99 protein-coding genes (1 of these 99 running past the window's edge) are annotated in these 114,047 nt (G+C 72.4%); 42 read left to right on the top strand and 57 right to left on the bottom strand.

Going from position 1 to position 114,047, the window contains the following annotated elements:
- The 3 genes from OO62_RS05400 to OO62_RS05410 form a co-directional block, all read right to left on the bottom strand.
- A partial coding sequence (locus OO62_RS05400; RefSeq protein WP_106974813.1) for an ATP-dependent helicase occupies positions 1 to 2,965 on the bottom strand: 2,965 nt, incomplete at its 3' end.
- Between the two features lie 265 nt (positions 2,966 to 3,230).
- Positions 3,231 to 6,755, bottom strand: a complete 3,525-nt coding sequence (locus OO62_RS05405; protein ID WP_033266239.1) for an ATP-dependent helicase — start codon at positions 6,753 to 6,755, stop codon at positions 3,231 to 3,233.
- Positions 6,756 to 6,855: 100 nt separating this feature from the next.
- Positions 6,856 to 7,308 carry an MGMT family protein gene (locus OO62_RS05410; RefSeq protein ID WP_033266061.1) on the bottom strand — a complete coding sequence of 151 codons (453 nt, stop codon included), beginning with the start codon at positions 7,306 to 7,308 and terminating at the stop codon, positions 6,856 to 6,858.
- Positions 7,309 to 7,532: 224 nt separating this feature from the next.
- On the opposite strand from OO62_RS05410, the gene OO62_RS05415 reads away from it, so the two are divergent.
- On the top strand, positions 7,533 to 10,478 hold the full coding sequence (locus tag OO62_RS05415; RefSeq protein WP_033266062.1) for a lysylphosphatidylglycerol synthase transmembrane domain-containing protein: 2,946 nt from the start codon (positions 7,533 to 7,535) through the stop codon (positions 10,476 to 10,478).
- 101 nt (positions 10,479 to 10,579) lie between these two features.
- On the opposite strand, the gene moeZ is transcribed toward OO62_RS05415, so the two are convergent.
- The 8 genes from moeZ to OO62_RS05455 all read right to left on the bottom strand — a co-directional run bounded on the left by moeZ (position 10,580) and on the right by OO62_RS05455 (position 20,367).
- On the bottom strand, positions 10,580 to 11,758 hold the full coding sequence (gene moeZ, locus OO62_RS05420; RefSeq protein ID WP_033266063.1) for an adenylyltransferase/sulfurtransferase MoeZ: 1,179 nt from the start codon (positions 11,756 to 11,758) through the stop codon (positions 10,580 to 10,582).
- A gap of 74 nt (positions 11,759 to 11,832) precedes the next feature.
- Positions 11,833 to 12,600 carry a spherulation-specific family 4 protein gene (locus OO62_RS05425; RefSeq protein WP_033266064.1) on the bottom strand — a complete coding sequence of 256 codons (768 nt, stop codon included), beginning with the start codon at positions 12,598 to 12,600 and terminating at the stop codon, positions 11,833 to 11,835.
- Positions 12,588 to 13,544 (bottom strand): NAD-dependent epimerase/dehydratase family protein, encoded by a 957-nt coding sequence (locus OO62_RS05430; protein ID WP_033266065.1) that lies wholly within the window; start codon positions 13,542 to 13,544, stop codon positions 12,588 to 12,590. Before OO62_RS05430 ends, OO62_RS05425 begins: the two co-directional genes overlap by 13 nt.
- Before the next feature lie 243 nt (positions 13,545 to 13,787).
- Positions 13,788 to 15,200: a hypothetical protein gene (locus tag OO62_RS37635; protein ID WP_033266066.1), complete on the bottom strand. Its 1,413-nt coding sequence runs from the start codon at positions 15,198 to 15,200 to the stop codon at positions 13,788 to 13,790.
- Entirely contained in the window at positions 15,197 to 15,445 is a 249-nt protein-coding gene (locus OO62_RS05440) for a hypothetical protein (RefSeq protein ID WP_129322867.1), read from the bottom strand. Before OO62_RS05440 ends, OO62_RS37635 begins: the two co-directional genes overlap by 4 nt.
- A 58-nt stretch (positions 15,446 to 15,503) precedes the next feature.
- On the bottom strand, positions 15,504 to 17,306 hold the full coding sequence (locus OO62_RS05445; protein ID WP_078617028.1) for a DUF3492 domain-containing protein: 1,803 nt from the start codon (positions 17,304 to 17,306) through the stop codon (positions 15,504 to 15,506).
- A gap of 545 nt (positions 17,307 to 17,851) precedes the next feature.
- Entirely contained in the window at positions 17,852 to 19,201 is a 1,350-nt protein-coding gene (locus OO62_RS05450; protein ID WP_033266068.1) for a DUF3152 domain-containing protein, read from the bottom strand.
- A gap of 155 nt (positions 19,202 to 19,356) precedes the next feature.
- Positions 19,357 to 20,367 (bottom strand): alpha/beta fold hydrolase, encoded by a 1,011-nt coding sequence (locus OO62_RS05455; RefSeq protein WP_033266069.1) that lies wholly within the window; start codon positions 20,365 to 20,367, stop codon positions 19,357 to 19,359.
- A 170-nt stretch (positions 20,368 to 20,537) separates the two neighbouring features.
- Between OO62_RS05455 and OO62_RS05460 the strand changes: the two genes are divergently transcribed.
- From OO62_RS05460 to OO62_RS05475, 4 genes are all read left to right on the top strand, one after another.
- The gene (locus OO62_RS05460) at positions 20,538 to 20,753 is read left to right on the top strand and encodes a hypothetical protein (RefSeq protein ID WP_033266070.1); all 216 of its coding nucleotides are present in this window, start codon (positions 20,538 to 20,540) and stop codon (positions 20,751 to 20,753) included.
- A 148-nt stretch (positions 20,754 to 20,901) separates the two neighbouring features.
- Positions 20,902 to 21,543, top strand: a complete 642-nt coding sequence (locus OO62_RS05465) for a TetR/AcrR family transcriptional regulator (RefSeq protein ID WP_033266071.1) — start codon at positions 20,902 to 20,904, stop codon at positions 21,541 to 21,543.
- Between the two features lie 139 nt (positions 21,544 to 21,682).
- Complete coding sequence (locus tag OO62_RS05470; RefSeq protein ID WP_033266072.1) at positions 21,683 to 21,910, top strand: DUF3107 domain-containing protein; 228 nt, start codon at positions 21,683 to 21,685, stop codon at positions 21,908 to 21,910.
- A gap of 271 nt (positions 21,911 to 22,181) precedes the next feature.
- Complete coding sequence (locus tag OO62_RS05475) at positions 22,182 to 22,472, top strand: hypothetical protein (RefSeq protein ID WP_033266073.1); 291 nt, start codon at positions 22,182 to 22,184, stop codon at positions 22,470 to 22,472.
- Between the two features lie 46 nt (positions 22,473 to 22,518).
- Here the strand turns inward: OO62_RS05475 and OO62_RS05480 are convergent, their stop codons facing one another.
- Positions 22,519 to 23,256, bottom strand: a complete 738-nt coding sequence (locus OO62_RS05480) for a ferritin-like fold-containing protein (protein WP_033266241.1) — start codon at positions 23,254 to 23,256, stop codon at positions 22,519 to 22,521.
- A gap of 309 nt (positions 23,257 to 23,565) precedes the next feature.
- On the opposite strand from OO62_RS05480, the gene OO62_RS41280 reads away from it, so the two are divergent.
- The 3 genes from OO62_RS41280 to OO62_RS05495 all read left to right on the top strand — a co-directional run bounded on the left by OO62_RS41280 (position 23,566) and on the right by OO62_RS05495 (position 27,413).
- Positions 23,566 to 25,833 carry a DEAD/DEAH box helicase gene (locus OO62_RS41280; RefSeq protein ID WP_033266074.1) on the top strand — a complete coding sequence of 756 codons (2,268 nt, stop codon included), beginning with the start codon at positions 23,566 to 23,568 and terminating at the stop codon, positions 25,831 to 25,833.
- Positions 25,834 to 25,931: 98 nt separating this feature from the next.
- A complete protein-coding gene (locus OO62_RS05490) occupies positions 25,932 to 26,798 on the top strand; it encodes an alpha/beta fold hydrolase (protein ID WP_033266075.1) in 867 nt (288 codons plus the stop codon).
- Positions 26,799 to 26,951: 153 nt separating this feature from the next.
- Positions 26,952 to 27,413, top strand: coding sequence for an SRPBCC family protein (locus OO62_RS05495; RefSeq protein ID WP_033266076.1), 462 nt, complete (start codon positions 26,952 to 26,954; stop codon positions 27,411 to 27,413).
- A gap of 30 nt (positions 27,414 to 27,443) precedes the next feature.
- Here OO62_RS05495 and OO62_RS05500 read toward each other — a convergent pair whose 3' ends face one another.
- Positions 27,444 to 28,370 (bottom strand): NYN domain-containing protein, encoded by a 927-nt coding sequence (locus tag OO62_RS05500; RefSeq protein WP_033266077.1) that lies wholly within the window; start codon positions 28,368 to 28,370, stop codon positions 27,444 to 27,446.
- A 205-nt stretch (positions 28,371 to 28,575) separates the two neighbouring features.
- On the opposite strand from OO62_RS05500, the gene OO62_RS39895 reads away from it, so the two are divergent.
- Positions 28,576 to 28,728, top strand: coding sequence for a hypothetical protein (locus tag OO62_RS39895; RefSeq protein ID WP_099871903.1), 153 nt, complete (start codon positions 28,576 to 28,578; stop codon positions 28,726 to 28,728).
- Between the two features lie 102 nt (positions 28,729 to 28,830).
- Here the strand turns inward: OO62_RS39895 and OO62_RS05505 are convergent, their stop codons facing one another.
- From OO62_RS05505 to OO62_RS05515, 3 genes are all read right to left on the bottom strand, one after another.
- Positions 28,831 to 29,436 (bottom strand): MarC family protein, encoded by a 606-nt coding sequence (locus tag OO62_RS05505; protein WP_033266242.1) that lies wholly within the window; start codon positions 29,434 to 29,436, stop codon positions 28,831 to 28,833.
- A gap of 95 nt (positions 29,437 to 29,531) precedes the next feature.
- Positions 29,532 to 30,383: a PHP domain-containing protein gene (locus tag OO62_RS05510; RefSeq protein WP_033266078.1), complete on the bottom strand. Its 852-nt coding sequence runs from the start codon at positions 30,381 to 30,383 to the stop codon at positions 29,532 to 29,534.
- A 167-nt stretch (positions 30,384 to 30,550) separates the two neighbouring features.
- Positions 30,551 to 31,189 (bottom strand): DUF6758 family protein, encoded by a 639-nt coding sequence (locus OO62_RS05515; protein WP_033266079.1) that lies wholly within the window; start codon positions 31,187 to 31,189, stop codon positions 30,551 to 30,553.
- 253 nt (positions 31,190 to 31,442) lie between these two features.
- Here OO62_RS05515 and OO62_RS05520 point away from each other — a divergent pair, with 253 nt between their 5' ends.
- Positions 31,443 to 32,696, top strand: a complete 1,254-nt coding sequence (locus OO62_RS05520; RefSeq protein WP_033266080.1) for an MFS transporter — start codon at positions 31,443 to 31,445, stop codon at positions 32,694 to 32,696.
- A 39-nt stretch (positions 32,697 to 32,735) separates the two neighbouring features.
- Here OO62_RS05520 and OO62_RS05525 read toward each other — a convergent pair whose 3' ends face one another.
- Positions 32,736 to 33,320, bottom strand: a complete 585-nt coding sequence (locus OO62_RS05525) for a suppressor of fused domain protein (RefSeq protein WP_033266243.1) — start codon at positions 33,318 to 33,320, stop codon at positions 32,736 to 32,738.
- Positions 33,321 to 33,842: 522 nt separating this feature from the next.
- On the opposite strand from OO62_RS05525, the gene OO62_RS05530 reads away from it, so the two are divergent.
- Together OO62_RS05530 and OO62_RS05535 are read left to right on the top strand one after the other, a co-directional pair.
- The gene (locus OO62_RS05530; protein WP_033266081.1) at positions 33,843 to 34,967 is read left to right on the top strand and encodes a magnesium and cobalt transport protein CorA; all 1,125 of its coding nucleotides are present in this window, start codon (positions 33,843 to 33,845) and stop codon (positions 34,965 to 34,967) included.
- Between the two features lie 111 nt (positions 34,968 to 35,078).
- On the top strand, positions 35,079 to 35,618 hold the full coding sequence (locus OO62_RS05535; protein ID WP_033266082.1) for a hypothetical protein: 540 nt from the start codon (positions 35,079 to 35,081) through the stop codon (positions 35,616 to 35,618).
- 38 nt (positions 35,619 to 35,656) lie between these two features.
- On the opposite strand, the gene OO62_RS05540 is transcribed toward OO62_RS05535, so the two are convergent.
- On the bottom strand, positions 35,657 to 36,433 hold the full coding sequence (locus OO62_RS05540) for a hypothetical protein (RefSeq protein WP_033266083.1): 777 nt from the start codon (positions 36,431 to 36,433) through the stop codon (positions 35,657 to 35,659).
- Between the two features lie 195 nt (positions 36,434 to 36,628).
- Between OO62_RS05540 and OO62_RS05545 the strand changes: the two genes are divergently transcribed.
- From OO62_RS05545 to OO62_RS05555, 3 genes are read left to right on the top strand one after another with little or no spacing between them, the layout of a single operon-like run.
- A complete protein-coding gene (locus OO62_RS05545; RefSeq protein ID WP_033266084.1) occupies positions 36,629 to 37,936 on the top strand; it encodes a magnesium transporter MgtE N-terminal domain-containing protein in 1,308 nt (435 codons plus the stop codon).
- A complete protein-coding gene (locus OO62_RS05550) occupies positions 37,926 to 38,504 on the top strand; it encodes a DUF1003 domain-containing protein (protein ID WP_033266085.1) in 579 nt (192 codons plus the stop codon). Before OO62_RS05545 ends, OO62_RS05550 begins: the two co-directional genes overlap by 11 nt.
- Before the next feature lie 42 nt (positions 38,505 to 38,546).
- On the top strand, positions 38,547 to 39,707 hold the full coding sequence (locus OO62_RS05555) for an Mrp/NBP35 family ATP-binding protein (RefSeq protein WP_051732779.1): 1,161 nt from the start codon (positions 38,547 to 38,549) through the stop codon (positions 39,705 to 39,707).
- Between the two features lie 178 nt (positions 39,708 to 39,885).
- Here the strand turns inward: OO62_RS05555 and OO62_RS05560 are convergent, their stop codons facing one another.
- The 5 genes from OO62_RS05560 to sigE form a co-directional block, all read right to left on the bottom strand.
- Positions 39,886 to 40,530: a hypothetical protein gene (locus tag OO62_RS05560; RefSeq protein WP_033266086.1), complete on the bottom strand. Its 645-nt coding sequence runs from the start codon at positions 40,528 to 40,530 to the stop codon at positions 39,886 to 39,888.
- A 120-nt stretch (positions 40,531 to 40,650) separates the two neighbouring features.
- Positions 40,651 to 41,133, bottom strand: coding sequence for a sec-independent translocase (locus OO62_RS05565; RefSeq protein WP_033266087.1), 483 nt, complete (start codon positions 41,131 to 41,133; stop codon positions 40,651 to 40,653).
- Between the two features lie 116 nt (positions 41,134 to 41,249).
- Positions 41,250 to 42,917 carry a S1C family serine protease gene (locus tag OO62_RS05570; protein WP_428835910.1) on the bottom strand — a complete coding sequence of 556 codons (1,668 nt, stop codon included), beginning with the start codon at positions 42,915 to 42,917 and terminating at the stop codon, positions 41,250 to 41,252.
- A gap of 988 nt (positions 42,918 to 43,905) precedes the next feature.
- The gene (locus OO62_RS05575) at positions 43,906 to 44,838 is read right to left on the bottom strand and encodes a zf-HC2 domain-containing protein (protein WP_033266088.1); all 933 of its coding nucleotides are present in this window, start codon (positions 44,836 to 44,838) and stop codon (positions 43,906 to 43,908) included.
- Positions 44,835 to 45,530: an RNA polymerase sigma factor SigE gene (gene sigE, locus OO62_RS05580; RefSeq protein ID WP_033266089.1), complete on the bottom strand. Its 696-nt coding sequence runs from the start codon at positions 45,528 to 45,530 to the stop codon at positions 44,835 to 44,837. Before sigE ends, OO62_RS05575 begins: the two co-directional genes overlap by 4 nt.
- 382 nt (positions 45,531 to 45,912) lie before the next feature.
- Here sigE and OO62_RS05585 point away from each other — a divergent pair, with 382 nt between their 5' ends.
- Complete coding sequence (locus OO62_RS05585; RefSeq protein ID WP_374992820.1) at positions 45,913 to 46,509, top strand: O-methyltransferase; 597 nt, start codon at positions 45,913 to 45,915, stop codon at positions 46,507 to 46,509.
- 197 nt (positions 46,510 to 46,706) lie between these two features.
- Here OO62_RS05585 and OO62_RS37640 read toward each other — a convergent pair whose 3' ends face one another.
- Positions 46,707 to 46,874, bottom strand: a complete 168-nt coding sequence (locus tag OO62_RS37640) for a DUF3117 domain-containing protein (protein ID WP_003985072.1) — start codon at positions 46,872 to 46,874, stop codon at positions 46,707 to 46,709.
- 324 nt (positions 46,875 to 47,198) lie between these two features.
- Between OO62_RS37640 and chcB the strand changes: the two genes are divergently transcribed.
- On the top strand, positions 47,199 to 47,999 hold the full coding sequence (gene chcB, locus OO62_RS05590; RefSeq protein WP_033266091.1) for a 2-cyclohexenylcarbonyl CoA isomerase: 801 nt from the start codon (positions 47,199 to 47,201) through the stop codon (positions 47,997 to 47,999).
- 24 nt (positions 48,000 to 48,023) lie between these two features.
- Here chcB and OO62_RS05595 read toward each other — a convergent pair whose 3' ends face one another.
- Both OO62_RS05595 and OO62_RS05600 read right to left on the bottom strand, forming a co-directional pair.
- Positions 48,024 to 48,626, bottom strand: a complete 603-nt coding sequence (locus OO62_RS05595) for a DNA-3-methyladenine glycosylase I (RefSeq protein WP_033266092.1) — start codon at positions 48,624 to 48,626, stop codon at positions 48,024 to 48,026.
- Positions 48,623 to 49,063 (bottom strand): DivIVA domain-containing protein, encoded by a 441-nt coding sequence (locus tag OO62_RS05600; RefSeq protein WP_033266093.1) that lies wholly within the window; start codon positions 49,061 to 49,063, stop codon positions 48,623 to 48,625. The genes OO62_RS05595 and OO62_RS05600 overlap by 4 nt, the downstream gene beginning before the upstream one ends.
- A 92-nt stretch (positions 49,064 to 49,155) precedes the next feature.
- On the opposite strand from OO62_RS05600, the gene folP reads away from it, so the two are divergent.
- Positions 49,156 to 50,016, top strand: a complete 861-nt coding sequence (gene folP, locus OO62_RS05605; RefSeq protein WP_033266094.1) for a dihydropteroate synthase — start codon at positions 49,156 to 49,158, stop codon at positions 50,014 to 50,016.
- Between the two features lie 111 nt (positions 50,017 to 50,127).
- Here the strand turns inward: folP and OO62_RS05610 are convergent, their stop codons facing one another.
- Both OO62_RS05610 and dapE read right to left on the bottom strand, forming a co-directional pair.
- Complete coding sequence (locus tag OO62_RS05610; RefSeq protein ID WP_033266095.1) at positions 50,128 to 50,877, bottom strand: LOG family protein; 750 nt, start codon at positions 50,875 to 50,877, stop codon at positions 50,128 to 50,130.
- Positions 50,878 to 51,001: 124 nt separating this feature from the next.
- Positions 51,002 to 52,093 (bottom strand): succinyl-diaminopimelate desuccinylase, encoded by a 1,092-nt coding sequence (gene dapE, locus OO62_RS05615; RefSeq protein ID WP_033266096.1) that lies wholly within the window; start codon positions 52,091 to 52,093, stop codon positions 51,002 to 51,004.
- Between the two features lie 40 nt (positions 52,094 to 52,133).
- Between dapE and OO62_RS05620 the strand changes: the two genes are divergently transcribed.
- Complete coding sequence (locus tag OO62_RS05620; RefSeq protein WP_033266097.1) at positions 52,134 to 53,057, top strand: VldE C-terminal domain-containing protein; 924 nt, start codon at positions 52,134 to 52,136, stop codon at positions 53,055 to 53,057.
- Between the two features lie 315 nt (positions 53,058 to 53,372).
- The gene (locus tag OO62_RS05625) at positions 53,373 to 53,843 is read left to right on the top strand and encodes a hypothetical protein (RefSeq protein WP_033266098.1); all 471 of its coding nucleotides are present in this window, start codon (positions 53,373 to 53,375) and stop codon (positions 53,841 to 53,843) included.
- 88 nt (positions 53,844 to 53,931) lie between these two features.
- Here OO62_RS05625 and dapC read toward each other — a convergent pair whose 3' ends face one another.
- Together dapC and fdxA are read right to left on the bottom strand one after the other, a co-directional pair.
- Positions 53,932 to 55,062, bottom strand: coding sequence for a succinyldiaminopimelate transaminase (gene dapC / locus OO62_RS05630; RefSeq protein ID WP_033266099.1), 1,131 nt, complete (start codon positions 55,060 to 55,062; stop codon positions 53,932 to 53,934).
- 192 nt (positions 55,063 to 55,254) lie between these two features.
- Positions 55,255 to 55,575: a ferredoxin gene (gene fdxA, locus OO62_RS05635; RefSeq protein ID WP_033266100.1), complete on the bottom strand. Its 321-nt coding sequence runs from the start codon at positions 55,573 to 55,575 to the stop codon at positions 55,255 to 55,257.
- 140 nt (positions 55,576 to 55,715) lie between these two features.
- On the opposite strand from fdxA, the gene OO62_RS05640 reads away from it, so the two are divergent.
- Together OO62_RS05640 and OO62_RS05645 are read left to right on the top strand one after the other, a co-directional pair.
- Positions 55,716 to 56,747: a GNAT family N-acetyltransferase gene (locus OO62_RS05640; protein ID WP_033266101.1), complete on the top strand. Its 1,032-nt coding sequence runs from the start codon at positions 55,716 to 55,718 to the stop codon at positions 56,745 to 56,747.
- 17 nt (positions 56,748 to 56,764) lie between these two features.
- Positions 56,765 to 57,622, top strand: coding sequence for a transglutaminase family protein (locus tag OO62_RS05645; protein WP_033266102.1), 858 nt, complete (start codon positions 56,765 to 56,767; stop codon positions 57,620 to 57,622).
- Here the strand turns inward: OO62_RS05645 and OO62_RS05650 are convergent.
- The 9 genes from OO62_RS05650 to OO62_RS05690 form a co-directional block, all read right to left on the bottom strand.
- A complete protein-coding gene (locus OO62_RS05650) occupies positions 57,589 to 58,722 on the bottom strand; it encodes a PP2C family protein-serine/threonine phosphatase (protein ID WP_051732781.1) in 1,134 nt (377 codons plus the stop codon). The two genes, OO62_RS05645 and OO62_RS05650, sit on opposite strands and share 34 nt — an antisense overlap.
- 69 nt (positions 58,723 to 58,791) lie before the next feature.
- A complete protein-coding gene (locus OO62_RS05655; protein WP_033266103.1) occupies positions 58,792 to 59,397 on the bottom strand; it encodes a response regulator transcription factor in 606 nt (201 codons plus the stop codon).
- A gap of 64 nt (positions 59,398 to 59,461) precedes the next feature.
- On the bottom strand, positions 59,462 to 60,712 hold the full coding sequence (locus OO62_RS05660; protein ID WP_033266104.1) for a sensor histidine kinase: 1,251 nt from the start codon (positions 60,710 to 60,712) through the stop codon (positions 59,462 to 59,464).
- Positions 60,709 to 61,446 carry an ABC transporter permease gene (locus tag OO62_RS05665; RefSeq protein WP_033266105.1) on the bottom strand — a complete coding sequence of 246 codons (738 nt, stop codon included), beginning with the start codon at positions 61,444 to 61,446 and terminating at the stop codon, positions 60,709 to 60,711. Before OO62_RS05665 ends, OO62_RS05660 begins: the two co-directional genes overlap by 4 nt.
- A complete protein-coding gene (locus OO62_RS05670) occupies positions 61,443 to 62,441 on the bottom strand; it encodes an ABC transporter ATP-binding protein (protein WP_078617029.1) in 999 nt (332 codons plus the stop codon). Before OO62_RS05670 ends, OO62_RS05665 begins: the two co-directional genes overlap by 4 nt.
- 162 nt (positions 62,442 to 62,603) lie before the next feature.
- Complete coding sequence (locus tag OO62_RS05675) at positions 62,604 to 64,793, bottom strand: hypothetical protein (RefSeq protein ID WP_033266107.1); 2,190 nt, start codon at positions 64,791 to 64,793, stop codon at positions 62,604 to 62,606.
- 215 nt (positions 64,794 to 65,008) lie between these two features.
- Positions 65,009 to 65,548, bottom strand: coding sequence for a DUF6113 family protein (locus OO62_RS05680; RefSeq protein ID WP_033266108.1), 540 nt, complete (start codon positions 65,546 to 65,548; stop codon positions 65,009 to 65,011).
- On the bottom strand, positions 65,545 to 66,516 hold the full coding sequence (gene mshB, locus OO62_RS05685) for an N-acetyl-1-D-myo-inositol-2-amino-2-deoxy-alpha-D-glucopyranoside deacetylase (protein WP_051732782.1): 972 nt from the start codon (positions 66,514 to 66,516) through the stop codon (positions 65,545 to 65,547). The genes OO62_RS05680 and mshB overlap by 4 nt, the downstream gene beginning before the upstream one ends.
- Positions 66,517 to 66,629: 113 nt before the next feature.
- A complete protein-coding gene (locus OO62_RS05690) occupies positions 66,630 to 66,824 on the bottom strand; it encodes a hypothetical protein (protein WP_033266110.1) in 195 nt (64 codons plus the stop codon).
- A gap of 231 nt (positions 66,825 to 67,055) precedes the next feature.
- On the opposite strand from OO62_RS05690, the gene OO62_RS05695 reads away from it, so the two are divergent.
- On the top strand, positions 67,056 to 69,248 hold the full coding sequence (locus OO62_RS05695; RefSeq protein WP_033266111.1) for a prolyl oligopeptidase family serine peptidase: 2,193 nt from the start codon (positions 67,056 to 67,058) through the stop codon (positions 69,246 to 69,248).
- A 54-nt stretch (positions 69,249 to 69,302) separates the two neighbouring features.
- Here the strand turns inward: OO62_RS05695 and OO62_RS05700 are convergent, their stop codons facing one another.
- Entirely contained in the window at positions 69,303 to 70,424 is a 1,122-nt protein-coding gene (locus tag OO62_RS05700; protein WP_228332527.1) for a hypothetical protein, read from the bottom strand.
- Between the two features lie 486 nt (positions 70,425 to 70,910).
- Between OO62_RS05700 and OO62_RS05705 the strand changes: the two genes are divergently transcribed.
- From OO62_RS05705 to OO62_RS05730, 6 genes are all read left to right on the top strand, one after another.
- A complete protein-coding gene (locus OO62_RS05705; RefSeq protein WP_078617030.1) occupies positions 70,911 to 71,945 on the top strand; it encodes an ABC transporter permease in 1,035 nt (344 codons plus the stop codon).
- Between the two features lie 106 nt (positions 71,946 to 72,051).
- Positions 72,052 to 73,851 carry an ABC transporter substrate-binding protein gene (locus OO62_RS05710; protein ID WP_033266114.1) on the top strand — a complete coding sequence of 600 codons (1,800 nt, stop codon included), beginning with the start codon at positions 72,052 to 72,054 and terminating at the stop codon, positions 73,849 to 73,851.
- 144 nt (positions 73,852 to 73,995) lie between these two features.
- Positions 73,996 to 74,967 (top strand): ABC transporter permease, encoded by a 972-nt coding sequence (locus OO62_RS05715; RefSeq protein WP_033266115.1) that lies wholly within the window; start codon positions 73,996 to 73,998, stop codon positions 74,965 to 74,967.
- A gap of 11 nt (positions 74,968 to 74,978) precedes the next feature.
- Positions 74,979 to 76,040: an ABC transporter ATP-binding protein gene (locus tag OO62_RS05720; protein ID WP_033266116.1), complete on the top strand. Its 1,062-nt coding sequence runs from the start codon at positions 74,979 to 74,981 to the stop codon at positions 76,038 to 76,040.
- 11 nt (positions 76,041 to 76,051) lie between these two features.
- Complete coding sequence (locus OO62_RS05725; protein WP_033266117.1) at positions 76,052 to 77,179, top strand: ABC transporter ATP-binding protein; 1,128 nt, start codon at positions 76,052 to 76,054, stop codon at positions 77,177 to 77,179.
- 83 nt (positions 77,180 to 77,262) lie between these two features.
- Entirely contained in the window at positions 77,263 to 77,652 is a 390-nt protein-coding gene (locus OO62_RS05730) for a MerR family transcriptional regulator (protein ID WP_033266247.1), read from the top strand.
- Positions 77,653 to 77,677: 25 nt separating this feature from the next.
- On the opposite strand, the gene OO62_RS05735 is transcribed toward OO62_RS05730, so the two are convergent.
- The 7 genes from OO62_RS05735 to OO62_RS05765 all read right to left on the bottom strand — a co-directional run bounded on the left by OO62_RS05735 (position 77,678) and on the right by OO62_RS05765 (position 88,069).
- A complete protein-coding gene (locus tag OO62_RS05735; protein WP_051732783.1) occupies positions 77,678 to 78,775 on the bottom strand; it encodes an ABC transporter ATP-binding protein in 1,098 nt (365 codons plus the stop codon).
- Entirely contained in the window at positions 78,762 to 79,784 is a 1,023-nt protein-coding gene (locus OO62_RS05740; protein WP_051732785.1) for an ABC transporter ATP-binding protein, read from the bottom strand. Before OO62_RS05740 ends, OO62_RS05735 begins: the two co-directional genes overlap by 14 nt.
- Before the next feature lie 11 nt (positions 79,785 to 79,795).
- Positions 79,796 to 80,785 carry an ABC transporter permease gene (locus OO62_RS05745; RefSeq protein ID WP_033266118.1) on the bottom strand — a complete coding sequence of 330 codons (990 nt, stop codon included), beginning with the start codon at positions 80,783 to 80,785 and terminating at the stop codon, positions 79,796 to 79,798.
- Positions 80,778 to 81,701, bottom strand: coding sequence for an ABC transporter permease (locus tag OO62_RS05750; RefSeq protein WP_033266119.1), 924 nt, complete (start codon positions 81,699 to 81,701; stop codon positions 80,778 to 80,780). Before OO62_RS05750 ends, OO62_RS05745 begins: the two co-directional genes overlap by 8 nt.
- A gap of 27 nt (positions 81,702 to 81,728) precedes the next feature.
- Positions 81,729 to 83,345: a peptide ABC transporter substrate-binding protein gene (locus OO62_RS05755; RefSeq protein WP_033266120.1), complete on the bottom strand. Its 1,617-nt coding sequence runs from the start codon at positions 83,343 to 83,345 to the stop codon at positions 81,729 to 81,731.
- Positions 83,346 to 83,548: 203 nt separating this feature from the next.
- The gene (gene typA / locus OO62_RS05760) at positions 83,549 to 85,453 is read right to left on the bottom strand and encodes a translational GTPase TypA (protein ID WP_033266121.1); all 1,905 of its coding nucleotides are present in this window, start codon (positions 85,451 to 85,453) and stop codon (positions 83,549 to 83,551) included.
- Positions 85,454 to 85,633: 180 nt separating this feature from the next.
- Entirely contained in the window at positions 85,634 to 88,069 is a 2,436-nt protein-coding gene (locus OO62_RS05765) for an ABC transporter family substrate-binding protein (RefSeq protein ID WP_033266122.1), read from the bottom strand.
- Between the two features lie 392 nt (positions 88,070 to 88,461).
- Here OO62_RS05765 and OO62_RS05770 point away from each other — a divergent pair, with 392 nt between their 5' ends.
- The 5 genes from OO62_RS05770 to OO62_RS05790 all read left to right on the top strand — a co-directional run bounded on the left by OO62_RS05770 (position 88,462) and on the right by OO62_RS05790 (position 93,954).
- Complete coding sequence (locus OO62_RS05770; RefSeq protein ID WP_033266123.1) at positions 88,462 to 88,761, top strand: hypothetical protein; 300 nt, start codon at positions 88,462 to 88,464, stop codon at positions 88,759 to 88,761.
- Between the two features lie 163 nt (positions 88,762 to 88,924).
- Complete coding sequence (locus OO62_RS05775; protein ID WP_033266124.1) at positions 88,925 to 89,752, top strand: hypothetical protein; 828 nt, start codon at positions 88,925 to 88,927, stop codon at positions 89,750 to 89,752.
- A gap of 34 nt (positions 89,753 to 89,786) precedes the next feature.
- The gene (locus tag OO62_RS05780) at positions 89,787 to 91,739 is read left to right on the top strand and encodes a fumarate reductase/succinate dehydrogenase flavoprotein subunit (RefSeq protein WP_033266125.1); all 1,953 of its coding nucleotides are present in this window, start codon (positions 89,787 to 89,789) and stop codon (positions 91,737 to 91,739) included.
- Positions 91,736 to 92,554, top strand: a complete 819-nt coding sequence (locus OO62_RS05785) for a succinate dehydrogenase/fumarate reductase iron-sulfur subunit (RefSeq protein WP_033266126.1) — start codon at positions 91,736 to 91,738, stop codon at positions 92,552 to 92,554. Before OO62_RS05780 ends, OO62_RS05785 begins: the two co-directional genes overlap by 4 nt.
- Positions 92,551 to 93,954 (top strand): amidohydrolase family protein, encoded by a 1,404-nt coding sequence (locus OO62_RS05790; protein WP_033266127.1) that lies wholly within the window; start codon positions 92,551 to 92,553, stop codon positions 93,952 to 93,954. Before OO62_RS05785 ends, OO62_RS05790 begins: the two co-directional genes overlap by 4 nt.
- A 44-nt stretch (positions 93,955 to 93,998) precedes the next feature.
- Here the strand turns inward: OO62_RS05790 and OO62_RS05795 are convergent, their stop codons facing one another.
- The 6 genes from OO62_RS05795 to OO62_RS05820 all read right to left on the bottom strand — a co-directional run bounded on the left by OO62_RS05795 (position 93,999) and on the right by OO62_RS05820 (position 101,334).
- Entirely contained in the window at positions 93,999 to 96,668 is a 2,670-nt protein-coding gene (locus tag OO62_RS05795) for a SpoIIE family protein phosphatase (protein ID WP_228332664.1), read from the bottom strand.
- 171 nt (positions 96,669 to 96,839) lie between these two features.
- On the bottom strand, positions 96,840 to 97,301 hold the full coding sequence (locus tag OO62_RS05800; RefSeq protein ID WP_033266128.1) for an ATP-binding protein: 462 nt from the start codon (positions 97,299 to 97,301) through the stop codon (positions 96,840 to 96,842).
- A 245-nt stretch (positions 97,302 to 97,546) separates the two neighbouring features.
- Complete coding sequence (locus tag OO62_RS05805; RefSeq protein WP_180290211.1) at positions 97,547 to 97,960, bottom strand: (deoxy)nucleoside triphosphate pyrophosphohydrolase; 414 nt, start codon at positions 97,958 to 97,960, stop codon at positions 97,547 to 97,549.
- 51 nt (positions 97,961 to 98,011) lie between these two features.
- Positions 98,012 to 98,191, bottom strand: coding sequence for an SPOR domain-containing protein (locus tag OO62_RS05810; RefSeq protein ID WP_033266130.1), 180 nt, complete (start codon positions 98,189 to 98,191; stop codon positions 98,012 to 98,014).
- Between the two features lie 263 nt (positions 98,192 to 98,454).
- Positions 98,455 to 100,155, bottom strand: coding sequence for an APC family permease (locus OO62_RS05815; protein ID WP_033266131.1), 1,701 nt, complete (start codon positions 100,153 to 100,155; stop codon positions 98,455 to 98,457).
- 426 nt (positions 100,156 to 100,581) lie between these two features.
- On the bottom strand, positions 100,582 to 101,334 hold the full coding sequence (locus tag OO62_RS05820; RefSeq protein WP_033266132.1) for a GntR family transcriptional regulator: 753 nt from the start codon (positions 101,332 to 101,334) through the stop codon (positions 100,582 to 100,584).
- Positions 101,335 to 101,614: 280 nt separating this feature from the next.
- On the opposite strand from OO62_RS05820, the gene OO62_RS05825 reads away from it, so the two are divergent.
- From OO62_RS05825 to OO62_RS05840, 4 genes are all read left to right on the top strand, one after another.
- Positions 101,615 to 102,364: a PIG-L deacetylase family protein gene (locus OO62_RS05825; RefSeq protein ID WP_033266133.1), complete on the top strand. Its 750-nt coding sequence runs from the start codon at positions 101,615 to 101,617 to the stop codon at positions 102,362 to 102,364.
- A gap of 9 nt (positions 102,365 to 102,373) precedes the next feature.
- Entirely contained in the window at positions 102,374 to 102,865 is a 492-nt protein-coding gene (locus OO62_RS05830; RefSeq protein WP_033266134.1) for a MarR family winged helix-turn-helix transcriptional regulator, read from the top strand.
- Positions 102,866 to 103,454: 589 nt separating this feature from the next.
- Complete coding sequence (locus OO62_RS05835; RefSeq protein WP_206738427.1) at positions 103,455 to 104,195, top strand: carbonic anhydrase; 741 nt, start codon at positions 103,455 to 103,457, stop codon at positions 104,193 to 104,195.
- A 119-nt stretch (positions 104,196 to 104,314) separates the two neighbouring features.
- Entirely contained in the window at positions 104,315 to 104,896 is a 582-nt protein-coding gene (locus tag OO62_RS05840; RefSeq protein ID WP_033266135.1) for a Uma2 family endonuclease, read from the top strand.
- Between the two features lie 500 nt (positions 104,897 to 105,396).
- On the opposite strand, the gene OO62_RS37650 is transcribed toward OO62_RS05840, so the two are convergent.
- The 3 genes from OO62_RS37650 to OO62_RS05850 all read right to left on the bottom strand — a co-directional run bounded on the left by OO62_RS37650 (position 105,397) and on the right by OO62_RS05850 (position 110,188).
- A complete protein-coding gene (locus tag OO62_RS37650; protein WP_129322865.1) occupies positions 105,397 to 108,117 on the bottom strand; it encodes an N-6 DNA methylase in 2,721 nt (906 codons plus the stop codon).
- A gap of 183 nt (positions 108,118 to 108,300) precedes the next feature.
- On the bottom strand, positions 108,301 to 108,831 hold the full coding sequence (locus tag OO62_RS05845; protein WP_033266136.1) for an NUDIX domain-containing protein: 531 nt from the start codon (positions 108,829 to 108,831) through the stop codon (positions 108,301 to 108,303).
- A gap of 1 nt (position 108,832) precedes the next feature.
- Positions 108,833 to 110,188: an NsdA family TPR-like regulatory protein gene (locus tag OO62_RS05850; protein ID WP_033266137.1), complete on the bottom strand. Its 1,356-nt coding sequence runs from the start codon at positions 110,186 to 110,188 to the stop codon at positions 108,833 to 108,835.
- Positions 110,189 to 110,410: 222 nt separating this feature from the next.
- Here OO62_RS05850 and OO62_RS05855 point away from each other — a divergent pair, with 222 nt between their 5' ends.
- The 4 genes from OO62_RS05855 to OO62_RS05870 all read left to right on the top strand — a co-directional run bounded on the left by OO62_RS05855 (position 110,411) and on the right by OO62_RS05870 (position 113,456).
- Positions 110,411 to 111,160, top strand: coding sequence for a hypothetical protein (locus tag OO62_RS05855; protein ID WP_033266138.1), 750 nt, complete (start codon positions 110,411 to 110,413; stop codon positions 111,158 to 111,160).
- Between the two features lie 77 nt (positions 111,161 to 111,237).
- Complete coding sequence (locus OO62_RS05860) at positions 111,238 to 112,149, top strand: phosphotransferase family protein (RefSeq protein WP_033266139.1); 912 nt, start codon at positions 111,238 to 111,240, stop codon at positions 112,147 to 112,149.
- Position 112,150: 1 nt separating this feature from the next.
- Positions 112,151 to 112,843, top strand: coding sequence for a class I SAM-dependent methyltransferase (locus tag OO62_RS05865; RefSeq protein WP_033266140.1), 693 nt, complete (start codon positions 112,151 to 112,153; stop codon positions 112,841 to 112,843).
- Between the two features lie 34 nt (positions 112,844 to 112,877).
- Positions 112,878 to 113,456, top strand: coding sequence for an HAD domain-containing protein (locus OO62_RS05870; protein WP_033266141.1), 579 nt, complete (start codon positions 112,878 to 112,880; stop codon positions 113,454 to 113,456).
- A gap of 62 nt (positions 113,457 to 113,518) precedes the next feature.
- Here OO62_RS05870 and OO62_RS05875 read toward each other — a convergent pair whose 3' ends face one another.
- On the bottom strand, positions 113,519 to 114,047 hold the final stretch of the coding sequence (locus OO62_RS05875; RefSeq protein WP_033266142.1) for a hypothetical protein. Its footprint extends 920 nt past the window's final position; 529 of the gene's 1,449 nt are visible here — the last part of the coding sequence; the start codon falls outside the window, past its right edge — the gene reads right to left on this strand; the stop codon is at positions 113,519 to 113,521.

Consider the following 114,047-nt stretch of genomic DNA (forward strand, 5'->3'; position numbering starts at 1 on the left):
CCGGGGCGGTGGGGTCGGCCGCGGTGTGGGGGGCGGAGGGGGGTGCGGTGCCGGCGTCGCGGGGTTCGCCGTGGGCGGGTGGCGTGAGGTCGGGTTCGGTGGAGCGCTGGGCGATGATCCGGGCGGGGCGGGGGGCGGTGTCGGCCCCGGGGCGGTCCTCGTCCTGAGGTGTGTGGTCGTACGCGGGGGCGGGCCCGGGCGCCGGGTCGTCGTCGAACGGGGCGGAGGGGGCGAACGGGTCGTCCTCGGGGAGGCCGTCGAGGGCCTCGGGAGCGTCGTACGGCTCGTCCTCCCACTGCGCCCACTCCTCGTCGGCGGGCGGCGGTGGCCACTCCGGGTCGTACCCGGCGGGCTGCGGCGGGACGGCTCCCGTACTGGTGCCGGGGCCGGTGTCGGTGCTGGGGCCGGTGTCGGCCAGGGTCGTGGCGAGGCGGCGGGTCAGGTGGGCGCGGACCGTGGCGGCTGCGGCGCGGCGGTGCGCCATCGCGGTGGGGTCGAGGGGCAGCGGCCAGACCTGTTCGGCGGCGGCCTCGGCGAGGGCGGGGTTCTCGGCGCCTTCCTCGGGCGGTGCGGCCCAGTGCTCGATCTCGCCGTGGCCTGCCTCGCAGTGTGCGCGCAGCGCCTCCAGGAAGGCGGACGGGCCGCGGGGGCGCTTCTGGCTGGGGCCCCACCAGTGGCCGGAGCCGAGCAGCAGGCTGCGGGGGCGGGTGAAGGTGACGTAGCCGAGGCGGAGCTCTTCGGTTTCCTGGTGGTGCTTCATCGCCTCCTTGAAGGACTTCAGGCCGCGGGCGGCCCATTCGTCGACGTCGGGGAGGGTCGCGGCGTCGCCGCGCAGGGCATGCGGCAGGACGCGGGCGCGGCTGATCCAGGACTCGCGGGCCTGTTCGCTGGGGAACTGCTTGCTGACCAGGCCGGGGACGGCGACGACGTCCCATTCCAGGCCCTTGGATTTGTGCGCGGTGAGCACCTTGACGGTGTTGTCGCCGCCGGGGAGGGAGCTGTCGAGGCCCTTTTCGTACTGGACGGCGGTGCGCAGGAAGCCGAGGAAGGCGAGGAGGGTGGCCTCGCCGTCGAGGGCTTCGCCGCCCTGTTTGGCGGCGAAGCCGGCGGCGATGTCGAGGAAGGTGCCGAGGGTTTCGCGGCGGCGGGCGGCGAGGGCGTGCGGTGAGGCGGACAGTTCCACTTCCAGGCCGGTGGTGGCCAGGATCCGGTGGAGGACGTCCATGAGGGGGTCGGCGAGGGAGCGCCGCAGCTCGCGGAGTTCGGTGGCGAGGTAGGCGAAGCGCACCCGGGCCTCGGCGGAGAACGGCAGCCCGTCGTCGGGGCCTTCGGCTTCGAGGAAGGTGTCGAGGGCGTCGGCGAGGGAGACGGTCTCCGCCGGGTCGACGCCTTCGACGGCTTCGGCGAGGCGGGTGGCGGGGTCGTCGGAGGGGCCGCCGCGGTGGACGAGGGTGCGGGCGCGGCGGCCGAGGAGGGCGAGGTCGCGGGGGCCGATCCGCCAGCGGGGGCCGATCAGCAGGCGGACCAGGGAGGCGTTGGCGGTGGGGTCCTGGAGGACCTCGCAGACGGCGACGAGGTCAGCGATCTCGGGGAGGTGCAGCAGCCCGGAGAGGCCGACGACCTCGACGGGGACGTCCCGGGCGACGAGGGCGCCCTGGATGCGGGCGAAGTCCGCGGCGGTGCGGCACAGCACGGCGATCTCGCCGGGCGGGGTGCCGGTGCGGACGAGGTGGGCGAGGGAGTCGGCGAGCCAGTCGATCTCTTCGGCGTGGGTGGGCAGCAGGGCGCAGCGCACGATGCCGTCGCGTTCGGCGCCGGGGGCGGGGCGCAGGGCTTCGACGCCTTCGTGCATGGCGCGGAGGGGGGCGGCGAGGCCGTTGGCGAGGTCGAGGAGGCGGCCGCCGCTGCGGCGGTTCTCGCTGAGGGCGAAGCGGCGGGCGGGGGTGCCGTCCGCGAAGGGGAAGTGGTCGGGGAAGTCGTCGAGGTTGGCGACGGAGGCGCCGCGCCAGCCGTAGATGGCCTGGCAGGGGTCGCCGACGGCGGTGACGGCGTGGCCGGTCGGTGCGCCGCCGGTGCCGGCGCCGAAGAGGCCGGAGAGCAGCAGCCGCTGGGCGACGGAGGTGTCCTGGTACTCGTCGAGCAGGACGACGCGGAATTCGTCGCGCAGGATGCGGCCGGTTTCGGGGCGGGTGGTGGCGAGGGTGGCGGAGTGGGCGATCTGGTCGCCGAAGTCGAGCAGGTCGCGGCGGCGCTTCTCGCTGCGGTAGGCGGTGACGAGGTCGAGGAGTTCCAGGCGGCCGCGGGCGGTGTCGGGGACCTTGCGCAGGTCGGCGTTGGTGAGTTTGACGCCGTCGAGGGCGGCGAGCAGCGCGGTGTCGTGGGCGCGGAGTTCGGCGGGGTCGACGAGGTGTTCGGCGAGTTCGGCGTCGAGGGCGAGGAGGTCCTCCACGAGGGAGGGCAGGGAGGTGGTGAGCGAGGGGTAGGGGCCGGGGGCGGAGCGCAGGGTGCGGGCGGCGAGCTGGAAGCGGGTGGCGTCGGCCAGCAGCCGGGCGCTGGGTTCCAGGCCGATGCGCAGGCCGTGGTCCTTGAGGAGCTGGCCGGCGAAGGCGTGGTAGGTGGAGATCCGTGGTTCTCCGGGGGGCTGGTCGGCTGCCGGGCCGCCGTCGGCCGGGGTGGCGTCGGGGTCGGTGACGCCGGCGGCCAGCAGGGCGGCCCGGACGCGTTCGGCGAGTTCGCCGGCGGCCTTGTTCGTGAACGTCAGCCCGAGGACCTGCTCGGGGGCGACCTGGCCGGTGCCCACCAGCCACACCACCCGCGCGGCCATGACGGTGGTCTTTCCGGAGCCGGCTCCGGCCACGATGACCTGCGGGGCGGGCGGGGCGGTGATGCACGCCGTCTGCTCCGGTGTGAACGGGATCCCGAGGAGCTCCTTGAGCTGCTCGGGGTCGGTGATGCGGGCTGACACAGCGAAAACCGTAACGGGCGGCACTGACAATCGCCGCCGTCGGCCGCATCGGCGCAGGTCACAGGGGTACGGGTGCCGGGCGCAGCGGCGGGGTCCGGGTGCCGCGCCGTGTCCCGTCCCTCCGTCGCGGCGTTGTCCCACCCGTCACCCGCGCCGTGTCCCGCCCCTCCGTCGCGGCGTGGCCCGCTCGCCGGTCGCACCGCGTCCCGCCCATCCGCCGCCGCGGCGACGGCTGACCGGTGTGTCCGGCGGCCGGCCGTCGTGGCTATTCGACGACGTGCCGGCCCTCCGGCTGGGCGCTGCACGAGGCGCGGAACGCGCAGTGGGTGCAGTGGGTGCCGGTGCTGGGCGTGAACCGTTCCTCCAGGACGCGGCCCGCGGCGGTGGCGAGGAGTTCGGCGGCCCACTCTCCCCCTGGCTCCGCCGGGGGGACCCCCACCTCCAGCGGCGGCTGCGCCTGTACGGAGGGCAGCGCGTCGCCGCCTTCCTTCTGGGGCGCGCCGAGGCGCAGGTGGACCAGTTCGGCGCCGCCGAGCTCCGGGGTGCGGCCGTCGAAGGCGTCGTCGACGGCACCCTCGCGCACCGCGAGCTGGTAGACGGCGAGCTGGGGGTGGCGGGCGACTTCCGGGCCGGTGGGCTTTTGCTTGCCGGTCTTGAAGTCGACGACGTATGCCTTGCCCTGCGCGTCCCGGGAGACGTGGTCCATGCTGCCGCGGATCCGGACCTCGTAGGCGCCGGCGCCGAGGGTGATGTCGAAGTCGTGCTCGGTGGCGACGGTGTCGCGGCCGTGGGTGTCGCGTTCCATGACGTGCCAGCGCAGGAAGCGTTCCAGGGCGGCGCGGGCGTTGTCCTTCTCCTGGCGGGACTTCCAGGGGGCGTCGAAGGCGAGCGCGTCCCATACGGAGTCCAGGCGCTCCATGAGGACGGTCAGGTCGGCGGGGGTGCGGCCGGAGGCGACCTCGTCGGCGAGCACGTGGACGACGTTGCCGAAGCCCTGGGCGGCGGTGGCGGGGGCGTCCGCCTTGACCTCGCGGCCCAGGAACCACTGGAGCGAGCAGGTGCGGGCGAGCTGGTCGAGGGCGCTGCCGGAGAGGGCGACGGGCCGGTCGCGGTCGCGCAGCGGGACGGTGCTGTGGGTGGGTTCGGCCAGGCCCCACCAGTTGTCGGGGTGGGCGGCCGGTACCAGGGGCCGGTGGTCGTCGTCGTGCAGCGCGGCGAGGGTGGCGAGCCGCTGGGCGGCGGCCTCGCGCAGTGCGGGGCCGGCGGCCGGGTCGACGGTGGTGGCGCGCAGTTCGGCGACGAGCGCGGCGACGGAGAGCGGGCGGCGGGGGCGGCCGGTGACGTCCTGGGGAGTGACGCCGAGTTCGGTGAGGAAACGGGAGGGCTGGTCGCCGTCGTCGGCGGCGGCCTTGACGGCGGTGACGACCAGCCGTTCGCGGGCGCGGGTGGCGGCCACGTAGAACAGCCGGCGTTCCTCGGCGAGCAGCGCGCCGGGGGTGAGGGGTTCGGCCAGGCCGTCGCGGCCGATGCGGTCGGCCTCCAGGAGGGAGCCGCGGCGGCGCAGGTCGGGCCAGAGTCCTTCCTGGACGCCGGCGACGACGACCAGCCGCCACTCCAGGCCCTTGGCGCGGTGGGCGGTCATCAGGCGGACGGCGTCGGGGCGGACGGTGCGGCGGGTGAGGGTGTCGGCGGCGATGTCCTGGGCGTCGAGTTCCTCCAGGAAGTTGAGGGCGCCGCGGCCGCCGGTGCGCTCCTCGGCGCGGGCGGCGGTCTCGAAGAGGGCGACCACCGCGTCCAGGTCGCGGTCGGCGTTGCGGCCGGCGGCGCCGCCGCGCCGGGCGGCCCGCTCCAGGCGCTGCGGCCAGGGGGTGCCGTCCCACAGCTCCCAGAGGGCCTGCTCGGCGGTGCCGCCGCCGGCGAGCAGTTCGCGGGCCTTGCGCAGCAGCAGTCCGAGCCGCTGGGCGCCGCGGGCGTAGCCGGGGTCGTGGGCGACCAGGCGCTGGGGTTCGGCGAGGGCGCGGGCGAGGAGCTGGTCGGAGGGGGGCGGCAGCGGCTGTCCGGCGGCGCGTTCCTCCTCGCGCAGGGCGCGGCCCAGGCGGCGCAGGTCGGCGGAGTCCATGCCGCCCAGGGGGGAGGTGAGCAGGTCGAGGGCGGTTTCGGCGTCGAGCCAGGGGGCGGCGGCGTCCCGGGGGGCGGGGTTCCGGTCGCTTTCGGGGGCGCTCCCGTCGGCGCGGGCGACGGGAGCGGCGCCCTGGTCGGCCGGGTCGCGCTCGCCCTCGGGGGCGGCCGCGCCCGCTCCGTCGTCGGGGGTAGCCGCGGCCGCTCCGTCGTCGGGCGCGGTGGGCTCCGGCGGGGTGGCGAGGGCTGCCCGCGCGGCGGCCCGCAGGGCCGTCAGCAGCGGGGCGACGGCCGGTTCGTGGCGCAGCGGGAGGTCGTCGCCGTCGATGTCGAGGGGGACCCCGGCGGAGGTGAGCGCGCGGCGCACGGCGGGTATCGAGCGGCCGCCGGCGCGCACCAGCACGGCCATCTCGCGCCAGGGGACGCCGTCCTCCAGGTGGGCGCGGCGCAGGATGTCGGCGACGTTGTCCAGTTCGGTGCCGGGGGTCGGGTACGTGTACACCTCGACGCGGCCGCCGTCCCGTACGGGGGACGGTTCGCGGTGGGCGCGTACCTTGTCGGCGGGCAGCCGGGTGAGCGGCATGCGGCGGGTCAGCAGCCGGGTGGCCGCGAGGAGGGTGGCGCCGGAGCGCCGGGAGGTGCCGAGCACCGCCACCGGGGCGGGGGCGCCGTCGCCGCGCCGGAAGGTCTCGGGGAAGTCGAGGATGCCGTTCACGTCGGCGCCGCGGAACGCGTAGATCGACTGGTCGGGGTCGCCGAAGGCGATCAGGGTGCGGCCCGGGGAGCCCGGTGCGCCGGCCGTGCTGTGGTTGCCGGCGAGCGCGCGCAGCAGCCGTACCTGGGCGACGTCGGTGTCCTGGTACTCGTCGACGTAGACGGCGTCGTAACGGGCGGCGAGTTCCGCGGCGACGTCGGTGTGCCCGGCGAGGAGGACCGCGCGGTGCACCAGCTCGGCGTAGTCCAGGACGCCATGGGCGTCGAGGACGTCGAGGTATTCGGCGAGGAAGCCCGCGGCGGCGGTCCAGTCGGGGCGTCCGGTGCGGCGGGCGAAGTCGCCGAGGGCGTCCGGGCCCAGGCCCAGTTCGCGGCTGCGGGCCAGCACCGCGCGGACCTCGTCGGCGAAGCCGCGGGTGGTCAGGCAGGCGCGCAGTTCGTCGGGCCAGCTGATCGTGGCGCGGCCGGCGCCGGCCAGCTCGGCCTGTCCTTCGAGGAGCTCACGGACGACGAGGTCCTGCTCGGGGCCGGACAGCAGCCGCATCGGGTCGGCGAACAGGTCGGCGTCCTGGTGGGCGCGGACCAGTGCGTAGCAGTAGGAGTGGAAGGTGGTGGCCTGCGGGACGAAGCCGGTGCCGAGGCGGGCGGCGAGCCGGTCGCGGAGGGCGACGGCGGCCTTGCGGCTGAAGGTGAGGACGAGGATCCGGTCGGGGTCGGCGCCGGCGCGGATCCGGCGCGCGACGGACTCCACCAGCGTGGTGGTCTTGCCGGTGCCGGGGCCCGCCAGCACCAGCAGCGGGCCGTGCCGGTGGTCAACCACGGCCTGCTGGGCTGCGTCCAAGGCAGGAGGATCCACCTGTTCCGGCGGTGTGCGCACCAGGCGGTACGCGCCGGGGGCAGCCCGCCGCGCCGCCTGGTGGGGCTGCGTCGGCGGGGCGGCCGAGAAGGAGGAACTCACGTGGATCGCCGGTCCTGAGGAGGTGCTGGTCGTGGTGCGGAAGCGGTGCGGGGCGCGCCGCGGTGCGGGCCGCCCGGGCGGCGGCCGCGCGCCCTCCACGCTAAGGGGCTCCGCCGTCGTCCCGGCGGCCGTCCCAGCGGGCCCGGCGCATGTCGATCTTCGGTATGTGGTCGTCGGCGGCCCGCGCGGCGTCGCGCAGGGGCGTGCCCTCCTCGCGGTAGTGCGCCAGCGCGCGCAGCTCGCTGCCGGGCAGCAGCCGGCCGTCCGCGCGCACCACCCGCCACCAGGGCACCGCGCCACCGTAGAGGGCCATGGCCCGGCCGACCTGCCGGGGGCCCACCCGGACGCGGCCGCCGCCGGGAGGTGCCGCCGGCCCGCCGCCGTCCTCCGCCGGGCCGTCTTCGGGCTGTCCGTCGTCGTCGAGCCACTCCGCGACATCGCCGTACGTCATCACCCGGCCCGCCGGGATCAGTTCGGCGACGGCCAGGACGCGCTCGGCGTAGTCGGGGTACTCGGGCGGTTCACCCCGTGCCGTGTCTCCGGTCCCACTCATTCGGTCCATCCTGCCCTACGGCACCGACAATGGGAGCGGACAGACGGTCCGGCACCACCTCAGGGTGATGGGCGGCACGGCGCCGTCAGCCGCGGTGCGGGCCGCGGCGGCACCCGCGCCCGCACGGCAGCGGGGGCGGACGTTCCGCTTCCCGTACCCCCGAAATGCACCCTGATGCCCCCCTCCACCGGTCGGCCGTGCCACCATCTTCCGGACGGTGACTGGTGATACGAGATCAAGAAGAGACGGCCGAGCAGCAGGGTGCGGCGCCTCCGCGGGAGGCGGGCGCCCCTGACGTGCTGCCCGTCGAGGGGAAGCACCAACGGAGGCCGGTCACGGCTTCCGCTACCGAAAAGGCGAGCACGATCGAGAAGGCCGACCGACCAGGGGCGTCCGAGAGGCCGGAAAGGCCCGAGGAGCCCGCGCCACCCGAGCGCGACGAGGAGGAGCGCGACGACGAGCAGGGACGGGACGAGCACGTCGAGCACGACAAGGACGCGGGACCGGCGTCCGGAGCGGCCCGGAGCCGGGCCCGTACGGGTTCGCACCGTGCCGACCTGACCGCCGACGAGTGCGGCGAGTTCCACGTCGACCGGGTCTCCGGCGACGAGCCGCTGCTGCCCGCCCGGGTGCACCGGCCCGCGGACCTGCTGCGGCTGCTGCTGGGCATGGCCGGGATCGCCCTGGTCCTGGGGCTCGCGACGTTCGCCCACGGCACCACCCAGGGCCTGGCGCGGGACATCGGGACGGGTGCGAAGGCGGCGCCGCCGCTGCTGATCAACCTGGCCGGGCTGACGTCCAGCGTCGCGGTGCTGATCGTGCCGGTGGCGTTCGCCGTCGAGCGGCTGATCAAGCGCGACGGGCTGCGGATCGCCGACGGTGTGCTCGCCGCCGTCCTCGCCCACGGGGTGTCGCTCGCCACCGACCTGTGGGTGGCCGAGGCGGCGCCCGCCTCCATCCGGGTCGCGCTGACCCAGCCGCTCGCGAACGGTTCGCTGTCCGCGCCGGTGCACAGCTATCTGGCGCCGGTGATCGCCTATATGACGGCGGTGGGGATGTCCCGGCGGCCGCGCTGGCGGGTCGCGATGTGGGCCGTGGTGCTGCTCGACGTCGTCGCGGTGCTGGTGGGCCGGTACTCCACCCCGTTCGCCATCATCACGACGGTGCTGATCGGCTGGACCGTCGCCTACGGCACGCTCTACGCCGTCGGCTCCCCCAACGTCCGCCCCACCGGCCAGAACCTCCTGGCGGGTCTGCGCCGGGTCGGTTTCCACCCGGTGAGCGCGCTGCGCGCCGAGGACACCGCGGGCCCGGAGAACAACGAGCACGCCGACCGTGGCCGCCGCTACATCGTCACCCTGGAGGACGGCCCGCCGATCGACGTCACCGTCGTCGACCGCGAGCAGCAGGCGCAGGGCTTCTTCTACCGGGTGTGGCGCCGGCTGTCGCTGCGCGGCATCAACCAGCGCCGCAGCCTGCAGTCGCTGCGTCAGGCGCTGGAGCAGGAGGCGCTGCTGGCGTACGCGGCCATCGCGGCCGGTGCCAACGCGCCCAAGCTGATCGCCGCCTCGGAGCTCGGACCGGACGCGGTGATGCTGGTCTACGAGCACATCGGGGGCCGCACGTTCGACGCGCTGGCCGACGAGGAGATCACCGACGCGCTGATGCACAGCGCCTGGCGGCAGGTGCAGGCGCTGCAGTCGCGGCGGATCGCGCACCGGCGGCTGGTCGGTGACGCGCTGCTGGTGGATCGTTCCGGCAACATCGTCCTGACGGAGCTGCGCGGCGGTGAGATCGCGGCCGGTGACCTGGTGCTGCGGATGGACATCGCGCAGCTGCTGGCCACCTGCGGGCTGCGGGTCGGCGCCGAGCGGGCGGTCGCCGCGGCCGTCGAGGTGCTCGGCCCGGACGCGGTCGCCGACAGCCTGCCGATGCTCCAGCCGATCGCGCTCAGCCGCACCACCCGCGCCACCCTGCGGCAGCTGGCCCGGGAACGCTCCAAGCGGGAGCGGGAGGCGGTGCTGGCCGCGTCGCAGGCCGCCAAGGAGGCCCGGGAGGCCCGCGACGCGGCGGCGACGAAGGACCGCAGGACGCTGCGGGCCGAGCGGCACGCGGAGAAGAACGCCGAGAAGCGGGCGCTGGACGAGGCGTCGGAGGAGGCCCGCGAGGAGGACCTGCTGGCGCAGATCCGCCGGCAGGTGCTGCTGATCCGGCCGACCGCGGTGATCGAACCGGCGAAGCTGGAGCGGCTCAGTCCGCGGATCCTGATCAGCTGGATCGCCGGTGCCTTCGCGGTGTACCTGCTGCTGTCGCAGCTCACCAACTTCAACCTCGGTGACGTGATCAGCGAGGCCCAGTGGGTGTGGGTGCTGGTGGCGATGTTCTTCTCGGTGGTGACGTACATCGCGGCGGCGATGAGCCTGCTGGGCTTCGTCACGGAGAAGGTGTCGTTCGCCAAGGCGGTCGTCGCGCAGGTCGCGGGCGACTTCGTGAAGCTGGTGGCGCCCGCGGCGATCGGCGGGGTGGCGCTCAACACCCGCTTCCTGCAGCGTGCCGGGGTGCGCCCCGGTCTGGCGGTGGCGAGCGTCGGCGCGTCCCAGCTGTTCGGGCTGGGCAGCCACATCGTGCTGCTGCTGGCGTTCGGCTACCTCACCGGCACCGAGCACGCGCCGCAGATCTCCCCGTCCCGTACGGTCATCGCCGGGCTGCTGACCGTCGCCGTACTGGTCCTGGTCGTCACGGCCGTCCCGGTGCTGCGGAAGTTCGTCTCGACGCGGGTGCGCTCGCTGTTCGCCGGGGTGATCCCCCGCATGCTGGACATCCTCCAGCGGCCCCGGAAGCTGGTCACCGGCATCGGCGGGATGCTGCTGCTGACCGCGGCGAACGTGATGTGCCTGGACGCCTCGATCCGGGCGTTCGGCGGCGACCAGCTCAGTTACGCGAGTATCGCGGTCGCCTTCCTCGCCGGTAACGCGATCGGCTCCGCCGCCCCCACGCCGGGCGGTGTGGGCGCCGTCGAGGGTGCCCTGATCGGTGCGCTGACCTTCGCGGGGCTCCCCGGCGACACGGCGTTCCCGGCGGTGCTGCTGTTCCGGCTGATGGTCTTCTGGCTGCCGGTGCTGCCGGGCTGGCTGGCCTTCACGTACCTGACGCGCAAGGGAGAGATCTGACCTCCCGCGTCCGGGGGTGAGTGCCGGGCCGCCCCGTGGCACGCGGAAGGCGCCGGTCCGTATCGACGGACCGGCGCCTTCCGCGTGGACGCAGCAGTGGCCTAGTAGACCGGCTTCTCCGGCTCGACGGTGTTCACCCAGCCGATGACGCCGCCGCCGACGTGCACCGCGTCGGCGAAGCCCGCGGACTTCAGGACCGCCAGCACCTCCGCCGAGCGGACACCCGTCTTGCAGTGCAGGACGATCTTCCGGTCCTGCGGCAGGTCCTGGAGGGCGGTGCCCATCAGGAACTCGTTCTTCGGGATCAGGCGGGCGCCGGGGATGGAGACGATCTCGAACTCGTTCGGCTCGCGGACGTCGATGATGTCGATCTTCTCGTCGGCGTCGATCCACTCCTTGAGCTGCCGCGGAGTGATCGTCGAGCCGGCCGCCGCCTCCTGGGCCTCCTCGGACACGACGCCGCAGAACGCCTCGTAGTCGATGAGCTCGGTGACGGTCGGGTTCTCGCCGCAGACCGCGCAGTCCGGGTCCTTGCGGACCTTGACCTGGCGGTACGTCATCTCCAGGGCGTCGTAGATCATCAGGCGGCCGACGAGCGGGTCGCCGATGCCGGCCAGGAGCTTGATGGCCTCGTTGACCTGGATGGAGCCGATGGAGGCGCACAGCACGCCGAGGACGCCGCCCTCGGCGCAGGAGGGCACCATGCCCGGCGGCGGGGGCTCCGGGTACAGGCAGCGGTAGCAGGGGCCGTGCTCGGACCAGAAGACCGACGCCTGGCCGTCGAAGCGGTAGATCGAGCCCCAGACGTACGGCTTGTTCAGCAGCACGCAGGCGTCGTTGACCAGGTAGCGGGTGGCGAAGTTGTCCGTGCCGTCCACGATGAGGTCGTACTGGGCGAAGAGCTCCATGACGTTCGTGGAGTCGAGGCGCTCTTCGTGCAGGTTGACCGTGACGTACGGGTTGATGCCCAGGACCGTGTCCTTGGCGGATGCGGCCTTGGAGCGGCCGATGTCCGCCTGGCTGTGGATGATCTGGCGCTGCAGGTTCGACTCGTCGACCTCGTCGAACTCCACGATGCCGAGCGTGCCCACGCCGGCCGCGGCCAGATACATCAGCGCGGGCGAGCCCAGGCCGCCGGCGCCGACACAGAGCACCTTGGCGTTCTTCAGCCGCTTCTGCCCGTCCATCCCCACATCGGGGATGATCAGGTGGCGGGAGTACCTGCGGACCTCGTCGACGGTGAGCTCCGAAGCGGGCTCGACCAGGGGTGGCAGCGACACGGATGACCTCAACAAGGGGGTTGGTCGGGTATCTCAGGATTGATTGTCTTCCCGTAACACTGCCACGCCCTTCTTCATTCCGAGACACCTGTTCCGATGCGCGAGACACATGCGTCCCAGTAGCCGGGCAGCGACTCCCAGGCGTCCCCGGCGGCACCCGCCGCGCCGGCGGCCCGGCGGTCGGTGACGTACACGGTGCCGGCCCCCTGCCAGCGGGCGATCCGCAGCGCCTCCTCCAGATGGGTGCGCGGCACGCTGTGGACGAGGTGGCAGAACCGCTGCGGAGGGTGGTCGGCGGTCCACTCCGCCACCTGTGACCAGCGGTAGTCGGCCCAGCGTCCGGCGAAGGTGACGAGCTGGTCGGCGCACTCGGCGTAGCCGGGGTACGGGTGGCTGCCGTGCCCGAGGACGAGGTGGCCGCCGTCGCTCAGGGCCCGCAGGGTGGCGGTGGTCCGCCGGGTCGCCGGCAGGTGGACCGGGCCGGTGGGCGCGCGGTCGAGCCAGAAGCCGTCGACCTTGTACCACTCCAGGTAGCGGTGGGCGTCGGAGACCAGCTCGGCGTAGGGGCGCGCGCCGCGCCGCAGGTCCAGGTGTCCCAGTACTCGGACACCCGTCTCACGCAGGCGGGTGGCGGCCGGCAGGCAGTACGGGTCGGGCCGGGCACCGGGCCCGTTGGACACGTTGAGCACCGCCCAGTGCAGCGTCCCGGGCGGGCAGCGCAGCAGTTCGGCCCACTCGGCGGTGGCCAGCAGCGGATGACCGAAGCCCGGGGCGCCGAGGCCCAGCGGGGCGGCCCCGGTCGGCGCCCGGGTGGCGCCGGCCGGGGTGGTCAGATACGACATGCCGCCTCCATCCAGATGTCGGCCAGCGACTCCTCCAGGACGATCCGGGGGCGCCAGCCGAGCCGGTCGCGGGCGGTGCGCACATCGGCCTGCTGCCAGGTGCCGCAGCCGTCCGGGTACGGGTAGGTGGCCGGCGGCGAGCCCACCGGGTGCTCGGCGGCCGGGCCGGGGATCACCAGCCGGGCCGGCGGGGAGTCCAGCTCGTGCAGCGCGCCGCCGAAGCCGGCGACCCGGGCGAGCACCGAGGCGGCCTCGCGCAGCCGCACCGCGCGGCCGGTGCCGATGTTGACCACGCCCTGTGCGGCGGACAGCGAGGCGGCGTGCACGGCCCGGGCCACGTCGCGCACGTCGACGAAGTCCCGCTGCACGCCGAGCCCGCCGAGCTTGAGTTCGCTGTCGCCGGACTGCATGGCGCGGCGCATCGCCTCGGCGAGCCGGCCGAGCGGCGAGCCGGCCGGCGTACCGGGGCCGACCGGGGAGAAGACCCGCAGCACCACGGCGTCCAGCCCGGAGCCCAGGACGAGCTCGGTGGCGGCGAGCTTGCTGACGCCGTACGGGCCTCCGGGGCGCGGCACCGCGTCCTCGGCGGTCGACGAGCCGGGCTGCGAGGGCCCGTACTCGGAGGCGCAGCCCAGGTGGACGAGGCGGGCGCCGCAGCCGCTGCGGCGCAGCGATTCGCAGATGGTGGCGACCGCGACGGTGTTGTGCCGGGTCAGCTCGCGGGCGCCGCCCCGGGTGGCGCCGGCGCAGTTGACGACCACGCCGGGGTGCACCGCGTCGAGGAAGCGGGTGAGCGCACCGGGGCTGCCGGTGGCCAGGTCGAAGCGGACGTCGGCGTCGTCGCCCCGCCCGAGGGCGGTGAGCTGGACGGCGGGGTCGGCGAGCAGGCGGTCGGCGACGTAGCGGCCGAGGTAGCCGTTGGCGCCGATGAGCAGCACCCTCATCGTGCGGCCCCCCGGTGCGCGTGGCGTGTGGTCGGCTGGACGTTCATGGTGTCGCGCTCCTCATGCGGATGGTGGGAAGTACGTCGGCTCCGGCCGCGGGGCCGGGCACGCCGTGGGGGCGGGCCGGGTCGGGAGTGAGATCCGCGGCGGAGGGTCCGAAGGGGCCGTTTCGGGGTGCCTCTTCGGGGGTGGGTGGCGGGGCGCCCCGTATGGGGGTGCGGGCGCCCGTGGCGGGGCGGGGGATCACGGCCGGGGCGTCCCTGCCGGTCCGGTGGGGGCGGGCGAGTGCGCGCAGGCGCCGGTGAGCGCCCGCAGGCCGTATCCGAGGAGGCCGAGGGCCGCGACGCCGGCGGCCACGGCGGGTACCGCGGCCGGGCCGGCGGCGGTGGTCAGCGTCTCGACGGGGAGGCCGAGCGGGGTGAGGCCGGGGAGCCGGGCGATCAGGACCAGGGCGGGGGCGAGTGCCTCCAGGGCGGCGGCACAGGCGAGGCCGGTGACGGCCGCCCGGGGGAAGCCGTGGACGGCGAGCAGCCGGGCGAGGAAGAGCAGCACCCCCAGGGCGGCCGGCGCCACGACGGCCGGGGCCGGCGCGCCGTGGCTCCCGAGGGCCGCCCGCGCGCCCAGCAGGAGCGCCGTCAGCGCGCCCAGGAAGAGCAGGGTGGCGCCGAGCAGCAGCGGCCGGACGAGGGCGGCGAACTCCTCCAGGCCGCGGCTGGCCGCGAGGGCCCGCCGGCCGCGCAGGGCGAACCAGCGGGCGCAGCCGGCCGCCGGGAGGACGGCGAGGGAGAGCGCCACGGCGGTGGCGACGTCGGCCCGTGGCGTCGCGGACGGCAGATCGGGGCCGCCGGCCAGCAGCTGCCCGAGCAGCCAGTCGCCGTACACCGCGTAGCCGGCCGTCCAGCAGACCCACAGGCCCGTGGTGCGCGCCCCGGTGCCGTGGTGGCGGGCGCGCAGCGGTCCGGAGCGTACGGCCAGCCGGACGGCGAGGACGACGAGAACGACGCCCACGGCACCAACGGCCGTACGGACGGCGGGCGTTGCCGGGACGGCGGGGAGGGCGGGGGTGGCCGCGCCGGGCGGGGAGGTGAGGGCGGCCAGGGCGGCGACGGTGGCGGTCGTGACGGCGCCGGGGAGGAGCTGCAGCACGGCGGCGCAGCGTCCCCCCCACCCGCCGCCCGTCCCCGGGGAGCCCGCCCGCGCGGCACCAGCCGCCGGAATGCAGGCTTCCGGGTACCCCTCCCCCGCCCCCGGCCCACCTGCGGGCCCGGTGCCGTGGACGGCCGCGGACCCGCCCCCGGGAGCACCGGCGCTGCCGCCCCCTGCCGGCGCCCCCGCCGTGCCGTTCTGGTCCGCGCGGGGCACCCGGGCGTAGAGCTCCTCGGCGAGCGAGAAGACGTCACGGTGCCGGAAGCGGGCGGCGGTGCGGTCGGTGACGCCGTGGGCCTCCAGGCCGGCGGCGATCTCCAGCGCGTCGACGGCGTGGGCGCACAGCGTGTGGTGGCGGTGCATCAGGGCGCGTACGGGGTCGGCGGACCCCCGGCGCGCGGGCCTGCCGGCGGGGCTCTCCAGGCCGGCGTCCCGCTCCGTCCCCGTGCCGTCGCGGCCCTCCCCCACGTCCTGGAGGGCGCGGGCGGAGCCGCCTTCGGGCGCGTTCATACGCCGTCCCTCTTCCCCGGGGCCGGCGGGCAGGCGGCCCGTCCGGGGCGGAGGGGGCCGGCGAGCGTCCGGAGGAGGGCCGGGACGGGGTGCGCGGCCGCGGTGGCCGGGGCGCCGGGCCGGCCGCGGCGCCGGAGGCCGTCGCGGTTGCCGGCGTGTGCCACATCGGCCATGCCCGTCACCAGCGCCACGCCCACCACACCCATCGCACACATCACGTCCAGCACACCCGTCATGACTGCCATCTCCCTCACGCTGACCACGCCTGCCTCATTGCTCTGCCGCCCCGTCTCACCGGTCGCCTCATGGCTCGGACATCACCCGGGCCCCGGCGCCCCGCTCCTGCTCCGGCGCCGCCCAGCTCGGCGTGCGCCCGGCCGGCGCACCCGGCCCGGTGACGGCGCCGCACCGGTGGGCGGCGCCGGTCGCGGCCCACCGGCCGGGGACGTGGGACTCGGCGGGGCGGTCGAAGGGCCGCGGCAGGCCCTCGGCGTGCCGCCCGCGGCGGCCGGCGGGGCGGGCCGGGGCGTGCGACATCAGCTCCAGGTAGATGCCACGAAATGCCGCGATGTTCTGCTCGACGGTGAAGAGTTCGAGCGCCCGTGCCCGGGCCGCCGCGCCCAGCCGGGCCCTGCGGTCGGGGTCGCCGAGCAGCGCCCGGCACGCCTCGGCGAGCGCCCGGGGGTTGCGCGGCGGGACGACCAGCCCGGTGCCGCCGATGACTTCGCAGACCGCGCCGGCGTCGGTGGACACCGTGGCGCGGCCGCAGAACATCGCCTCCACCAGGGAGCGCGGAAAGCCCTCGACGACGCTGGAGAGCACCACCACCGTGGCGGACGCGTAGGCGTCCGCCAGGGCCGGGACGTCGGGGCCGCCGATCTCCTCGAAGCTGACCGGGTTCTCGCCGACGGTGCGGGCGTCGGCCGCCTCGTCGGGGAAGAGCTGGGCGGCCAGCGCCCGGCAGTGCGCGAGGTAGCCGGGCGCCTGCGGGTCGCGGCCGAGCCCGCCGACGATGCGGAGCGTGACGGCCGGCTCGGTCCTGCGCAGCTCGGCGAACGCGTGCAGCAGCGCCACCAGGTCCTTGGCGGGCTCGATGGCGCCGACCCACACCAGCGTCCGGGAGTCGTCGGCCGGGGCGTCCGCGACGGCGGCGAACGGGGCCGCGTCCATGCCCGGGTAGACCGTGCGCAGCCGGGCCCGGTCGGCGCCGCAGCGCTCCTGCCAGCGGCGGGCGTGGATGTTGCCCGGGGTGATCAGGGCGGCCTGGGCGTAGGTCTCGGCGGCGAGCGCGCCCTGGAAGGCGGCGAGCAGGGCGCGTACCGGCGCGCTGATCGGTGCCGCGGCGCGCGCGAGGTAGTGCTCGCGCAGCCGGACGCCGTACTCGGTGACCAGGAGCGGCGTGCCGAAGAAGCGTTTGGCCAGCAGTCCGGGCAGTGCGGCCGCGCCGCCGGAGGTGGCGTGGCAGAGGTCGACGGCGTCGAGGCCGGGGGCGGACCCGTCGCCGTACCAGTCCAGCGACAGCGGGCGCAGGGCGAGTTCGAGCTGTTCCGCGACCGCCAGCAGGTCGTTGACCTGGGCGCCGTGGGCGGCAGGCAGCGCGCGGGGGCCGTGGCAGACGGCCTCCAGGGTGCGGACCGCGTCCTCGGAGTGCAGCAGGGCGGGCAGTCCGCCGTGCTCGCGGGCCAGTTCGGCGAGCCCGTACAGACCACTGGCGAAACGGTCCGCCTTACTGGTCGGCGCGTTGTCGGGGGGCTCTTCCCGGCCCGCGGGACGGCCGCCGGCCGGGGCCGCGGCGAAGGCCGACACCAGCGCGCCGAAGTGCTCGGTGAACCGGCGGCGGGCCCGCCGTCCGGGGGTGCGGCCCCGGCGCTCCTCGGCGGCCCGGAGGTGCGCGGCGGGAAAGTCGCCCCACAGGGGGGCGCCGTGCACCCGCCGTACGTGCTCCGGCAGGCGGTGCCCTCCACGCGCGTCCCGGCAGGGCCGCCCGCTCAGGGCGTAGACCTCGAAGTCATGGCCGGTGAGCCCGCGCACGAGCCGGTCGCACCACGCGTGCGACTCACCGGATGCATATGGATAGCCACCCTCGGTGAGGAGTCCAATGCGCACGACTGCACCCCCGTCCTCCCATATCGACGTCCCGGGTGGCGGGGGTTCCCCGGACCGAAACCTGTCGAAGGCTCCTGGGGAGACCGCACCGCCGTCACCTGCAGGAAGAAGCTATGCAAAAGGGCCGGTGGCGCGATGGACGGTTGTCCGTCGCGCCACCGGAAGGGGTGAAAGCACGTAACTTTCCGACCGTAGGGGCGTTTCGACGCGGTATGTGAGCGCTGTGCGGCGACGCGCAAGGCCCGGCGGTCCGCGGCGGCCCCGGGGCCGAGCACCGGCGCCGCCGCCGACAGGCCCTGGGTGCAGGGGTGTTGCGGCCGGTCGTACCCCGCGTCGACCGGGCCCTCCTCGACGCTCCGCCCGGACCGCATGACCGCGACCCGGTCCCTGACCGCCCGCACGACGGCCGGGTCGGGGGCGATGAGAACCGGCGACGGTCCCGGTTCTCGGCGCAGTTGGCCGAGCGGCTCCATGGCCTGCGCCGGGAGGACGCGAGGCGCACGACAGCCCCTGCCGGCCTCCCGCTCAGGCCGGACCGGCCGGGTTCACCGCTGGGTGGGAAACGGCCAGGAGTTGGGCCGGCAGGTCACGCCGTCGGTCGTCAGGAACTTGGTCTGCTGCATCATCACCGGCGCCAGGGCGCCCTGCCGGGAGCAGATCTCGTGGTTGTGGCCGAGCCGGTGACCGACCTCGTGATTGATCAGCATCTGCCGGTAGGCGAGCATCTTGTCGCGCCCGTAGGTCTTGGCGCCCTGGGCCCACCGGTAGGCGTTGATCATGACGCGGTCGGTGGCCGCCGAGTCGCAGGAGACGTTGTCCTCGGTCGTGTCGAGACCGGACTTGGCGCACCACTTGGCGGTGGTGCCCGGGCTCGCCAGCGTGATCACGAAGTCGGCGGGGCCGGAGGCCACCCGCTGGAAGGTCCGCTGCCCGCCGTGCGCCCAACTGCGGTCGTCGTTCAGGGTCTTGTGCACCGCCTCGGCGAACAGCTTGCCGTCCAGCGGCAGCCCCTCCTCGATGTCGACCCGGTAGCGCAGCAGCTTGCCGTGACCGGGCGCCTTGGCGTCGCTGCCGACCGGCTTGAACCGGCCGGTGGCCGTCAGGTCCGCGGCCAGCGGGAAGACCTGGGTCATCTGCTCGTCGTAACCGGCGGCCTTGGCGTCCTGGGTGGGCCGGGCGTTCGACCGGGAGGTCTCGTCGCCGGCGCCGTCGGTACGGTCGTTGCCGCTGCGCGGCTGCGGATCCCCGCCGTCCTTGTGCTGCTCGGCGACCTGGCCCGCGATGACCACGGCGAGCACGGTGGTCACCGCGGCGGCCGCCGCACCGGTGAACGTCCGGCCCATGCTGCCCTTCCTGGCGCCGTGCCGTGCCTCGTCCGGGTCGGCGCCCACCGCGTCGGCCGGGTCCTGGCCCGCCGGGTCCTGATCGACCGTAACGCCGGGCTGCGCGTTGCCGGCGCCCGCCGCGCCGGATCCGGGGTGAGCGCCAGGACCGTCGGGACCGTCGGGACCGGAGCCGGTCCCCTCGCGGGCGAAGACGACCGAGCGTCCGGTGAATCGGGCGCCGGGCGGTACGACGGGGGCCGCACGCCGGGCGGAGGCGTCCGGCGCACCGGCCCGGAACACGTCGTCCTCGGGGTCGGCGGGGCCGTCGGCCGCGGCGGAGCGTCCCGGCCCGGCCGGGTACACGCCGGCGTCGAAGGCGTCGACGTACTCACGGCGGGGGCCCGGGCCGCTGCCCGGCGCGGCGAGCGGCCGGCCGCCGGACATCTCCGCGCGCGGCCGGGGAATCCTCGGCCCGGCGGCGCCGCCGGGCGTCACCGGAGCCGCCGGGGCGCCGGGGAACGTGCCCCAGCCGCCGCCCGGCTCGTGCTGTTCGGGGTGCCCGCCGCGCACCGGGTCGCCCTCGGCCGGCTCGCGTCTGCGGCGGCCCCGTCCCGGTCCCGGGCCCGGCGAGGGCTCCCGCGGGCCGCTGCCCGGGGGCACGGCCGGCTGCGAAGGGTTCTCGGTCTCCGGCCGGCTCCGGCGGCTATGGCGTCCCACGGGGCGTGTCAGCTCCTGCCCGCATCAGCGGTCACATCGTTCACTTCACTGTCCAGCAGCTCGCGGACGGCCCGCGCCACCGCCTCCGGGTATTCCATCATCGCCACATGCCCCGCCTCCGGCAGCGTCAGCAGTCGCGAACCGCGGAACGCCGCGGCCGCCCGCCGTGCCATCCGGAAGGAGACCAGGCGGTCGCGCCCACCGTAGACGAGAAGCGTCGGCGCGAGCACGCGCTCTGCCTGACGCCACAAATTGTGCTGTCCGCCGAGCGTGTAGGCGTTCACCAGACCGCGCGCCGAGCGCTCCATCACCTCCCAGAAATACGGGAGTTCGAGCCGGCGGCGGTACTCGTCGGCCGCGGCGTTGAACCCTTCCGGGGTGACCCGGCCGAGGTCGCCGTAACAGAGCGCCAGCACCTCGCGGGTGCGGCGCTCGGGCGTCCAGTCGCGGGTGAGCCGGCCGAAGAGCCCGGCGAGGCCGGGGACCGCGAGCAGCGCGGTGGGCACCGCGGTCCGCTGCGGCCGCAGCTCGGGCAGGGCCGGCGAGATCAGCGTCAGGGTGCGTACGAGGTCCGGGCGCACGGCCGCCACGCGGGTCGCGGCGGCGCCGCCCATCGAGTTGCCGAGGAGGTGGACGGGGCCGCGGCCGGCCGCGTCGAGGTAGCGGATGACCGCGCGGGCCTGCGCGGACACCGAGTAGCTGCCGTCGTCCGGCGGGGGTGAGTGGCCGAAGCCGGGCAGGTCGAGGGCCTCCCCGTCGAGCCGGTCGGCGAGCAGCGGCATCAGTGCGGACCAATTCTGCGAGGAACCGCCGAGGCCGTGCAGATACAGGGCGGGCGCCCGCTCCGCTCCGTCGCCGCCCGCCGGCCGGCCGTCCCTCTCCAACGGCGCCCGTACGCTCAGCGTCAGGCCCGGCAGGATCACGGTGCGCACCGTCTCCGCCGCGGCCCGGCCGCCGGGGCCGGCCGGCGGGACCGGAAGGGCGGCGGCCGCGGTGTCCGGCGACTCGGTCGAAGACATGGGGTCGATGTTACGAGACGATCACGCCCCCGATTGTGTGTTCGCGGTCACACACCGCATCGCGCCTTCGCGACGGCTCTCCTAGGCTCGTAGGCAAGGGCAGCCGCCCAGGTCCCCTGCTTTCATGCCAGGAACAGCCGACGGAGCGAGTCCGCGAGAAGGGAACCACCATGCCTGTCGACCCGACAGACCCGGACACTTTCGAGGACGAGACCGACGCCACCGAGCTCGACGTGGAGGCGCCGGAGGCGGACGCCGCGGAGCAATACACCGATATCGCGCCGCAGCGTGACGAGCCGCTCACCGAGGTCACACCGGAGGCCAACGAGGCCGATCTCGTCGAGCAGGCCCGCGTCGTGCAGATCAACGAAGACGAATACCGATGACCTGGGGCGTTATGTCGCATTGTCGGGGCGGCTCCGCGCAGAAATTCTCGCCCCGGGCCGCGCACAGCCGGGTTACCCAAAAGTACGATGGCGGGCGCGGTGCACCACCTTGTACGGGCCGCGAACGGAACCACTTCTGGGAGGCAGCGTGAGCGCCATCGAGCAGACCGAGGCGGCGCGCCCGCGGGGCACACGCCTGCCACGCCGAGCCCGGCGCAACCAGCTCCTGGGCGCCGCCCAGGAAGTGTTCGTCGCGCAGGGCTACCACGCGGCCGCGATGGACGACATCGCCGAGCGGGCGGGCGTCAGCAAGCCGGTGCTCTACCAGCACTTCCCCGGCAAGCTCGACCTCTACCTCGCCCTGCTCGACCAGCACTGCGAGGCACTGCTGCACTCGGTGCGCTCGGCCCTGGCGTCGACCAACGACAACAAGCAGCGGGTCGCGGCCACCATGGACGCCTACTTCGCGTACGTCGAGGACCCGGGCGGCGCCTTCCGGCTGGTGTTCGAGTCGGACCTGACCAACGAGCCGGCGGTCCGCGAGCGGGTCGACAAGGTGTCGCTGGAGTGCGCCGAGGCCATAAGCGCGGTGATCGCCGAGGACACCGGCCTGTCGCAGGACGAGTCGATGCTGCTGGCCGTGGGGCTGGGCGGGGTGTCCCAGGTGGTGGCGCGCTACTGGCTCTCCTCCGGGAGCCAGGTCCCGCGGGACACCGCGGTGGCGCTGCTGACCTCCCTCACCTGGAAGGGCATCGCCGGCTTCCCGCTGCACGGCAGCGACACGCACTGACCGTGTTCGCTGCTGGCGTGGTCCACGGCGTCTTGTGCGTCCCCGTACCGGGCTAATGTGTGCTGCGTACAGCGCGGATCGCCGCGCACCCTCCCCCAGCTGACGCTGGGGGGCACCAGACCGTCGGAGGGACAAAGCCGTGGAGGTCAAGATCGGCGTGCAGCACGCGCCCCGCGAGATCGTTCTGGAGAGCGGGCAGTCTGCCGAGGAGGTCGAGCGCGCGGTGTCCGAGGCGCTGGCCGGCAAGTCGGAGCTGCTGAAGCTGGTGGACGAACACGGCCGCAAGGTCCTGGTCCCGGCGGACCGGCTGGCCTATGTGGAGCTCGGCGAGCCGGCCGGCCGCAGGGTCGGCTTCGGCGCGCTCTGACCGGCGCGGCGCCGACCGCGGCGCGTGGGTGAGAACAAGGGCGGCGGCCCGGGGGATCCTCCCTCCGGGCCGCCGCCCTTTTCGCAGATCAGGCCGTTCGAGTCGGCCCGGATGCGCTGATCAGGCAGCTGACCCGCGGCGGGAGGGTTGCTGCCGCAGGCCCCTGGGTACGACCGCCTACGACCGATTTGTTCGTCCGATCGGCACGCACCACCGGCACGGCCCGTTCGGTGCCGCCGCCCGGACACGCAGACTCGCGGGAGGGAAAAGCATGATCCTGGAAGCGCTCGGAGCCGTCCTCATCGGGCTCGCCATCGCCCTGTTCGCCATGCGCAGGCTGCCCGACCGCTTCCCCGCGCGCACCCTCACCCTCGCGACGGGCCCGGTCGCGGCGCTGCTCGGCGCCCTGCTGACCCGCTCGATCCTCGGCCCCGGCCACCCCGTCCAGGTGATGGTGGCCGCGGTCGCCGTGGGCGCGGCGCTGCTGTCGGTCCTGGTGCGCCCGCCGCGCTCCCGTCTTCGGCGGCCGGCGGCACCATTGAAGGGGCACCGGACGGCCTGAGCCGCCCGGCACCCCCTCAGGTGCCGTCAGAAACAGTGCGGCGGCGTCAGGCCGCCAGCCCCAGTGCCGCCATCCGCTTGGTGTGCGCCTCGGTGATCCGGGAGAACATCCGGCCCACCTCCGCCAGGTCGAAGCCGTCGGCGACCCCGCCCACCAGCATCGTGGAGAGCGCGTCGCGGTCCGCGACGACCCGCTGCGCCTGCGACAGCGCCTCGCCCATCAGCCGCCGCGCCCACAGCGCGAGCCGCCCGCCGACCCGCGGCTCGGCCTCGATCGCGGCGCGCACCTTCTCCACGGCGAAGGACGCGTGCCCGGTGTCGTCGAGCACGGCCAGCACCAGGTCGCGGGTCTCGGAGTCCAGGCGGGCGGCGACCTCGCGGTAGAAGTCGCTGGCGATCGAGTCGCCGACGTATGCCTTGACCAGGCCCTCCAGCCAGTCGGACGGCGCGGTCTGGCGGTGGAACTCGTCGAGGGCGGCGGCGAAGGGCTCCATCGCCTCGTTCGGCTCCGCCTCGATCTGCGCGAGCCGCTCCCGCAGCCGCTCGAAGTGGTGGAACTCCGCCGAGGCCATCTTGGCCAGTTCGGCCTTGTCGTCCATGGTCGGCGCGAGCTTGGCGTCCTCCGCCAGGCGCTCGAAGGCGGACAGCTCGCCGTACGCGAGCGCGCCGAGCAGATCGATCACGGCGGCCCGGTACTGCGGGTCGGCGGATGCCTGCGCCCAGTCCTGGGCGGCGATCCCGGTGTGTTCTTGCGCGTCAGCCGCGGCGTTGTCAGGCGTTCCCATGACCGGCACAATAGCCCGCTCCGGGGCCCGGGGAAGGCCCTGGTCAGCCACTTCCGTTCACTCGTTCGAACGGCCCGTCGGCCGGCCGGCCGGTGGCCCGCGGCGGCGTGACGTATTCCTCACTCATACAAGCCTTCGGATGGGGGCGCCGTATCCGGGGTACAGTGGTATTGGACCTGCCGAGGAGTCGGTGGGTTTTCCACGAAGCGGATGCCCGGTCGGTGGCCCGATCGGCTCCAAACCGACCGCCCTCCGCGGCGGCGCGTACGAGAGGTACGCACCGCAGGAGGCACACCGCTCGCGGCATGAGTGCCTGAGCGTTGGCAGTGGTCCCGCCCCACCGGCCGCAGGCCGGCCCCGTACAACCCGTACGACGGAGCGGTACGACCCCCTTCGCCGCCTCACGCCGCGTCTCACAGAAGAGGCAAGATTCTGTCTACGTTTCGAGACCTCGGGATTTTCCCCGAGACGGCCGAGGCCCTGGAGGCCGTCGGCATCATCTCCCCCTTTCCGATCCAGGAGCTGACGCTCCCCGTCGCCCTCTCCGGTAACGACGTCATCGGCCAGGCCAAGACCGGCACCGGCAAGACCCTGGGTTTCGGTCTGCCGCTCATCGAGCGCGTCACGGTCCCGGTGGACGTCGAGGTGGGCCGGTCCCGGCCCGACCAGCTGACCGAGGCCCCGCAGGCGCTCGTCGTCGTCCCGACCCGTGAGCTGTGCCAGCAGGTCACCAACGACCTGCTCACCGCCGGCAAGGTGCGCAACGTCCGGGTGCTGGCCATCTACGGCGGCCGGGCCTACGAGCCGCAGGTCGAGGCGCTGAAGAAGGGCGTCGACGTGATCGTCGGCACGCCCGGGCGGCTGCTCGACCTCGCCGGCCAGAAGAAGCTGGACCTGTCGAAGGTCCGCACCCTGGTCCTGGACGAGGCCGACGAGATGCTCGACCTGGGCTTCCTCCCCGACGTCGAGAAGATCATCCAGCTGCTGCCGGCCAAGCGGCAGACCATGCTGTTCTCCGCGACGATGCCGGGCCAGGTCATCTCGCTGGCCCGCCGCTACATGTCGCAGCCCACGCACATCCGCGCCACCGCGCCGGACGACGAGGGCCAGACCGTCGCCAACACCACCCAGCACGTCTTCCGCGCGCACTCCATGGACAAGCCGGAGATGGTCGCGCGGATCCTGCAGGCCGAGGGCCGCGGCCTGGCGATGGTGTTCTGCCGTACGAAGCGGACCGCCGCCGACATCGCCGACCAGCTCGCCCGGCGCGGCTTCGCGTCCGGCGCGGTGCACGGCGACCTCGGCCAGGGCGCCCGTGAGCAGGCGCTGCGCGCCTTCCGCAACGGCAAGGTGGACGTCCTGGTCTGCACCGACGTCGCCGCCCGCGGCATCGACGTCGAGGGTGTGACCCACGTCATCAACTACCAGTCCCCCGAGGACGAGAAGACCTACCTGCACCGCATCGGCCGCACCGGCCGGGCGGGCGCCAAGGGCACCGCGGTCACTCTCGTCGACTGGGACGACATCCCGCGCTGGAAGCTGATCAACAAGGCGCTGGACCTGGCGTTCGACGACCCGGAGGAGACCTACTCCACCTCGCCGCACCTCTACGAGCAGCTCCGCATCCCGGCGGGCACCAAGGGCGTGCTGCCGCGCGCCGAGCGCACCCGGGCGGGGCTCGCCGCGGAGGAGCTGGAGGACCTGGGCGAGACCGGCGGCCGTGGCCGCGGACCCCGCCGGGGCACCACTGTCGAGGAGGAGCGCCCGCCGCGCACCCGTACGCCGCGGCAGCGCCGCCGTACGCGTGGCGGCGCGACGCCGGACGGCGAGGCCGGATCCGAGGCGCAGGCGACCGGGTCGCCCGAGGCCGCCGAGGGCACCGACGCCGGGGACGCGCCGGCCGCGCCGCGCCAGCCGCGCCGTCGCCGTCGTACCCGCGCCGGGCAGTCGTCCGCGGTGACGGCTCCCGCCGAGACCTCCCCCGCCACCGAGGCGGTCGCCGTGATCGCCGACGCGGTGGCCGAGACGGTCGCCGAGGCCGCGCCCGCCAAGCCGCGCCGCCGCCGGACCCGCAGCGCCGCCAAGGCCGCGGTGGAGACCGCTCCGGCCGTCGTGACGGAAACCGTGACGGAGACCGTCCCGGCCGCGGAGCCCGTGGCGGAGGCGGCCCCCGCCAAGCCCAAGCGGACCCGTAAGACCGCCGCGGCGAAGGCCGCGGAGGCCGTCGTGGACACCGCCGAAGGCACCGTCGAGGCCCCCGCCAAGCCCAAGCGGACGCGGAAGACCGCCGCGGCGAAGGCCGCGGAGGCCGCCGTGGACACCGCCGAAGGCACCGAGGCCGCTCCGGCCAAGCCCAAGCGGACGCGCAAGACCGCCGCCGCCAAGGCCGCCGAGGCCGCCGTGGACACCGCCGAAGGCACCGTCGAGGCACCCGCCAAGCCCAAGCGGACCCGTAAGGCCGCCGCCGCCAAGCCGGCCGTGGACGGCGCGGACGCCGCCGAGGCCAAGGAGGCCAAGCCGGTGCGCCGCCGCACCCGGGCCAAGGCCCCCGCGGCAGAGGCCACGCCCGAGAGCTGACGCCCGTACGGTCCGACGACCCGGCCCCGCACACCGCGGGTGCCGGGTCGTCGGCGTCCCGGCCCGGTTTTGCCGGCCGGCCCGGATAATCTCGGTCCATGAGCAGGCCGACCGTCCTCACGCTGCCCCCGTGCGCCCGCGCGTACCGACTCGACACCGAGCGCGGTTCCTTCGCCGTGCACGACGCCCGTCCGGAGGGCGCACCGATCGGGACCGCGGTGCTGGTGCCCGGATTCACCGGCAGCAAGGAGGACTTCATCGCCTTGCTGGAGCCGCTCGCCGCGGCCGGGTTCCGGGCGGTCGCGGTGGACGGCCGCGGCCAGCACGAGTCACCGGGCCCGCGCGAGGAACAGGCTTATGCGCAACGGGAGTTGGCGCTGGACGTACTGGCCCAGGCGTGGGCGGTGCGGGAGGCCGACGGCGGTCCGCTGCATCTGCTGGGGCACTCGCTGGGCGGGCTGGTCACCCGGGCCGCGGTGCTGCTGGACGCGGCCCCGTTCCGCTCGCTGACCGTGCTCAGCTCCGGGCCCGCGGCCATCGACGCGGCCCAGCAGGTCCGGGTGCGGATGCTGATCGACGCGCTCGGCCGGCTCGACATGGAGAGCGTCTGGCAGGCGATGCGCGAGTTGGACCCGCCGGAGGCGGCGGACGCGGCGACTCCCCCGGAGATCGGCGCGTTTCTGCACCGCCGTTGGCTGAACACCGTTCCCGAGCAGCTGATCGCGACCGGCCGGCAGATGCTGGAGGAGCCCGACCGGGTGGCGGAACTGTGCCGTACGGGGCTGCCGGTGCACGTGGTGTCCGGCGCGGTCGACTACGCCTGGCCGGTCCCGTCGATGGACGAGATGGCGGTGCGGCTGTCGGCCCGCCGCACGGTCATCGAGGGCGCGGAGCACTCGCCCAACGCGGAGCGCCCGGAGAAGACGGCCGAGGCGCTGACGGGGTTCTGGAGCGGGGTGGGGTAGCCGGCCCGGCTCCCCGCCGGCCCGGGCGGTGCCTCCCGGTTCGGCCGGGTGGGCGGTGCCGTCAGGACAGCGCGGGGCGGCTGGGCGAGCATCGAAGGGGGCGGGCGGCCACCGGCGGCCGGCCGCCACCGGCTCCGTACGAAGGGCTCGACCATGACCGAGAGTTCCCAGGACGACCCGCACGGCATCGCGCTCAACCGGACCTTCGACGCCCGGCGTGAGCTGGTCTTCGAAGCGTGGACGACGCCCGCGCACTTCGCGTACTGGTTCGGCGGCGAACTGCCGGTGCCGGTGGAGCGGATGACGATGGATGTGCGGCCCGGCGGGGTGTGGAGCCTGGTGATGCTGACGCCGGACGGCGGCGAGCTGCCGTTCTCGGGGATCTACCGCGAGGTGGCGCCGCCCGAGCACCTGGAGTTCACGCTCACCGACGAGGCGGCGCCGCACGGCGCGGAGGGCGAGCTGGTCCGGGTCCGGCTGACCGACCTCGGGGACCGTACGGAGATGGCGTTCCGTCAGGTCGGCGGCCATCTCGGCGCGGAGCAGTACCAGCAGGCCGAAGCGGGCTGGGCGGGCTTCTTCGACCGGCTCGGCGAACTGCTCGGCCGGGCCTGAGCGCGAGCCGCCGGCCGACCGGCGGGCGGCTCAGTACTGCCCCTGTACGTGCTCCCAGAAGCCGTCCCGCAGGACCCGGCGCAGATCGGCGTGGCCGCGCAGGGAGTGCCGCAGCAGCGCCTCCGCGGCGGTCAGCAGCTCCTGGTCGACGGTGCCGGGCAGATACGGGTGGCCGGGCAGGAGTTCGGCGACCCATTCCCGGCCGCGCTCCGACAGCCACTGGGCGGCGACCCTGGCCCCCACGAAGCGGACCTCCTCCCGGCTGGGCGCCGGGCCCTCACCGGCCGCCGGGTCGGCGTACTCGGCGCCGATGCGGCGGGTGACGTAGGGCTTGCAGAACGCCAGGTCGAAGGTGCGTGCGCTGTCGACCTCCCACAGCAGCGGCTCGGCCTGGTTGCGGCCGCCCGGCGCCTCGATGCCCCACAGGTGCACCCGCGCGCCGTAGCCCTGCGCCGCCTCGACGGCGGAGACCAGGTCCTCGTCACCGCCGATGAGGACGGCGTCGCTGATCGCGCGGTGCCGCGCCAGCGACTCCAGGTCCGAGCGGATCAGGGAGTCGACGCCCTTCTGCTGGTTGTTGGCGTTGAGGTTGCCGAGCCTGACCTTCACGTCGGGCAGCTCGGCGATCCGCTGCTGCTCCTGGGTGTGGATGCGGCGGCGGGCGCCGTCGTACCAGTAGACGCGCAGCAGCCGGCTGTCCGCGAAGATCGTTCTGGCCTTGTCGATGAACGCCTCGATGAGCCCCTCGGCGTCCAGCTCGAAGCCCTTGCGGTCCTCCGTGCCGGTGACGAGCTTGCCGACCGCGGCGTAGACGTAGCCCGCGTCGACGAAGGCCGCGTGGGTGGACGGAGAGGTGGCGACCTCGGCGAGCACCCGGGTGAGCAGTTCGTTGGTGCGCTCGATGCCCGCGGCGAGCGCGGCGAGGTCGGTGGGGCCCGTGGGCTGGACGTCGTTCATACCGGACCCATTGTCCGGGCGCCCGCTCCGCGGGCACAAGCGCTCCACCAGGCAGTATTTAGACCGTCGAAACTTTTCTTTAGCGTAGGGAATGATTGCAGGGTGCGGGTCGTTGTACCCGACGGAACGCCTGGCAGCGACGCCACGCCCTCCACCTCATTTGTGAAGTTCTCCGCAGGAGGATCAGACGAAGGGAGAAGCCCTTATGCGCTTCGAGATCATGCGCCTGGACGATGTCGACGGGACCGCCGTGGACAGCACCGTCGTGGACGCCGCCTCCGTCAACCGGATCGTGCAGCAGGCCGCCGCAATCGGCCAGCGCATCTACATTCGCCCGGCCGACACCGCCGCCCGTTGATTCCTTACGACGCCCGCTGATACGGGATGCACCCGACGCCGCAGCGCCCCGTACGAACACGTCGTACGGGGGCGCTGCCGTGTCCGGGACCGCAGGCGGGGGTCAGGCCGCCTGGATCACCTGCAGCACGCCGTTGATGATCTGCTGCACGGCCAGCGCGGAGAGCATCATGCCCGCCAGCCGCGTCACCAGGACCACCCCGCCGTCCTTGATCACCCGGATGATCACCAGCGAGAACCGCATCACCAGGTAGAGCACCACGTGGATCGCCGCGATCGCCACCCACACCGAGACCTGCGCGGCGAACCCGTGCGCGTGCTGCACCGCGAGGATCACCGACACGATCGCGCCCGGCCCGGCCAGCAGCGGCATGCCCAGCGGCACCAGCGCCACATTGACATCCTTGGTCTGGGTGGGCTCCTCCGACTTGCCGGTGAGCAGGTCCAGCGCGACGAGCAGGAGCAGCAGACCGCCCGCGATCATCAGCGCGGGCGTCGAGATGTGCAGCCGGCCCAGGATCTGCCGGCCGAAGAGGCCGAAGACGGCGATGACGCAGAACGCGACGGTGGCCGCCTGCCAGGCCATCCGGCGCTGCACCTTGGCGGGCCGGCCGGAGGTCAGGGCCAGGAAGATCGGAGTGATGCCGGGCGGGTCCATGATCACGAAAAGCGTGACGAAGAGAGTACTGAAGACGGCGACGTCGAACACGGTGATGGCCTTGCGAGAGGTGGTACGGGCGAGCAGGGGGTCACGGGCCGGCGCGGCGCGCACGGGCCCGTAGGAGGGGAAGAGCCGAGCGGTCGTCAGCCGCCCGCGCCGGGAACGGGGAAGGCGCCGGTCGCACGGCGCACGATCTCGCCGTAGATCTCGGGGTCGGTGGTGTACTCGCCGAGGCGACAGGTCTTACGGCTGCCGTGGTAGTCGCTGGAGCCGGTGGTGAGCAGGCCGAGGTCGGCGGCCGTGCCGCGCAGTCGCGCACGGGTCGGCGCGTCGTGGTCCATGTGGTCGACCTCGATGCCGTCGAGGCCGGCCGTGGCGAGTGCGGCAATCGCGCTCTCCGGTACGCAGCGGCCGCGCTTGACGGCCAGCGGGTGCGCGAAGACCGCGACCCCGCCCGCGCCCTTGATCAGCCGGAGCGCCTCGAACGGGTCGAGCTCGTGCTTCTCCACGTACGCCGGGCCGTCGCTGGCGAGCAGCGAGCTGAAGGCGTCGTTGACCGAGCCGACCACGCCCAGCTCCACGAGGGCGGTGGCGATGTGCGGCCGCCCCACGGCACCGTCCCCGGCGATCCGCGCGACCTGCTCCCAGGTGACGGGGATGCCGAGGTCCTGCAGCTTGCCGACGATGCCGCGGGCGCGCGGCACCCGGTCGTCGCGCACCAGCTCGCGCTCGCGGGCGAGTTCGGGCTCCTCGGGGTCGAAGAGGTAGGCGAGCATGTGGAGGCTCACCCCGTCGAGCCGGCAGGAGAGTTCGGCGCCGGTGACCAGCGTCAGCCCCTCGGGCAGCGCGGCGCGCGCCTCGGCGTGTCCGGCGACGGTGTCGTGGTCGGTCAGCGCGACGACGTCCAGCCCGCAGGCCGCCGCGTTGCGCACCAGCTCCGCGGGGGTGTCCGTGCCGTCGGACGCCGTGGAGTGGGTGTGCAGGTCGATGCGCACGACACGGACTCCAGACTGCTGCGGGACGGGCGGACGGGCACGAGGGCCGGGGTCCGGGGCGGACACCGGGCGCGGGGGCACCGTGGGGGGACCTCAGAAGGATACCGGCCGGCCGGCGTCCGCCGCCCGGCACCGGTGGGCCGCACCGGGGCGGCGGCCCTCCCCGTTCAGCTCAGGATCCGCGGCGAGAGCGCCCCGCACGGCAGCAGGTCCACCTCGGCGCCGGCCTCGCGCAGATCCGTCAGCACCAGCTCGTCGTACATCAGCACCCCGGACTTCTCGGGCCAGGCGATCGCCCACAGCCACAGCCCGCGCGCCTCGCCCGCGTAGACCGCGCGGTCCGAGGGCGCGCCGTCGACGTGCCACAGCGGGGTCGGACGGCCGGCGGCGAGCACCTTGGCGTGCGGCGCGGTGTCGACGCACATCCGGGAGCCGGGGTCGAGGCCGTCGATACCGGCGTAGCGCGCGCCCAGTCCGACGCCCAGTTCCTCGGCGATCAGCAGGAGTTCACCGGGTCCGCCGAGCGGGCCGGGGCCCGAGCAGGCCACCGCGGTCGCCCGGCCGCCGCCGCGGTCGTCGCCCGCACAGGCCACACCGGTGAACAGCCAGCCCACCGGCAGCGGCCACGGCATCCACACGGGCACCTGTGCGCGGTGCACGACGACGCCGAGCGCCTCGACGCTCGGCGGGACGACCGGCTGCAGCGGATGCACGGTGCCGTGCACGGCGCACTGCCAGGTGTCGGAGAAGAGACCGGGCGCCCGCACCCGGCCTCCGCACTTCGGGCAACTGGGTTCGCCCCTCATAAGGACCAACGGTCCTCCCCGCCCGCCGCCGCGTCAAGGACGATCACTCGACCGGTGTGCCCAAAATCACGTACCGCGCCCCGGATTTGACCCCTTTCAAGGCCGCGCCGGACCCCCACCCGAAGGGTAGTTGCAGCTTGCATCCTTTAGGTGGGCTAACTTATTGTGTGTAAACGTCAACGATCTCGCGCGACCGCCCGCCGGCCGCCGGGGATCACCGCCACGCACCCGGCAACGGAAGGGGAACCGCAGCATGAGCGGCACGAAGAGCGGCGGCCACGCGGACGATCCGTTCCAGGAGGGCGGCGGCTCCCTCCTGCGCCAGCCGAAGGCCGTCTGGGCCACCGCCGGCGCCTCGGTCGTGGCCTTCATGGGCATCGGCCTCGTCGACCCGATCCTCCCGTCGATCGCCCGGGGCCTGCACGCCTCCAACAGCCAGGTCTCCCTCCTGTTCACCTCGTACTTCCTGATCACCGCCTTCGCGATGCTGGTCACCGGCTTCGTCTCCAGCCGCATCGGCGGCCGCAAGACGCTGCTGGCCGGACTCGCGCTGGTGGTGGTCTTCGCGGCGCTCTCCGGCATGTCCGGTTCGGTCGGCGAACTCGTCGGCTTCCGCGCCGGCTGGGGTCTGGGCAACGCCCTGTTCGTCTCCACCTCGTTGGCGGTCATCGTGGGCGCCGCGGCCGGCGGCAGCGCGGCGGCGATCCTGCTGTACGAGTCCGCGCTGGGGCTCGGCATGGCCTGCGGCCCGCTGCTGGGCGCGATCCTCGGCGACCTGAAGTGGCGCTACCCGTTCTTCGGCACCGCCGTGTTGATGGCCATCGGCTTCGTCGCCATCACCGCGTTCCTCAAGGAACAGCCCCGGCCGGCCCGGAAGACCTCGCTGCTCGACCCGCTCCGCGCGCTGGGCCACGGCGGCCTCGCCTCCGCCGCCGTCGCGGCCTTCTTCTACAACTACGCGTTCTTCACGGTGCTGGCCTTCACGCCGTTCGTGCTCGACATGTCGCCCTACAGCTCCGGTGGCGTCTTCTTCGCCTGGGGCGTGCTGCTCGCGGTGTTCTCGGTGCTCGTGGCGCCCCGGCTGCAGCACCGCTTCGGCTCGCTGAAGGTGCTGGGCGGCTCCCTGCTGCTGCTCGCCGCCGACCTGCTCGTACTGGGCTACGGCGACCACACCACCGCCGTCGTCTGCACGGTCCTCTCCGGAGCCTTCATCGGCCTGAACAACACCGTGTTCACCGAGCTGGCGCTGGGCGTCTCGGACGCGCCGCGCCCGGTGGCCAGCGCGGGCTACAACTTCGTGCGGTGGTTCGCGGCGGCCGCCGCGCCCTTCCTCGCGCCGAAGATCGAGGAGTGGACCGACCTGCACATCCCGTTCGTGGTCGCGGCCGCCGCGGCGGTGGCCGGCGCCGGCATCGTCGCCGTACGCCGGCGGGCGCTGACGATCGAGGCGGCGGAGCCGGCGCCCCGGCACGCGGCGCAGGACGGGGTCTCCGCCTTCGCCAACTGACCACGGCACGGGGCCGGTTGGGGCCGGCCCCGCCGCGGCTCAGTCCAGCGGTACACCGCTGCGCAGCGGGTCGCGCAGGTCCGTGCCGCGCCGCAGCCAGCGGTCCTGGAGGGCCTCGGCGCCGTGCACCCGCTTCCAGGCGGCCTCGTTGGGCGTCATCGGCAGCAGCGGCAGGAAGCGCACCGGCTCCCTGGGCTCGTCCAGCGCCAGGTCCTCGACCAGCCCGCCCGGCTCGGCGACCAGGACGGAGCTGAAGGCCGCCCCGGGCCACAGCGGTTCGCCCACGTCCAACGACGCGCCCGGGGCCACGACCACGCCCTCGACCTGTGGAGACGCCGCGAGCACGGCGAGCGGGCGGAGCACCTTGTCGGTCTCCGCGCGGCCGGCGCGCACCGACAGCACCAGTTCGGCGCGCGGGCCCCGCAACGGATCCGCGAGCACGGCCGTGGGGTCGGACATGGGCTGGGCGGACATCCCGAGCGTGGCGTAGCGCACGACGTCGCCGTCCACGAAGCGGAGCACCTCGATGCGGTCGGTGCCGAGGAAGGTGACGGCGGCGCGCGCATCCGGCTCGCCCAGGCTCATCCGCAGCCGGGCTTCGACCAGCTCAAGAACGTCAGACATGCTCGCGAGCATACGGCCGGCCCGGCACCCGGCCGACGCCCGTCGGCGGGCGGCGTCGGCGCACACGGCCGTTCGTATGGAACAGGCAAAGCGGCGCCCTTGCCCTTCGGGCGGCTGATAGCCTTGCCGTCTGGTCAGGGAATGACGTCGTCCCCCAACGGGGACCGGCCGGAGGAGGTGGGGCTGCGGTGGATCCGAGTCGACCGTGCAGTACCGATAGTTCTCCCGTCATCCCCCTCGCGCAGCGCTCCTGATCCGAGAGCTTCCGTACCCCGCCGCAGAGCGGCGAAACCAGGGAAGCGCCTTTGCGCCGTATGGAGATGACGGAAGAGCGCCTTCGACTCTTTGTTCCGTGTCTCTGCGAACTGCCGTCACTGTTTCGCACCCCGCGCTGCCCGCCCCGCTCGCTCCCTTCCGGCGAGGAGGGAATCCGCGGACGTACACCCCGATGACGCGGGTACGTCCAGGGCGGCGCCGCGCCCTGCGTCCGCAGCTGACGGCCGGCCCGTGAAGGAGCCAGCCATGTCGATGATCCGCGACCTGCGCGCCGCCGTCCGCCCCTCCCGGCGGCGCGACGACACCCCGTACCGCTACGAGAACACCCCTGCCTGCCCGAACAGCGCCATCGTCGACTGCGGTGTCTACCGCGAGGGCCGCCGGGTGAGCGACCACGTCAGCCCGGCCGAGGCGATGGCCGGCGTCCGGTCCGAGGGCGGCTTCGCCTGGATCGGCCTGCACGAGCCCACCGAGGCCGAATTCGCCGGTATCGCCAAGGAGTTCGGGCTCCACCCGCTCGCCGTCGAGGACGCCGTGCACGCCCACCAGCGGCCCAAGCTGGAGCGGTACGACGAGACCCTGTTCACCGTCTTCAAGACGGTCCACTACGTCGAGCACACCGAGCTGACCGCGACCAGCGAGGTGGTGGAGACCGGCGAGGTGATGTGCTTCACCGGCCGGGACTTCATCGTGACCGTGCGGCACGGCGGGCAGGGCTCCCTGCGTGCCCTGCGGCACCGGCTGCAGGACGACCCGGAGCTGCTGGCCAAGGGCCCGTCCGCGGTGCTGCACGCGATCGCCGACCAGGTGGTGGACGGCTACATGGCGGTGGCCAACGCGGTGCAGGACGACATCGACGAGGTGGAGATCGACGTCTTCAGCTCGGGCACCAACGGCAAGGGCAACGGCACCAAGGGTTCCGCGAAGGGCGGCGACGCCGGGCGGATCTACCAACTCAAGCGCGAGGTACTGGAGTTCAAGCGCGCGGTGTCGCCGCTGCTGCGGCCCATGCAGCTGCTCAGCGAGCGGCCCATGCGGCTGGTCGACTCCGACATCCAGAAGTACTTCCGGGACGTCGCCGACCACCTGGCGCGGGTCAACGAACAGGTGCTGTCCTTCGACGACCTGCTCAACTCCATCCTTCAGGCGAACCTCTCGCAGGCGGCGGTCGCGCAGAACGAGGACATGCGCAAGATCACGGCCTGGGCGGCGATCTTCGCCGTGCCCACGATGATCGCCGGGATCTACGGCATGAACTTCACCTACATGCCGGAGCTGCACTGGAAGTACGGCTACCCGGCGATGATGCTGGTGACCGTCGCGATCTGTGTCGGCATCCACCGCGGGTTCAAGCGCAACGGATGGCTGTGACCGGCCGGCCCCGGGCCCGCCGTGGCGGTGGGACGGCCGGCCCCCGGGCCTGCCGTCCCATCACCTGGGCGGGCCCGGGCGGGCACGGACGGGCCCATTAGGCTGAGCCGTATGACGGAGACCGTGTCGCAGGCCCTGCAGGATCGGGCGCTCATCGAGGAGGCCACGAAGAAGTCCGGCCTCATCTGGGTGCGGGGGACGACGGGCCCGGCCCGGGCGCTGTGGCACCTCTGGCACAACGGGGCCGCGTGTCTCGTCGGCGGCCCCGGGGAACAGCCGCTGGACGACCTCGGGCTGACCGACGGCGGCACCGCGACCGTCACCGTACGCAGCAAGGACAAGGGCGGCCGGCTGGTCGCCTGGGAGGCGCGGGTCGTCGAGCCGGCGCCGGGCAGCGAAGCCTGGCAGGCCGCCGTCGAGGAGCTGAAGGGCAAGCGGCTCAACGCCCCGGACGCCGACACCCTCACCGAGCGCTGGGCACGCGAGTGCCGGGTGCTGCGGCTGGAGCCCACCGGGGCGGAGGCCACCCAGCGCCCCGGCCGGATGCCGGAGGTCTCGCACGCCGCGCCGCCGCCGGCCTCCCCCGCGATCACCCGGCGGCCCGCACCGGCCGCGCTGCCGAAGCTGCTGCGCCGGGGCCGCAAGGGCTGACCGGCGCCGGCCGGGCCGGTTCGGATCGGACCGGGCCCCTACCCCGAGCTGGAGATCCGGCTGCCGTAGTCCACGACCTGGTCCTTGGACGGGGCCCTGAGGTCCACGCTCCTGCCCCACTCGGCGAGCCGGACCACGCCCGCGCCGCCGGCCCGCTGGAGCCGCAGCGGATAGGGCGTGCCCTCCAGCGAGACGTCCAGGGTGCCGCCGGCGCCCGCGCCCGCGGTGAGCCGGACGGTGCGGGTGCCGTCGATGTCGCTGCGGTCGCCGGTCGCGAGTTTGCCGTGCAGCCCGAGCAGGCTGGCGAGCAGCGTGTCCTTGTCGGTGAAGCCGCTGAAGCGCTTGTAGACCGGGTCGGCGGCGGGCACCTTCACGTACTTCCCGCCGAGCTTCTGCGCCGCGGCCCCGCCGTTCCCGCCGGTCGAGCCGCCCTTCTCGCCGGCCCAGAAGGCCGCGTCCGCCTTCAGGTAGAGCGCGTCGCCGACCCGCAGCAGCTGGAAGGTGGCCGCCTTGGTGGTCAGTTCGCCCTTGGCGCCGTCCTTCGCCAGGCTCATGTCGAGCTTGAACGTCCGGCCCTGGCTGACGACGTTGCCCGACAGGTGCACCGTCTCGGCGTGCTCGGCCGCGGCCCGCGCCTTGGCCTGGATCTTCGCCGCGGGCAGCTTTCCCACCCCGTTGGTGCCGGCGTCCGGGTCCTGCCCGCCGCAGCCCGCCAGCGCCGCCACCAGCCCGACGCAGGCCGCCCCCTTCAGCGCGGCCCGTCGGCGGCTGGTGGCCAGCAGTCGGGGGCCGGCCCCCCGGGGGATTGCGCTCACGTGGGCTCTGCCTCCTGATGCGGGTGACCTCGACAGCAGTACGGCAGCGTACCTGGGTCGTACCGGGTCGTCGGCCGGGCGTGTGGCGGTCACCCTACGGCCCGGCTCACCGCGGCGGCCGGGACCCGTGCGGGTTAGCCTGAACCCGCATTGATGCCTCATTTCTGACCGAACGGGAGAAGGGCGGCACTCTGCATGGCAGTGGTGACTCCCCGGATCTTCGTCTCCCACCTCGCCGGCAGCCCCGTGTTCGACCCCAACGGCGACCAGGTCGGCCGGCTGCGGGACCTCGTCGCGCTGCTCCGGGTCGGCGGGCGCCCGGCGCGGCTGCTCGGGCTGGTCGTCGAGGTCATCAACCGGCGCCGGATCTTCGTACCGATGACGCGGGTGACGGGCGTGGAGTCCGGCCAGATCGTCATCACCGGCGTGATCAACATGCGGCGGTTCGAGCAGCGGCCCACCGAGACGCTGGTGTTCGGCGAGCTGCTCGACCGCCGGGTGCGGCTGGTGGAGACCGACGAGGAGGTGGCCGTGCTCGACATCGGCATCATCCAGCTGCCCGCCCGCCGCGACTGGGAGATCGAGAAGGTCTTCGTCCGCAAGGGGAAGGGCGGGGCGCTGCGCCGCAAGGGGGAGACGCTGACCGTCGACTGGTCGGCGGTGACCGGCTTCTCGCTGGAGGAGCACGGCCAGGGCGCGGAGAGCCTGCTGGCCACCTTCGAGCAGCTGCGGCCGGCCGACCTCGCCGGAGTGCTGCACCACCTCTCCCCCAAGCGCCGCTCCGAGGTCGCCGCGGCGCTCGACGACGACCGGCTCGCCGACGTCCTGGAGGAGCTGCCGGAGGACGACCAGATCGAGATCCTCGGCAAGCTGAAGGAGGAGCGGGCCGCCGACGTCCTGGAGGCGATGGACCCGGACGACGCCGCCGACCTGCTCTCCGAGCTGCCCGAGGAGGAGAAGGAACGCCTCCTGGCGCTGATGCGGCCGGAGGAGGCCGCGGACGTGCGGCGGCTGATGTCGTACGAGGAGCACACGGCGGGCGGGCTGATGACGACCGATCCGATCGTGCTGCGCCCCGCCGCGACCGTCGCGGAGGCGCTCGCCCGGGTCCGGGACCCGGACCTCTCGCCCGCGCTCGCCGCGCAGGTCTACGTCTGCCGGCCGCCGGACGAGACCCCCACCGGCAAGTACCTGGGCGTGGTGCACTTCCAGCGGCTGCTGCGCGACCCGCCGTTCACCCTGGTCAGCTCGATCGCCGACACCGATCTGCCGCCGCTGCGGCCGGAGACGCCGCTGCCGGAGGTGACCAGCTATCTGGCCGCGTACAACATGGTGGCCGCGCCGGTCGTGGACGAGGGCGGCGCCCTGCTGGGCGCGGTCACCGTCGACGACGTGCTGGACCATCTGCTCCCGGAGGACTGGCGGGAGCAGGGTCTGCACGGCTCCGACCCGGCCGGGCTGACCGGCGCCGGACACCTCGGGAAGCCGGCCGATGGGACCTGAGGAGCGGGAGAGCCGGGAACGCACCCGGGCGAACGGCGCCTCGGCGGTGCGGCGGGGCTCCACCGAGCGGCCCCGGATCCGGCTGGACCAGCCGCGCACCCCGCGCCGTACGTTCCTGCCGGAGTACGACCCGGAGGCGTTCGGGCGGCTGTCGGAGCGGATCGCCCGCTTCCTCGGCACCGGGCGGTTCCTCGTCTGGATGACCGTCACCGTCATGGCGTGGATCACCTGGAACGTCGCCGCTCCCGGCCCCTGGCGGTTCGACCGGTACCCCTTCATCTTCCTGACCCTGGCGCTGTCGCTGCAGGCGTCGTACGCGGCGCCGCTGATCCTGCTGGCGCAGAACCGCCAGGCCGACCGGGACCGGATCACCCAGGAGCAGGACCGCAAGCAGAACGAGCGCTCCATCGCCGACACCGAGTACCTGACCCGGGAGGTCGCGGCACTGCGGATGGGCCTGGGCGAGGTCGCCACCCGCGACTGGATCCGCTCCGAGCTGCAGGACGTCATGCGGGACCTGGAGCAGTGGCAGACCGTCCCGGTGGAGAGTGACGAACACGACCGCTGACGGCCTTTCCGGAGGCCGCCTCACGCGCCGTACCATCGGGTCATGGCTACCGACACACCAACAGGCGCCACCCCGGGCGAGGACGCGATCCGCGCCGCGCTCGCGACGGTGAACGACCCCGAGATCCACCGCCCCATCACCGACCTGGGGATGGTCAAATCGGTGGACATCGCGGCGGACGGCGCGGTGGCGGTCGTGGTCTACCTCACCGTCTCCGGCTGCCCGATGCGCGAGACGATCACCAACAACGTGCGCGACGCGGTCGCCGGCGTCGAGGGCGTGACGAGCGTCCGGGTCGACCTGGAAGTAATGAGCGACGAGCAGCGCAAGGAGCTGGCGACGTCGCTGCGCGGCGGCACCGCCGAGCGCGAGGTGCCGTTCGCCCAGCCCGGCTCGCTGACCAGGGTCTACGCCGTCGCCTCCGGCAAGGGCGGCGTCGGCAAGTCGTCGGTGACCGTCAACCTCGCCGCGGCGATGGCGGCCGACGGCCTGAAGGTCGGTGTCGTGGACGCCGACATCTACGGTCACTCCGTGCCCCGCATGCTCGGCGCCTACGGCAAGCCCACCCAGGTCGAGAACATGATCATGCCGCCGTCGGCGAACGGCGTGAAGGTCATCTCGATCGGCATGTTCACGCCCGGCAACGCCCCCGTCGTGTGGCGCGGCCCGATGCTGCACCGCGCGCTGCAGCAGTTCCTCGCCGACGTCTACTGGGGCGACCTGGACGTCCTGCTGCTGGACCTGCCCCCGGGCACCGGCGACATCGCGATCTCGGTGGCCCAGCTGGTCCCGAACGCGGAGATCCTGGTGGTCACCACCCCGCAGCAGGCCGCCGCCGAGGTCGCCGAGCGGGCCGGTTCGATCGCCGTGCAGACCCACCAGAAGATCGTCGGCGTGGTGGAGAACATGTCCGGGCTGCCCTGCCCGCACTGCGACGAGATGGTCGACGTATTCGGCACCGGCGGCGGTGAGCGGGTCGCCGAGGGCCTGACGAAGACCACCGGCACGCAGGTGCCGGTGCTCGGCGCCATCCCGATCGACGTCCGCCTCCGCGAGGGCGGCGACGAGGGCAAGCCGGTCGTGCTGACCGACCCGGACTCCCCCGCGGGCGCGGCGATCCGCGCGATCGCCGGCAAGCTCGGCGGCCGGCAGCGGGGTCTGTCGGGGATGTCGCTGGGGATCACCCCGCGCAACAAGTTCTGAGGTGGTGCCCCCCGGTCGGGGGGGGAGCCCGCGGGGCTCACGACATCACTTGATGTGCGACAGGGGGCGGGCCCGGCGGGCCCGCCCCCTGCTGTCTGCCGCGCGCCGTCAGCCGGCCTGCGCGCCCGGGCCTTCGCTCATGGCCCGGTGGCCGGTGGCCGACCGCCGTCAGCGCCGCTCACGACTCGTACGCCGTCAGGTCCTGGACGACGGAGAATCCCAGGCCATAGGCGCTCATCCCGCGCCCGTACGCGCCGATGTGGACGCTTTCCGGGCCCTCTGCGGAGGAGCCCGCCAGTACCCAGCCGTACTCGGACTCGCGGTAGGCGAACGAGGTCGGCACCCCGTCCACCGGGAGCATCAGCTCGCTCCAGCTTCCGCCGCCGAGGTCGTCGGCCAGCTCCCAGGCGAGCATCGTCTGCTGGTCCAGCCAGTCCTGGCGGAGCGTCCGGTCCATCTGGGTCGGCCAGGTGTGGGCGAGCAGCCCCGAGCCGGCGAGCCAGGCGGCCGTCGAGACCGAGGTGGCCTCCAGTACGCCGGTGCCGTCGGCACTGCGCCGTACGGGGCGGTCGGCGACCGTCACCACGACCGCGAACCGCTCGTCCTGCGGCGGTTCCACCTTGATGGTGGGCTCCTCGCCGTGCCCCATGGCACCGTGCTCGACGGTGCCGTCCGCGCCCGCGCCGACCTGCATCAGCCAGCGCGGACCGGTGAACGCCTCGTCGAGGCCGTACCACGGGAACGCGGCCAGCAGATAGCCGTCGGCCTTCCGGCCGACCGCGGCGGACGCCTGCTGTTCCGCTGTCCGACTCGTCGTCTCCATCTGCGCGGAGCCTCCTTGTTGCCCTGCGTCGTGGGCGGCCCGCCCCCCTCAGGCGACCGAACCCCGAACACCCGGAGCATAGCCATAGGCGTCAACACAGCCCGGTCATACCGGAGTGTGTCAGGTGGCGTCGGCGTCGAACGGCGGACGCTCGGCCGGCTCCGTGGCCGCGGGCTTCTTGACCAGGTCGGGACGGCCGGCGGCGGCCGGGGACTCCTTCGACAGGTTCAGTCCCGAGCCGTTCGAGGACCCGGTGGCCGAGGCGCTCTCGCGGCTGTGCACGGCGTCGGTGACCTCGGCCATCTCCTGCTTCAGATCGAAGCCGTTACGGATCTCGGCGAGCTCCTTGAAGCCGTACTCGTCCTTCTCCAGGACGTGCTTGCGCACGAAGTTCTTCGGCTTGAGGTCCTCGAACTCGAAGTCCTTGAAATCCGGCCCGAGCTCGCTGCGGATGTCTTCCTTGGCGCTGTCGGAGAACTCCCGGATCTTCCGGATGACGCCCATGACGTCCTGGATGACCTTGGGGAGCTTGTCCGGGCCGAAGATGAGCACGGCGAGGACGACGATCGCCACCAGCTCGAGGGGTCCTATGTCGAAGAACACCTTGCAGCTCCTTGAGTCATCCGCGGCCTGTGTCGGCCTAGGGGCCAGGCCGCCTATCACGGTACCTGGCCCCGGGCATCGGACGGGAGTCGCCCGCGCCAACACCGTGCAAACGATCAGCCGGCGGTGGAGGAACCCAGCCTGAGCCGTACGGACTGCTGTTTGCCGCCCCGCTGGAGGGTCAGCAGCAGCGTGTCGCCCGGCCGGTGGCTGCGGATCTTCACGATCAGCTCCTCGCCGCTGTGCACGGCGGCGCCGTCCACCTCGGTGATCACGTCGCCGGCCCGGAGCCCGGCCTTCGCGCCCGGCCCGCCCGGCGTGACCGGCTGCTTGCCGCCCTTGCTGTGCTCGCTGACCCGCGCGCCGTCGCCGGCGTACTCCATCTCCAAGGTGACGCCTATCACCGGGTGTGTCGCCCGGCCGGTGTTGATCAGCTCCTCGGCCACCCGCTTGGCCTGGTTGATCGGTATGGCGAAGCCCAGCCCTATGCTGCCGCCCTGGCCGCCGCTCTCCGATCCGCTGCCGGTGTCGGCCGCACGGATGGCGCTGTTGATGCCGATCACCCGCGCCCTGGCGTCCACCAGTGGGCCGCCGGAGTTGCCCGGGTTGATGGGCGCGTCGGTCTGCAGCGCGTCCACGTACGAGACGTCGCTGCCGTCGCCCTTCTCGCCGCCCGCGGTGATCGGACGCTGCTTGGCGCTGATGATGCCGGAGGTGACGGTGTTGGCCAGGTCGAACGGCGCACCGATCGCCACGACCGGGTCGCCGACCCGCACCGAGTCGGAGTTGCCGAGCGGGAGCGGCCGCAGCCCCGTGACGCCCTCGACCTGGACGACGGCGAGGTCGTAGCCGCCGTCCTGGCCGACGACCTTGGCCTTGGCGGTCTGCCCGCCGCTGAACGTCACCGATATCTCGCCGCCGGTCCCGGCCGGCTCCACGACGTGGTTGTTGGTGAGGATGTGGCCCTGCCGGTCGAGGACGAAGCCGGTGCCGGTGCCCTGTTCGGCGTTGCCCCGGACGTGGATGGTCACCACGCCGGGCAGCGCGGCCTGGGCGATGCCGGCGACGCTGTCGGGGCGGCGGCCCCCGGCGTCGTCGGCCGCCTGGGGCAGCTTGATGTCGTTGATCCCGCCGTACCGCTCGACGTAGGCGCCGACGCCGCCGCCCACCCCGCCGGCGAGCAGCGCGAGCGCCACCGCGCCGACGGCCAGCAGACCGCGGCGGTTGCGCGGCCCCCGGGGTGGCGCCGCCGGGCCGCCCTGCAGGGGTGCGCTCCAGGGGTCGTACTGCTGCCAAGCACCGTGCGGGACCGGACCGTGGCCGCCCGGTGGGACGGGGCCGTGGCCGCCCGGTGCGGCGGCGTGCGGCGCAGCGGCGGTGTGCGGCGGGGCGGTGGGGCGGGGGCCGCCGTCACCGGGTACGGGGACGAACCCGGGGTCCGCGCCCTCGGGCGCCGGCTGCGGGGCGGAAGCCTGCGGCCCGGAAGCTTGTGGGCCGGGGGCCTGCGGGGCGCCGGGCTTCGCGAGCAGGGGGCGGCCGGGGCCGTCCGGCTCGGCGGACGGGCCGGGGGCCGGGCCCGGGGGCGCGGCCTCGGCCGGGGCCGTCAGGTGCGGCGGCTCACCGCCGGTGTGCGGCGGGGCCTGCGGCGGGCTCGGGTAGCCGGCGGCCGGCGCCGGCGCGCCGTACGGGGGCAGCGGACCGGCGGACGGCGGCAGCGCGGTGCCCTGCGCGGGGGTGGCGCCGGACCAGCCCGGCGCGGCGGTACGGGGCTCGGGCCGCTGCACGGGCGGCGCGGGCGCCCACGGGCCGGGGCCGCCGTACGGCGGGGTGCCGTACGGGTCCTCGGGGTGCAGCGGCCGGGCGGGCGCGGCGGGGGGCTCGACGGCCGTCGCTGCCGGGGGCACGGCCGAGGCCCGGGGCGCCCGGTCCCCCTCGGGGGCGGGCACCTGACCGAGCGTCACGGTGGCGGCGCCGGGCCGCGCCCCGTCTGCGAGGGGCGTCCGGGCGCCCGGGGCGTCGAGCTGTCCCGCGGCGGTCCGGTCCTCGGCCGAGGCCGGCCGGTCTTCGACCGAGACCGGTCGGTCTTCGACCGATTCGGGCCGGCCTTCGGCTGCGTCGGGTCGTTCCGCGCCCGGCCGTTCGTCCGCCGGGCCGGTCCGGTCCGCCGCGGGCTCGACCGGCGTCACGGCGGGGGCGGGCTTCGCCGATGTCACGGACGTCAACTGCCGCTCGGCCGCGACCCTTTCGGCTCGTTCCGCGCCGGTCGCCGCGGTCCGGCCGGCGACGGTCGCCGCGGCCCACTCCGCGCCGTCCGCTTCGGACCGCACGGCGGCGTCGGCCTCGGACCGCGCGGCGGCGTCGGCTTCGGACCGCTTGGCGACGGCCCCGGTCGGGCCCGCCGTGCCGTCGGGCACGGCGGGGTCGTGCGTCGCGGGGGTTCGCGGCTGCGGCGGGCGTACGAGCCAGTCGCCCGCGTCCTGCGCGTCGGCCCGGCCGGCCGGGCCGGAGGCGTCGGCCCGCGCCGCGTCCGCCGGGCCGCCGGCAGGCGGCATCGCCTGCGGACCGGCCTCGGCGGACGGTCCCGTGGCCGGGGTGCGTCCCGGGCGGCTCCACCACTTCAGCTTCGGCCCGGCGGCCGTACCGTCGTCCATGCTCTCCCCAGATTTCGCCCGCGGTCCCGCGGACCACCACCACCTCACGGCGCGCGCCCGGTCAGGGTGCGCCGCGCAACAGCGATTCAACCAGTTCCGCGCGGGGCTGCGCAGGGGACGGTCAGTGCGGGGCGGTGGCGGGGTCCGCGGTGCCGGGGCCGACCGCGGAGCCGGTCAGCGGGCGCATCGGTTCCAGGGGCGGGTTCCGGTGCTCGGGGACCGTGCCGGTGGCGGCGACCAGCGGCGCGTGGTGGTACGCCGAGGCCGGGCCGGTGGCGGCTATCAGCGGCGACAGCCCGAAACGGCCGGCCGGGGCCGGTGACGCCGCCGGAGCGGTGCGGGTGGGCGCGACCGCGGGGCCGTAGAGGGCCATGGCGCTGGGCGCCGGGGCCATGGTCGGGCCGCCGGACGGGGCCCGGAGCCCCTCGCGGGAGGTGCCGGCCGGCCGGAACTCCCCGCTGCGGAGCAGGGATCCACTGTCGGCCGCGGGGCTGACGCTCAGCGGGGTGACGGCCGTGCCGCCGCCCTCGGCGCCGGTCGGATCGACGGCCGCTTCCAGCGGGAGGGCGCCACCGAGCGCGAAGGCCGCGAGGGAGACCGCTCCGGCCGCCGCGAAGGCGAACCGGCGCCGCTGCGCGGGCCGCTCGGCCTCCGGCACGCGGAAGCCGCGTGCGCGGTGCAGGGCGGAGACGCCCGCCATCACTCGGCCGGCATGGTCGTCGGTGGGGGCATAGCGGAACGCGCCGCCGCCCCGGGCGAATTCGCCCGGGGCGAGGCCGCCGCTGCCGAGCCGGCTGCCGGGACCACCGGGGTCGCCCCCGGGCAGCTGCTGCAGGCGCGCCAGCAGTCCCGCGGAGGGGCCGGGGGGCGCCGTTTCGGCGAAAACGCTCTTGAGCCGACGCTGGGCGTCGGCCTCTGCCTTGCACTTGCCGCATGTCGCGAGATGCGCGAGCACCCGCTCGCGCGCGTCATGCCCCAACTCGCCGTCGACGAGGGCCGCAAGGCGGTCGCCGAGATGCTGCTCGGCGGGGGACGGACCGCCAGTGAGGCTCACGCGATTCCTACCTCCCCCGTGGGCACCACGGCCAGGGACCGCCGCTGCTCGCGCTCCTCGCTACGGCGGACCGGCGCACGGTGCTTGAGCGCCTTGCGCAGGTGGGAGCGGCCCCGGTGGATGCGGCTGCGGACCGTACCGAGCTTGACGCCGAGAGTGGCGGCGATCTCCTCGTACGACAGGCCCTCGATGTCGCACAGCACCACCGCGGCCCGGAATTCGGGCGCGAGGGTGTCGAGCGCCTGCTGCACATCGGCGTCGAAGTGCGTGTCGTCGAAGTGCTCCTGCGGGGCGGGCTCGCGGCTGGGGAGCTTCTCGGCCGCGTCGTCACCGAGCGCGTCGAAGCGGATACGCTGCCGACGCCGGACCATGTCCAGGAAGAGGTTGGTCGTGATGCGGTGCAGCCAGCCCTCGAAGGTGCCGGGGGTGTACGTCGACAGCGAGCGGAAGACGCGGACGAACACCTCCTGGGTGAGGTCCTCGGCGTCGTGCTGATTGCCGGTGAGGCGGTAGGCGAGGCGGTAGACCCGTGCGCTGTGAGTGCTGACGATCTCCTCCCAGCTGGGCGGAGTCCACGCCTGCGCATCCGCGTCTGCGGCGAAGGTCGCGGTAGGTGCGGAGTCGTTGGTGGCGGCCCCCCCGCTCGAGCGAAGTCGAGAGTGGGGGAGGAAACGGTCAGCGGTGTTTGTCACGGATTTCGGCTCGACGAACGACCTTTTCAAGCGCCTCAGCACCCCTTGGTCACCCGCCGCAGCCGCACCTCCCCTGGTGGCTCTGGTGGTGTCCAGTAGAGCCCCTACCATATCCACCTCGCCCGTTAGCTCCGGATAAGCAGATTTGACCTGCATTTGGTCCTGCTTCTGGTCGTGATTCCCGTGAGTCCTGTCTCGCGCGGTCTTCACCACTGCGTCCCCCCGCTTTCTCCCTCCCCCTCCTTAACGCCCGGTCCCATCTGCGGGTTCCCGCACACAGCGGATACAGTCACGGTTGCGTCAACTACGGGGACAGGAGAGGGCCATTACCGGCAACCGGCAGACGAGCTTGGCTTTCGCCGAGGCGTACGGCGCCGGGACCATCGACACCGCCGCCGAGGCCGCCCTGAGCTGGTCGCGTGACCTGGCACGGGACGCCGGCATCCGTACGGTGACGACCGGCACCGGCGCGGCCCTGCGCCTGCTCGCCGCCACCGCCGACGCCAAGGCGGTCGCCGAGATCGGCACCGGCACGGGCGTGTCGGGCATCTACCTCCTGCACGGCATGCGGCCCGACGGCGTCCTGACCACCGTCGACTGCGAGCCCGAGCGGCAGACCTTCGCCAAGCAGGCGTTCCGGGCGGCGGGCTTCGCCGGCAACCGCGCCCGCTTCATCCCCGGCCGGGCGCTGGACGTCCTCCCGCGGCTCGCGGACGGCGGATACGACCTGGTCTTCTGCGACGGCGACCTGATGGAGTGCCTGGAGTACCTCGCCGAATCGTTGCGGCTGCTGCGTCCCGGCGGCCTGGTGTGCTTCGAGGGCGTCTTCGCGGACGGCCGTACCGTCGATTCGGCGGTGCAGCCCGCCGAGGTGCTGCGGCTGCGGGAACTGCTGCGGGCCGTGCGGGAGAGCACCACGCTGGTGCCGGCGCTGCTGCCGGTGGGCGACGGGCTGCTCTGCGCGGTCAAGCGGGGCTGAGCCCCCCGGCGCGCGTCCCGTCCCGGCCCCGGCCCGGCCCGCGGCGGGACGAAAACAGGGCGGCAGGGAAAAAGAAAACGGCACGAAAACGGCCCCGGCACGCGGCGCGCCGTTGATGCGCGCCGCGTGCCGGGGCCGGGGTAAGTCGGCTGGGGTACCGGGTCAGGCCCGGGATTCCGCCGGTTTCGCCGCCCTCGTCAGACGGTGACCTTTTCCAGGGCCTCACCCAGGGCCTTGGCCTCGTCGGGGGTCAGCTCGACGACGAGCCGCCCGCCGCCTTCGAGCGGAACGCGCATGACGATGCCCCGCCCCTCCTTGGTCACCTCGAGCGGGCCGTCGCCCGTCCGCGGCTTCATGGCCGCCATGCTCGTTCCCCTTCCTGAAACCAGCTCATCTCAGCCGACGGCCCGAATAGGCACGTGTCACCGGCATCGAACACATTGCTTCCAGGCCATTATCCCGCATCGAACGACCCGATGACCAACATCGGGGAGCATCCCTTCGGCAACGCGCTCTCGCAAACCCACGCAATTCGGGGAGCGGGCTGCGATACTCCGCCACCCGCCGACACCCGACGCGACCGCTTTCTTTGATGTACGTCACATGCGGACGGCCGATGATCTCCGGCATCCTGAGCGCTGACTGCCGCTGCCGAGCAGTCAGAGCCGCGACGGAGGGGACTCCCAACTATGGCCGACACCGTGCTCTACGACGTGACCGACGGACTCGCGACGATCACGCTCAACCGCCCCGACGCGATGAACGCGCTGAACATCGAGGCGAAGGTCCTGCTGCGGGACACCCTCCAGGAGGCCGCGGCCGACCCCGCCGTACGCGCCGTACTGCTGACCGCCACCGGGCGCGCCTTCTGCGTCGGGCAGGACCTCAAGGAGCACATCGGGCTGCTGGCCGAGGACCGGGCGAGCGGCACCGGCGGCACCATGAACACCGTGCGGGAGCACTACAACCCGATCGTGACGGCGCTGACCGAGATGCCCAAGCCCGTCGTCGCGGGCGTCAACGGCGTCGCCGCGGGCGCCGGCGCGGGCTTCGCGCTGGCCGCGGACTACCGCGTCGTCGCCGATTCGGCGTCCTTCAACACCTCCTTCGCGGGCGTCGCGCTGACCGCCGACTCCGGGGTGTCCTGGACGCTTCCCCGGCTGATCGGTCACGGCCGGGCCGCCGACCTGCTGCTCTTCCCGCGCAGCATCAGCGCCCAGGAGGCGTACGAGCTGGGCATCGCCAACAAGGTCGTGCCGGCCGGCGAGCTGGCGGAGGAGGCCGCTGCCGTCGCCCGGCGGCTGGCCGCGGGGCCGACCCTCGCCTACGCCGCGATCAAGGAGTCGCTGGCCCACGGCGCCGGGCACTCGCTCGCCGAGACGCTGGCCAAGGAGGACGAGCTGCAGGCCCGGGCCGGGGCGTCGGAGGACCACCACATCGCGGTCGAGGCGTTCGTGAAGAAGGAGAAGCCGGTCTTCCTGGGCCGCTGACCCGCCCGTCGCCCGGCGGCCGGGTCAGCCGGCCGCCGCCTCCGCCGCCGCCCGGGCGTGACAGGCCGCCAGATGGTCGTTGACCAGGCCGCACGCCTGCATCATCGCGTAGGCGGTGGTCGGGCCGACGAAGCGGAAGCCGCGCTTCTTGAGGTCCTTGGCGAGCGCCGTCGACTCCGGGGTCACCGGCTGCACATCGGCCACGGTGCGCGGCGCCGGGCGGCTCCGGTCCGGCGCGTAGGACCAGATCAGCTCGTCCAGCTCGCCGGGGGTCAGCGCGGCGGCGACCTTGGCGTTGTTGATCGTCGCGGCGATCTTGGCGCGGTTGCGGATGATGCCGGGGTCCGCGAGCAGTCGCTCGGCGTCCGCCTCGGTGAACCGCGCCACCTCCGCGATCCGGAATCCGGCGAAGGCGGCGCGGAAGCCGGGGCGGCGCCGCAGGATCGTGATCCAGGAGAGCCCTGACTGGAACGCCTCCAGGCTCATCCGCTCGAAGAGCGCGTCGTCGCCGTGGACCGGCAGGCCCCATTCGGTGTCGTGGTAGGCGCGGTAGTCGGCCATCTGCTCCGACTCCATCCCCCACGGGCAGCGCGGGATGCCGTCCGGTGCCGTCACCACGCCGCTCATGCCTGGTCCTCGCCTTCCGTACGCCGGGGAGTCCCGGGTGCCCCGCCGGTCTCCTGCCCCTCCGCGCCGGGCCGGGCCTCGCCGCCCAAGCCGTCCGCCGGCGCACCGCCCTGTATCAGCGCGGGTCCGCCCATGGCCGTGGCGTGGGCGCCGGCCAGCGCCGCCTCCAGCTCGGCGATCCTGGCGTCGCGCTCGGCGAGCTCGGCGCCCAGGCGGTCCAGGACGTCGTCGACGTCGTCCATCCGGTAGCCGCGGACCGCCACCGGCAGCCGGACGGCGTCCACATCGGCGCGGGCGACGGGACGGTCCTCCGGCAGCGGGTCGTACAGCCGGTCCGGCTCGGAATCCCGCAGCCCACCGCCGTCTCCGCCGCCGACGACCACGAGCGTGACCGCGGCCACGACCACGACCATCGCGATCAGCAAGAACCAGAACACGACCAACTCCCCGGACTATGTGCCTGCCCCGATCGTGCCATGCGGGTCTGACAGTTAGGGTCGCTCCCGGACCACGGAGAGGGAGTCAGGGAATGCTGCGGCTGGGTAATCGCGAGTTCGGGGCGCACGAACCGGTGATCATGGCGATCGTCAACCGGACCCCGGACTCGTTCTACGACCAGGGCGCCACGTTCCGCGACGAGCCCGCGCTGGCCCGCGTGGAGCAGGCGGTGGCCGACGGCGCCGCGATCATCGACATCGGCGGCGTCAAGGCCGGCCCCGGCGAGGAGGTCAGCGCCGAGGAGGAGGCCCGCCGCACGGTCGGCTTCGTCGCCGAGGTCCGCAGGCGCTTCCCCGATGTGGTGATCAGCGTCGACACCTGGCGGCACGAGGTCGGCGAGGCGGTCTGCGAGGCCGGCGCCGATCTGCTCAACGACGCCTGGGGCGGCGTCGATCCCCGGCTCGCCGAGGTCGCGGCGCGCTACGACGTCGGCCTGGTGTGCACCCACGCGGGCGGCGCCGAGCCGCGTACCCGCCCGCACCGGGTGACGTACGACGACGTGATGGCCGACATCCTGCGGGTGACGCTCGAACTGGCGGAGCGGGCCGCGGAGTTGGGTGTCCGGCGGGACGCGATCATGATCGATCCGGGGCACGACTTCGGCAAGAACACCCGGCACAGCCTGGAGGCCACCCGCCGGCTGGGCGAGATGGCCGCGACCGGATGGCCGGTGCTGGTGTCGCTGTCCAACAAGGACTTCGTCGGCGAGACGCTCGACAAGCCGGTCAAGGAGCGGGTGCTGGGCACCCTGGCGACGACGGCCGTCTCGGCCTGGCTGGGCGCGCAGGTCTACCGCGTCCACGAGGTCGCCGAGACCCGCCAGGTGCTCGACATGGTCGCGTCCATCGCAGGTCACCGTACGCCCGCCGTCGCCCGCCGCGGACTCGCCTGAGCCGGCGGTGCCGCGGTCCCCGGCCCGCCGGGGACCGGGCGACGCCCCCTAGGGGCTGTCGTTTGGATCATGCCGGGCTCGCGGGGTCTGGCCTGATCCAAACGACAGCCCCTAGATCCCGACCTCCTTGGACATCAGCGCGACCGCCTCGTCCACGTCGTCGGTGAGGTGGAACAGCTCCAGGTCGTTCATCGACGCCTTGCCGTCGCCGATGACGGTGTCGCGCAGCCAGTCGACCAGCCCGCTCCAGTAGGCCGTACCGAACAGCACGATCGGGAAGCGGGTGACCTTGCGGGTTTGGACGAGGGTGAGCGCCTCGAAGAGCTCGTCGAGGGTGCCGAAGCCCCCGGGCAGCACCACGAACCCGCGGGCATACTTCACAAAACACGTCTTCCGGACGAAGAAGTACCGGAAGTCGACACCGAGGTTCACGTACGGGTTCATGCCCTGCTCGAAGGGCAGCTCGATGCCCAGCCCCACCGAGACCCCGCCGGCCTCCTCGGCACCCCTGTTGGCGGCCTCCATCGCGCCGGGGCCGCCCCCGGTGATCACCGCGAACCCGGCCTCGACCAGGCCCCGTCCGATGCGGACACCGGCGTCGTACTCCTTGGAGTCGAGCGGCGTACGGGCCGAGCCGAAGACGCTGACGGCCGGGCCCAGCTCGGCCAGCGCGCCGAAGCCCTCCACGAACTCCGCCTGGATGCGCATCACCCGCCAGGGGTCGGTGTGCACCCACTCGGAGGGGCCTTCGGAGTCCAGCAGCCGCTGGTCGGTGGTGCCGGCCTGCACCTGGTCGTCACGGCGCAGAACGGGCCCCAGCCGCCGCTCACCGGGGGCCGGTGCTCCCTCGGGACTGGCCATGTCGTGCTCCCTCCGCTGGCAGATCGTTTGCCGTCTCAGCGTAGATCCGCCGACGTGACCGGCAAGGGAATTCGGCTGGTCCGCGGGCGGTCGGCGGCCCGTCCCAGGGGCGGCCCGACGGCTCTCAGGCGGTCAGCCAGGCGCGCAGCCGCTCCTCGCAGTGCAGGATGCGGTCGACCTCGACCCGCTCGTCCTTCTTGTGCGCGAGCAGGGAGTAGCCGGGGCCGTAGTTGACCGCCGGGACGCCCAGCGCGCTGAAACGGGAGACGTCGGTCCAGCCGAACTTGGGCATGGCCGTACCGCCGACGGACTCCATGAACGCCTTGGCCGCCGGGTGGGAGAGCCCCGGCAGCGCGCCGGGCGAGTGGTCGTCGATGACGAACTCGTCCACCGGGCAGTCCGCGAAGACCTCGCGCACGTGGGCGATCGCCTCGTCCGGGGTGCGGTCGGGCGCGTAGCGGAAGTTGACGGTGACCGTGCAGGCGTCCGGGATGACGTTGTTGGCGACGCCGGCCTCGACCCGTACGGCGTTGAGGCCCTCGCGGTACTCCAGGCCGTCGATCACCGGGCGGCGCGGCTCGTACGCGGCGAGCGTGGCCAGGATCGGGGCGGCGGCGTGGATGGCGTTGGCGCCCATCCAGCTGCGGGCGGAGTGCGCGCGCTCGCCGGTGGTGCGCAGCAGGACCCGCAGGGTGCCCTGGCAGCCGCCCTCCACCTGGCCGTCGGAGGGCTCCAGGAGGACGGCGAAGTCGCCGGCGAGCCACTCGGGGTGGGCGTCGGCGACGTGGCCGAGCCCGTTGAGGTGCGCGGCGACCTCTTCGTTGTCGTAGAAGACGAAGGTCAGGTCGCGGTTGGGCGCGGGGACGGTGGCGGCCATCCGCAGCTGGACGGCGACGCCGGACTTCATGTCGCAGGTGCCGCAGCCCCACAGGACGCCGTCCTCGTCGAGCCGCGAGGGGACGTTCCCGGCGATCGGCACGGTGTCGAGGTGCCCGGCGAGCACCACCCGCTCGGCGCGGCCCAGGTTCGTACGGGCCACCACGTTGTTGCCGTGGCGGTCGACGGTCAGGTGCGGCAGGGCGCGCAGCGCGTGCTCGACGGCGTCGGCGAGGGCCTTCTCGTTGCCGCTCTCCGAGGGGATGTCGACCAGCTGCGCGGTGAGCGCGGCGGCGTCGAGCGACAGGTCGAGGACGGGGTGGTGTGTGGAGCGCTCCATGGTTCCGACCCTATCGGCAGCACTCCAGTACGGTGGCCTCGTGCCCGCCCAGCCCGTAGCCCCCGCCCGCCGCAAGCGTCTCCTGCGCACCGCCGCCGCCTTCGCCGTCCTCATCGGGCTGGCCTGCTACCTGGTGGTGCAGTACGTGACCGGCGGCCCCGGGGCGCCGCACTGCACCGTGCGCGCAGAGGGGGACGACAAGGCGTACGAGCTCTCCCCGGAGCAGGCCGCGAACGCCGCGACGATCTCGGCGGTGGCGTCCTCGCGCGGGCTGCCCGAGCGGGCGGTGACCATCGCGCTGGCGACCGCGATGCAGGAGTCCGGGCTGCGCAACATCGACTTCGGCGACCGGGACTCGGTCGGGCTCTTCCAGCAGCGGCCGTCGCAGGACTGGGGCTCGGTCAAGCAGATCATGGATCCCGTCTACGCCGCCGGGGAGTTCTACCACCACCTGGCGAAGGTGCCCGGCTACTCGCGGCTGCCGCTGACCGTGGCCGCGCAGAAGGTCCAGCACAGCGGCTATCCGCAGGCGTACGCGAAGCACGAGGCGAACGCCGCGCGGCTGACCGGGGCGCTCACCGGCCGCGACGGCGCGGCGATGACCTGCACCGAGAGCCGTCCCGTGGACGGCCGGGCGGGCGGCGCCGCGACGGTGCGGGAGCGGCTGGTGCGGGAGTTCGGGCCCGGGGTGCTGCCGCGGGCGGACGGCGGCGCGGGGCGCGGTACGGGCGGCGGGCGGCAGCTGACGGTTCCGGTCGGGCAGGGCGGCGCGGCGGACGAGGCGTCGCGGCGCGGCTGGCAGCTGGCGACGTGGGCGGTGGCGCACTCCGCCGAGCTGCGCATCGAACAGATCTCTTACGCCGGCCGGATGTGGTCCGCGGACGATTCGGGGAAGGGCTGGCAGCACCGGGCGGAGAGCTCGGCGGCGGCCGGACGGACCGTGCGCCTCCTCACCGCGCAGTAGTTTGCGCCGTCCCCCGGAAGGGGCACCGGAAGCCGCGCAAGCGCCAATTCCCTTTACCTGTACGTGAATTGGGCTCCCTGGGGACAGGGAGAACCGTCAATTCCCTTGCGGGAAAAGCGCCGTGACGTTTCCGCACGCCACCTCGCTGTGCGCATATTGCCCGCATTTCGCCACGCCGGATTATGTGATGCGTTGCCAAGTCTTTACCTGAGTTCACCGCAACCTTCGGGGGTTTGAAGCGGTAGTCAGTGCGTCCGCCCGGCGGACATGGCACATCTGTCAGAAGTCCGAGTCCTTCTCCGTAAAAGGAGCACCATGTCCCTCCCCGTTACGCGTCGGATCGCCCGAGCCGCCCTGCTCGTCGCAGTGGGCGCCGCTCCCGTGGTCGCCGCGGCTGGTTCCGCGGTCGCAGCGGAACTGCCCGTCAAGGCGCCCGACCTGGGCGGACTGACCGCGCCCCTGGACTCCCGCAACACCAGTGACGCCCTCGACCACACCGCCCGCACCGGCGTCGGCCTGCTGAACGAGGCCGGCTCCAAGGCGGCGACGAAGCTCGCCCCGGCGCTGGTCGAGACCGCCGGTCCGGTCGTGAAGAAGGCCATGCCGCTCACCCAGGGCGTCGTCGACAAGGCCGAGGGCGTGGCCCGCCCGATCGCCAAGCACGGTGTGTCGACCAACACGCTGCCGCTGGACGCGGTCAAGGGCCTGGTCGGCTCGCCGAAGGGCGCCCTCACGCAGCCCGGGGGCGGCCTGCTCGGCGGCCTGCCGCTCGGCGGCGGCCGCTGACGGCTGCCACACCCGTACGTACGACGCGCGGGGGCCCGGGGAGCGATGACTCCCCGGGCCCCCGCGCGTCACGTGTGTCCGCCCGTGCTCACTCCGCCAGGCGGCGCACCGCGGCCTGCACCCGCTCGTCGGTGGCGGTGAAGGCGATCCGTACGAACCGCTCGCCCGCGGGCCCGTAGAACTCGCCGGGGGCGACCAGGATGCCGCGCTTGGCGAGATCGCCGACGGTGTCCCAGCAGGGCTCGTCCCGGGTCGCCCACAGGTAGAGCGACGCCTCGCTGTGCTCGATGCGGAAGCCGGCGCCCTCGAAGGCGGTGCGCAGCGCGGCACGGCGGCGGGCGTAGCGCTCGCGCTGCTCGGCGACGTGGGCGGTGTCGCCCAGGGCGGCGACGGTGGCGGCCTGGACGGGCGCCGCGATCATCATGCCGCCGTGCTTGCGGATCTGCAGCAGATCACCGAGGACCGCCGCGTCGCCCACGAGGAAGGCCGAGCGGTAGCCGGCGAGGTTGGAGCGCTTGGAGAGCGAGTGGACGGCGACGATGCCGTCCAGGGAGCCGCCGCAGACGTCCGGGTGGAGCACCGAGACCGGGTCGGCCTCCCAGCCCAGCTCCAGGTAGCACTCGTCGCTGAAGAGCAGCACCCCGTGCTCCCGCGCCCAGGCGACGGTGCGGCGCAGCTCGTCGGCGCCGAGCACCCGCCCGGTCGGGTTGGACGGCGAGTTCAGCCACAGCAGCGCGAGGCCGTCGGGGTCCAGCTCCCACGGGTTGTCGTAGACGACCGGCTCGGCGCCGGCCAGCCGGGCACCGACCTCGTACGTCGGGTAGGCCAGCCGCGGGTAGCCGACCTTGTCGCCGGGACCGAGGCCCAGCTGGGTCGGCAGCCAGGCCACCAGCTCCTTGGAGCCGACGACCGGCAGCACGTTGGTGTGCTCCAGGCCCTGGGCGCCCAGGCGGGTGGTGGCCCAGCCGGTGAGCGCGTCACGCAGCGCGGCCGTCCCCCACACCGTCGGGTAGCCGGGGCTGTCGGCGGCGTCGGTCAGCGCCTGCCGGACCACCGCGGGGACCGGGTCGACCGGGGTGCCGACGGAGAGGTCGACGATGCCGTCGGCGTGCGCCGCGGCGGTCGTCTTGTACGGCTCCAGGCGGTCCCAGGGAAAAGCCGGAAGCCGGTCGCGGAGCGACTCCCTGGAAGGGTGGCGGGGGGTGGCGGCTGCGCCCACGGTGCTCTCTTTCTCGGTGGTCCCGGGACGGCGGCGCGAAAATGCCGTGGTCCCGTACGGCTGGGCCGTACGGGACCGGGCGGTGTCGGTTCCGTACGGCGTGTGCCGTACGGGACCCGGGCGGCGCCGTGCGACCGCTGACGACGTCGGGGGCCGCAGGGAGCGGCGGGCTCCCTGCCGGACCTCGGGCCGTTACTGGTTCTGCGGCGGCAGCTGTGCGATGAAGGGGTGGTCGCGCTCGATCAGGCCGAGCTTGCTGGCGCCACCGGGCGATCCGAGCTCGTCGAAGAACTCCACATTGGCCTTGTAGTAGTCCTTCCACTCCTCCGGGGTGTCGTCCTCGTAGAAGATCGCCTCGACCGGGCAGACCGGCTCACAGGCACCACAGTCGACGCATTCGTCCGGGTGGATGTACAAGGACCGCTGGCCCTCGTAGATGCAGTCGACCGGGCACTCCTCGATGCACGCCTTGTCCTTGACGTCGACACAAGGCTGCGCGATGACGTAGGTCACGCTGTCGTTCCTCCTCGGTAGGGCCGGCGGACCGATTGGCAGTTCCGCCGCAGGGCGCGCGGGAGCGCGGCGTCGTCGATGCCCGCCACCTAGTATCTCCGTTCCCGGGCAAGAGACGAACAAGAGGGGCGGTTTGAGCGATGGAATTCCTGGCCGGCGGACGCGCGGAAGTCCGTATCACCCGTGCTGACGTGGGCAAAAGGGTATCCGTCCGGCGTTTGACCGGGGACGGGGAGGGGGCGCCGGCGTTCACCGACGCGGTCGGCGTTCTCACATCGTGGGACGAGGGTGTGCTGAGCATCACACGGCGCGACGGCACCTCCGTACGGATCGAGGAGTCCGCGCTGGTCGCGGCCAAGGTCGTGCCCCCCGCCCGGCCCCGCAGGAAGGTTCCGGCGGCCGGCACCCGGGAGCTCCAGGAGGTCGCGGCGCGCGGCTGGCCCGCCCTCGAGGCGGAGCGTCTCGGCGAGTGGACACTGCGCGCCGCCGGCGGGTTCACCCGCCGCGCCAACTCCGTCCTGCCCCTCGGGGACCCCGGCGTCCCGCTGGACGCCGCCCTGGAGCGGGTCGAGCAGTGGTACGCCGAGCGCGGGCTGCCGGCGGTGATCGTGGTCGCCACCGGGCGCCCGGACACCGACGAGGAACTGGCCGCGGAGCTGGCGCGGCGCGGCTGGGACGCCGAGCGGCACACCCGGGTCCGGATCTCGGCGCTGGCCCCGCTCGCCGACCTCCCCGCGAGCCCTCCGCCCGGTTCGGCCGGGGTCACCCTCTCCCGCGAGCCCGGCGCCGACTGGCTGGCCCTGTACAACCGGACCGGCGACAGCGGCGGCCCCACGGCCGACGCGCTGAAGGTCCTGACCGGCGGCCCCTCGGTGTGGTTCGCCACGGTGCGGGCCGCCGACGGCGGGACGGCGGCCATCGGCCGGCTGGTCGTGGACGGGCGCTGGGCGGGCTTCGCGGCGCTGGAGGTGGCCGAGGACGCGCGGCGCCAGGGGCTGGCCACGCTGGTCACGGCGGCGCTCGCCGAGCGGGCCCTGGACGAGGGCGCCTCGGCGGCGTACCTCCAGGTCGAGGCGGACAACGCGGGCGCGCTCGCGCTCTACGACCGGCTCGGCTTCACCGACCACCACGGCTACCACTACCGGCGCGCGCGGCCGGGTGGCCGGCGCTGACGGGGTATCCCTCCGGTATGTCCCCGCAACCCGAGCCCGAGCCGCCCGGCCGCGCCGCGCGGCGGCGGCTGTTCGCCGAGGCCGCGCGGGCCGAGCGGCCCGACCTGGCGCTGCTGTGCCTGCTGATCGGTGCCGAGGCGGACGCCGACCTGGACGAGACGGGCATCGACGAGGCCCAGATCGAGCTGGACCGGCTGGCCGGGCTCCTGCCCTTCTCCCCGGCGGGCGGTCCCGGCGGCTGGGCCCGCAACCTCGCCGAGCTGCTCGGCGCCCGCTGCGGCTTCGGCGGGTCGCCCGCCGACTACCGGCGGCTCGCGTCCTCCCTGCTGCACCAGGTGCTCCGGCGGCGCCGGGGTCTGCCGATCCTGCTGTCGGTGGTGTGGATGGAGGTCGCCCGGCGGGCCGGCGCGCCCGTGTACGGGGTGGCGCTGCCCGGCCACTTCGTCGTCGGCTTCGGCGACCCCTACGGGGCCCACGTACTGGCCGATCCGTTCGCGGGCGGCCGGCTGCTCACCGACGAGGACGCGGCGCTGCTGGTCGCCGGCGCGACCGGCGGGGAGCTGACCGCGCGGATGCTGGCGCCGGCCGGTCCGCTGGAGATCGTGCAGCGGGTGCTCAACAACATCCGGGCCTGGGCGCAGGCCCGCCCGGAGCACAGCGCGGTGCAGCTGTGGGCGCTGGACCTGGCGCTGCTGCTGCCGAGCCGTCCGGCGCGGCTGCGCCGGGAGCGGGCCGAACTGCTCGTCCGGCGCGGGGAGTTCTCGGCCGGGGCGGCCGAGCTGGAGGAGTACGCCCGGGTGGTGGAGGCGGTGGATCCGGCCGGCGCCACCGCGCTCCGCCGTCAGGCCGCCGCGGCCCGCGCGATGCTCAACTGAGTCCCGGCGGGTGCCCGGCGGCGCACGACCAGCACGGTGGCGTCGTCCAGCAGCCGGCCGCCGGTGAAGCCCTCCAGGTCCGTGCGGAGCGTGCGGGCCAGCTCGGCCGGCTCCAGGTCCGTCCATCCGGCCAGCCGCTCGGCCAGCGGGTAGAACGTGCCGTCCGCGCCGCGCGCCTCGGTCACCCCGTCGGTGCACAGCACCACCCAGTCGTCCGGCCGCGGGTGGATCCGTACGCTGCGGCGCGGCTCGCCGCCGAGGCCGCCCAGGCCCAGCGGCAGCCAGCCCTCGCCGTCCCGGCGCTCGTGCACCTCTCCCCCGCGGACCAGGTAGTACGGGATGTGGCCGCAGGACAGCACCCGGCCCCGCGGCGTGCCGGCCGGCCCGCTGATCTCCATCAGCAGCGCGGTCACGAAGCGCTCGTCGGTGCCCTGCTCGACGGAGCGGGCGTTGTAGCGGGTCAGCGCCTGCTCCATCCGCTCGGCCACCGATTCCAGGGTGTCCTGGTGGTGGGCGGCCTCACGGAAGGAGGCCAGCACCTCCAGCCCCGCCCCGATCGCCGGCATGCCCTTGCCCTGTACGTCGCCGATCATCAGCCGCAGCCCGTGCGGCGTCTCGACGGCCTCGTAGATGTCGCCGCCGACCCTGGCCCCCTCCTGGGCGGAGACGTAGAAGCCGTACGCCTCGACCGGCCCGGCGGTGAGCGGCAGCTCGCGCAGCATCGCCCGCTGCACCGTGTCGGCGACCAGGCTGGTGCGGGCGTGCAGCGCCTCCCGCTGGAGCCTCGTCCGGCACAGCACCAGCGAGAAGACGGCCACCAGGAGGGCACCGAAGAGAGCGACGATCCGGCTGGCGAGGCCCCAGTCGGGCACCGTGAACGAGTCGACGTAGCTCAGGCACACCAGGTAGACGGCCGCGACCAGCAGCGTCTGCCGGTAGGAGCAGCGCAGCGCGGCGTACAGCGGGGCGATGCCCAGGAAGGCCGACTGGTGCAGCTCCGGTCCGACATCGGTCGCGTCCAGCGCCGTGACGACCAGGATCACCACGATCAGCAGCACGGTGGTGCCGCGGCCGCGCTCCACGGGTCGGTTGGCAGGCATAACACTTCCACCTTGCGCGACACCGCCGCGCACCGCACCGGGGCCGGGGTCCCGGCGGGGGCGGCGCCGCTACAGCCAGCCCTTGTCGCGGGCGGTGCGGACCGCCTCGGCGCGGTTGCGGGCGCCGGTCTTCTGGATGGCGAGGGAGAGGTAGTTGCGGACCGTGCCCGCGGACAGGTGCAGGGCGGCGGCGATCTCGGCGTTGGTGGAACCGTCGCCGGCCGTCCGCAGCACCTCCCGCTCGCGGTCGGTCAGCGGGCTCGCGCCGTCGGCGAGCGCGGCCGCCGCCAGCGCCGGGTCGATGACCCGCTCCCCGCCGAGCACCCGCCGCACCGCGTCCGCGAGCCGGGCCGCGGGAGCGTCCTTGACCAGGAAGGCGTGGGCGCCGGCCTCCATGGCGCGGCGCAGATAGCCGGGGCGGCCGAAGGTGGTGAGGATGACGACCTTCACGCCGGGCAGCTCGTCGCGCAGCACGGCCGCCGCGTCCAGCCCGCTCAGGCCGGGCATCTCGATGTCCAGCAGCGCGACGTCGACGTCGTGCGCGCGGGCCGCCGCCAGCACCTCGTCACCGCGCGCGGCCTGGGCGACGACCTCCAGGTCCTCCTCCAGCGACAGCAGCGCGGCCAGCGCCTCCCGGACCATCGACTGGTCCTCGGCCAGCAGCACCCTGATCATGGGGGTCAGCTTAGGGCCCGGGCGGGACTTCCCGGGCGGGATCGGCGGACCGCGCTACGTGGGGCTACGCCTGGCCCGGCAGCGGCTCGGGCGCGGCGTCCGCGGCGGGCGGCGCGGGCGGGGAGGCGGCCGGGGCGCGCAACGGGACGTAGGCGCGCAGGGCGAAGCCGCGGCCGTGCGGTGCGGCGCCGGTCTCCAGCCGGCCGTCGGCCAGGGCCAGGCGTTCCCGCAGGCCGCCCAGGCCGTTGCCGTCGTGGCCGCCGCCGCGCGGCGGCCCGGTGCCGTCGTCGATGACGGACAGGCACAGGTAGCGGCGCTCGTCGGCCTCCCACTCCTCGGTGAGCAGCAGCTCGCAGCGGCCGGCGGCACTGTGCCGTACGACGTTGGTGACCGCCTCCCGCAGTGCCCAGGCCAGCGCGCCCTCCCCGTCCGGCCCGAGGCCCGGGTGCTCCCGTTCCAGCGCGGGGTCGATGTCCGCGGTGATCGCGGCGGTGCGCAACGCGGCACGCACCCCGGCCAGTTCGACGACGAGGCGCGGACGCCGGTAGCCGGTGACCGCCTCGCGGACGTCGACCAGCGCCTGCCGGCTGACCTGCTCGATGTCGGCGACCTGCTGGGCGGCCTCCGCCGGCTTGTCCGGCAGCATCCGCCCGGCCAGTTCGCTCTTGAGGGTGATCAGGGAGAGCGAGTGGCCGAGGAGGTCGTGCAGGTCCCGGGCGAGGCGCAGCCGCTCCTCGTTGGCGGCGAGCCGCGCGACCTCCTGCCGCGCGGCGCGCAGCTCCTGCGTCGTACGGATCAGGTGCTGCACGCCGACCATCGCGAACCCGCTGAGCAGGCAGGGCAGGGCGTAGGCGAAGAGGTAGATGCGCACGTCCGGGAAGCGCATGCCGATCAGCACGAGGGCGGCGGTGAGCGCGGGGATGGCCCACCGCGACGTGCCGAAGGGCTGGGTGACGGCCACCGCGACGCAGACGAAGGTGAAGAGCACCAGCCAGTCCGGGCCGAGCGTCCAGGCCAGCAGCGCGGCGAGCGCCGCGAGGAGGACCACGGCCGCCCGGATCACCCCGCTCGGCACCGGCCGGTGAGCCATGTGCCGGAAGACCAGCACGAAGTAGACACCGACGAACGTCAGGAGACCGCCCCAGCCCAGCGCCTCGCGGGCCGGGGACATCCCGCCCTCGGCGAGGGTCCCGATCGGGCCCGCCAGGTACAGGAACCAGATGACGATCCAGCCGGCCTTCACGAACGCCTGGCGGCGGGTGCGGGGGGCCGCTCCGATCATCACCGGGTTGCCGTCGGTCTCCGGTCCGTTCATGCCCGGCGGGTGTCCTTCCGGTACAGCCAGGCCGCGCTGCCGGCGAAGACCAGCAGGTAGCCGGCGAGGAGTGCGATGTCCTTCGCGTGCGGTGCGCTGCCGGCCTCGACGGCGGTGCCGAGCGCGGCGTACGCGTGGGTGGGCAGCCACTCGGCGATGTTCTGCACCCACTGCGGCAGAATCGTCAGCGGCATCCACAGGCCGCCGAGGAACGCCAGGCCGAAGTAGAACAGCATCGCAATCGGCCGGACCGCGTCGCCGGTGGCCAGGTAGCCGATGGCGACGCCCAGGGCCGCGAAGACGAAGCTGCCGAGCCAGGTGCCCACGGCGATGGCGGCCCACTGCCAGGCGTCGAGGCGGACGCCCTTGACCAGGGCCGCGACCAGCAGGACGAGCACGATGGACGGCAGGCTGACCGTCGCGGCGGCGGCGATCTTGGCGGCGACATAGCCGCGGCCGGGCAGGGCGGTCAGCCGCAGCTGGCGGACCCAGCCCTTCTCGCGCTCCTTGGCGATGCGCTCGCTGTTGCCCAGCAGCACGGCGGTCATGGCACCGAATGCTGCCATGGAGACCATGAAGTACAGCCCCATGTCGAGCTTCATACCGGGTATCGGCTTGCTGTCCGCGCCGCCGGCGATGATCAGGTAGAGCGCCGGCGGATAGATCACCGAGAAGAACATGAACTTCTTGTTGCGCAGTGCGCGGATGATCTCCAGCTTGATCAGAGTGGTCATCGGGCCGCCTCCTCGGCGGTGGCGGGGGCCTGGTCGGACGCGGTGGTGAGGGCGATGAACGCCTGCTCCAGGCCGAGGCCGGAGACTTCGAGGTTGTGCGGGTAGAGGCCGAGGCCGTACAGCGCGTGCACGGTGGCGTCGGCGTCCTGGGACTGGATGCGGACCGTCCGGCGGCCCGAGCCCGCGCCGGCGCCGCTGTCGGACACCGCAAGGGAGGTCAGGGACGGCAGGCCCCGCAGCGCGTCGCGGTCGACCGGCTCGTCGAGGTCGAAGGTGACCCGGCGGGCTCCGGCCCTGGCCTTGATCTCGGCGGCGGTCCCGTCGGCCAGCACCCGGCCGCGGTGCAGCACGATCACCCGGTCGGCGATCTCGTCGGCCTCTTCGAGGTAGTGCGTGGCGAAGAGGACGGTACGGCCCTGCCGGGCCTGCTCGCGCATCGCGCCCCAGAAGGTCTGCCGGGCGGACACGTCCATGCCGGTCGTGGGCTCGTCGAGGACGATCAGGTCGTTGGCGCCGGCTGTGGCGAGGGCGAAGCGCACCCGCTGCTCCTGGCCGCCGGAGAGCTTGTCGACCATGCGGTCGGCGATCTCGGTGATGCCGGCGGTGGCCATGATGTGGTCGAGCGGATAGGCGCGCGGGTGCAGGTCGCGGGCCAGCCCGACCAGTTCCTTGACCTTGACGCCCTCCATCAGGCCGCCGCTCTGGAGCATCGCGCCGACCTTGCCCTGCTCGATGGCGCGCTGCGGGGTCGTACCGAAGAGCGTCACGGTGCCGGAGTCGGCGCTGCGCAGGCCGAGGAGCAGGTCGAGGGTGGAGGACTTGCCGGCGCCGTTCGGGCCGAGGAGGGCGACGGTCTCGCCCGGGTGCAGCTCCAGATTCAGGTCGGCCACCGCGCGCACCGCGCCGTAACTCTTGTTGACCTGGCGGAAGCTGACCACGGGTGACCCGCCCGCCTCACGGGCGGGGGTCGCTGCGGTGGTCGCTGTGGTCGTCATGGCATTCAGCTTCGGGGATCCGCGCGCGCGGCGGCAGTGTCGCCCGTACGCGGTACGGCATGACATCTGTCATGGGTGAGGCCCCCTAGGGGTCTTCCGGGGTGAGCCGGGAAGACCGCCCGTGGGGGCCTCTGACCTGCCGGCACCCGGCGTGACGGGGCGTCAGCCGCCGTCCGCGCCGATGGTCTGGACCCGCTGGGCCGGGGTGGTGCCGAGCAGTGCCTTGCCGACCGCGCTGGCCACCTCCTCGACGGTGACCGGCTTCTTGGAGCCGTCGCCCTTGGTGAGCAGCACGCCGTTGAAGGTGTCGCCGTAGAGCTGCTGGAGGGCCGGCCGGTCGTAGTACGGCACGAGGTCGCCGTTGCTGCCGACCTTGAAGGACAGGAACTTCGGGATGGACTTCTGCGGGCTGAACGAGACCGTGTGCGTGGCGTCCGTACGGACCGTCACCAGGCCGGCCATCGCGGGCTCGGCGTACTGCTTCATCGCCTTGTCCACCGCGGCCTTGCTGACCTGCGGCTGCTGCGTGCTCGCGGCGAGCACGACCGGCGAGTTGGTGCCGGTGGCGGCGCGGTCGCGGTAGGCGTCGGCGATCTTCTCCTTGGAGGTCTTGACGTCGATCGCCTTGTGCGGCACGCCGTAGTGCGGCACCGCCTTGCCGTTCTCGAAGGTGATCCCGCCGTCCTCGGCGGCGCCGCCCTCGCCGGCCACGTTCTGGAGCGCGATCTGCAGCTTCTCGTCGTCGACGATCATCGCCGGTTTGGCGGTCCGGGTGCCGCCGAACAGCGAGCCGATGACGGAGACCGGGTTGTAGTCCCGGCCGGACGCGTCGCGGACCGTGGCCTGGAGGTCGATGTCGAGACCCGCCTTGGCGGGCTCCAGGGTGGCGGGCTTGCCGTCGACGGTGAGCTTCAGCGGCGCGGTGCGGCGGTCCTTGAGGGCCGCCTCCAGCTTCTTGACCGCGTCGTCCTTGGTGGTGCCGCCGATGTCCACGCCGAGCGCGGTGGTGCCGTTGGGCACGTCGGCGTGGTCGAGCAGCAGTCCCGCGCCGTAGGCGACGCCGGCCAGGACGACGACGGCGACACCCACGAGGACGAGCTTGTTGCGGCCCTTCTTCGGCGGGTTGATCGGCTCGGGGATCTTGGGCCGCGGCTTCGGTGCGGCGCCGTGGTCCTCACCGGCCGGGGCGTGGGCGAACGGCGACGGGGAGGCCGGGCCCTCGGCGCCGGGCACCTTCGGGATGCCGCTGACGAGGGTGTCGCCGGACACCCGGTCGTGGCCGCCGGGGCCGCCGCCGACGTCGTTCCGGGCGCCGCGCCTGCCCTTGGGGGCGCCCGGCGCGGCGGCGCCGCGGCCACCGGGCAGACCGCCCGTGATGCCGCCGCCGGTGCCGGCGCCCCTGCCCGGGCCGGTGAGCGGCGCGGGCGGCTGCGGGGTGAGTTCCGCGGTGTCGTCGCTGATCCCCGGCGGGGTGCCGGGGCCGGCGAGCGGGTCACTGAAGCCGGGCGGGAGGTTGAGCGCGGACTGGCCGCGGGCCGGGCCGGTGGTCGGACCGCCGGGGCCGGCCGCCGGGCCGTCGAAGGGGCTGTGGTCGCGGGCGACACCGGGGGTGTCGAACGGCGAGTCGTCCCCGCGGGGCTCGTTGTCGAACGGCGAGTCGTCCCCGCGGGGCTCGTTGTCGAACGGCGAGCCGCCGCCGGGCCGGGCGCCGCCGTCGAAGGGCGAGCCGCCACCGGACCGGGCGCCGCCGTCGAACGGCGAGGCGCCGCCGGACGGTTCCGGGTTGTCGGAGAAGTACGGCAGGTCGGGCCGCTGCGGAGGCTTGGCGCCCGCGGACCCGCGCGGCGGGGTGGCGCCACCGGGGGCGGGGGGTGCCGGATGGGAGCCGGTGCTCGACGACTGGCCGGACGGGCCGCCCTGCGTCTTGCGCGGCGCGAACCAGTCACTGGGCCGCTCGGACCTGGCACCCGCCGCGGCGTCGTCCGCGGGGACGTCGGGGCGGGCGGTGTTCGCGGTGCGTTCCGCGGCCCGCTCGCCGCCGCGCGGGGCGCGGGGCGTACCTCGGGAGGCGGCGGAACCGCCGGACCCGGTCGATCCGTTCATGCCGGACTCCTCACCGACGGGCTTGCGCACGACGACCGGCGGGATGGGGCGCGACCCCGGAATGTTGATCTTGATCCGCGTCGTCAGTGTGGTCTCGGTCTTGGGCTCCTCCGGCTGCATCGCAGCTCCGGGTGCCGGCGTCTCGTCGGCGTCCCCCCTGGGCGAGCCGTACGGCGGCGTCCCGGACGGGTACGCGGCTCCGCCACGGCCCCGGGGGCCGGAGGACGAACTGTCAGATTCACGACTCAAAGCAGGTTCTCCCGGTTGGCTCCGCCGCTCGTCAGAGATGATCCCCGGTCCGAAGCCGGGGGGTGCCCCCAGGGCGGCGCGACGGCGCGCACCACCATACTGTCCGCCGCGGGCGGACACCCGGGGAGCGTACGAACACCGCCGCCACGGGCGATACCCCGGTGCCGGGGCCGGGCGCCCTCACCCGCGCGGCATCCGTCCCCATTTGGACCACGTCATCCGCCAACTCGGCCGGCCTGCACGCCCATCATGCGCCGCTGGGTCGCGGTGGCGCAGATCACAGCGATGAGGATCCCGCCGAGCAGGAAGACGTACGAACCGGCCCCCGGGCCGAAGAGGAAGTCGCCCTCCGGCCGGACGTCGCTGAGCAGCAGGAACACCGTCACGAGCCAGGCCGCACCGGGCACCAGCACACCGGCCGAGGTGCCGGTGGCGGCGGCGCCCCCGTAGAAGAGGCCGCCGACGCCGCACAGCGCCAGCGCCAATCCGCCGGGGAACCACGCCGCTTGCACCAGCGTCCCGGCGCACGCGACCAGCACGGCCGCCACCAGGAGCAGCAGGTAGACGCCGATCCGTCCGGCCGTCAGCGGCGCGGCGCCGCCGACCGGGACCGCCGAACCGCCGGTGCGGGCCTGCGGCCGGGCGCCGGACGCCCCGCCGGAGCCCGCCCGGGACCGCTGCCCCTTGGCGCCGCCGCCCTTCCCGCCGGCCGGCGGGGTGCCGTCAGCGCCGTTGCCGCCCTTGGCCGTGCTCATTCCGCCGCCTCCTCGATCCGGGCACGCTCCTCCGTACCCACCGTCTCACCGACCCCCGCGAACAGGTCACCCTCCCGGCCGCCGGCCGCGGGAGCGCCCGGCGTGCCGTGCACCAGCTGATAGTGCTCGGTGCCGAACAGCGGCTGCCCCAGGTCGTTGGAGAGCGCGAAGAACGGCCCGTCGACCGCGATCTGGGTGTAATGCGCGCGCATCGCCGCGGTCTTCGCCGCCCGGTGCGCCGCCGAACCGGTGATCGACGCGGTGACCTCGGCGTCCGGCAGCACGCCGGGCACGTCGTCGACGGTGGCGATGCCGGGGAAGCTCCGGCCGGCCGCGCGCAGCCGCTCGAAGCCCTCCTCGACCACGGAGCGGGGGTTGCAGTTCCAGTAGATCTTCTCGATCGCGTGCGGCCCGCCCAGGTCGGGCCGGAAGTCCGCCCGCGCGGCGAGCTCGGCGCCGCGCATGGCGACGCGGTGCGCCTGGATGTGGTCGGGGTGGCCGTATCCGCCGTTCGGGTCGTAGGTGACCAGGACCTGCGGCCCGACCTCGCGGATGACGGCCACCAGGTGGGCGGCCGCCTCGTCGAGCGGGGCCTGCCAGAAGCAGTCGGGCCGCTGGTTCTGCGGGGCGCCCATCATGCCGGAGTCGCGGTAGCGGCCGGGCCCGCCGAGGAAGCGGTGGTCGGTGACGCCGAGCGCGTCCATCGCGGCGGCCAGCTCGTCGACGCGGTACGGGCCGAGGGTGTCGTCGCGGTCCGGCGCGAGGTGGGCGAGCTCGGGCGGGATGACCTCGCCCTCCTCGCCGCGGGTGCAGGTCACGAGGGTGACCAGCGCGCCCTCGGCCGCGTACTTGGCCATGGTCACGCCGTTGTTGATCGACTCGTCGTCGGGGTGCGCGTGCACCAGGAGGAGACGGCGGGCGGGCCGGGAGGACCTCGCAGCGGCAGCTGGGGACGGGTGGGCGGTCATGCCGACAGCCTACGAGCCGGCCGGCCCGCCCTCACCCCGCGATCCCGGTGGTCGCATGCCTGGCGGCGGGGCGGACCACCGGAGGGGTGGGAGCGGGCCGGTTCGCGCGCGGCTCAGAACCTGATGCCCCCGATCATGCTGGCGACGTTCGTCGTCAGCGTCTTGACCGACGGCGCGATGGACGAGCTGGCCAGATAGAAGCCCAGCAGCATGCAGACAAAGGCATGGGCGGCCTTCAGCCCGGATTTCTTCACGAGCAGGAAGACGATGATCGCCAGCAGCACCACCGCCGAAATCGAGAGTGCCACGGCGGTTCACCTCCAAGTACACACGGTCCGGACAGAGTTGTGGTGCACCGGCCCGCGTCCACGGACCCGCGCACCGGGTATGCCAAGGGCTCTTTACCCCGTACCCACTACGCGCAAGGGATCATAACTTTCCGTCCTAGCGCATAAGTCGGAGCACGGAAGCAGAGCAGGGGCGCACACGATCTTCACGAGCGCGACCGTGGTGAGCCCCGGCCCCCGTAGGCTCGCCCCATGACCGGACAGCCTTCGTTCCCGCGGCAATCTGCCCGTACGCAGCGCTTCACTCTGGGCGCTCCGCGCGGCTACACCCTCTCCCCCGACGGTGCGCGCGTCGTCTTCCTCCGCTCTTCCTCGGGCACCGATCGCAGCCAGCAGTTGTGGGTGCTCGACGTCGAGGAGGGGCGGGAGTTCACCGCCGCCGACCCGCGGGCCCTGCTGGCCGGCGCGGAGGAGGACCTCCCGCCGCAGGAACGGGCCCGGCGGGAGCGCAGCCGGGAGGGCTCGGCCGGCATCGTCGGCTACGCGGCGGACTCCGCCGTGGAGTTGGCGGCCTTCTCGCTCTCCGGACGGCTGTTCGTCTCCGAACTGCGGGCCGGCACCACCCGTGAACTCCCGGTCCACGGGCCGGTGGTCGACCCCCGCCCGTCGCCGGACGGCCGGCACGTGGCGTTCGTCGCGGAGGGGCGGCTGCGGGTGGTCGCGGTGGACGGCGCGGCCACCTCGGACGACGGCGGGACGGCCGCCGGATCCGGTGGCGTACGGACGGACCGGGTGCTGGCGGAGCCCGACGGGCCCGAGGTGAGCTGGGGCCTGGCGGAGTTCATCGCGGCCGAGGAGATGGGGCGCTACCGGGGCTTCTGGTGGTCCCCGGACAGCGACGCGGTGCTGGCCGCGCGGGTCGACGAGGCGCCGGTGCAGCGCTGGTGGATCTCCGACCCGGCGCATCCGGACCGCGAGCCCGCCCGGGTCGCCTACCCGGCGGCCGGCACCGCCAACGCCGAGGTCACCCTGGCCCTGTTCGGCCTGGACGGCTCGCGCACCGACGTCACCTGGGACACCGTGCGCTACCCCTATCTGGCGCGCGTCCACTGGTCGGCGGCCGGCCCGCCGCTGCTCCTGGTACAGGCCCGCGACCAGCGCGACCAGCGCTACCTGACCGTCGACACCGCGACCGGCGCGACCCGGACGGTGCACGAGGACGAGGACGAGGTGTGGGTCGAGCCGTTCCCGGGCGTGCCGGCCTGGACGCCGGACGGCCGGCTGGTGCGGATCGCGGACGAGGGCGGTGCGCGCAAGTTGTTCGTCGGCGCCCGGCCGCTGACCGGGGCGCCGCTGCACGTGCGGGCCGTCCTGGACATCGGTGAGGACGACGTGCTGTTCTCCGCGAGCAGCACCGACATGCACGACATCGGCGTCTACCGCGCCTGGTTCCGCGGCAGCGGCGACCAGGGCGGCTGGGAGCGGGTGGGCGCGCGGCCGTATCCGACGGTCTCCTCCGCGGTCCGCGGCGGGGCGCTGACCGTGCTGTCCCAGGCGTCGCTGGAGCGGCCCGGCACCCAGGTGGACGTGGTGCGGCTGGACCCCGACGGCGGGGAGAAGACCCTCGCCACGATCGGTTCGTACGCGGAGGAGCCGGGGATCACCGCGCGCCCCCGGCTCGTCCTGGCCGGGGAGCGGGAGATCCCGTGCGCGGTGCTGCTGCCGAGCGGCTACACGGAGGGCGACGGTCCGCTGCCCGTACTGCTGGACCCGTACGGCGGTCCGCACGGCCAGCGGGTGGTGGCCGCGCACCACGCCCATCTGACCTCGCAGTGGTTCGCCGACCAGGGGTTCGCGGTACTCGTCGCGGACGGCCGGGGCACCCCGGGCCGCTCCCCCGCCTGGGAGAAGGCGATCTCCCGGCGGGTCGCCGAGGTCGCCCTGGACGATCAGGTGCATGCCCTCCAGGCGCTGGCCGGTTCCTTTCCCTTCGACATGGAGCGGGTGGCCATCCGCGGCTGGTCCTTCGGCGGCTATCTGGCGGGGCTCGCGGCGTTGCGCCGGCCGGATGTCTTCCGGGCCGCGGTGGTGGGCGCGCCGGTGACCGACCTGCGGCTGTACGACACCCACTACCAGGAGCGCTACCTCGGCCACCCCGCCGAGGAACCGGCGGTCTACGCCGCGAATTCGCTGCTCACGGACGAGGGACTGTCCGGGGCGGTGGAGCCGCACCGGCCGATGCTGATCGTGCACGGCCTCGCCGACGACAACGTGGTGGTGGCGCATTCGCTGCGGCTGTCGTCGGCGCTGCTGGCGGACGGCCGGCCGCACGAGGTGCTGCCGCTGTCCGGCGTGACCCATATGACGCCTCAGGAGCAGGTGGCCGAAAACCTGCTGCTGCTCCAGGTGGACTTCCTCAAGAGGTCGCTGGGGATGACCGGGTAGCGCCGGGGCGGTCCCGCGGGCCGAGGGGGCGCGCGGCCGGGGCCCCGGTCCGGCTCACCAGCCCGGCGGGAGAGTGGACGGCGGGGGCGGGGCGTGCGGGGGCCGCACCGCCCCCGGGGCGGAGCCGTACGCCAGCGCGCCGCCCGCTCCGCCGGTGGCCGCCGGCACCCCGCGCCGGAAGGCCACGAGCAGCACGGTCAGTCCGGTGACCGCCAGGAAGGCGGCGGTCGCCAACTCCAGGCGGTCGGTGCCGGACAGCGCGGCGAGGCGGTCGGCCCGCCCGGTGTGCACGGCGAGGGCCAGCGCACCGGCCCCGTGGGCGCACAGCAGCGCCGCGGCCGCGACCGCCGCGGGCCGGGCCCAGGAGGCCCGGCGCAGCGCGGCCACCGCGGCCCCCAGGGCCAGCAGTGCGAGGACCGCCGCGTGCCAGTGCGCCGGCGGCGGCGGCAGGGCGGGCAGATCCGTCGCGTCACCGAGCAGCGCCTTGCGGTAGCCGTCCGCGCCGAGCGCCGGCAGCCGGTACAGCTCCCCGCCGGCGACGGTCAGTCCCGCGGCGGCCAGCAGGACGCCCACGGTGCGGGCCGGGCCCTTGCGGGAACGGCCGGGCCGGCCCGGGTCGGCCGCCTGCGGCACCGCGCGGACGACTCCGTAGGCCGACGGGGCCGTCTCCGGCCCGCTCGCCGGGCGCCCCCGGTGGCGGCCGGCCCGTCCGGCCCCCCGCCGGCCCGCCGCGACCACCACGAGCAGGGCGGCAGCCAGGGCCAGTTCGGCCAGGACGGTCCGCTGTGCCCACGACGTGAGACCGGTGTCCGTGCCCGGGAGCCGGCCCACGCCCGGCATCCAGAGCAGCGGGGCGCGCAGCAGGGCGGTGGCGGTCGCCAGGGAGAGCAGCGTGCCGGCGGCCACCGGCGCGGGGACGGCGCCGCGCAGCGCGGTGACCGCGGCGGTCAGCGCGCCCAGCGCCAGCAGCGGGTCGAGCAGGGAGGACGCCGGGGCGGTGGCGTCCCGCGGTCCGCGGGCCCCGCCGAGCCAGGCCCACCACACCTCCGCGCCGGGCCGGGCGGCGGTGAGGTCCCGGGCGGCCCAGGCCGCGCCGAGCAGTGCCAGCATCAGGCAGAGCAGCACGCCGGTGGTGCGCGCGCCGCCGGTGAGAACGCGATCCCGCACTGTGGACACGGCCCGCCCCCCGTCCGTGTCGGTGTATCAGGGTCGTCCACGGCGCCCCGGTATACGAGGCGTCCACCGCAGGTCTACTGCAGTCGCGGCCCGGGGACAACAGACCCGATCGGGGCCCGGGGCGAAACGGGTACAAAACGGCAACCGGCCGGGACGCCACCTGGCGTCCCGGCCGGCCTACGGCACCCGCACGGCCGTACGTTGTTCATCATGGCGCGTCCGTATATCGGTGTTGCGACAGTGAAGTTGCCTTCATGTAAAAGCGGTTGGGGCGCATATGTCCCCCATGCCGTATATCGTGCCCCCCTGTCAAGCACGCCCTTGCGTCAATCTGCGCAATCTTCGCTCAAGAAGTAGACGACCTGTTGACGAGCACACCCGATCCCCTTGACTCCGCCATAAATCACTTGCGAAAGTCCGCTCATCCAGCGGTGCGACCGGCGCCGCTTCACGTTCCAAGAGAACTCGGCGCGGGGGCACTTCGCGATGACTAGTCCATCCCAGACCGCGGCTACCAAGTCCGACACCCCGGGACTTGGACCCAAGGGTCTGAAGAAGGCAAAGAACAGCAAGGGCGGTGAGCTCGTCGGCCGTTCCCCGGGCCAGCTGATGTGGACGCGCTTCAAGCGCGACCGCACGGGTGTGGTCTGCGCGATCGTCGTGCTCGCGTTCTTCGTCATCGCCGCACTGGCCCCCGTCATCGGCGCCCTGTACGGCAAGGACCCGTACACGCTGTACGGCAACAACGATCCGAACCTGCTCGACGAGTTCGGATACCCCGCCGGGGCCAACGGCGGCATCTCGCCCTCGCACTGGTTCGGCATCGAGCCGCAGCTGGGCCGCGACGTCTTCATGCAGCTGATCTACGGCATGCGGATGTCGCTCGGCATCTCCGTCGCGGTGACCATCCTGACCGTCGTCACCGGCATCATCATCGGTGTGACGGCCGGCTACCTCGGCGGGAAGACCGACTACTTCCTGAGCCGGGTGATCGACTTCCTGCTGGCCTTCCCGAGCCAGCTGACCTTCGTGGCGTTCATGCCGGTCGTCGTGGCGCTCTTCGTGCCGCCGGGCGACGAGACCCCCACCTACGTGCGGGTCTGCGCGCTGATCATCGTGCAGTGGTTCCTGGGGTGGATGGGCCTGGCACGACTGCTGCGCGGTCAGGTGCTCTCCCTGCGGGAGCGCGAGTTCGTGGAAGCCGCGAAGATCACCGGCGCCTCGCCCTGGCGGATCATCCGCAAGGAGCTGCTGCCGAACGTCGTCACGCCGGTGCTGGTGCAGAGCACGTACATGCTCCCCCTCTTCGTCACCGCCGAGGCGGGCCTGTCCTTCCTGGGCGTCGGCATCATCGAGCCGACCCCCGACTGGGGCCGGCTGTTCCAGGCGGGCGCCCGCTTCTACGAGAACGACCCGACCTTCCTGCTCTTCCCCGCCGCGGCCATGCTGATCTTCGTGCTGTGCTTCAACCTCCTCGGAGACTCGGTACGCGACGCCTTCGACCCCAAGTCCGGGCGCTGATCGTCCACTTGAGGGGGGCTTGCTGTCACCCCCACCTGCCGGGCCTGCCCCGGATGCTTCAGACAGCACATCTGGACCCCAACAGACAGGCAGGTGCTTGGAACTCATGAACGCACTTTCTACGCGCAGAGCACGCGCGGTGATCGTGGCCCTGGCGGCCGGTTCACTCGCGCTCACCGGCTGCAGCGGCGGCAGTGGCTCCAACAAGGACAAGTCGCAGACGGACGCGGACGCGGCGGCGCAGGCCAAGGCGATCCCGATGGGCACCGCGGCCGACTCCACCGGCCCGGCCGTCCCCGTCAAGGGCGCGCAGTCCGGTGGCACGCTCCGCGTGTACCAGCGTGACAGCTACAACCACCTGGACCCCGGTCAGATGTACGTCAGCGACATGAAGGCGCTCTCGCAGCTGATCTTCCGCGGGCTGACCTCCTTCAAGCAGGACGACAAGGGCAACGCCAAGGTGGTGGGTGACCTCGCCACCGACGCCGGGCAGATGTCCGACGGCGGCAAGACCTGGAAGTACACGCTCAAGGACGGCATCAAGTTCGAGGACGGCAAGCCGATCACCTCGAAGGACATCCGTCACTCCATAGAGCGGCTGTACGCCAAGTTCATCACCGACGGCCCGACCTACGTCCAGACCTGGCTGTCGGGCGCCGGCACGTCCTACCGCAAGGCGCTGCCGGACGGTCCGTACAAGGGCGACCACCTGCCCAAGAGCGTGCTGGACACGCCGGACGACAAGACCGTCATCTTCCACTTCAAGCAGCCGCAGTCGCAGCTGCCGTACGCCCTGACGATGCCCGGCTACAGCGTGGTCCCGGACAGCGCCAAGGACACCAAGGACGCCTACGACGTGGCGCCGGTGTGCTCGGGCCCGTACAAGATCGCCTCGTTCAAGTCCGGCAAGGCGATGCAGCTGGTGCGCAACAAGAACTGGGACCCGAAGACGGACCCGATGCGCCACCAGTACCCGGACGGGTACAACATCACGTTCAACCACCAGGCGTCGGACTCCACCAAGCGGCTGATGTCCGACCAGGGTGAGGCCAAGAACGCGGTGAGCTTCACCAACTCGGTGGACCCCACGCTGACCAAGGACGTGCTGAGCAACGCCAGCGCCAGCAAGCGCCTGGTGCAGGGCTACCAGCCCTACGTCTGGCAGATGAACTTCAACATGGACCGCATCAAGGACAAGAAGATCCGCGACGCGATCACCTACGCGCTGCCGAACCAGCAGATCGTCCGGGTCAACGGCGGCAGCTACGGCGGTGAGATCGCCGGCGGTCTGCTCGCCCCGACCGTGGCGGGCTACAAGAAGGGCTACGACCCCTACGGCAAGCTGTCGCACCCGAACGGTGAGCCGGAGAAGGCCAAGAAGCTCCTCAAGGAGGCCGGCAAGTCGGGCATGAAGCTCGTCTACGCCTACTCCAACACCGAGTCGCGCCAGAAGGAAGCCGTCGTCATCGAGGACGCGCTGACCAAGGCCGGGTTCAACGTGCAGAAGAAGGAGGTCGACGCGGCCTCCTGGTACGAGCAGATGGGCAAGGTCGACAACGGCTTCGACATCTACATGACCGGCTGGGGCCAGGACTGGCCGGACGCCTCGACCGTGATCCCGCCGTCGTACGACGGCACCACGATCCAGGACGGCGCCTCGAACTACTCCCACGTCAACGACAAGCACGTGAACTCCGAGATCGCCCGGATCTCCAAGATCACGGACGTCGCCAAGGCGACCGAGGAGTGGCAGAAGCTGCACCAGTACATCGTGGAGAAGGTCAACCCGGCCGCCCCGGTCTTCTACACCAAGGTCCTCCAGCTGTACGGCTCGAACGTCGGTGGCGCCCGCTACAACCTGGACGTCAGCTACCTCGACCCGAACACCCTGTACCTGAAGAAGTAACCGAAGCGACCGCTTCAGGCACCACCACCGCATGACGAAGGCTCTCCGGACGGCGCGCACACGGCGGAACGCGCGCCCTCCGGGGCCTTTGTCCGCCACCCCTCACGCCCACTGCCGCCGCCGTCCTGAGAGCAGCGAACTGCCATGCTTCAATTCCTACTTCGCCGGACGTTCGGCGCTGTTGTCATCCTCCTCCTGCTCAGTGCCTTCACTTTCTTCGTGTTCTTCGGTGCCGGCGACCCGGCCGCGATGTCCTGCGGAAAGAACTGCACCGCGGACAACATCGCGCTGATCCACCAGAACCTCGGCCTCGACAAGCCGCTGACGACGCAGTTCTGGGACTTCCTCGTCGGCATCTTCGCCGGCCGCGACTACTCCATCGGCCACTGCAGCGCGCCGTGCTTCGGCTACTCCTTCGCCACCAAGCAGGACGTCTGGTCGACGCTGATCGACCGGCTGCCCACCACCGCCTCGCTGGCCGTCGGCGGTGCCGCGGTCTTCCTGACCGTGGGTCTGGGCACCGGCCTGATCGCCGCCTACAAGCGCGGTTCGTTCCTGGACAAGGCGCTCACCTCGATCTCGATGGTGCTGAGTTCGGCGCAGATCTACATCCTCGGCCCGATCGCGCTCGGTCTGTTCGTCTACAGCGGCCTCATGGAGTCGCCCCGCTACGTGCCGATCACCTCGGACCCCGGCGGCTGGTTCATGGGCCTGCTGCTCCCCTGGGTCGTGATGGCGACGATCTTCACCGCGCAGTACACCCGTATGTCCCGCTCGACGATGATCGAGCAGCTGCAGGAGGAACACGTCCGCACGGCCAAGGCCAAGGGCATGTCCAGCCGGTACGTCTTCCTGCGCTACGCCTGGCGGGGATCGCTGATCCCCATCGTCACCATCCTCGGCATGGACCTGAGCTCGCTGTTCGGCGGCGCGATGATCACCGAGTTCACCTTCCAGCTCGCGGGCGTCGGACGGCTCGCGATCGACTCCGTCATCACCCTCGATCTGCCCATGGTCATGGGCGTGCTGGTCTTCAGCGCCGCCCTGATCCTGGTGTTCAACATCATCGTGGATGCGACGTACGCCTTCATCGACCCGCGCGTGCGCCTGTCCTAGGAGAGCCTGAAGTGACCACACTCACCAAGACCGAAGGCACCACCGTGCCGGCCGGGTCCGACCCCTTCCTGTCCGTTCGTGACCTGCACGTGCGGTTCTCCACCGAGGACGGCATCGTCAAGGCGGTCGACGGTCTCTCCTTCGATCTGGAGCGCGGCGAAACCCTCGGCATCGTGGGCGAGTCCGGCTCCGGCAAGTCGGTGACCAACCTCGCGATCCTGGGGCTGCACAACCCGAAGGCCACCGAGATCGGCGGCGAAATCGTCCTGGACGGGGACGAGCTGACGGGGGCCAGGGAGAAGACCCTGGAGAAGCTCCGCGGCAACAAGATGGCCATGATCTTCCAGGACGCGCTGACCGCCCTGTCGCCGTACTACACGGTCGGCCGGCAGATCGCCGAGCCGTTCATGAAGCACACCGGCGCCTCCAAGCGCGAGGGCCGGCAGCGCGCCATCGAGATGCTGACCAAAGTCGGCATCCCGCAGCCCAACCTGCGGGTGGACGACTACCCGCACCAGTTCTCCGGAGGTATGCGCCAGCGCGCGATGATCGCCATGGCGCTGGTCTGCAACCCGCAGCTGCTGATCGCGGACGAGCCCACCACCGCCCTGGACGTCACCGTCCAGGCGCAGATCCTCGACCTGCTCAAGGACCTCCAGCAGGAGTTCGGCTCCGCGATCATCCTGATCACCCATGACCTCGGCGTGGTCGCCAACACCGCGGACAAGCTGCTGGTGATGTACGCCGGCCGGGCCGTCGAGCGGGGCTCCGTCAAGGAGATCCTCACCGAGCCCCGGCACCCGTACACCTGGGGCCTGCTGAGCTCCATGCCGCGGCTGTCCTCGGACGTCAGCGAGGCGCTGCACCCGATCCCCGGCTCCCCGCCGAGCCTGCTCAACCCGCCCTCCGGTTGCGCGTTCAACCCGCGCTGCGGCTTCACCGGCGAGGTGGACGGCAGCCGCTGCACCGACGAGCGGCCGCTGCTGGAGATCGGGCGGGCCGCCGCGTGCCACCTGACCTCCGAGCAGAAGCAGACCCTCTTCACCGAGCAGATCAAGCCCCGGCTGGGCTAGGAGCGACCACCATGGCAGACAACGTCACCCTTCCGGCGCCGCGCGACGCCGCGCCCGCCCAGGGCGAGCCGCTGCTCACCGCCGAGGGCCTGACCAAGCACTTCCCGATCTACGGGGGCTTTCCGTTCAAGCGGAAGGTCGGCGCGGTGCAGGCGGTCGACGGCGTCGACCTGACCGTGCACGCGGGCGAGAGCTTCGGCCTGGTCGGCGAATCGGGCTGCGGCAAGTCCACCACCGGGCGGCTGCTGACCCGGCTCATGGAGCCGAGCGCCGGCAAGGTCACCTACCGGGGCCAGGACATCACGCACGCGGGCCGCAAGGACCTCGCGCCGATCCGCTCCGAGATCCAGATGATCTTCCAGGACCCGTACGCCTCGCTCAACCCGCGGCAGACGGTCGGCACCATCATCGGTGGCCCGATGGAGATCAACGGGATCAACCCGCCCGGTGGCCGGGAGAAGCGGATCCGCGAACTCCTGGAGACCGTGGGCCTGAACCCGGAGCACTACAACCGCTTCCCGCACGAGTTCTCCGGCGGCCAGCGGCAGCGCATCGGCGTGGCCCGCGCGCTCGCCCTCCAGCCGAAGCTGATCGTCGCCGACGAGCCGGTCTCCGCGCTGGACGTCTCCATCCAGGCCCAGGTCGTCAACCTGCTCCAGGAACTCCAGCGCGAGCTGGGCATCGCGTTCCTGTTCATCGCCCACGACCTGGCGATCGTGCGGCACTTCAGCGAGCGGGTCGCGGTGATGTACCTCGGCAAGATCGTCGAGGTGGGCAGCCGCGACGAGATCTACAACCGGCCGCGCCACCCGTACACCCACGCCCTGCTCTCGGCGGTGCCCGAGGCCAAGCTGGTGGAGAGCGAGGAGGAGGAGCGCGAGCGCATCCGCCTCGCCGGCGACGTGCCCTCCCCCGTCAACCCGCCCTCCGGCTGCCGCTTCCGTACGCGCTGCTGGAAGGCGCAGGACAAGTGCGCGACGGAGGAGCCGCCGCTGCTCCAGCTCTCCGGCAACGCGGCGGGCCACCTGACGGCCTGCCACTTCCCGGAGGAGCCGACGACCGCGGCGCGGGACGAGGACATCATCCTCGACCCGGCGCTGGCGGCGATCGAGGAGGCCGCGGCGGAGTCCGGCGAGTAGCCGCCGCAGACCGGTGTGCGCCGCCGTGGCGGGGAATGTTCCCGGCCGCGGCGGCGCTGTCGTTCGACGGGGAGGTGGTGCGGATGCGGATCGGGGAGCTGTCGGAGCGGACCGGCACGTCCCACCGGCTGCTGCGGTACTACGAGGAGCAGGGACTGATCGTCGCGGACCGCTGCGCCAACGGCTACCGCTCCTACGACCCGTCCAGCGTCGACCGCGTCCGGCAGATCAGGGGGCTGCTGGACGCCGGGCTGCCGACCCGGCTGATCAAGCAGATCCTGCCGTGCCTCGACACCCCCCGCACCATCCACTTCCCGGACGCGACGCCGGAGATGCTCGCCACGCTGGAGCGGGAGCGGGACCGGATGACCGAACGGATCGAGACGCTGCTCCGCAACCGCGACGCCATCGGGGAGTACCTGGACGTGGTGCGGGCCACCCGGCGCCCGGACGCCGCCGCGCCGGCCCCCTGAGCCGCCGCGCCGCGCGCCCGGCCGGTCAGCCGCTCGGTACGGCCTTGCGCTCCTCGGCGAAGTGACAGGCCGAGGGGTGCCGCACCGGGCCCTCGTCCGCCGCGAACACCGCGGGCACGTCGAGCGGCGGGACGACTTCCGCGCAGAGGTCCCGGGCCTTCCAGCAGCGGGTGCGGAACGGGCAGCCGGACGGTGGGTCGGCGGGCGAGGGGACGTCGCCGGTCAGCAGGATCCTCCCGCGGGCGCTACGGGCGTCCGGGTCGGGCACGGGCACCGCGGAGAGCAGCGCCTGGGTGTACGGGTGGGTGGGGTGCTCGTAGATCTGCTCGTCGGTGCCGGTCTCGACGATCCGGCCCAGGTACATCACCGCGACCCGGTCGGAGAGGTGGCGGACCACCGACAGGTCGTGCGCGATGAAGACGTAGGAGAGGTCGAACTCGTCCTGCAACTGCTCCAGCAGATTGACCACTTGGGCCTGTACGGAGACGTCCAGCGCGGAGACCGGTTCGTCGGCGACGATGATCTCGGGGCGCAGCGCGAGGCCGCGGGCGATGCCGATGCGCTGGCGCTGGCCGCCGGAGAACTGGTGCGGATAGCGGTTGATGTACTCGGGGTTGAGCCCGACCACGTCCAGGAGTTCCCGGACCTTTCGCCGGCGGTCCCCCTTGGGGGCCACCTCGGGGTGGATCTCGTAGGGCTCGCCGATGATGTCGCCGACGGTCATCCGGGGGTTCAGGGAGGTGTAGGGGTCCTGGAAGACCATCTGGATGTTGCGGCGCACGGCCTTCATCGCCCGGCCCGAGAGCCGGCTGATGTCCTCGCCGCGGTACCGGATCTGACCCGCCGTCGGGCGTTCCAGGGCGACCAGCATCTTGGCGACGGTGGACTTCCCGCAGCCCGATTCGCCGACGATGCCGAGGGTTTCGCCCTTGCGGAGGGTGAAGGAGACCCCGTCGACGGCCTTGACCGCGCCCACCTGCTTCCGGAAGACCACGCCCCGGGTCAGCGGGAAGTGCTTGACCAGGTCGCGGACCTCCAGGAGCGGTTCGCCGGGCACCGCCGCTCCGGGCGCGGGGCCGGTCGCGGGGCCGGGCGCGGGCGCGGGACCGTCACCGTGCGCCATCGAGGGTCTCCTTCCAGAAGTGGCAGGCGCTGGACCGGCCGGGGCCGACCTCGTACAGCGGCGGCAGCTCGCTGCGGCAGACGTCCTGGGCGAGCGGGCAGCGCGGGTTGAAGGGGCAGCCCGGCGGGATGGCGGTCAGATTGGGCGGCAGCCCCTTGATCGCGTACAGCCGCTGCCCCTTGCGGTCCAGCCGCGGGATGGAGTCCAGCAGCCCTCGGGTGTACGGGTGCGCGGGCGCCCGGTAGAGCTGGTGCACCGGCGCGGTCTCCACGATCCGGCCCGCGTACATCACCGCGATGGTGTCGGCGACGTCCGCGACCACACCCAGGTCGTGGGTGATCAGGATCAGCCCCATGGTCAGCTCGCGCTGGAGCTCCGCCAGCAGGTCCATCACCTGCGCCTGGACGGTGACGTCCAGCGCGGTGGTCGGCTCGTCCGCGATGATCAGGTCCGGGCCGAGGGCCAGCGCCATCGCGATCATGATGCGCTGGCGCATCCCGCCGGAGAACTGGTGCGGATAGTCCCCCACCCGCGCCCGGGCCGCCGGGATGCCGACCCGCTCCATCAGCTCGACGGCCCGGCCCCGGGCCGCCTTGCGGGACATCCCCTCATGGACCTGGAACATCTCCCCGAGCTGGGCCCCGACGCTGAGGACCGGGTTCAGCGCGGACAGCGCGTCCTGGAAGATCATGGCCATCCTGGCGCCCCGGACCCGGCGCCGCTCCTCCTTGCGCAGGGTCAGCAGATCGCGGCCCTGGAAGACGATCTCGCCACCGGTGACATAGCCGGGCGGCGAGTCCAGGATGCCCATCACCGCCTGCGCGGTGACGGACTTGCCGGAGCCGGACTCGCCCAGCACCGCCAGCGTCTGCCCCGGCGCCACCCGGCAGCTGACGCCGTTGACGGCCTTCGCGATGCCGTCCCGGGTACGGAACTCCACCCGCAGGTCCCGCACGTCGAGCAGCGCCGCCGGCGCGCCGTCACCGGCCGTGGGAGCACCGTTCCTCATCTGCCGTCTCCTCAGCGCAACTTGGGGTCGAGGGCGTCGCGCACCGCGTCGCCGAGCATGATGAACGCGAGCACCGTGATGCTCAGCGCGCCGGCCGGCCACAGCAGCATGTGCGGGGCGCTGCGGATGTAGGTGGAGGCCGCGGAGATGTCGATGCCCCAGGAGACGGTGGGCGGCTTCAGGCCCGCGCCCAGATAGGACAGGGTGGCCTCCAGGGCGATGTACGTGCCGAGCGCGATGGTGGCGACGACGATGACCGGGGCGACGGCGTTGGGCGCGATGTGCCGCAGCAGCATCCGCCCGTTGCCGGCCCCCAGCGCCCGCGCGGCCTGCACGTAGTCGTTCTGCTTGGCGGTGACGACCGAGCCGCGGGCGATCCGCGAGATCTGCGGCCACCCGAGCAGCACGATGAAGCCGACCACCGGCCAGACCGTGGTGCCGGTGACCACGGACAGGAAGACCAGGCCGCCGAGGAGCACCGGGATGCCGAAGAAGATGTCGGCGAGCCGGGACAGCAGGGTGTCCGACCAGCTGCCGAAGAAGCCGGCCAGGCCGCCGAGCAGGCTGCCGAGCAGCGCCGCGCCGGCGGTGGCGCAGACGCCCACGGTGATCGACGCGCGGGCCCCGTAGACCACCCGGGTGTAGACGTCCCGGCCCTGGGTGTCGAAGCCGAAGGGGTGGCCGGGCTGGGAGCCCTGCTGCGCCTTGGCCAGGTCCGCGCGGTACGGGTTGCCGGTGGCGATGAGTTGCGGCCAGATCGCGATGACCACCAGGAAGACGATGACCAGCGCGGAGAGGACGAAGACCGGGTTGCGGCGCAGGTCGTGCCAGGCGTCGCTCCACAGGCTGCGCGGTTTGCCGAGGGGCCCGGCGGGCGGGCCGGCGCCGGGCGGTGCGGCGCCGGGCCGGCGCTCCAGCGACTCCGCCTCGCCGATGGCCAGCGCGGCGGAGCCGCCGTCGCCGTGGCCGATGGCTTCCTTGGGGACGTAGGGCTCAGGCATAGCGGATCCTCGGGTCGAGGACGGCGTAGAGCAGATCGACGAGGAGGTTCGCGGTGAGGAAGACCAGTACCAGGATCGTCACGAAGCCCACGACGGTCGGTGAATTCTGCCGCAGGATTCCCTGGTAGAGCTGGTATCCGACGCCATGGATGTTGAAGATGCGCTCGGTGACGATGGCGCCGCCCATCAGGGCGCCGATATCGGTGCCGATGAAGGTGACGACCGGGATCAGTGAATTCCGCAGCAGATGGCGGCTGATGACGCGACGCCGGGGAAGTCCTTTGGCGATGGCGGTACGGACGTAATCGGCGCGGGTGTTCTCCGCGATCGAGGTGCGGGTCAGCCGGGTCACGTACGCGAGGGAGACCAGCGCCAGCACCAGGCCCGGCAGCAGCAGTTCGTTCAGCGGCGCCTCCGGGGCGACGGACGGCGCGGCCCAGCCCCACCGCACCCCGAACACGAACTGCAGGAGATAGCCGCTCACGAACGTCGGGATCGACACCACGACGAGGGAGGCGAGCAGCACCCCGGTATCGATGCTCCGGCCGCGCCGCAGCCCGCTGAAGACGCCCAGCACGATGCCCACCACCATCTCGATGACGACGGCGACGATCGTCAGCCGCAGGGTGACCGGGAAGGCCGAGGCCATCAGCTCGGTGACGGACTGCCCGTTGAACGCGGTGCCGAAATTCCCCTGGAAGATCTGCCCCATGTAGTGCACGTACTGCTTCCACAGCGGCTGGTCGAGGTAGAGGTCGCGGCGGATCTGCGCGGCGGTGGCGGGGTCCGGCGCCCGGTCGCCGAACATCGCGGCCACCGGGTCGCCCAGCGCGTACACCATGAAGAAGAGGAGAAAGGTGCTGCCGACGAACACCGGGATCATCTGCAGCAGCCGCCGGGCCACATACCGTCCCATGAATTCCCGGCCTCCTTCGGCGAGCGGTCAGTTGACCTTGATCTGGTTGTAGACGGGCACGCCGAAAGCGTTCAGCGACACATTGCTGATCCGTTCCGAATAGCCGCCGCTGCCGTTCTGGTACCACAGCGGAATGGACGGCATCTGCTGGGCGAGAATCCGCTCCGCGTCCTGGAACTTCGCGACGGCCGCACCGGAATCCGTCGCCGCGTTCGCCTGGTTGACGAGTGTGTCGAAGTGCGGATTGCTGAACTTGCCGTCGTTCGCCGAGCCGTTGGAGTAATACAGCGGCTGGAGGAAGTTCTGGATCAGCGGGTAGTCCATCTGCCAGCCGGCCCGGAACGGCCCGGTCAACGTCCTGGCCGCGATCTTGTTGCGGAAGTCGGCGAACGTCCCGACCGGTGCCCCCACACACGCCCGGTCGTCCCGCAGCGTCCGGTTGATGCTGTTGCAGATCGCGTCGATCCAGTCCTTGTGCGACCCGGTGTCGGCGTTGTACGTGAGCGTCATCCGGCCACCGGGCAGCCCGCCGCCCTCCTTGATCAGCTGCCGTGCGCGGGCCGGATCGAACACGCAGGCCGCACCGCACAGCCCGGCCTGGTACCCGCCGGCCTTCCCCAGCACCGGCGAGGTCCAGTCGGTGGCCGGCGTCCGGGTCCGCTGGAAGATCTCCTGGGTGATCTGCGCGCGGTCGATCGCCATCGACAGCCCGCGCCGGACCTTGTCCGACCCCGGCCGCGACCACCGCTTGTCGTACATGGGGAACGTCAGGGTCTGGATGATCCCGGCCGGCTGGTTGAGGTAGCGGCCCCCCAGGTCCTGCTTGACATGCGTCAGCTGCGCGGCCGGCACGTCGTCCACCAGGTCGAGGTTCCCGGCCTGCAGGTCCGTGTAGGCGGTGTTGTTGTCCGTGTACACCCGCAGATCGACGCCGCCGTTGCGGGCCGGATCGGCGCCCGGGTACTTCGCCCACTTCCGCATCCGCAGCACGGACCCCTTGTCGTAGGAGTCCACCAGGTACGGGCCGTTCCCGACGGGCTTGTCCACCCAGGCGGCGTGGTCCTTGAAGAACGCCTGCGGCAGCGGCATGAAGGCCGTGTAGCCCAGCGTGTCCGGCCAGCTGGAGAACTTCTGGTTGAGCGCCACGGTGAAGGTCCGCTCGTCCTTCACCGCCAGCCCGGACAACGTCGTGGCGGTCGCCGCACCGCTCGCCGGATGCACCCGGTCGAAGCCGTCGATGTACTGGAAGAACGCCGCGTTCTTCTGCTTGTTGCGCAGCTGCGCCCCGTAATTCCAGGCGTCCACGAAGGACTTGGCGGTGACCTTCTCGCCGTTGCTGAAGGTCCAGCCGGGCTTCAGCGTCACCGTGTAGTGCTGGGAATCCTTCGTCTCGATCCGGTCCGCGAGGACGTTCACTGCGGCGCCGGTCTTCGGGTCGTACCGCTTGAGGCCCCGGAACAGCATGTCCAGGACCTTGCCGCCCTGGACCTCGTTGGTGTTCGCCGGCTCCAGCGGATTCTGCGGATCCCCCCACGACGAGCTGACCACTCCGGACCGGCCGGCGCTCCCGCCGCCGCACGCCGTGGCCACGAGCGCGACGGCGAGGGCGCCGGCCCCCCACTTCGCGCACCCGGGTCGACGCATGACGCCTCCTCAGCTACGGGATCCTGCCTACGGCACATAAGATCGCAAAGGCAGACAAACCGCACCCCCGCAGCAAGGGCCGCTGCTCCGGAACCCGGAGAAACCCCTCGGATGCCCTACACGCCGGTACGGCAACGGGGGCGCCCCTCGTGAAGAGGGACGCCCCCGTGGGAGCCGGGGCCCGGCCGGAGCCGGGCGCGGACTCAGCGCTTGGCGCGGGAGGCGGTGCGACCGCGCTCCTTCTGGTCCAGGACGACCTTGCGGATGCGCACGGCCTCCGGGGTCACCTCGACGCACTCGTCGTCGCGGCAGAACTCCAGGGACTGCTCCAGCGACAGCTTGCGCGGCGGCACGATCGCCTCGAAGGAGTCGGCGGAGGAGGAGCGCATGTTCGTGAGCTTCTTCTCCTTGGTGATGTTGACGTCCATGTCGTCGGCGCGGGAGTTCTCGCCGACGATCATGCCCTCGTACACCTCGGTGCCCGGGTCGGTGAAGAGCACGCCGCGCTCCTGGAGGTTCGTCATCGCGAAGGCGGTGACGGAACCGGCGCGGTCGGCGACCAGGGAGCCGTTGTTACGGGTGGTCAGCGTGCCGAACCACGGCTCGTGACCCTCGTGGATGGAGTGCGCGATACCGGTACCGCGGGTGTTGGTGAGGAACTCCGTACGGAAGCCGATCAGACCGCGGGACGGGACGACGAACTCCATGCGGACCCAGCCCGAGCCGTGGTTGGACATGTTGTCCATCCGGCCCTTGCGGACACCCATGAGCTGGGTGACGGCGCCCATGTGCTCCTCGGGCACGTCGATGGTCATCCGCTCGACGGGCTCGTAGGTCTTGCCGTCGACCTGCTTGGTGACGACCTGCGGCTTGCCGATCGTCATCTCGAAGCCCTCACGGCGCATCTGCTCGACCAGGATGGCCAGCGCCAGCTCACCGCGGCCCTGCACCTCCCAGGCGTCGGGGCGCTCGGTCTCCAGGACGCGCAGCGAGACGTTACCGATCAGCTCGCGCTCCAGGCGGTCCTTGACCTGGCGGGCGGTGACCTTGCGGTCCTTGACCGCGGCCTTGGCGTCCGCGCCCTTGCCGGTGCCGCCCCGGCCGACCAGCGGCGAGGTGTTCGTACCGATGGTCATGGAGATCGCGGGCTCGTCGACCGTGATCAGCGGCAGCGCGATCGGGTTCTCCGGGTCGGCCAGCGTCTCACCGATCATGATGTCGGGGATACCGGCGACCGCGCAGATGTCGCCCGGGCCGGCCTTCTCGGCGGGCTTGCGGGTGAGCGCCTCGGTCATCATCAGCTCGGTGATGCGGACGTTGGAGATCGAGCCGTCGCGCTTGATCCAGGCGACGTTCTGGCCCTTGCGCAGCTCGCCCTGCTCGACGCGGAGCAGCGCGATACGGCCGAGGAAGTTGTCCGCGTCGAGGTTGGTGACGTGCGCCTGCAGCGGGGCGGTCTCGTCGAACTCGGGCGCGGGGACGTGCTCCAGCAGCGTGGTGAAGAACGGCTCCAGGTTGGTGCTGTCGGACGGGACCGTGCCGTCCTCCGGCTTCGTCAGCGACGCGACGCCGTCACGGGCGCAGGCGTAGACGATCGGGAACTCGATCTGGTCCTCGTCCGCGTCCAGGTCCAGGAACAGGTCGTAGGTCTCGTTGACGACCTCGTCGATCCGGGAGTCGGGACGGTCGGTCTTGTTGATGCACAGGATGACCGGCATACGGGCCGCGAGGGCCTTGCGGAGCACGAAGCGGGTCTGCGGCAGCGGGCCCTCGGAGGCGTCGACCAGCAGGACGACCGCGTCGACCATCGACAGACCGCGCTCGACCTCACCACCGAAGTCGGCGTGGCCGGGGGTGTCGATGATGTTGATCGTGATGGGCTCCCCGCCGTCCTTGGGGTGATACTTCACCGCCGTGTTCTTGGCGAGGATCGTGATGCCCTTCTCACGCTCCAGGTCGTTGGAGTCCATCATCCGGTCGTCGAGCTTCTCGGCGGCGTGCTCGGCGAACGCGCCGGCCTGCTTCAGCATGGCGTCGACGAGGGTCGTCTTGCCGTGGTCGACGTGGGCGACGATGGCTACGTTACGAATGTCGTGGCGCGTGGGCACTAGCGGTGCTTCTCCCGGAATCGTGGGTGGCGGCGCGTACGGACCACGCGCGCCCGCCGGGCATGAAGACGCCACGGCCTCACCCCATGGTACGGGGCCGGGGCGACAAAGGCCGCCCCAGCCCGTACCAAGCGCCGCTGACCTGCGGTTTCTTATCGAATATTGGCTCGGCCGCCGCCCCTACTTCGTGTATCCGATGTCCTGGAAGCGGGGTGTGGCGAAGCCGAAGGCGCCGACGTTCGCCAGCGACTTCTTCGTGGCCACCAGCTCGGGCCGCTGGTAGAGCGGGATCGACCCGGCGGCCGCCCAGATGCGGGCGTCGGCCTGCTCCACGAGCGTGCGCGCGGAGTCCTCGTCCAGCTCGGAGGCGGCCTGGTCGAAGAGCTGGTCGATGTGGTCGCTGCCGACCCGGGTGTAGTTCTGCTCGACGGTCAGCGAGCCGTCCGGCGCGGGCTGCGGCTTCGCGTAGATCGGGCGGGCGTCGGTCGCCGGGTAGGCGGTGCCGGGCCAGGAGTACAGCGCCAGGTCGTAGTCGCCGGAGGCGATGTGGTCCTGGAAGTAGCTGGCGTCGGAGACCCGCTGGACGGAGGTCTGCACGCCGATCTTGGCGAGCATGGCGGCGATCCGGCGGCCCACGGTGCGCAGCTGCTCGGAGGCCGCGCCGTCGGGCAGCACGAACCGCAGGGTCAGCGGCTTGCCGTTCTTCCTGACCAGGGCGGTGCGGACCACCTTGTCACCGGCCGGCAGCCGGCCGACGCGGAAGGCCGCCGCGTCGTGGGTGCGCCCGGCCGCGGGGCGCCCGGCACCCGGGTGGCCGCCGGACCCCGGCAGGCCGTGGGCCTGGCCGGTCTCGATCACCTCGGCGGCGCTCAGCGCCCGCGCCGCACGCTTCTTGTACCGCTTGTACTTGGCGTAGGCCGACGACTCCTTGTCGCCGTCCGCCGCCTTCTTCTCGCTCACCGCGGCGTCCTTGTAGAACGCGGCGCTCTGCCGCAGCAGGGCGGCCTGCTGGACCTCGGAACCGACCGCTCCGGTAAAGGACAGCGGCGCCTCCGCGGCGGCCGGGCGGACGCCCTCCCGGTCGCCGCGGGCGGGCGCACCGCCGTGTCCGGGGATCGGCCGGCCCGGGTTGCGGCCGTCGTACGCGCCGTCGCCCTGGTCGTCGGAGCCGCCGGGCCAGCGGTCGTCCTCGTAGCCGTAGTCGTCACGGCCGTCCCCGTCCAGGGACGTGTCGGCGTCCTCGTCACCGTAGTCGCCGGAGTCGCGCCCGGCGTCGGGGGCGGGGGCGCCCGCCTTCTCACCGGCCTGCTGGCGGTCGCCGCCCGCACGCTTCCAGCCGGCGTCGGCGAGCAGTTCCTGCGCCGCCTCGGTGTCCTGCTCGCCGAGCGCGTCGCTGTGGTCCTGGTAGCCCTGCTGCCCGGCCATCAGCAGATGGCTGCCGAGCGGCTTGGACGGCAGGTCGAGCGGCTTGAGGACGGTGTCGGCGAGGGCCTGCCGGTCGATGGCGCGGGCCACCGCGCGGCGCACCCGGTCGTCGGCGAGCGGGCCGCTGCTTCCGTTGAGGGCGAGCTGGGTGTAGGCGGGCTCCAGGGCCTTGCGGACGGTGTAGCCGCGCAGCCCGGAGTTCTCCGCGGCGGCCCGGGCACCGGCCCGGCCGGCGGCCCGCTCCCCGGCGCCCTGCGGGCCCGCGTTGCCGTCCTTGCGGGACGCGCCGGGGGCGGCGGGGCCGCGGGCCGAGGCGACCCGCTTCGCGGCCACCTGGTCGACCGCGGCCACGTCGATGGACCCGGCGGCCAGCGCCGCGGCCCGCTTGTCCCCGGGCAGCGACTCCAGCACGATCTTGCTGAGCTTGGCCCGCTCGCCCCACCACGCAGGGTTCCGTACGAGCACGACCCGGCCCGCTTCGGCGTCCCGCTTCTGGAGCCGGAAGGGGCCCGCGCCGACCTGGAGCTTCTCGCGCGCGCCGTCGTTGAAGGCGTTGGCGTTGCCCATCACGCTCCGGGGATAGAGCGGGGTGAACAGCGAGCGCCAGTCCGCGTAGGGCCGGGCGAAGGTGACCTTGACCTCGCGGCTGTTCGCGCCCTGCTCGACCTTGCCGATCCGGTCGTAGCCGGCGTTGCGCGCGGTCCAGTAGGCGTTGTCCTTGCCGCGCAGCGCGGTCCACTGGGCGACGAAGTCCGCGGCGGTGATCGCCGTGCCGTTGCTCCACCGCGCCTTGGGGTTGATCTTGTACGTGACGACCTGCTTGGGGTCGCGGGCGCTGACGTCCGCGGCGTCGAGGTAGTCGGCGTTGCGCTGCGGGGCGCCGCTGGCGTCGACGGTGAACATGCTGGGCAGCACCGCGCCGGTGATCCGGGTGGTGGTGGCGTCGGCGTCGGCCTGGAAGGCGTTGAGGGTGCCGGGCATCGCGTCGATCGCCCAGCGCACGGTGCCGCCGTCCTTGAGTTCGTCGCGCGGCGCCGGGGCGATGTCCTGGGACGCCGAGGAGGACGCCTCCGGGTCGTCGGTCCCGCAGCCGGCCAGCGCCGGCAGCGGGAGCAGCACCCCCGCCGCGACCAGCGCGGCGATGCGGCGTCTGCGGGCCGCGCGGGCTGAGGGGATGTCGTGGTCGGTCATGACTGTTACCTCCGGGCTCGCCCGCGTCGCGCCGCCTGGCCGGTCCCTCTCCGGCGCACCACGTTCGGCCGACTTTGCGGCTCATCACATCTATTGGCCCCTACTGAAGGCGACCGGCGGCCGGCCGGCCGCCCGACACGTCGGAAGCCGTCCGAAGGCCACCCGCCCGGCGCAATACGGGGCCGCCGGAAGCCGCCGCGCGGGGTCACGTACGGACGTACGTCCGCTCCGGCCCGTACCGGCGTTCGAACCCCACCGGGGCGCATGGTTGCCGAAACGCACCGGTTCGAGTCGTAATCGCGTTGGACCCCTTCCCAACGCCTACTGTGACGCGCGACACTCTCGGGCGCATGAGATCGCCCACCACACCTTCAAAAGTGAGGGCACGTTATATGTCCCTTCAGGACGAACTGACGGCGGTGGAACGCAACCTGGACGACCTGGTCCGGTCGGTGGGACGACTGGAGACGCAGGTCGGGGCCGGCCTGGAGATCCGCCGGGTGCGCAGCGACACGGACCATCTGCGGGAGAGCCTCGCGCTGTTGAAGCAGAGCGCCGCGTCCGGGCCGCAGGCAGGCCGGCAGGCCGTCCCGGTCGAGATGGTGACGGTCTCCGACGCCCCGTACGACGCCACGCTCTGGGCCGACGCCGAGGACGAAGGGCTCGGCTCCCGCACCGGACACGCGCCGTAGGAGCCCTGGGGGAAACCCCCGGGGGAAGTCCCTTGGGGGAAATCCCCTGGTGGCGGCCCCTTAGGGGGTGCGCTCGCCCCACTCAGACCCCTACCCCGTTGCCGCCTCGAGGACCCGCTTAGGCGGGGTGTTCCGGACGGGGCGCCCTTCACGGAGACCGACGTTGGCCACTGGCACCGAACCCTCCCCGCAACCGGCCGCGACCGGCGTGCCCACCGCCTCGCGTGCCGCCATCGCCGCCCGCCATCTGCGCACCGACCGCTGGTGGCTGGCCCCGGCCTGCACCGCCGCCGGGCTGCTCGCGTTCGTCGTGTACTCGACGTGGCGGGCGTTCGCGAACGCCGACTACTACCACGCCCCCTACGTGTCGCCGTTCTACTCGCCGTGCCTGGCGGAGAACTGCCACACCATGCGCGGCGGCCCCAACTGGGAGATCTTCGGCAGCTGGTGGGGCCTGTCCCCCGCGCTGCTCATCCTGATCTTCCCGCTGGGCTTCCGGCTGACCTGCTACTACTACCGCAAGGCTTACTACCGGGGCTTCTGGGCCTCGCCGCCGGCCTGCGCGGTCGCCGAGCCGCACAAGAAGTACACCGGTGAGACCCGCTTTCCGCTGATCCTGCAGAACCTCCACCGGTACTTCTTCTACTTCGCGCTGCTGGTCGCCGGCGTCCTGACGTACGACACCGTGCTCACCTTCCGCGACGAGCACTACCAGTGGGGCCACATGGGCCTGGGCACCCTGGTGTTCCTCGTCAACATCGTGCTGATCTGGGCGTACACCCTCTCCTGCCACTCCTGCCGGCACATCGTCGGCGGCCGGCTGCGGCACTTCTCCAAGCACCCGGTGCGCTACCGGCTGTGGGGCTGGATCGGCAAGCTCAACGCGCGGCACATGCTGCTCGCGTGGTCCTCGCTGATCAGCGTGGCCCTGGCGGACTTCTACGTCTTCCTGCTGGCCAGCGGGGCGTTCGCGGACCCCCGCTTCTTCTGACGACAGCTTCTACTGAGGAAAGGTGTGCCCTCCGATGGCGCATGTGGACCGGCAGGCATGGGACGTGGTCGTGGTGGGCGCGGGCGGCGCCGGGCTGCGCGCCGCCATCGAGGCCCGCGAAGCCGGCATGCGAACAGCCGTGATCTGCAAGTCCCTGTTCGGCAAGGCCCATACGGTGATGGCCGAGGGCGGCATCGCCGCCAGCATGGGCAACGCCAACGAACACGACAACTGGCAGGTCCACTTCCGCGACACCATGCGCGGCGGGAAGTTCCTCAACCACTGGCGGATGGCCGAGCTGCACGCCCGTGAGGCCCCCGACCGCGTGTGGGAGCTGGAGACCTGGGGCGCGCTCTTCGACCGCACACCCGACGGCCGGATCTCCCAGCGCAACTTCGGCGGCCACGAGTACCCGCGCCTGGCGCACGTCGGCGACCGTACGGGCCTGGAGCTGATCCGCACCCTCCAGCAGAAGATCGTCTCGCTCCAGCAGGAGGACGAGCGGGAGTTCGGCGCGTACGACGCCCGGCTGAAGGTCTTCCAGGAGTGCACGGTCACCCGGGTGCTGAAGGACGGTGACCGGGTCTCCGGCGCGTTCTGCTACGAGCGCGAGTCCGGCCGCTTCTTCGTGCTGGAGGCCCCGGCGGTGGTGCTGGCCACCGGCGGCATCGGCAAGTCCTTCAAGGTGACGTCGAACTCCTGGGAGTACACCGGCGACGGGCACGCGCTGGCGCTGCTCGCCGGGGCGTCGCTGATCAACATGGAGTTCGTGCAGTTCCACCCCACCGGCATGGTCTGGCCGCCGTCGGTGAAGGGCATCCTCGTCACCGAGTCGGTACGCGGCGACGGCGGGGTGCTGCGCAACAGCGACGGCAAGCGGTTCATGTTCGACTACGTCCCGGACGTCTTCAAGGAGAAGTACGCCGAGACCGAGGACGAGGGCGACCGCTGGTACGAGGACCCGGACCACAACCGCCGCCCGCCCGAGCTGCTGCCCCGCGACGAGGTCGCCCGGGCCATCAACGCCGAGGTCAAGGCGGGCCGGGGCTCCCCGCACGGCGGGGTCTATCTGGACGTGTCCACCCGGATGCCGGCCGAGGTGATCACCCGCCGGCTGCCGTCCATGCACCACCAGTTCAAGGAGCTGGCGGACGTGGACATCACCGCCGAGCCGATGGAGGTCGGCCCGACCTGCCACTACGTGATGGGCGGCGTGGACGTCGACCCGGACTCCGCGGCGGCGATCGGCGTGCCGGGCCTGTTCGCGGCCGGCGAGGTGGCCGGCGGGATGCACGGCTCCAACCGCCTCGGCGGCAATTCCCTCTCCGACCTGCTGGTCTTCGGCCGGCGGGCGGGACTGCACGCGGCCCGGTACGCGGCCTCGATGACCGGCCGGCCGGTGGCCGACCCGCTGCAGATCGACACCGCGGAGGCGGAGGCGCTGCGCCCCTTCAGCGCCGAGACCGGCACGGACACCGGCCCGGACGCGGTCCGCGACCGGGCCCCGGCGGAGAATCCGTACACCCTGCACCAGGAGCTTCAGCAGGCGATGAACGACCTGGTCGGCATCATCCGCCGGGAGAGCGAGATGTACGAGGCGCTCAAGCGGCTGGCCGATCTGCGGGTGCGGGCCCGGCGGGCCGGTGTCGAGGGGCACCGGCAGTACAACCCGGGCTGGCACCTGGCGCTCGACCTGCGCAACATGCTGCTGGTCAGCGAGTGTGTGGCGCGGGCGGCGCTGGAGCGCGAGGAGAGCCGGGGCGGGCACACCCGCGACGACCATCCGGCGATGGACCGCGGCTGGCGCAACATCAATCTGGTCTGCCGGCTCGCCGATCCGCAGGGCGACTCGCGGGCCGCGGACCCGGCGCTGGGGCAGATCCGGCTCTCCCGCCGGGAGACCCCGCCGATCCGCCGCGACCTGCTGGAACTGTTCGAGAAGGACGAGCTGGCGAAGTATCTGACGGACGAGGAGCTGAGCCGGTGAGCGAGGCGCAGGCAGCAGAGCAGGGGACCGGGCCGGCCGGGCGGTCCGGCGCCTACCAGGCGCACTTCCGGGTGTGGCGCGGCGAGGCGGGCGCCGGGGGCCTGAAGGACTTCACGGTCGAGGTGCACGAGGGCGAGGTGGTGCTCGACATCATCCACCGGCTCCAGGCGACGCAGGCGCCCGATCTCGCGGTGCGCTGGAACTGCAAGGCGGGCAAGTGCGGTTCGTGCAGCGCGGAGATCAACGGGCGGCCGCGGCTGATGTGCATGACGCGGATGTCGGTGTTCGACCGTGCGGAGACGATCACGGTCACCCCGATGCGGACGTTCCCGGTCATCCGCGATCTGGTCACCGATGTGTCGTTCAACTACGCCAAGGCGCGGGAGATCCCGGCGTTCGTGCCGCCGCCGGAGCTGGCGCCCGGCGAGTACCGCATGCAGCAGGAGGACGTCGGGCGCTCGCAGGAGTTCCGCAAGTGCATCGAGTGTTTCCTGTGCCAGGACACCTGCCACGTGGTGCGTGATCACGAGGAGAACAAGGCCGCGTTCGCCGGGCCGCGTTTCCTGATGCGGATCGCCGAGCTCGACATGCATCCGCTGGACGCGGCGCCGGAGGCCGGTATCGACCGCAAGACCTCCGCCCAGGACGAGCACGGGCTGGGCTTCTGCAACATCACCAAGTGCTGCACGGAGGTCTGCCCCGAGCACATCAAGATCACCGACAATGCGCTGATCCCGCTGAAGGAGCGGGCCGCGGACCGCAAGTACGACCCGCTGGTGTGGCTCGGGAACAAGATCCGGCGTCGTACGGAATGAAACTGAGCCGGCGGCGGGTGCTCGCGGGTCTCGGCGGCGTCCCGCTGGCCGCCGCGACCGGCGTACCCGACGGGCGCCGTGACCGGCCCGCCGCACCGGAGGAGGCCCCGGGCAGCAGGCGGACCACCCTGCTGCGCGGCGCCGACCTGGTGCTGACCATGGACCCGCGGCTCGGCGAGGGCCCGCTCGGCACGCTGGAGAACGGCGTCGACCTCCTGCTGCGGCACGGCGCGATCGAGGCCGTCGGCCGGCGCCTCGACGCCCCGCCCGGCGCCCGGATCGTCGACGCCGGCGGCAAGATCGTCCTGCCCGGCTTCGTCGACCTGCACAACCACCTGTGGCAGGCGGCCATCCGCGGCGGCTGCGCCACCTCGGACCTCAACGGCTGGCTGTCCGGCTGCAACCGCGCGACCCTGCCGAGGATCGACGCCCGGGACATGTACCGCTTCGTCCACCTGGCCGCCCTGGACGCCCTCCAGGCCGGCGTCACCACCGTCGTCGACTGGGTGCACCCCATCCCGTACACCACCAGCGAGGCGTACGTGCGGGCGCTGGACGACGCCGGACCGCGCTTCGTCTACGCGGCCTGCCAGAAGGCCGCCGACCTCGCCCTCGTCGCCGACGTCAAGAAGAACCTCCTCGACCCGCTGCCGCTGGCCTCCGCCCAGGTGGCGGTGCACGCCGGGATGACGGTGCGCGACGAGCTGCGGCAGTGCCGCGAACTCGCCCGCGACCTGGGCGTGATGCTCAACTCCCATGTCCTGGAACACCGCGACGACCGCCGCGACGACCCGATCCGCGCGCTGCGCGAGGCCGGCGCCTTCGGCCCCGGCCTGCTGATGAACCACGCGATCCACCTCACCGGCGAGGAGATCGCCCTGACCGGCGAGCACGACGTGCGGGTCGCCCACTGCCCGCTCAGCAACATGCGGCTGGCCTCCGGCATCATGCCGCTGCCCGCACTGCACCGGCACGGCGTACGGGCCGCGCTCGGCCACGACGGCGGGACCAACGACACCTCGGACATGTTCAACGTGATGAAGGCGGCGGTCGGGCTCCAGCGTGCCCGGCACGAGGACGCCGGGATCCACCCCACCCTCCCGGCCGTGCTCCGGATGGCGACCCTCGGCGGCGCCGAATGCCTCGGCATGGCGGACCGGATCGGGTCGCTGACACCCGGCAAGCGCGCCGATGTCGTCGTCCTGGACCCCGGCACGCTCAACTTCGCCCCGCGCTTCGACTGGACCAGCCAGATCGTCCTCAACGGGCAGCCGCCGAACGTCAGCGACGTGTACGTCGACGGGCATCTGCGCAAGTCCCGCGGGGAACTGCTGCATGTGGACACCGCGCGGGTGGTCCGCGAGGCGGAGCGGGCGGCGGCGCGCGTCCGGGCCGCCTGAGCACTACCGCCGGACGCGGGCGGCCCCCGCGCCCGACGCCGCGCTCAGAACAGGCTCAGCAGTGCCTCCGTCGGGTCCTTGACCGTCGACTCCCCGTCCGGCAGGGCGAGTTCGAACCACACGGTCTTGCCGCGCGGCGTCCGGCGGCTGCCCCAGCCCTGGCTGAGCAGGCCCACCAACTGGAGTCCGCGGCCGCCCTCGTCGGTGTCGCGGGCGCGGCGGCGGCGCGGCTGCGCCAGATCGGCGTCCCAGACCTCGCAGACCAGCGTGCGGTCCAGCAGCAGCCGCAGCCGGATCTCGCCGTGGCCGTGCCGCAGCGCATTGGTCACCAGCTCGCTGACCAGCAGCTCCGTGGTGTCGACCAGCTCCTGCAGGCCCCAGTCCAGGAGCTGCTCGCGGGCCAGTTCGCGGGCCCTGGCCACCGAGCGGGCCTCCGGGGCCAGGCTCCAGTCACCCACCGCGTCCTTCGGCAGCCCGTGCACCCGCGCCATCAGCAGCGCGATGTCGTCCTCGCCGTGCGAGGTGTCCAGCGCGCTCAGCACGTGATCGCAGGCGTCCTCCAGCGCGCGCCCGGCGTCCGAGAGGGCCGCCCGGAACGCCTGCAGGCCCTCGTCGAGCGGGTGATGGCGGGACTCCACCAGGCCGTCGGTGTACAGCGCGAGCAGCGCCCCGTCCGGCAGCTCCACCTCGATCTCCTCGAACGGCTCGCCGCCGACGCCCAGCGGCATCCCCGGCGGCACGTCGAGCAGCAGCGCGTCCTCGCCGTCCTCGACCAGCACCGGCGGCAGGTGCCCGGCGTTGGCGAAGGTGGCACGCCGGGTGACCGGGTCGTAGACGGCGTAGACGCAGGTGGCCAGGTAGACCTCGGAGAGGTCGGCGGTACGGGCGGAGCGGCCGGAGTCCAGCGCGCCCCGGGCGGAGCCGGGCCGGCCGCGGCCGGCCCCGGCGGTGGGCCGGCCGTCGCCGCTGCCGCCGAGCCCGCGGGCGATCTCGTCCAGCGCCGAGAGCACCTCGGCCGGCTCCAGGTCCAGCAGCGCCAGGGTCCGTACGGCGGTGCGCAGTTCACCCATCGCGACGGCGGCGCGCAGCCCGCGGCCCATCACGTCGCCGACGACCAGCGCCGTGCGGTGGCCGGGGAGTTCGATGACGTCGAACCAGTCGCCGCCGACCTCGGTGGCGGTGGTGCCGGGCAGGTAGCGGCAGGCGATGTCGAGGCCGGCCGCCTCCGGGTCGCCGGGCGGCAGCAGGCTGCGCTGGAGTATCAGGGCGCGTTCGTGTTCGCGGCGGTAGAGGCGGGCGTTGTCGATGCAGACCGCGGCGCGCGCGGCCAGTTCGACGGCGAGCGCGGTGTCGCGCTCCCCGAACGGCTCGCTGCCCTTCGTGCGGGAGAACTGCACCAGTCCGACGACGGTGTCCCGGGCGACCATCGGGACGGCGAGGGTGGAGTGCACCACGGCGCCCAGCTCCGGCCCGTCGTCGCTCTCCCGGCCGGGGATGATCTGCGCCTGGGCGGTGCGCAGGGCGCCCGCGCAGGGGGAGTTGAACGGGTAGCGGTGGACGGCGCCGACCGCGACCGGGGTGTCCTCGGGGGACCCGCCGGCGTCGGCGGCGAACGGGGCGTCGGAGACCGCGCTGGCGAAGGCGACCCGGCGCAGTTCGGCGCTGCCGTCGCTCATGCCGGGCGGCGCCTCGTCACCGGCCAGCAGGCCCTGGTAGAGGTCGACCGACGCCAGGTCGCAGAACTGCGGGACGGCGACGTCCAGGAGGGTGCGGGCGGTGGTCTCCAGGTCGAGGGAGTTGCCTATCCGGGCGCCCGCCTCGTTGAGCAGGGCGAGGTTGCGGCGGGCGTTGGCCGCCTCCCGCTCGGCCCGGCGGCGGCCGGTGACGTCGGCGGCGAGCGCCGCGACGCCGATGGGGCGGCCGCTGGCGCCGTGCAGCCGGTAGAGCGACACCGACCAGCGGCGGCGCTCCTCCTCGCCGGGTACCAGGCCGACCAGTTGCATCTCGGTGACCGGCTCGCCGGTGTCCAGGACGCGGCGCAGCGCGGCCGCCATCCGGTCTGCCTCGGACCGCGGCAGGAAGTCGTGCGGGGTACAGCCGCGGTACTTGCTCGCCGGGCCGCCGAAGACCGTGGCGAAGCGCGCGTTGACCCGCAGCAGCTTCAGGTCCGTGCCGAACAGGGTGAAGCCCATGGGAGATTGACCGAAAACGGCCTGCGAGGCGGCCAGGTCGGTCTCGATGCCGCGCAGCGCCCGGACGTCGACGACGACGCACACCGCGGCGCGCTCGCCGTCCTCGTTGCGGGAGGGCATCACGTAGATCTCGGCGAGCCCGTCGGCCGGTCCGCTCTCGTCCCTGCGATAGGGGACCAGGCCGGTCCACTCGCGGCCGTCGAGGATCTCGGACACCTTGCGGCGGCCGGTCTCCCGCAACTCGCTGGGCACGAAGGCTTCGACGGGGTCCTTGCCGAGGGCATACCGGGCGGGGATGCCGAGGAGCTGCTCGGCGCGCTCGCTCCACTGCTCGATCCGCCCGTCGGGGCCGAGCGAGAAGGAGGCCACCCGGATGTAGTCGTAGATGGAGCCGGGCCGGCTGCTCTGCCATACGGGCGGGCCCTGCGGCTCGCGCAGGGGCGGACGGCCACCTGGGTCGCCGGGGCCGTCCACACCGCCCTGACCCTCGGCCTGCGCGGGTTCTGCCCCGCCAGATGACATGTCGCTCACGAGCCCCGTCCCCTCCAGCTCATCGTGCCCGGACCGGACCAGCCTGAGTATCCAGCACCTCGGCTATCCGGAACACGGTCTTCACGATCACAGCACAGTCTCGATCGCAGCCCATCGACAAAATGTCGATGAAATGGCAACGATCAGGACCCCACCTGTCTCCTAACCAGCCACCGACAGCTCGAACCACACTGTCTTGCCACTCTTTCCGCGCCGGGTCCCCCAGCGGCGCGAACTGCACGCGACCAGCTGCAATCCGCGGCCTCCCTCGTCGTCCGGGGCGGCGGTGCGCTCCTGCGGCGGGTCGGGCAGCGGATCGGAGACCTCGACGAGCAGCCCGCCGGCGCTCAGCAGCACCATGCGGACTCCGATCGGCCCGCTGGCGTAGCGCAGGGAGTTGGTGACGAGCTCGCTGACGAGTAGTACGGCCACATCGGCGGCGCCGTTCACTCCCCAGTCGTGCAGCACCCGGCGGACCATCGTGCGGGCGGTGCGCACCGCGCCGGGGTCTGCCGGGAAGCTCCATTCGGCGACGGGTGAACCGGTGGCCACACTGCGCTTGCGGGCGCCGGGGGTGCCGGGTTCCGGGACCCCTGCCGCTGCGCTGTCGCTCACGCCGATCACATCCCAGCCCGATGGCATGCCCCTCGGATTGCCCACATTGAAGGGCTCAACCAGGACATACCCGGTATCGCGCTCTCGGTACCGCCCTCAACGGTGCACTGTGCCACAAATGGCGCATAAGGGGGCGAGGGTGCCCGAGGGGTGGACGGCCGGGCGCGACGGAGGGGACGGGGTACGCGGGGCGCGGACAGGGGCGGACGCGGCACCGTACGCGCTCGGCACCCGGTCTCCCCGCCTGCCGCGGGCTACGGCCGTACGCCGGTCGCCCCCGCCAGCCGGCGCATCGCCTCGGCCACCGCGGGACGGTCCTGGTCCAGCCAGTCGACCTGTGACTCCTCGCCGGGCAGCAGCCAGCGCAGCTCGTCGTGATCCTGCAGGGGCCGCGGCACCCCGGACACCAGCCGGGCCGTCCACACCTGCAGGACGTAACCGGGCCGCAGCACCCACTCCCCCGGGATGCGTTCCCCGGCGGCCGCCTCGACGCCCAGCTCCTCGCGCAGCTCGCGCTCCAGCGCCCGTTCGGGCGTCTCGCCGTCCTCCACCTTGCCGCCGGGCAGCTCCCAGCGGCCGGCCAGCGCGGGCGGCGCGCTGCGCCGTGCGGCCAGCAGCCGCCCGCCTTCGCACACCGCTCCGCCCACCACTACGCGCACCGTCGTCATGCGCGGCAGCCTACGTCCCCCGCCCCCGTCCCGCTTCCCGCCCGCCGCCTCTCAGGTCGTCGCGCGGTCGACCTTCTCGACCACGTAGAGCTGCCGCCGGCCGCGGGTGTCGAGCCGGTCGGCCACCCGCTCCGCCTCCGCCCGGGTGGCATAGCGACCGACGCGGTACCGGTTGCCGCCTTCGTCCTGGCGGATGACGAGCCAGGGGAGCACCGCCCCACCCTCGGTCATTGCGCCCCTCCGTCCGCCGCACAGCGCGCCGTTGCGCGCCCCTGGTCTGCTGATGCCGAAATCGCAATCCGCATATGCCCGAGCGTACGCCCGACCTTCACTCACCGGATATGGATTTACACAAAGAGATACCGAACCGGCCACCCGCGGGCCTCCGGCGAACCGGAAACGACCTGCGAGTGGCCGGTTTTGCCCAATGCCTCGGGCGGTTTGTGGTGATGTGCTAGGGCGCGCACGCCCCGGGAGGGACGTCGCCGCTCGACTCAGGCCCCGGCATGCGCCTTGGCCTCGTCGGTCTCGGCCGCGGCCGCCGCCTCGGCGTCGCTCTCCGCGGCCAGTTCGCGCTCGGCCTGCAGCAGCGACGGGTTGCGCCACGCGCTGCGCACGCCCCAGAAGTAGAAGGCCAGCCCGATCGCGGCGACCAGGACGATGTCCCAGCCCTCCGGCAGGTAGCCCTTACCGCCGAACTCCTTACCGCCCATGTACGAGACGGCGGCCATGACCAGCAGGTAGGCCACCATCCAGGCGCCGGCCTTGAGGTGCGGGCGCAGCGCCGCCCACGGCTTGCGGCCCTGGGTCAGCGGCTTGCCGATCTCGTACCAGGCCCAGACCGGCAGCCCGACGGCCATGATCAGGATGACCTTGCCGGTGAGCGGCCAGCGGCCCCAGTACAGGACCAGCGAACCGAAGATCATCGCGACCGGCGCGACGATCGGCATCGCCCGCAGCTTGACCGGGCGCTTGAGGTCCGGCGAGATGCGGCGCAGCGACATCACGGCGACCGGCCCGGTGATGTACGAGATGACCGTGGCGACGGAGACGATCTCGGCGAGCGAGCCCCAGCCGCGGAAGACCGCGAGGAAGAGGAACGCGATCACGAGGTTGAGCAGCAGCGCCGGACGCGGCACACCGGTCTTCTTGTCCACCTTGCCGAAGACGCCGGGCAGATGGCCGTTCTCCTGCACACCGTGGATCATGCGGGAGGTGGTGGCGGCGTAGATCATGCCGGTGCCGGACGGCGAGATGAAGGCATCCGAGTACAGCAGCAGCGCCAGCCAGTTCAGGCCCCAGGCCACAGCGAGGTCGGCGAGCGGCGAGTTGAAGCCGAGACCGGCCCAGCCGCCGCCGGCACCCAGCTTGTCGCCGGGGACCGCCATCAGGAACGCGACCTGGAGCGCGACGTAGATGACCAGCGCGATCAGGATCGACCAGACGACCGCCTTGGGCAGCGACCGGCCGGGGTTGCGGGCCTCACCGGCGAGGTTCAGCGGCGACTGGAAGCCGTTGTAGGCCCAGACGATGCCGGAGACCGCGACGGCGGTGAAGACCGAGCTCCAGCCGTTGGGGGTGAAGCCGCCGTGGTGGGTGATGTTGCCGGTGTCGAAGTGCGCCATCATCAGCGCGCTGGCGGTCAGCACGGGCACCACGACCTTGAAGACCGTGATCGCGGTGTTGGTCTTCGCGAACAGCGAGATCGCGAACCAGTTGAGGAAGAAGTAGAAGATCAGCAGGATGCTGGCCAGTCCGACGCCGGTGCCGGTCAGCTCCTTGCCGTCGTACAGCGCGTGCGCCCAGCCGAAGTCCCAGGAGCTCATGTACTGCACGGAGGCGGTGGCCTCACCGGGGATCACCGAGACGATGGCGATCCAGTTCGCCCACGCCGCGAGGTAGCCGGCGAGCGAGCCGTGCGAGTACTGGCCGTAACGGACCATGCCGCCGGCCTTGGGGAACATCGCACCGAGCTCGGAGTAGGTGAGCGCGATGGTGAGCGCGACCAGCGCGCCGATGATCCAGGCGACGATCGCGGCCGGACCGGCGATGGCCGCGGCGCGCTCGGCACCGAAGAGCCAGCCCGACCCGATGATGGAACCGAGACCAGTGGCGGTCAGGGCGATGGTCCCGAGGGACCGACGGTAATTCGAATGCGAACCCTGCTCCGCACCCTCGGTATTCGTCGTGCTCACGTGCTGGTCTCCTGGTCTTCCCCCGTGCCGTGCACAAACTTCGCCATCGTAAGAGCGAATCCGAAGATCGGCTGCCCGCTCTCGACAAAAAGACCCGCCCAGTTGAGGCTCTGTGAGGTTTCCAACACCAAGATCCGAGGGTCACGTACGGACATATCCCGACAAAGGGGACGTAACGCCGGGAACCAAAGGCACCTACGGATCCGGTACACGGCCTTCACATCCGCCCTCTTCGCGACCCCGGACCCCCACAACGGGGACCGAACCGGCCACTCAGGGACAGGATCGGCGACGCGGGGACCAGGCCACCCCACAGGTCCGTTATGTCCCGGTCATGCAGGATCGGGCCCGTCACACCGGACGGGCCGCTCCTCCGGGACCGGGCCGCACACCCCCGGTCGCGCGAGCGTCACCGCTCGTCCCCGGTCACTTCACCGGCAGGTGGTACGCCACCCGGTAGCGGTCCGCGAGCGTGACGACATCGGCCGTCTCGACCGGCCGGCCGCCCGCGCAGTACGTACGCGAGATGACCAGCACCGCGTGCCCCGGCACCCCGCCCAGCGCCATCGCCTCCTCGGCCAGCGCGGGCCGCGCCCCGACCTCCTCGACGACGTTGTCCACCACCACGTCGATGGCCGCCATCCGCTCCACCACTCCGCGCCCCGCCAACGGCCCTTCCTCCGGCAGCATCACGGGCGTCCGCCCCGTCACGTCCAAGGGCTCCCAGGACGTCGAGAGCATCGCCGGCTCGCCCTCCGCCCGGAAGACGTAGCGGGTCCGCATCACCCTGGCCCCCGGCGGAATGCGCAGCCGGGCCGCGGTCACCGAACTCGCGGCCTCCTGCTCGCTGTTGGACTCCCAGGTGCCGCGCACCCGCTCGTCCGTCTGCTCCTGCCGGAACGGCGTACAGCCACCGACCGAGTGGAATCCGGCCCGGGCGATGCGACGCGGGACGGGCTGCTCCCGTACGTACGTCCCCGACCCCGAGCGGCCCTCCACCAGCCCTTCCGCCATCAGGACCTTGCGCGCCTCCAGCGCGACGGTGTCCGAGACGCCGTACTCCTCGCGGATCCGGGCCTGGGAGGGAAGGCGGGTGTGCGGGGGCAGCACCCCGTCGACGATCTTCTGGCGCAGGTCGCCGGCGACGCGGAGGTACGCGGGCTGCTCACCGAAAGGCACATGCCCCTCCCAACAGCTTGACGGTCAGCAACAGCGTGGCAACCGCGCGTTGCCGTCCGCAACCTTGGGCCATTTATTCACCTGATGTGATGAAACCCAGTTCAGCCCCGCATCCAGCACGCCGGAACCGCACTCCCCGCAGCCACCTCCACCTCACCCACACCCCACGCCTCACCTCCCCGAGAGCGCCACCCCCACGTGTCACGATCGATCCGTACGGGGCGAGGCAGCCGCCGGCCCAGCTCGCCACGGACCCGGACGCCGGAAGGGAGCCAGCACCATGCCCGCCGAACCCCGCCTCTCCCCCATGCCCAAGGACTGGCAGCGCGCCCTCGCCGTCGTCGCCCACCCCGACGATCTCGAATACGGCGCCGCGGCCGCGGTCGCCGAGTGGACCGCTGCGGGCCGCGAGGTCAGCTACCTCCTGGTCACCCGCGGCGAGGCCGGGATCGACGGACTGGCACCGAGGGAGTGCGCGCAGGTCCGCGAGGCCGAGCAGCGGGCCGGCGCCGCACTCGTCGGCGTCCACACCGTCGAATTCCTCGACGGCCACCAGGACGGCACCGTCCAGGCCGGTACGGCGCTGCGGCGCGACCTGGCCGCGGCCATCCGCCGCCACCGCCCCGAGCTGCTGATCACCCTCAACCACCACGACACCTGGGCCGGCGTGCACTGGAACACCCCGGACCACCGGGTGGTCGGCCGCGCCGTCCTGGACGCGGCGGGCGACGCCGGCAACCGCTGGATCTTCCCCGAACTCGCCGACACCCGCGGCCTGGCCCCGTGGAACGGCGTCCGCTGGGTGGCGGTGGCCGGCTCGCCGCACCCCACCCACGCCGCCGAGGTCGGCCCCGGCATCGACCGCGCGGTCGCCTCACTGGCCGCCCACGGCGCGTACATCAGGGGCCTGCGCGGCCCCGACCAGGACCCGCACACCTACGCGCGCACCTTCGTCGAGCAGATGCTGCGCACCGGCGGCGAACGCTACCGCGGCCACCCGGCAACCCTCTTCCAGGTCTTTCCCCGCTAGGTTCTGATCATGAGACAGCTGACCGGCCTCGCTACCGACCAGGCGCCGGCCGATCCGGCCGCCACCGATGACATGCTGGCAACTCAGCCCGTCGGCTACTGGAGTGGCCTGGCCCACGAGGCCGTCACCCGGCATCTGCGTGACGCCATGGCCAGGATCGACGTCACGCAGCCGCAGTACTGGGTGCTCAACCACGTGAACGGCGCAGCCGCAGCGCCGAGCCGCGAGGAGGTGGCCGGGCAGCTGACCCCCCTTGCTGACGGGCAGCACGAGATCGCTCGGGTCGTCGACCAGTTGCTCCACCGTGGCTGGCTCGGGACCGACGCCGAGCAGCGCCTGCACCTCACCGATGCCGGGGAGGCCGCCAGAGCGCAGCTGCGCGAGCTGGTGACCGAGCTCCGTGCCGTGGTCCACCAGGGCATCAGCGACGAGGAGTACGTGGCCGCGCTCAAGGTGCTCCGCACGATGATTGCCAACGTCGAGGGCAGCGGACCTTCCTAGGTTCACCCTCTGCGATCAGCTGTCCGTCCGGACATGGAGGGCGGCGAGCCGGGGAGCCGGGGTGCGGCCCGGTGGGCAAGGGTGAGTTCGCCGGTTCGGCGGTTCGGCGGTTCGCACAGCCGGGCCGCGCCACTGCTCGCACCGGGCGATACCGCGTTCAACGGAGCGACGGAAAGACGGAGAAACGGAGAGATCGATCCCCGCCCTCGCCTCGCGCACACCGTCCAACGCCGCCGCGTCGAAGGACCGTCCGCCGGCCTCCAGCCCCACGTCCTGCTCGGGCCAATGACTAACCTGCCTTCCTCCGCTCCCTATTGGTTTTTCCCCGCCGCCCACCCCCCTTCGGGGGGTGGGCGGGTGTAGTGCCTCGGTTTCGGGGGGGGGCGAGCGGGGCGTAGTGCCTCTGCTCCCGGCGGGCGGGTGTAGGAGTGCCTCTGCTTCGGGGCTGGGCGGGCGTGGTGCCGCTGTGGGCCGTCGGTGGCAAATCAGCCCGGTTCCGCTTGCGCCTGCCGCCGCGCGCCCGCGCCCCGCTGAACAATCTCCCTGGTCATCACATACGCACGCGTCTCGCGGACTGAGGGGAACGACGATGGAAAGAGCCGGACATCCGGACCGCAGAGCACTGCTCGCCGGCGGACTGGCGGTCGGCGCGCTCACCCTCGCGGGGTGCTCCGCAACGAGCGCCGCCCCGTTGGCGAGCACCCCGTCCCCGGAAGCGCGCCCGCGCCCGACCACGCCCGCCGGGGCCTTCGCACGGCTGATGGCCGGCAACAGGCGCTGGGTGAGCGGCGACCTCCGGCACCCCGACCGGGACCCGGACCGGCGCGAGTTCGTGGCCCAGGGCCAGGAACCGTTCGGTGCGATCCTGTCGTGCATCGACTCCCGGGTGCCGCCAGAACTCCTCTTCGACACCGGGCTCGGCGACCTCTACGTGATGCGTACGGGCGGCGAGGCGATCGACCCGGTGGTCACGGGTTCCGTGGAGTACGGGCCGATGACCAGCGGCACGCCACTCGTCATGGTGCTCGGCCATCAGCGGTGCGGCGCCGTCGAAGCGGCGTACAAGTCCCTCCGCGACGGAAAGCCGCTGCCCGGAAACCTTCAGGCGATCGTCAAGGCGCTGCGGCCGGCGTACGAGCAGACGGTCCGGCAAGGCGGCTCCGACCCGGTCGACACCATGGCCCGCGCCCAGGTCAAACTGACCGCCACCGACCTGCGCTCCAACCAGGACCTGGCCCCCCTGGTGGCCAAGGGCACCCTCGCCGTCGTCGGCGCCTACTACTCGCTAGACACCGGCAAGGTGGAGGTCCTGACCGGCGCACCGTCCTGACCTGCTGCGACGGGCCTGCGGAAGGGGGCCGCAACAGCCTCAGCACCGGCGGCAGGAGAGGCGGTCGCCCCGTTGACGATCTCGTGGCCCGGGTCTCGTCGAGTCGCTACGGTCGAGCCATGACCGGACTGCCCGACTGGATGCGCCCGCCGCGCGCGGAAGGCTGGTTCGCGGAGGACCTGGACCGCCTCCCCGAGGCACCCCGCCACACCGAGCTGATCGACGGAGCCCTCGTCTTCATCCTGTCGCCCCAACGGTGGTGGCACAGCCACCTCGTCACTTCCCTCACCACCGCACTCATGGCGACCGCGCCCGCCGGTTTCGAGGTCGAACGGCAGATGACGATCCGCCTTGACGCACGCAACCGCCCGGAGCCGGATCTCCTCGTGACGACCGCCCCCTACGACCCGAATCGCACATGGTTCGCATCGGAAGAGGTCCGGCTCGTCGTCGAGGTCGTCTCCCCCGAATCCGCCCACCGCGACCGCACGGTCAAGCTCCGCAAGTACGCGGAGGCCGGAATCCCGCACTACTGGTGCGTCGAGGACGAGGGCGGCGCCCCCGTCGTCCACGTCTACGAACTCGACGAACCCACCGGCTCCTACGCGCCCGCCGGCATCTTCCGGGGCACCCTGAAGCGCCCCGTGCCTTTCGAGATCAGCCTGGACCTCGACAAGCTCACCCCGCCGCGGAGCAACTAGGAGTCACCAGGAGTCAGTGCCAGGTCGGCACGGGAACGCGGAAGGTCGGGCTCTCCGGAGCCCGACCTTCCGGCATACGCGCTAGACGAGTCACCTCGCCCGCGGCAACGGCACACTCACACGTTGAACAGGAATGCCTGAGGCCCGATCTTGACCTGCGGCGGAGCCCCACCTAGGGCCCTGACCTGGGACATCACGTTGGTATGCGTTGGCTCCCGACTGCTGTCTACGAATGTCTTGCGGACTGGCTGCGGACCGGATCCGTTGTCGCCTCTCCTGCACTACGTCAGTCTCTCGAACCGGGCAGCAGTCCCGAAGGCCGGAGATCGCTAGTACCAACATTCTCCGGCCATGCGAGACCGCGCGGGACCATGACAACCGATCTAGGCAGTCGCAGTGATCCATTGCCCGCCGAGTTGACCAGTCACGAGTGGCGCCGACCAAGCCCACCCCTCACTGTTCGCGCTCACGCACCTCTGCGGCCCTGGCGGACTCAGGGTCTAGCGGGGCGGCTTAAAGGCAGCAAGGAGTGCCCTGGCCTCAGCATTGTCAAGGTTGAGAGATGCACCCAACGTACGGGCAGCTGTCTCGTAGAGTGCCTGCGCCTTGCGCTCCAAGGATCGAGCGTCTTCCACGGCCTTGACGGCGGCTTCGCTGACTTCTACAGACGGCACTGGAAGCTGCAACTGAGAGACGATTCCCCAGTCCACCCTCGTCCTTCCCATCCCCGTCGAAGCAAGAAGAAGGTCGGCCCGAGCTTCCGGAGTACGCAGCATCTGCCAAATAAGAAAGGGATGGTACCCCTCCCTTGGGCGACACACCGTGTATTCCTTAGTAGCTACCATCCCTTCGAGTTCCACCGGAATTACCGCAACTGCCCCATGGACGGCATTAATGTGGCTAATGACCACATCCCCCGCCTTAACCTTATACAGCACGTCGTACGTCGAGTCGGAGGCCACGATAGTCTCGCCAGACTCAGCTACTCCATCATAGCGGACTCGAAGCAGCGTTACGAGATCATCATTCTCGGCCGGGACGACAATGTCACTCGCTCGATCGATGGACTGCAAACCATCTGCAGAAATTTCGACCGCACCGAAGGCCGGCCTGAGCATCTCCCCAACGCTCAAGACTTTATGCCCTGCATCCTGCCACTTTTCCACATTTCGCCCTGGACTCGGCAAGCATGCCTTGACATCCATTCGGCCATTAATCGCATCAGCGGCTACCGTCCAGTCATCCGCATCAGCTCGCCCATCCAGAAACGCCTTATATAGACTTCCGACTTTTTCGATTTCCGCTTCTGCAGCCTTGCGGTTCTCTTCATCGATTGGCAGCACTCGTTGGCGAGCAACTTCGTCGATTCCGACCCGGGTGCAGTAGTACATGAAGACCGGCGTCTGCTCTTCTTCCGGATGATGTTTCTTCTGCAGCACCACGATGGAAGTCTTCACTCGCGCTTGCGAACGCTGAAAAGCATCGCCAGGCAGAGAAACCACTGCCTTGACGATGAACTTGTCACGTACGTAAGATCGAATTCTCTTTTCCCGATCCCCACCGAGAATTGAGTCGTCGATCACCGTCACGAGGCGGCCACCCGGCCGCAGCAAGTCGTGGTACCTCTCAATAAACATCATGCTCGACTTCAGGCTAGACACCGGCTTCCGCGTCCGACCTGAATCTTGGAAAGCAAGCTCGTACTGATCAAGAATCTGCCGTTCCACATCCGTCTTGCGTGCATACTCCTTCGCAAATGGCGGATTTGTCAGGGCAACATCGAATCCTGAAGTTTCTGCGACGTATTTAAACTCATCCTTTTCGTCGCGAACCTCGCGTGTCTCGGTTGGGTGAGACCTGACGCGCTTATCAAGGGCGTCAAGCTGGTAGACGCGGCTTCCGCCGTCTCCATGCAGGTACATGTTGATGCGGGCGATTCGCGCGAGGGCAGGTTCCTTCGCGACGTCGATTCCGAAGATTCGCTGAGTGGCAATATCCTCGCGCAGCTTCCCTTTCTCGGCTGCCGACAGGCTCTTATTCCCATCAACCTTTGCCCACATGTCGGAAAGGCTCTCAATTAGAAACCCGCCGGTTCCGCAGCATGCATCGATCATGGTATCAACATGATCACGCCGAACCTGCAAATCAGCAAGTCGAGTAGCTAGCTTCACCACGCTACGCGGCGTAAAGAACTGACCAAGGTCTTTACCGCGCAGAGTTGCATTTAGGAACGTCTCAAAAAGACGCCCATTGAGATCCGAGTCCATGCTATAGAGATCAAGGTCTTGTAGTTTTGCCACCACCCCCTTAATCGTTTCAGGGCTCAGATCAAGAATCTCTCCTGGATTGAAGATCCGCTTCTTATTGCGCTTTCGGATCTCCTCTTCCAGATCGCGGACAAGATTTCCGAACTGAACATCGGCAACAGGATTCGGGCTTTCCCTCTCCATCCTTTCAATCCAGGCGGTAGAGAACTTTACCTCGTTTGCAGGAATCTGCAGAGTGCCATCTTCCGACACTGAAGCTTCAGGATTCGCGTGTATGGCCTTATCGCTCAGCAGCTTAAGGAACACAACTTTCACGAACTCCATGAAAGCAGCAGAGTAACTGTAGTTCTCGCGACGATAGATGAACTTGTGACACCAAGCGAAAGCTGCGTTAATTTCCGAAATGGATGCAGGGCGAATGGTCATTGATGTCTCAAAAAGGGAAGGCTGGGAAGACCATCCCTTAGATGCGAACGCATCGGGCGACATGATCTCTTTCAACTTCACCCACTTTTCACTAACACCGTCAAAGTCTTTAAAGGACAACGAGAGGATTGGATCCTGTCGATCCCACTCGTAAACTTCCGTTTGATCACCGTTCGTCATGATGAAATGCGTAACGGGGTTCCCGTCGCGATGGGAAGCGTTGATTTTGTGACAGTAACTGGCTGCCTGACCAACAAAGGGAAGAAGGCTTTCGTCTCTCGCTTTAGCTTCAACGACCCAGCGGATTGTATTGTCGACCTCTAGCGCGTAATCCGGTCGATACATCTTTCGCTGACGCCCCTCACTAACCATCAGCTTTGTGAGCGACTCCTTCGTTTTGATCTGCCCGTCACGGTAGCCAAGCTCCTCAAGGAGGCGGTTGACGAAGAACGTTTCGACGCTCGCCTCGTTTCCCAACACGGCGCGATCGCAGAACATATTGCGCTGGGAATTAAAGGAACTAGGCACTAGTTCTTCCTTCTAATGAGAGCTTATGTGTGGAGCTTCTACCCATGATGATTGACGCGCGGCCAACTACCCAAATAGAGCAGCCTACATCACCTGAGTGCAAGCAGTACCGGCGGGTACTACTAGTAGTCCGAACTCGACTGACGAACCAGGGCTATGGCTAGGAAGGCAACGACCAACGGTCTACTGCCACCCGTCGAGCGAGACTTGAAGCCCGCCTGCAAGGTACCGGTGAACGGCACTGGCGGTAGTGTCCACGAACCTTTCGGGAATGGCGTCAGCGTCGACCCAGCGGACCTGGCTGTGCTTGTGGGGTTCACGGTTCTCGGGTTCACCGGTCCATTCGTGGGTGGCGAAGACGACGGTGAGGAAGCCGTTGGGGGCTTCGACGCCCCAGGCGCCGTGGATGATATGGGCGACCTTGAGGGACTCTGGCTTCACGGTGAGGCCCGTCTCCTCGAAAAGCTCGCGGACCGCGGTCTCGGTGATGGGCTCGCCCGGTTCGCTCTTGCCGACGGGGAGGTCCCACTTGCCTTGGGCGAACTTGGCGTTCTCGCTGCGCTGGAGGAGGACGACGCGGTTGGTGGCCTTGTCGTGGACGATGACGGCCGCGACCAGCAGGGTCATCGAGTCGAGCGCCGGCTTGAGGGCCTTCGGCTGGTCATCGGTCTGCTGGGCCACGGTGTTCCCTTCGTCGGGCGGGTTGTTGGGCATGTTAGGCGAGGGCCTCGCGGGCGCGGCGGGCGAGATCGGCGGCACCGGGGACGCGACGGCGCTGGTAGACCGCGAGGGTGGAGCGGATCGAGGTGATCGCTTTGCGGGTGCGGTCGGAGGTCATGCCTTCCATGAGCACGAGGGCCTGGGTCCAAGCGGCGACCGCTTCATCAGCTCGGGTCTGGGCGGCAAGGCTGTCGCCGAGGTCGGCGTAGGTGAGGGCGTGGACGCGCTTGTACTTGTCGGGGTCCCAGCGGGTGAGGGCGTCCCGGTGCTGCTGTTCGGTGCCGATGTGGTCGGCGAGGTCAGTGAGGGTGCGGGCGGTGTGGCTGGCCACGGTGCCGGCAGCCGGGCCGCTGACGCGGGAGTAGCTGGGCTGGGTGCCGTCGTCCCGTAGGAGGGCGTCTTCGGCAGCGAGGAGGGCACGTGCTGCTGCCGGGTTCTCGTCGGTGGCCGCGTAGGCGCGGGCGTGGGTGATGTGGAGGAGAGCCTCGGTCTGGCCGTCGACGTGGCCGAGGCCGCGTCGCAGGGCGCCTTCGACGAGGTCGACGCAGTGGTGGGGCAGCTTGAGGCTCAGGGCCTGGTGGGCGAGGGCGCGCATCATCCAGGCCGCGTGACCTTGGGGGTCGGCTTCGCAGGCGAGCTGGTAGCCGACTTGGTAGTAGCGCTGGGCCGCGCCCTCGTGGCCCAGGTCGTGGTGCTTCCACCCGGCGAGGTAGGCGAGTTCGGCGACGGCGCCGAAGGCGGCGCGGCGTAACGGCTCCGAGGGGAAGCGTCCGCGGAGCATCGGGGCGGCGGTGTCGGCGAGGTACGCGGTGACGGTGGTCAGACCGTGCCCGCCGCCGAGACGCTCGTCGGCGGCGCTGAAGGCCGCGGTGATCTGGCGTACGACGTCCACGTCCTCCGCGCCGACCACGGATGTGCCGGTGCGGGCTCGGAGCATGCGGGCGGCGGCCTCGTGGTCGTAGCCGAGCGGCATGGCGACGCCGGCGGTGGTGAAGGCCGCGATGGAGAGGAAACGTCGGCGCTCGACGTCGGCGCGGCCCAGGTCGGTGACGGCGAGGACGGGGTCGGATTCCGCCGGCTCTTCGGCCTCGCCAGCGCGTAGGCCGATCTCGGTCTGGGTGATCGTTCGTCCCTCTCGGCGGGACAGCGCTTCGGCGAGGTATTGGCCTACCCGGCCCGAGGGGCTGCGGGTGCCGTTCACCCAGTGCGAGATGGCCGACTTGTTGGTCTGGAGGATCTCGCCGTTCTCGGCGGCGATGCGCCGCACGTCTCGGGCGAGGGCCTCGTAGGTGCAGCCGACCGCGTCGATGACTTCGCGCAGAAGGAAGTTGGGGGCTCTCTGCGCCGCCACGTTCGCCTCCGCTCCGGAGCTGTAAACCGCGTATACCGCTTCAACTGCCTTCCACCGTACCCACTGAGCGTGACCACCGGTTCACTTATCAGCAGCCGCCCGGAACGGCGCGACCGTGATCCAGGCTCCCCCTTGGTCCGGGCGGCTCCCCGAAGTTCCGTACGCCCACACCGGCTTCGGGCATTCCTGTGCCCGGACCGGACGATCAGAGACGGAGACACGGTGACCACCATCGACACCACGGCCATCACGGTCGAGCTGCCCGAGGCGTTCGACCCGCGCTGGAGCCGACTGCCCGGCATCCAGGTCAACGGCCGGCGCATCACCATCGACCCGGCCGAGTACTTCTTCCGCTTCGAGTCGAGCACGTGGCTCGTCGCCGACTGGGAGCTGGTCAAGGCCCAGCTCCTGGACGTGGACGAGACGACCGAGAGCGCGGTCGAGCAGCTCGCGCTCGACTTCATCAAGCACCACGGCGGGTCCACCTCGGACGCCGCTCGCGTACTGACCACCGCGTACGAGGTGTACGCCTACCTCTTCCGCGATGAGCACCTGGCCGGTCTCGGGCTCCCGCAGATCACCGCTGACCACCTGCGGATGCTCCGCGAGGCAGCCACGCTCATGGCGCTCAACAAGGTCGAACTGGACGGTCACATCTCCAACGTCGGCCCGTGCTGGTTCTTCCCCGCCGCCACCTCCGTCGTCTTCGACCTGGACGACGACATGGGCGGGATGCTCGATGAGGTCTACCACGGCGGCTGGTTCAACGAGCACCGCCGGATCGAGTCCATCAAGGCCCACGCCGCGCTGGGTGGACGCCTGGTGCACGGCTGCCAGTCCGTGCCGGACCAGACCGGTGGTGTCGTCGCGCCCTACGGCGCCTTGATGGCGAACTTCCGTGACGACCTCGCCGCGTTCAAGGCGGGCTGGATCGCGCAGGTCTACGCCCGCCGCGTGAACCCCGCCGCATAACCCTCACCCGATCAGGTTCCGGGGCGGGCCGGCCCCACTTGCCCGCCCTGGACGCCTCCAACCGACCGGAGCCCCCGATGAGCCCGAACCCCAGCGCCGAACTCCTCGACAACCTGATCACCGTGATCGGTCAGGCCGCCGCCGTACGGGAGGAGGTCCGCGTGTGGTCGATGTCCGGAGTCGAGCGCGTGGCCTTCCCTGACGGCTCCACGGCCATCTTCAAGTACGCCAAGAAACCGTTCGACAGCGAGGATCAGGCCCTCCACCTGGCCCACACCCTCGGCGTTCCCGTCCCCCAGGTCCACGCATCCGCCGTTCTGGACGGCTGGCTCGGCATGCTCATGGAGGACCTCGGACCGTCCGTGCGCGAGGCCGATGACCTGGACGGCGTCGCCGCAGCCGTGGTCCTGCACGGCACCCGTGCGGCTCCTCCCTTGCCCGTCCTGGACCGGGAGCGGCTGCGTATGCTGCCGGCCCGGGCATTGGAGCACCTCGGACGGCTGCGCAAGGCCGACCGGTGGCAGGAAGCCGACGACGTCGAGGACACGCTCGACCGGGTTGGCCAGGCAGCCGAAGACCGCTCGGCCGGAGCGACGCTGGCGCCGTTCGGCTGGGTGCACTCCGAGTTTCACCCCACCAGCCTCCACCTCGGCAAGCGCGGGTGGCGACTGCTCGACTTCGCCCGCGCCTTCACCGGCCCCGGTCTGCTCGACCTCGCCAGCTGGCACGGCACCATCGAGCCCCCGCACCCTGTGCGCCTGCGCGTGTTCCTGGAGCAGTACGTCACCGCCGGCGGAACCCCCGACGCCCTCGCCCCACGCGGCGGGCTCGCCGCCGAGAACTGGGCCCTGGGCTGGCACCGCATGTGGGCCGTCGAGTGGTTCATGGAGCAGGCCATCCGCTGGATCGACGACCCGGCCACCGACCCTGCCTACATCAAGGTCGTCCGACGCCACCTCAGCGATGTCCTCCACCTTCTGGAGATCTGACGTGCTCGCCCAGGCTTCCCCATGGCACGCCCACGCCCTTCAGCGCACCGCCGCCGGACTTGCCGAACCCCTCGCCGTACCCGCCCGGATGGAGTGGACCACGAGACCCGGTCAAGGGCCCGGCGCCGAGATCCTCGGCCCCGACCTGCACGGCAAGCGACTCCTCGAACTCGGCTGCGGCCCCGGTCACAACGCCGCCCACCTCGCCACCCGCCACGGCGCCCACGTCACCGGCGTCGACTTGGTCGGCCTCCAGGTCCGCCGCGCCCGCTCCCACTACGGACGGCTGAACAACCTCACCTTCGTCGCCGGCCATGCCCTGCACTACCTGCACGCCTCCGACGAGCAGTTCGACGCGATCTACTCCGTCTTCGGCGCCGTCGGGCTTGTCGCCCCCGAACTCCTCCTCCCAGCCCTCGCCCAACGCCTCACGCCCGGCCGGGTACTCGCCTTCTCCGTCCCCCACCCGCAGCGCGGCGGCCGAAGCCCCGCCGCCGACGACCGGCCCCGCCGCGACCACGTCACTCTCCCCGACCGCACCCAGCTCCCCATCGCTCGCTGGGAGTTCGCCACCGACCACTGGGATAAGCACCTCAGCCGGGCGGGCTTCTGGCTCACCGCGTCCCAGGAGTTCCACGACCCCCGCATGGGCCACTGGCCCACCACCTTGCTGATCCGCGCTCGCAGGCTCTGACAGCCATTCGCCCCGGCTTCCCCTGGAGGAACCGATGCGCCCGCCCTGCCTGCTCCTTGACATCGACGGCGTCCTCATCCCCTTCCCCGACACAGACGGCTCGATCCCGGCCACCCACTCCCGCCACGACGTCGTTCCTACTGGCCGCAACGCCGACAACCCGGTCACCGTCTGGCTCGACCCCGCCCATGGCCCCATGCTTATGGACGTGATCCGTACGGGGCTCGTCACGCCGCTCTGGTGCACGAGCTGGCGGCAGGACGCCACCACCCTGATCGGACCGCTTCTCGACCTCCCGCCTCTGCCGCACGTCGACCTGCCACATCCGCAGATCACCACCAGCCACCCCAACGGCTACCTGTGGAAACGCGACCACGTCGACGCCTGGCTGGACGATGCCCCCGCGGTCTGGATCGACGACGACTTCACCGCCCTCGACCACTCCTGGGCCGCAGAGCGCACCGCCCACGGCGCGGCGACCCTCCTGATCCAACCTGACCCCCGTACCGGGCTCCAAGCAGAGCACCTGATCAAGGCCCGGACGTGGGTAGGGCGGCTGCTCACTGCGCGGACTGCTGCACCCGCTGCTCCGAACGAAACCGAAGCAGCCTGACGCGAACCCGGGGGCAAAGGGCCGATGCCCCCGCCGCGACGTGGCGAGGGCATCTGGCCGGGTCAGCGGTGCCGACCGCGTTCTTCGGGCCTCATGGCCATTGGTGACGTGGCCGGAGGGTGCAATGTGGCAGTCGCGGACGAGGCGCCGCTGGTGGTGCGTCGTCCGCGAGCGGCTTGCGCCCGCTTGTTCGGTTGAGCAGTGATGCGCCAGTTGAGGACCTCGGCGGGGTGCTCGACGCTGTTGAGTTCTCGCTCTGATCCCACCTCTGCCAGGAGGCGTCGGGGATTGTGGCCGGCGGTCTCGGCGTAGGCGAGGGTTGTGGTCAGGGCGGCCCAAGCGGGGTCGGTGAGGATCCGGTCGGCGTGGTTGGGGAGGGTCGCGCGAACGTCCTGCTCGAAGCGGCGGGCGGTCGCGGCTCGCGGTGCGCGGCGGGCCAAGTCGGCCAGGACGGGTGAGGTGGCCTGCTGATAGCCCGCCTGAAGGTGGCGGAAGGCTTCCTCGGCCGCAGCGGCCTGCTGTTCGTGGCCGCGCTGCTCGTGCCACTTGGCGGCGGCGCGGGCCAGATGAACGGTGGTGAAGAGCAGGGCG

This window comes from Streptomyces lydicus (assembly GCF_000717345.1).
GTDB classification, from domain to species: Bacteria; Actinomycetota; Actinomycetes; order Streptomycetales; family Streptomycetaceae; genus Streptomyces; species Streptomyces lydicus.

Excerpts from the sequence above, each read along its gene's own strand:
- OO62_RS05490 (WP_033266075.1), top strand. The coding sequence starts at position 25,932 with ATGAGCAGGCCGACCGTCCTCACGCTGCCCCCGTGCGCCCGCGCGTAC.
- OO62_RS05560 (WP_033266086.1), bottom strand. The coding sequence starts at position 40,530 with ATGGAGACGACGAGTCGGACAGCGGAACAGCAGGCGTCCGCCGCGGTC.
- OO62_RS05835 (WP_206738427.1), top strand. The coding sequence starts at position 103,455 with ATGGAAAGAGCCGGACATCCGGACCGCAGAGCACTGCTCGCCGGCGGA.
- OO62_RS05455 (WP_033266069.1), bottom strand. The coding sequence starts at position 20,367 with ATGTCTTCGACCGAGTCGCCGGACACCGCGGCCGCCGCCCTTCCGGTC.
- OO62_RS05545 (WP_033266084.1), top strand. The coding sequence starts at position 36,629 with ATGGCAGTGGTGACTCCCCGGATCTTCGTCTCCCACCTCGCCGGCAGC.
- OO62_RS05500 (WP_033266077.1), bottom strand. The coding sequence starts at position 28,370 with ATGAACGACGTCCAGCCCACGGGCCCCACCGACCTCGCCGCGCTCGCC.
- OO62_RS05745 (WP_033266118.1), bottom strand. The coding sequence starts at position 80,785 with ATGCCTGAGCCCTACGTCCCCAAGGAAGCCATCGGCCACGGCGACGGC.
- OO62_RS05870 (WP_033266141.1), top strand. The coding sequence starts at position 112,878 with ATGCGCCCGCCCTGCCTGCTCCTTGACATCGACGGCGTCCTCATCCCC.
- OO62_RS05740 (WP_051732785.1), bottom strand. The coding sequence starts at position 79,784 with ATGAGGAACGGTGCTCCCACGGCCGGTGACGGCGCGCCGGCGGCGCTG.
- OO62_RS05670 (WP_078617029.1), bottom strand. The coding sequence starts at position 62,441 with ATGACGACCACAGCGACCACCGCAGCGACCCCCGCCCGTGAGGCGGGC.
- OO62_RS05695 (WP_033266111.1), top strand. The coding sequence starts at position 67,056 with ATGACCGGACAGCCTTCGTTCCCGCGGCAATCTGCCCGTACGCAGCGC.
- OO62_RS05730 (WP_033266247.1), top strand. The coding sequence starts at position 77,263 with ATGCGGATCGGGGAGCTGTCGGAGCGGACCGGCACGTCCCACCGGCTG.
- OO62_RS37635 (WP_033266066.1), bottom strand. The coding sequence starts at position 15,200 with ATGAACGCGCCCGAAGGCGGCTCCGCCCGCGCCCTCCAGGACGTGGGG.
- OO62_RS05705 (WP_078617030.1), top strand. The coding sequence starts at position 70,911 with ATGACTAGTCCATCCCAGACCGCGGCTACCAAGTCCGACACCCCGGGA.
- OO62_RS05680 (WP_033266108.1), bottom strand. The coding sequence starts at position 65,548 with ATGAGCACGGCCAAGGGCGGCAACGGCGCTGACGGCACCCCGCCGGCC.
- OO62_RS05770 (WP_033266123.1), top strand. The coding sequence starts at position 88,462 with ATGTCCCTTCAGGACGAACTGACGGCGGTGGAACGCAACCTGGACGAC.
- OO62_RS05825 (WP_033266133.1), top strand. The coding sequence starts at position 101,615 with ATGCCCGCCGAACCCCGCCTCTCCCCCATGCCCAAGGACTGGCAGCGC.
- OO62_RS05665 (WP_033266105.1), bottom strand. The coding sequence starts at position 61,446 with ATGACCACTCTGATCAAGCTGGAGATCATCCGCGCACTGCGCAACAAG.
- OO62_RS37640 (WP_003985072.1), bottom strand. The coding sequence starts at position 46,874 with ATGGCGGCCATGAAGCCGCGGACGGGCGACGGCCCGCTCGAGGTGACC.
- chcB (WP_033266091.1), top strand. The coding sequence starts at position 47,199 with ATGGCCGACACCGTGCTCTACGACGTGACCGACGGACTCGCGACGATC.
- OO62_RS05430 (WP_033266065.1), bottom strand. The coding sequence starts at position 13,544 with ATGAGGGTGCTGCTCATCGGCGCCAACGGCTACCTCGGCCGCTACGTC.
- OO62_RS05535 (WP_033266082.1), top strand. The coding sequence starts at position 35,079 with ATGACGGAGACCGTGTCGCAGGCCCTGCAGGATCGGGCGCTCATCGAG.
- dapE (WP_033266096.1), bottom strand. The coding sequence starts at position 52,093 with ATGGAGCGCTCCACACACCACCCCGTCCTCGACCTGTCGCTCGACGCC.
- OO62_RS05645 (WP_033266102.1), top strand. The coding sequence starts at position 56,765 with ATGTCCCCGCAACCCGAGCCCGAGCCGCCCGGCCGCGCCGCGCGGCGG.
- OO62_RS05515 (WP_033266079.1), bottom strand. The coding sequence starts at position 31,189 with ATGAGGGGCGAACCCAGTTGCCCGAAGTGCGGAGGCCGGGTGCGGGCG.
- OO62_RS05725 (WP_033266117.1), top strand. The coding sequence starts at position 76,052 with ATGGCAGACAACGTCACCCTTCCGGCGCCGCGCGACGCCGCGCCCGCC.
- OO62_RS05525 (WP_033266243.1), bottom strand. The coding sequence starts at position 33,320 with ATGTCTGACGTTCTTGAGCTGGTCGAAGCCCGGCTGCGGATGAGCCTG.
- OO62_RS05765 (WP_033266122.1), bottom strand. The coding sequence starts at position 88,069 with ATGACCGACCACGACATCCCCTCAGCCCGCGCGGCCCGCAGACGCCGC.
- OO62_RS05610 (WP_033266095.1), bottom strand. The coding sequence starts at position 50,877 with ATGGCCAGTCCCGAGGGAGCACCGGCCCCCGGTGAGCGGCGGCTGGGG.
- OO62_RS05460 (WP_033266070.1), top strand. The coding sequence starts at position 20,538 with ATGCCTGTCGACCCGACAGACCCGGACACTTTCGAGGACGAGACCGAC.
- OO62_RS05660 (WP_033266104.1), bottom strand. The coding sequence starts at position 60,712 with ATGAACGGACCGGAGACCGACGGCAACCCGGTGATGATCGGAGCGGCC.
- OO62_RS05655 (WP_033266103.1), bottom strand. The coding sequence starts at position 59,397 with ATGATCAGGGTGCTGCTGGCCGAGGACCAGTCGATGGTCCGGGAGGCG.
- OO62_RS05830 (WP_033266134.1), top strand. The coding sequence starts at position 102,374 with ATGAGACAGCTGACCGGCCTCGCTACCGACCAGGCGCCGGCCGATCCG.
- OO62_RS05555 (WP_051732779.1), top strand. The coding sequence starts at position 38,547 with ATGGCTACCGACACACCAACAGGCGCCACCCCGGGCGAGGACGCGATC.
- OO62_RS05790 (WP_033266127.1), top strand. The coding sequence starts at position 92,551 with ATGAAACTGAGCCGGCGGCGGGTGCTCGCGGGTCTCGGCGGCGTCCCG.
- folP (WP_033266094.1), top strand. The coding sequence starts at position 49,156 with ATGCTGCGGCTGGGTAATCGCGAGTTCGGGGCGCACGAACCGGTGATC.
- OO62_RS05780 (WP_033266125.1), top strand. The coding sequence starts at position 89,787 with ATGGCGCATGTGGACCGGCAGGCATGGGACGTGGTCGTGGTGGGCGCG.
- OO62_RS05750 (WP_033266119.1), bottom strand. The coding sequence starts at position 81,701 with ATGGGACGGTATGTGGCCCGGCGGCTGCTGCAGATGATCCCGGTGTTC.
- OO62_RS05530 (WP_033266081.1), top strand. The coding sequence starts at position 33,843 with ATGTCGATGATCCGCGACCTGCGCGCCGCCGTCCGCCCCTCCCGGCGG.
- OO62_RS05625 (WP_033266098.1), top strand. The coding sequence starts at position 53,373 with ATGTCCCTCCCCGTTACGCGTCGGATCGCCCGAGCCGCCCTGCTCGTC.
- OO62_RS05795 (WP_228332664.1), bottom strand. The coding sequence starts at position 96,668 with ATGTCATCTGGCGGGGCAGAACCCGCGCAGGCCGAGGGTCAGGGCGGT.
- OO62_RS05755 (WP_033266120.1), bottom strand. The coding sequence starts at position 83,345 with ATGCGTCGACCCGGGTGCGCGAAGTGGGGGGCCGGCGCCCTCGCCGTC.
- OO62_RS05425 (WP_033266064.1), bottom strand. The coding sequence starts at position 12,600 with ATGTCGTATCTGACCACCCCGGCCGGCGCCACCCGGGCGCCGACCGGG.
- OO62_RS05860 (WP_033266139.1), top strand. The coding sequence starts at position 111,238 with ATGAGCCCGAACCCCAGCGCCGAACTCCTCGACAACCTGATCACCGTG.
- OO62_RS05710 (WP_033266114.1), top strand. The coding sequence starts at position 72,052 with ATGAACGCACTTTCTACGCGCAGAGCACGCGCGGTGATCGTGGCCCTG.
- OO62_RS05410 (WP_033266061.1), bottom strand. The coding sequence starts at position 7,308 with ATGAGTGGGACCGGAGACACGGCACGGGGTGAACCGCCCGAGTACCCC.
- OO62_RS05440 (WP_129322867.1), bottom strand. The coding sequence starts at position 15,445 with ATGGCAGTCATGACGGGTGTGCTGGACGTGATGTGTGCGATGGGTGTG.
- mshB (WP_051732782.1), bottom strand. The coding sequence starts at position 66,516 with ATGACCGCCCACCCGTCCCCAGCTGCCGCTGCGAGGTCCTCCCGGCCC.
- OO62_RS05735 (WP_051732783.1), bottom strand. The coding sequence starts at position 78,775 with ATGGCGCACGGTGACGGTCCCGCGCCCGCGCCCGGCCCCGCGACCGGC.
- OO62_RS05480 (WP_033266241.1), bottom strand. The coding sequence starts at position 23,256 with ATGGGAACGCCTGACAACGCCGCGGCTGACGCGCAAGAACACACCGGG.
- OO62_RS05595 (WP_033266092.1), bottom strand. The coding sequence starts at position 48,626 with ATGAGCGGCGTGGTGACGGCACCGGACGGCATCCCGCGCTGCCCGTGG.
- OO62_RS05495 (WP_033266076.1), top strand. The coding sequence starts at position 26,952 with ATGACCGAGAGTTCCCAGGACGACCCGCACGGCATCGCGCTCAACCGG.
- OO62_RS05805 (WP_180290211.1), bottom strand. The coding sequence starts at position 97,960 with ATGACGACGGTGCGCGTAGTGGTGGGCGGAGCGGTGTGCGAAGGCGGG.
- OO62_RS05550 (WP_033266085.1), top strand. The coding sequence starts at position 37,926 with ATGGGACCTGAGGAGCGGGAGAGCCGGGAACGCACCCGGGCGAACGGC.
- OO62_RS05840 (WP_033266135.1), top strand. The coding sequence starts at position 104,315 with ATGACCGGACTGCCCGACTGGATGCGCCCGCCGCGCGCGGAAGGCTGG.
- OO62_RS05640 (WP_033266101.1), top strand. The coding sequence starts at position 55,716 with ATGGAATTCCTGGCCGGCGGACGCGCGGAAGTCCGTATCACCCGTGCT.
- OO62_RS05715 (WP_033266115.1), top strand. The coding sequence starts at position 73,996 with ATGCTTCAATTCCTACTTCGCCGGACGTTCGGCGCTGTTGTCATCCTC.
- OO62_RS05650 (WP_051732781.1), bottom strand. The coding sequence starts at position 58,722 with ATGCCTGCCAACCGACCCGTGGAGCGCGGCCGCGGCACCACCGTGCTG.
- OO62_RS39895 (WP_099871903.1), top strand. The coding sequence starts at position 28,576 with ATGCGCTTCGAGATCATGCGCCTGGACGATGTCGACGGGACCGCCGTG.
- OO62_RS05520 (WP_033266080.1), top strand. The coding sequence starts at position 31,443 with ATGAGCGGCACGAAGAGCGGCGGCCACGCGGACGATCCGTTCCAGGAG.
- OO62_RS05810 (WP_033266130.1), bottom strand. The coding sequence starts at position 98,191 with ATGACCGAGGGTGGGGCGGTGCTCCCCTGGCTCGTCATCCGCCAGGAC.
- OO62_RS05845 (WP_033266136.1), bottom strand. The coding sequence starts at position 108,831 with ATGCCCAACAACCCGCCCGACGAAGGGAACACCGTGGCCCAGCAGACC.
- OO62_RS05475 (WP_033266073.1), top strand. The coding sequence starts at position 22,182 with ATGATCCTGGAAGCGCTCGGAGCCGTCCTCATCGGGCTCGCCATCGCC.